Here is a 110,863-nt window from a genome sequence, read left to right on the forward strand (position 1 = left end):
GAACAACCCCCTTTGGGTCGGGGCCCGCTTCTTTTGTTTATAAGAGACTCACCTGTGGGTCCCCCCGAAAAATAATTACCGGTGGGGCCCCACCGGCCCGGGCCCCCTTTCGGGGCCCGCGGGCCGTTGGTCTGTCCAGATTCTCAGGCGGGGCCAGCGCCACCGACGTTGGCAGCGTTCGCCTTCTGAACGAGCTCGGCCTCGGCGGCGACCGGGTCGATCGCGCCGGCGCGACCGACAGGTGCCGCAGTACGTGCGACCCGCCGGGTGCGTGCTTCTGCGTAGTTGGCGATCAGTCCGAGGATCGTGTTGAGGATGATGTAGATCGCTGCGACCACGATCGCTGCCGGGATCAGGTTCTTGAAGTTGCCGTCCAGCTTGACGATCTGGTTGAGCAGCTCGCTGTAGGCGAGGATGTAGCCGAGTGCGGTGTCCTTGAGGAGCACCACCAGCTGGGCGATGATCGCCGGCAGCATCGAGCGCACCGCCTGGGGCAGCAGGATCGTACGCATCACCTGCCCTTGCGAGAGCCCGACCGCGACACCGGCCTCCGTCTGCCCCTTGGGCAGCGCGCCGACGCCGGCTCGGATGATCTCGGCGAGGACGGAGCCGTTGTAGAGCATCAGGCCGAGGACGACCGCCCAGAAGACGTCGGTGTCGAACCCGAGCGGCGCCTGCATGAAGTAGATGAACATCATCAGCAGGAGCATCGGGATGGAGCGGAAGAACTCGATGACCACTGCCGAAGGGAGGCTGACGAGCCTGCTCTGGGAGAGCCGGCCGACGGCGAACACGAACCCGAAGGCGAGCGCGAGGACCGAGCCGACCGCGAAGGCCTTCAACGTGCCGATGATGCCGGGGATGAGGAAGTTCTCCCAGGCGGGCGCCTCGAGGAACGGTGTCCACTTCTCGGCGTCCCACTGGCCGGTCTCGTCGAACTTCGTCCAGACGAACCAGGCAACGACCAGGAGCAGCACCACCGTGATGGCGGAGTAGACCCGGTTGAGCGCCTTGGCGCGCGGACCGGGTGCGTCGTAGAGAACGGAGGCGGCCATTATCGGATCACCGCGAATCGCTTGGAGGCCCAGTTGGCGACGAAGCCGATGGGCAGGGTCAGGATCATGAAGCCGATCGCGAAGATGATGAAGATCAGCAGGATCTGGTCGGACTCGTTCTCCATCATGGTCTTCATCTGGCCCGATGCCTCGTTGACGCCGGTCGCGGTGACGACACCGATGGTGACGGCGACGGTGGTGTTCTTGGTCATCGCGATCAGCACGCTGGCCAGTGGGTTGATCACCGATCGCAGCGCCTGCGGTAGAACGACGTGCATGAGGTTCTGAGTGAAGGTGAGTCCGATCGCGCGGGCCGCCTCGGCCTGTCCGAGCGGCACGGTGTTGATGCCCGCACGGAGCACCTCGCACACGAACGTCGAGGTGTAGATCCCCAGCGCCAGGACCGCGAGACGGAAGTTGTTCTCGTAGAGGTCGTCAGGTGCGGGGTTGAAGCCCAGCTGATACGCGAGCCCGAAGAGCGCGAAGAACATCACCAGCGTCAGCGGCGTGTTGCGGAACGTATAGACGACGGCCGCACCGACGAACCGCAGCACCGGCACCGGGGACACCCGGAACACGGCGAGCACGGTGCCGAGGATGAGCGCGAAGATGCCGCTGTAGACGGCAAGCCTCAGAGTCAGCCCGAACGAGGTCAGGATGGCTGACCCGTACTCGGAGAAGAGATCCATGGGTCCTTCCAGGATTGTTCAGAATGCGTCTGCTTCGGTCATGCAGAGCCGGCGCAACGCGGTTCCCGCTTCGCAGCGGGCCGATTGCGCCGGCTCGGCATGACGTTGCTCAGTAGTTGCTCAGTAGCGGTCGACGGCCGGCGGCTCCGGCAGCGTGTAGCCGGACTCACCGAGGTTGTCGTTGAACGCCTCTTCCCAGGCGCCGTCCTCGAAGGACTGCTCGATCAGGTCGTTGATCTTGTCGCGGTCATCGCTGCCCTTGGGCAGGCCCACGCCGTAGTTCTCCTCGGAGAACGGCGCGCCGACGATCTTGAACTTGCCCGGCGACTGCTGGGCGTAGCCCGCCAGGATGATGTCGTCGGTGGTCATCGCGTCGAGCTGGCCGCCCTCGATCGCGGTGACGCACTTGCTGTAGGTGTCGAACTCCTGCAGCTGGACGCCCTTGGAGTACTCGTCCTTGACCTTCTGGGCCGAGGTCGAGCCGGTCACCGAGCAGAGCTTCTTGCCGTCGAGCGACTCGGGGCCGGTGATGTCGGTGTTGTCGGCGGCGACCAGGAGGTCCTGGCCGGCGATGTAGTACGGGCCGGCGAAGTCGACCTCGGCCTTGCGCTCGTCGGTGATCGAGTACGTCGCCAGGATCATGTCGACGGTGCCGTCCTTGAGGAACGTCTCGCGGTTGGCGGAGACGGCCTCGACCCACTCGATCTGGTCGTCGTCGTAGCCGAGGCCCTCGGCGATGTACTCGGCCATGTCGACGTCGAAGCCGGAGTAGTCACCGTCGGCCTCCTTGAAACCGAGGCCCGGCTGGTCGAACTTGATGCCGATCTTGATCTTGTCGCCGCCGGCGTCGGAGCCGGTGTCGTCGTTGCCGCCACAGGCAGCGAGCGAGCCGGCGAGCGCGAGAACGCCCGCGACCGCGGCGATCTTCTGGAACTTCATCGAATCCACCTTCTGGAATGAGTGTTGAGTTGTCATGCAGGGGCTTGCGAGCCGACGGCTCACCCGAGAGGTACGTTTCAGTGTTTGAGGATCTTGCCGAGGAAGTCCTTGGCGCGCTCGGACTGCGGGTTGTCGAAGAACTCGGCCGGGGTGTTGGACTCGACGATCTGGCCGTCGGCCATGAAGACGACACGGTCGGCGGCGACGCGGGCGAAGCCCATCTCGTGGGTGACCACGATCATGGTCATGCCCTCCTTGGCGAGGCTGACCATGACGTCGAGCACCTCCTTGACCATCTCCGGGTCGAGGGCGGACGTGGGCTCGTCGAAGAGCATCACCTGCGGCTTCATCGCCAGCGCCCGGGCGATCGCGACGCGCTGCTGCTGACCGCCGGAGAGCTGGGCCGGGTACTTCGCGGCCTGGGCGCCCACACCGACGCGGTCGAGCAGCTTGTTGGCCTCGGCCTCGGCCGCTGCCTTCTTCAGCTTGCGCACCTTCATCGGGCCGAGCGTGACGTTCTGCAGGATCGTCTTGTGGGCGAAGAGGTTGAAGCTCTGGAAGACCATTCCGACCTCGGCCCGCAGCTTGGCCAGGCCCTTGCCCTCGGCGGGCAGCTCCTTGCCGTCGAGCGTGATCGTCCCCGAGTCGATCGTCTCCAGCCGGTTGATCGTGCGGCAGAGGGTCGACTTCCCCGAACCCGAGGGCCCGATCACCACGACGACCTCGCCACGCTTGATCTCCATGTTGATGTCCTGGAGCACGTGCAGGTCGCCGTAGTGCTTGTCGACGTGGTCAAGAACGACCAGGGCGTCGCCCGAGGGTGCGCTGGCGGGTTCGGTGTCAAGCACGGTCATGCCGCAGACCTAACCACATCCTGCATTGCACATCCATGACTTGGTCCCCGGTATCGGTTACAAGCAGATAACTGGTCGGGATTTCCTGCCGTTGGACCTGATCGCCGTACTCTTGAGGACGCTATGACCGTGTCCACCGCCTCGAGCTCCGCATCGGCCCGTACGTACGAAGTCCGCACCTACGGCTGTCAGATGAACGTCCACGACTCCGAGCGCCTCTCGGGTCTGCTCGAGGATGCCGGCTACCTGAAGGCGACCGAGGGTACGCAGGCCGACGTGGTCGTCTTCAACACGTGCGCGGTCCGGGAGAACGCCGACAACAAGCTCTACGGCAACCTCTCCCACCTGGCCCCGATCAAGGCGGCGAACCCGGACCTCCAGATCGCCGTCGGCGGCTGCCTCGCGCAGAAGGACCGGGCGACGATCACGAAGAAGGCGCCGTACGTCGACGTGGTGTTCGGGACGCACAACATCGGCTCGCTCCCGGTGCTGCTCGAGCGGGCCCGGGTGCAGGAGGAGGCCCAGGTCGAGATCCTGGAGTCCCTCGAGGTCTTCCCGTCCACGCTGCCGACCAAGCGCGAGTCGGCCTATGCCGCCTGGGTGTCGGTGAGCGTGGGCTGCAACAACACCTGCACCTTCTGCATCGTCCCGAGCCTGCGCGGCAAGGAGAAGGACCGGCGACCGGGCGAGATCCTCGCCGAGATCGAGGCGCTGGTCGCCGAGGGCGTCACCGAGGTCACCCTGCTGGGCCAGAACGTCAACGCCTACGGCGTGGAGTTCGGCGACCGGCAGGCCTTCTCGAAGCTGCTGCGCGCCTGCGGCGAGATCGAGGGGCTCGAGCGCGTGCGGTTCACGAGCCCGCACCCCGCGGAGTTCACCGACGACGTCATCGAGGCGATGGCCGAGACGCCCAACGTGATGCCGTCGCTGCACATGCCGCTGCAGTCCGGCTCCGACCGCGTGCTGAAGGCGATGCGGCGCTCCTACCGGTCCACCAAGTTCCTCGGCATCATCGAGCGGGTCCGCGCGGCCATCCCGCACGCGGCGATCACCACCGACATCATCGTCGGGTTCCCGGGGGAGACCGAGGAGGACTTCCAGGGCACCCTGGACGTGGTGCGTGAGTCGCGCTTCGCGAGCGCCTTCACGTTCCAGTACTCCAAGCGTCCCGGCACCCCCGCCGCCGATCTCCCCGACCAGATCTCTCCCGAGGTCGTCAAGGACCGCTACGGACGGCTCGTCGACCTCGTCAACGAGATCGCCTACGAGGAGAACAAGAAGAACGTCGGACGTACGCTCGAGCTGATGGTCGCCGAGGGGGAGGGCCGCAAGGACTCCGAGACCCACCGGCTCTCCGGTCGCGCTCCCGACAACCGGCTGGTCCACTTCAACGCGGCCGGTGCCGAGGGCGTACGTCCTGGCGACATGGTGAAGGTCGAGATCACCTACGCGGCCCCGCACCACCTGGTCGCCGACAACCCCGTGCTCGAGGTACGCCGCACCCGTTCCGGCGACGCCTGGGAGGCGCGTCAGGGCCGGACCGAGCCCGAGGCCGCCTCGGTCGGGCTGGGCATGCCATCGATCGGTGTTCCCGCTCCGCTGCCGGCCGCGCCGGCGTGCGGCTGATCTGCGGCACTCGGTTGCGCGAACAGCAAATTCTCCGTAACGCCGTTCCCCGTGAGGGTATTTCTGCTCTAGCCTGAGGCAACTTGTCTCAGGAAGGGATACCCCATGTCGATTCCCAAGCTGGCCGGCAGAGCAGTGGCGATGAGCGCACTCGGAGTGCTCGTGGCATCAGGTCTGGCAGCCGCGGCGCCCGCGTCCGCGATGCAGGCGGCCATCGGAGGCGGTGCCTGCTTCGACCCGCACGAGGCCGGAGCGGCCCGGGTCGCCGAAGGCGCCAAGCAGGTCCGTGACACGAACCATCTGACCGCGAAGCAGGTCGACGCCAAGGAGAAGGCGCTCGCCTCCGCGCTCTCCGAGAGTGGGAAGAAGAAGAGCGCCAGCGCCACCCTCGGCCCGACGACGATCCCGACCTACATCCACGTCATCCAGGAGAACGCCACCACCGGCGCCGTCCCGCAGGCGAACATCGACGCCCAGATCGACGTGCTCAACGCGGCGTACGCCGGCACGCCGTTCTCCTTCGAGGTGGCCGGCCAGGAGACCACGATCAACCCGGCCTGGTATCCGATCATCTCCGGCTCGACCGGGGAGCGGGACATGAAGGCGTCCCTGCGCCAAGGCGGCGACAACGCGCTCAACGTCTACATCGGCGAGATCGACGACGGCCTGCTCGGCTGGGCGACCTTCCCGACCAAGAACATCGGGTCGCAGGACGGTGTGGTCATCCTCGGCGAGTCGCTGCCGGGCGGCTCGGCGGCGCCGTACGACGAGGGCGACACGGCCACCCACGAGGTCGGCCACTGGCTGCACCTCTACCACACCTTCCAGGGTGGCTGTCGCGGCAAGGGTGACCAGGTCGCCGACACCCCGGCCGAGGCCGCGCCGGCCTTCGGCTGCCCGGAGGGTTCCGACACCTGCACCGCTCCGGGTCTCGACCCGATCCACAACTTCATGGACTACACCGAGGACGCGTGCATGGACGAGTTCACGCCGGGTCAGGTGCAGCGCATGATCGACGGGTGGGTGGCGTACCGCGCCTGATCGTTGATCTCCGGGCGAGATCTGTGTGAAATGCGCCGAGCGCCGGGTCCCTTGCGGGCCCGGCGCTCGATCCGTATGTGATCAGCAGAGCTGGATCAGTACTGCGACTGGCTCTGCTCGCCGCCGAAGCCGCCCTCGTTCGAGCCCTCGCTCGAGCCCTCATCGGAGCCGTAGGAGGAACCCTGGGACTGCTCCTGGCCGCCGCCGAAGCCGCCCTCGTTCTGGCCACCCTCGTTCTGGCCACCCTCGGAGCCGTAGGACGAGCCCTCGTCGGACTCCTGGCCGCCGAAGCCACCCGCGCTCGAGCCCTCGGACTGCTCGCCGCCACCGTAGGAGCTGCCCTCGTCGGACTGCTCACCGTAGGAGGAACCGCCCTCGTCCGAGCCCTCGTCGGAGCCGTAGGAGGAACCCTCGGACTGCTCGCCGCCGCCGAAGCCACCCTCGTTGGAGGACTCCGAGCCGTAGCCGCCCTCGCTCTGGCCGCCGTCCTGGCAGCCGAAGCCACCCTCGTTGGACGACTCCGAGCCGTAGGAGGAGCCCTCGTTGGACTCCTGGCCGCCGAAGCCGCCCTCCTGGCCGTCGTTCTGCTGCTCGTCGCTGTTGCCGTAGTTCTCAGACATATTGGTCCACACTTCCGAGTAGTTGTGATTGGACCGGAATCGGACGTGTGTCACACGTCCGCCCCCCGGCTGCCTCATTCGGTGAAGCACGAGAACGAGACGGTCTAGACCGTTCCACGTGACGGCACATGTCGCAACAGATTCGTAACAGTGTTTTGAAAAACGCCACGTAAAGATTCAGCGGGGTGTAGCGGACGTAAACGCGAGGCGGGGAGCAACCCGGTCTGGGTTGCTCCCCGCCTCGAAGACTGAGGATGGCTCAGTTGCCGCCGTCCAGCTTCTCCGCCTCGTTCTTGGCGGTCTCGACGCCCTGGTCGATCTGGTCGCTGAACTTGCCACCGGTCTTCTCGTCGGCGAACTCGCCGGCCTTGTCCAGGCCCTCGCCGACCTTGTCGGCGCCGACCTTGTCGACGCCCTGCCCGATGAGATCCTTTGCCTTGTCCAAGAAGCTCATGCTTCCCCCTTTGGATCGGTGGCTCCCCGTATGAGCCAACTTGCGGCCAGACTAACTGCATGGAGTACGACAGCAACAGGGGGACACGCGACCCGGATGGGCCGCATGGACTACGTGACTTGGGATCTTTTCCCCTATCTGCCACCCCGATCGTGGCCGTCGTCGGAGCCACCGCGGCAGGCAAGACGTCGCTCTCCCTCGACCTCGCCGAGACGCTCGGCGGCGAGATCATCAACACCGACGCGATGCAGGTCTACCGCGGCATGGACATCGGGACGGCGAAGCTGCCGGTCGCGGAGCGGCGCGGGATCCCACATCACCTCCTCGACCTCCTCGACATCGCCGAACCGGCCTCCGTCGCCGACTTCCAGGCGCTGGCGCGCGAGGAGATCGCGACGCTTCGCAAGGCCGGGAAGACCCCCGTGCTGGTCGGCGGCAGCGCTCTCTACACGCGAGCGATCCTGGACCGGTTCGAGTTCCCCGGGACCTCGAACGAGGTGCGGGAGCGTCTGGAGAAGGAGCTCGAAACCGCAGGCGAGAAGGCACTTCACGACCGTCTGCGAGACCTGGACCCGGTCGCCGCCGAGCGGATCGAGATCGACAACGGTCGTCGCGTCGTACGCGCTCTGGAGGTCATCGAGCTGACCGGCGAGCCGTTCAGCGCACGACTGCCGGAGCAGGTCTACCACGACCCGGCCTCCGTCCAGATCGGCGTCGACATCTCCCGGGAGGCACTGGACGTACGCATCCGGCAGCGCGTCTCGGAGATGTTCGAGTCCGGCTTCGTCGAGGAGGTGGCCCGGCTCCTGGAGGCCGGTCTGGGGCGGTCGCGGACCGCGTCGAAGGCCATCGGCTACCAGGAGGTCGCCGTCTACCTTGCGGGGGAGACGACGCTGGAGGACGCCATGGAGCGGACGGCGATCAAGACCCGTCAGTTCGCCCGGCGGCAGGATGCCTGGTTCCGCAAGGATCCGCGGGTCGTCTGGGTCTCGTACGACGATCCGTCCCGCCTCGAGAAGGCAGTCGCAGCGGTGCGGGCGGTGGCGGTGTGAGCGGGGTGAGCGGGGTGAGCGGGGTGAGCGGGGTGAGCGGGAACGAGCGTGACCGGCTGCGGGAGCTGCTGGACGCGGTGCTCGACGGTGCTGACGACGGGGAGCCGCGCACGCTGGCGCAGATGGCGGGCGACGCCTACACCTCGCCCTATCACTTCAACCGGCTGCTCTCCCGGGGTGCGGGCGAGCCGCCGGTCGCGATGCGGCGCCGGGTGATGCTGGAGCGGGCCGCCTGGCAGCTGCAGCACGGTGGCACGGTGACCGATGCGGCCTGGGCTGCCGGGTACGAGTCCGTGGAGGGGTTCTCGCGGGCCTATGCGAAGGCCTTCGGGCACCCGCCGAGCACCGCCGCGGTCAGCCACTGGCTGCCGGCCCCGAACGGGATCCACTTCCATCCGCCGGAGTCGCTGTGGGTCGACTCCCAGGAGCGGGTGCTCTCGCCGCTGACCGAGCAGCTCGTCATGCACGACCTCGACGACACCAGAGCCCTGCTCGACCTCGCCAAGTCCCTGCCCGCGGAGGTGCTCACCCAGGTGCGGCTGGCCGGCCACGAGGTGCTGGAGTGGGACGGCCCGGAGGAGTCGCTCGCACAGGTCCTGGAGGCGACGGTGTGGGCCAAGGAGTGCTGGGTGGCCTCCGTCGAGGGACTCTCCATGCCGGTCCGGAGCCGCACCGACTCGGTCGTCGCGCTGGTCGAGCGGCACGAGGCGGTGGCCGCGCGGTGGCTGGCGGTCGTGCGTGACATCGAGCGCCGCGGTGCCTGGGAGGACCGGCTCATCGACGCCCTGTGCGAGCCGCCGGAGAGCTTCCAGATCGGGTCGGTGGTCGCCCACGTCCTGACGTACGCAGCCCATCGCCGTCTGCTGGTCCGGATGATGCTCCGGATGGCCGGTGTCGAGGTCGACCGGGGCGACCCGATCGAGTGGCTGCGGGCCCGCCGGGGCGAGGTACCGACGGTCTGAGCGACCGCGAAATGATTCGGCCGCCCGCGGGCACGCCTCGTACCCTGAGCCCGTGACCCCTACCTGGACTGAGATCAGCACGCTCGAGGAGCTCGTCGACCTGGTCGGCGTCCCGAACGAGCGGGCTGCGACCAAGGGGCGCCCGGCGCTCCTCGACATCGACAGGCAGTGGCTCGCCGCGACGCCGTTCTGCGTGCTCGCGACCTCGGACACCGCCGGCAACTGCGACGCCTCGCCCAAGGGGGACCCGGCCGGGTCACTGGTGCACGTCATCGACGACAGGACGATCGCGATCGCGGAGCGGCCGGGCAACAAGCGGGTCGACGGCTATCGCAACGTGATCGCCAACCCCCACGTCGGGCTCAACTTCCTGATCCCGGGCCGCGGCGACACGCTGCGGATCAACGGCCGCGCCCGACTGGTCTCGGACGCACCGTTCTTCGACGAGATGGTCGTGAAGGGCAAGCGGCCGATCCTCGCCCTGGTCGTCGACATCGACGACATCTTCTTCCACTGCGCGAAGGCGTTCCTGCGCTCGGGTCTGTGGGACCCGGAGACGTGGGACCCCGACCACCTCCCCAAGCGCGCGGTCATCGCCAAGCAGGTCGAGAACGACCCGCGTACGCTTGCGGAGATGGAGGACTACTACCGCACCGACACCTACTCGAAGTCCCTCTACTGATGTCCTACGCGTACGTGTTGGGACACGGCACGGAGAACGACTTCGTGCTGCTGCCGGACCTCGACGGCTCGGCGCACGGCGCCCTCTCGGACGAGGAGATGGCCGACCGGGTGCGGGCGCTGTGCGACCGCCGGGCCGGCATCGGCGGCGATGGCATCCTGCGAGTGATCCGGACCGCCGCCTACACCGGTGACGACCGTCCGGTCAGCGATGCGGAGTGGTTCATGGACTACCGCAATGCCGACGGCACCGTGGCCGAGATGTGCGGCAACGGCACCCGGGTCTTCGCGGAGTATCTGCGCTCCGCCGGTCTCGCCGGCGACGAGGTCACCTTCGCGACGCGGGCCGGTGACAAGACCCTGCGCGCGGACGGGGACGTCTGGACCGCCGACCTGGGCTCGCCGAAGCTGCTCGGGTCGACCCAGGTCACCGTCGCGCACCACTTCTGGTCGGCCTGCAACGTCGACATGGGCAACCCGCACGCGGCCGCCGAGGTCGAGTCGATCGACCCGCACGGCCCCGTCGGTGACCTCTACGACTCCCCGGTCTTCGACGAGGCGGTCTATCCGCACGGGGTCAACGTGGAGTTCTTCGAGCGCGTCGCCGAGCGCCACGTCGCGATGCGGGTCTTCGAGCGAGGCGCCGGCGAGACCCGCTCCTGCGGCACCGGAGCGTGCGCGGTGATGGTCGCGGCCGCCGAGGCCGACGGTCTCGCGATCGCTCGCGAGTCCGACGTGACGTACCGCGTGGATGTTCCGGGTGGCACGCTCCACGTCACCTGGACGACCGACGACCGTGTCCTGCTCACCGGACCGGCGATCCTGGTCGCCGAGGGCGTCACGTCGCTCTGACAGCGAGACGGTTAACGGGTATTCACCCTCGTGAGGGTGGTCACGTCTAGGGTGCTGCCCATGGAGTTGACTGATAGCACAGCGATCGTTACCGGAGCGGCCAGCGGGATCGGGGCGGCGACCGCCCGGGCGCTGGCGGCCAAGGGCGCGACGGTGATCGTCGCGGACATGCAGAAGGACAAGGGCGAGGCCCTGGCGGAGGAGATCAAGGGGCTGTTCGTGCCCGTTGATGTGACCGACACCGACCAGATCACCAACGCCGTGGAGAGGGCCGTGGAGATCGCGCCGCTGAAGGCGGTGGTCAACTCGGCCGGGATCGGCTGGGCCCAGCGGACGATCGGGCGCGACGGTCAGATCGGGTCGGCGCACGACCTGGACGCGTACAAGAAGGTCATCGCGATCAACCTGATCGGCACCTTCGACATGTGCCGCCAGGCGGCGACCTACATCAGCCGCAACGAGCCGGACGCCAACGGGCAGCGTGGCGCGATCGTCAACCTGGCCAGCGTGGCGGCCTTCGACGGCCAGATCGGGCAGGTGTCCTACTCCTCGTCCAAGGGCGGCGTCGTCGGCCTCACCCTCCCGCTCGCGCGCGACCTCGCCGCGGTCGGCATCCGCGTCAACACCGTCGCCCCGGGGCTGATCGACACCCCGATCTACGGCGAGGGCCCGGAGTCGGAGGCGTTCAAGGCCAAGCTCGGCGAGAGCGTGCTGTTCCCGCACCGGCTCGGTGAGCCGGCGGAGCTGGCCAGCATGGTCGTGGAGTGTCTGACCAACGACTACATGAACGGCGAGACGATCCGCGTCGACGGCGGCATCCGGATGCCACCGAAGTAACAGGACGCAAGTAGTACCCCGACGGCTGGCGCACCGCTAATGTGTGCGCCAGCCGCGGACCGTTTCAGACCGTTCCGCGGACGTCGGAGCAAGGGGAGTTCGCATGTCCGATAAGGCGGACACCGGTACGTCGAAGGCGCTCGCGATCATCGAGCCCGACCCCACGGGGCCGGCGGGTCCGAGCAAGCCCCCGCGCGAGCCACGACTGACGCGGGAGACGATCGGGGTGATCGCCGGCGCGGCCGGCGTGCTGGCCGTATGCCTGATCGCGACCGCGCTGGTCGCCAACGGCGAGTCGGCCTCGAGCGGTGACCGGACCTGCCTCGGACCGCAGATGACGGTCGCGGTGGCTCCCGAGGTGGCGACCGTCGTGGGCAACATTCTCGAGGACGCCGGCTGTGGCCAGTTCGAGGTGGAGGCGGCCAAGACCGACAAGGTCCTCCAGCCGCTGGCGCTCGACGGCGACCTCCCCGACGTATGGATCCCTGACTCCTCGCTCTGGCTGGACCGGATCGACCCGGCCGTCGAGCCGGTGACGCTGCGGGCCTCGATGGCCTCATCGCCGGTCGTGCTCGTCTCCGGTGACGGCCTGGCCCGCACCTCCTTCGCCGAGGCCTTCGCCGAGGACGACCTGCTGATGGGTGACCCCCAGCGGATGATGAGCGCGCTCGGCACGGCCGTCGCGAGCCGGGGCAAGCCCCAGAGCGAGGCCAAGCTGGCGCCGTACGCAGAGCGGATCGCCTCCGGCGAGGAGGGCGCCGGGCCGACGGACTCGGGGCGCCTGGCGGAGCTGCAGACGGTCATGAGCGGGGTGACCGCGACCAGTGAGCAGCAGTGGTCGACCTACGCGCCGTCGCTCAAGGCCACGGCGCCGAAGGAGGGCACGGTGGTCCTCGACTACCCGGTCCTGATCACCGCGGACCCCTCGCGCCGCAACTCGATCGCCGCCTCGATCACCAGCTTCGCCCGGGTGCTCGACAGCGGCGCCGCCGACACCGCGCTGACCCAGGCCGGGTTCCGCACCAGCGGCGCCGGCAAGCCGGCCCCCAACGTGGGCGCGTACACCCTGGTCGACCCGGCCACGGTGGCGAAGACGGCCTCGGAGTGGAACGCCAGGCTTCGGCCGACCCGGGCGATCGCGGTCATGGACGTCTCGGGCTCGATGGCCTGGCCGTCCGCTCCCGACAGCGCCACCACCCGCCTCCGGCTCACCCAGGAGGCGGCGTCGGAGGCCGTGAGTCTCCTTCCCGGTGGTGCCGCGATCGGGCTCTGGGCCTTCTCCGAGAAGACCGAGGGCACGCTGGGCGCCGACCACAAGGTGCTCGTTCCCACCCGTCAGCTGGCGACGAAGGACCAGCGTGCGCAGCTGACCGCGGAGATCGCCGGTCTCACCGCGCGCACCGGTGGCGGCACCTCCCTGCACGACACGGCGCTGGCGGCCTACCAGGCCGCGGTCGCCGCCTACGACCCGCTGGCCTCCAACGACGTGCTCCTCTTCACCGACGGCACCAACGACGATCCCGACTCCATCGACGTGGCAGAGCTCGTACGCCAGCTGGAGGCTGCCTCCGACCCGCGGCGGCCGGTCCGTGTCCTCGGGATCGGGATCACCGCCGACGCCGACCTCGGCACGCTGCAGGCGATCGCCGATGCGACCGGCGGGGCTGCGTACGTCGCCGAGCGGCCCGAGGATGTCGGACAGGTCCTTCGAGAGGCGCTCGAGCAGCGCTGAGACCGGCCCCGGACCGAGCCCGCGGATAAGCATTGTCCCCCGGGTGGAGCGGCGCCGTATCCTTGTTGGTATATGACGAACAACGCACACGAATTCTCACTCGCTGACGAGCTCGAGGCCACCGAGGACTGGGACGCGCTCGACGACAGCTTCGAGTCCGGCTACGCCGACGAGGATCCCGAGGACACCGACCCCACCGTCGGTGCGATGGAGCTCGCCGAGCGCCACGCGCTCAAGCGCGTCGCCAGCCTGCGCACCGAGCTCGAGGACATCACCGAGGTCGAATACCGCCAGCTTCGCCTGGAGCGAGTGGTGCTCGTGGGCGTGTGGGCCGGCGGCACCCAGACCGACGCCGAGAACTCCCTGGCCGAGCTCGCGCTCCTCGCCGAGACGGCCGGCTCAGAGGTGCTCGAGGCGATCTACCAGCGTCGCCAGGCGCCGGACCCCGCGACGTACATCGGACGTGGCAAGGTCGAGGCGCTCAAGGAGATCGTCGCCGCGACCGGCGCCGACACCGTGATCGCCGACGGCGAGCTGGCGCCGAGCCAGCTCAGGAACCTCGAGGACCGCACCGGGGTCAAGGTCGTCGACCGGACCGCGCTGATCCTCGACATCTTCGCCCAGCACGCCAAGTCCCGCGAGGGCCAGGCGCAGGTGGAGCTCGCCCAGCTCAGCTACATGAAGCAGCGGCTTCGTGGTTGGGGTGGCAACCTGTCCCGCCAGGCCGGTGGCCGGGTCGCCGGTGGTGCCGGTATCGGTGGCCGTGGTCCCGGTGAGACCAAGATCGAGACCGACCGTCGCCGGATCAACACCAAGATCGCCAAGCTCAACCGTGAGCTGAAGGCGATGAAGGGCACCCGCGACACCAAGCGCGCCGACCGCAAGCGTCACCAGATCCCGGCGGTCGCGATCGCCGGTTACACCAACGCCGGCAAGTCGTCGCTGCTCAACCGGCTCACCGGTGCCGGGGTGCTCGTCGAGGACGCCCTCTTCGCGACCCTGGATCCGACCACCCGGAAGACGACGACGGAGGACGGCCGCGTCTACACGATGTCCGACACCGTCGGTTTCGTGCGTCACCTGCCCCACCAGCTCGTCGAGGCGTTCCGCTCGACGCTGGAGGAGGTCGCCGACGCCGACCTGGTCGTGCACGTGGTCGACGGTTCCCACCCCGACCCCGAGGGTCAGCTGGCGGCGGTGCGCGAGGTCTTCGCCGAGATCGGTGCCAGCGAGGTGCCGGAGCTGGTCGTGATCAACAAGGCCGACATCTCCGACCCGCTGGTGATCGCCAGGCTGCTGCGCGCCGAGCCCCACTCGGTCGCGGTCTCCGCCAAGACCGGCGAGGGCGTCGACGCGGCCATCAAGGCCGTCGAGACCGACCTGCCGCGGCCGGGCGTGGAGTTCTCCGCACTGCTTCCCTACGAGCGGGGTGACCTGGTCAACCGGATCCATCAGCACGGCGAGATCGACCACCTCGAGCACACTGCCGAAGGCACCGTCGTCAAGGGCCGCGCCAACGCGGACCTGGCCGGTGAGCTGGCTGCTTACTCTGCTTGATCTTGGACGCTGATCCGGCGTTGCGACATTGGCGATGCCGAGCTCGTCCCTCACACTTGGGACGATCAGTCGTCGGAGAGGGCAGGGATGCGCACAGAGGTACGCCACGCGGCGCGCGCCACGATCGTGGGCGCGCTGGCCGGTGCTGTCCTGGTGGCCATGCTCGCAGGCTGTGCCAGCAAGGACGAGGGCGTGCTCCCGGGACAGAAGGCCAGCCACGAGTCCGAGCTGACCCAGGACCTGTGCACTCGCCTGGCCGCCGAGTCGGTGACCCGCGCCTCCGTGGTGACCGGTGCCGGCGAGCGCGTCGTGGTGATCGGTGACTCCTGGGCCTCCGGCTTCGGGCTGGACGACCCCGGACTGTCCTGGCCGCGCTATCTCGACGGCGAGGTGCGCGTCTCCGGTTTCGGCGGCACCGGATACTCGCACGCGCTGATGGAGCGGTGCGGCCCGATCTCGTTCCCCGAGCGTGTCCCCGACGCGGTGGCGCAAGGGGCCGACCTGGTCGTGCTCGAGGGTGGGATCAACGACTCCAAGAGCGATCTCGACGACGTCGAGAAGGGCTTCCGGGCCACGCTGGACGAGCTGGAGGACCACGAGGTCATCGTGCTCAGCGCGCCCAAGGTGAACTCCCGTGCCAAGGCCATCAGGGCCGTCAACAAGATGATGCGGCGGGTCTCGGCGGAGTACGGGGTGACCTACATCAACGTCTTCGATCTCGAGCTGCCCATGCTCGAGGACAACACCCACCTGACGGTCGCGGGTCACATGCAGTTCGGGGAGATCGTCGCCCGCCGGATCGCGGAGAGCCGATCGGAGACTGTCCCCGCGCACGGCTAAGGTTGCCCGAGTGACCGCAACCGACATCGCCTCCCAGACGCCAGTACGTGAAGCCCTGGCGGATGCGGTCGCGACCCTCGGCGGAGCCACCCGCGAGGGTCAGGTGATGATGGCCGACGCGGTCGCGCAGGCCTTGGTCGACGAAGAGCACCTGCTGGTCGAGGCCGGCACCGGCACCGGGAAGTCGCTGGCCTATCTGGTCCCCTCCTTGCTCCACGACAGCCGGGTCGTGATCGCCACCGCGACCCTGGCGCTGCAGCACCAGCTCGTCGAGCGCGACCTGCCACGCCTGGTCAAGGCGATCGGCACGCGCCCCGGCGTCGACGCGTCCTACGCCGTCCTCAAGGGCCGCTCCAACTACGCCTGCCTCCACCGGGTGCGCGAGGGAGCTCCCGACGACCAGGGCACCCTGGTCGACGTCCCGCTGGGTCCGATGGCCGAGAAGGTCCTCGAGCTGCGCAGCTGGGCCGAGAAGGAGGCGGAGAAGGGCGGCAGCGGCGAGCGTGACTCCGCGCCCCGCCACACCGACCGTGAGTGGCGCCAGGTCTCCGTCAACCACCGCGACTGCCTCGGCGCCGCCAAGTGCCCCTTCGGCGAGGAATGCTTCGTCGAGGTCGCTCGCGACAAGGCCCAGAAGAGCCACCTGATCGTCACCAACCACTCCCTGCTCGCGATCGACGCGATCGAGGGCGTGCCGATGATCCCGGAGTACGACGCCGTGGTGATCGACGAGGCCCACGAGCTCGTCGCCCGGGTGACCCAGGCGGCGACCGACGAGCTGACCGCGGCCGAGGTGGAGCGGGCCGCCCGGCGGGCCCAGAAGCACATCGAGGGCTCCGAGGCCGACGACCTGGCCGACGCCTCCGACGCGTTGCGGGCCGCGATCAACGAGAGCTCACCAGGGCGGTTCGTGACCCTCCCGGAGGTCATCTCCGACGCGCTCGTGCTGGTGCGCGACGCCGCCCGGTCCGCGATCTCGGCGCTCCCGAAGCCGAAGGACTCCGACAGTGCCGACCCCGGCTTCCAGCAGGCCAAGGGCGGCCTGCAGGAGGTCTTCACCACCGCCGAGCGGATGGCCGCCGCCTCCGAGCACGACGTGATCTGGCTCAACGAGGGCGGCGACAGGATCCCGCCCCGGCTCTGCGTGGCTCCGCTCCAGGTCTGGGCGCAGATGCGCGAGAAGCTGCTCACCGAGAAGACCGTCGTCTTCGCCTCGGCGACCCTCAAGCTCGGCGGCGACTTCGGCCCCGTGGCCGGATCTCTCGGGCTCAAGGCGGAGGAGCGCACGGAGGTGGGCGCCGGGGCGCAGCGTACCGATGACGTGCTGCCGTGGATCGGGCTCGATGTCGGCAGCCCGTTCGACTACGGCAAGCAGGGGATCCTCTACGTCGCCCGACACCTGCCTCCTCCCGGGCGCGACGGGATGGGTGCCAAGACCCTCGACGAGATCGTCGACCTGGTCGACGCCGCCGACGGGCGTACGCTCGGGCTCTTCTCGTCCCGGCGTGCCGCCGAGGCCGCCGCCGAGGTCGTGCGCCAGAAGCTGCCTCACCTGACCACGCTGGCCCAGGGTGACGCACAGCTGCCCGAGCTCGCCGCGCAGTTCGTCGCCGACCCGCACACGGTGCTCTTCGGCACGCTGTCGCTGTGGCAGGGCCTCGACGTCCCCGGCGACACCTGCCAGCTCGTGATCATCGACCGGATCCCGTTCCCGCGGCCCGACGACCCGCTGATGTCGGCCCGGCAGCAGGCGGCCGACAAGGCCGGCGGCAACGGGTTCATGCAGGTCGCCGCCACCCATGCGGCCCTGTTGCTCGCGCAGGGTGCCGGCCGGCTGATCCGCACCACCACCGACCGCGGTGTCGTGGCCGTGCTCGATGCCCGCCTGGCCACCGCCCGTTACGGCGGATTCCTCAAGGCCAGCCTGCCGCCGATGTGGGCCACGACCGACCCCGACGTCGTACGCAAGGCCCTCAAGCGTCTCTCGGAGCTGGCCTCGGCCTGATCTCTGCTGAGTCGGCTCGTTCTGACCGAAAACCACGCCGAGTCGGCTCGTGAGAACGAGCCGACTCGGCGGGGGTTGGTTCGGGTCAGCGGTAGGTCTTGGCCCACCAGCGGTGGGTGGCCTTGTCGGGGGTCGCGACGCCGTGACAGGAGAACGCGGTGCCCTGGCCACACTTGAAGTTGCTGCTCGCGTTGGCGAAGGTGACCTCGACCTTGCGGATCCGCTTCGAGGAGAAGCCCTCGATGGTCTTGGTGGCGATGCCCTTGCTGTTGGGCTTGAGGTAGTAGACGGCGCGGGTGCCGTCGGTGCGGAACACGCTGATCACAGCGGCGTTGGCGTTGGGCCGGGCCACGTCGACCTTCACGCGCAGCTTCCAGCCCTTGCCCACCTTCTTGGGGACGAGGCGCTGGGAGGCGTAGGTCAGGTGCTTGAGGGTGAACTTGCCGTCGACCGTCTGCCGCTTGGCGGGCAGCGCCGTGCGGCCGTCGTAGACCGGCGGGTAGTAGGCCCCGCCCTCGCTGTAGGCCTTCGAGGGGGCCAGGTTGGCGGCGGCGAAGCGGATGTACTCCTGCTTCAGCGTGGTGCCACGCTGAGCAAGGGCCTGCCGGATGGCGGTGGTGGAGTAGGTCGACGGTGCTCGGTTCCAGATCGAGAGGACCACCTCCGGCAGCGTCCCGCGCTCCTTGGCGAAGCGCTCGGACAGGTAGCGGAAGAAGATCCAGTTGCCGTAGATCCCGAGGTTGGAGGCGTAGGAGTTGTCCAGCGGCTTGCGCTGGTCCTCGAGCTGGCCGTAGCCGAGGTACTGCCGGTTGTCGTTGATGCTGTCGTAGACCTCGTCCTCGACCCAGGTCGCGGTCGACTCCATCATCCAGCGGTCCTCGCCGGCGTCGTAGGCGAACTGGACCGCGTGGAAATATTCGTGAGCGGCGGTCACCCGGAGGTTCTCGGTGGGCGTGTTGTAGGACCCGTACTCGCTGGTGGCGTAGTCGTTGTCCAGGACGCAGTAGGCCGTCGCGGCGGTCTTGGAGACCTTCGTCTCGGGCGCGCAGTAGCCGTAGTAGCCCTCGTCGTAGAGGTTCTCCAGGTAGATGTCGACCTTGCCCGGGGTGACCGACTTGTCGGCCGCGGGCTTGCGGTAGCCCGCCTGGACGTAGAGGTTGTGCACCTTCGTGACCACGTCACGGACCTGGGTCGCGTACGCCGTCGAGGCACGGTCGCCGCCCTTGCCCGGCGTGTAGTGGACGCAGACCACGTCGCTGCAGGTCTGGGTCGCGGTGCGGGGGCGGGCGAGCAGCTCACGCGCGGCCGCCTTGTTGGAGCCGTCCAGGGCATCCTTGGCGTTCCACAGGTCGGCCAGCGCGATGGTCGCGTCTGGCCGGCCGGCGATGTGCCGCCCGGGCACGACCTGGCGGGCACCGCGCACCGACTGGTTGCGTTTGACCTTCTTGGCCGCGGCGAGCGCCTCCCGGGCCACCTTCTCCGTCACCGGCTGCTCGGCGCTGGTGTCGCCGCCGGTCCTCACCGAGGTCGCCGGCGTCGACCCGGTTGCCGGCATGGTGGCGACGAACGTCGCAACGACCATGCCCGCGATCAGGACGAGGGAGCGTTGTTTCCGGTTGATCCGGCGGGCAATGTTTCGCATGAGGTACCAGACGTTCGGGATGGCAGACCTGGGCAGTCTAAGCGCAGAGCGACGCTGTGTCCGGCGGACACGGCCTAGACCGGCACAGTGACGCGATGGAGCCTGTTGCTTCCGGTTGCGGTGGCGTACGACCTGGTCCAGGTGGCCGTGGTGTTGGAGTCCTTGCGCTCGCCGATGACGTACCAGTCCATCTGGGCGCGGGTGCGGGTCACGTCGAGGACGCAGTAGCCGTGGTCGTCGAAGTTGAGGTAGCGGACGTGGCGGTTGGCGGTCTGGATGATGCCTTCGACCGTCAGACTGGCCGTGCGGCGAGGGGCGCCGAGGATGTCCTTGAGGTTGTTCGAGGTCACCGACGTGGCCACGAACTCGACGCCGGCGGTCTTGCCGAGCGGGTAGACGGCGGAGTCGTACGGCAGGTCGCAGGCCCAACCCGAGTGGATGTCGCCGGTGACGAAGACGGTGTCGGTGATCGCGTTGTCGCGGATGTGCTCGAAGAGCTCGGTGCGGTCGGCGGTGTAGCCGTCCCACTGGTCCACGTTGTAGGCGATGCCGTTGTCGGGCAGCAGGCCGGTGACGTCGTTGACCGGCGCGATCAGGCTCTTCGGGAGCGCGCCGAAGGTGACCGGGGCGATCATCACCGGATTGCCGACGATCTTCCACCGGGCGTCGGTGAGCAGACCGTCCTTGAGCCACGCCAGCTGCTCGTCGCCGGTGATCGTGCGGTCGGGGTCGTCGACTCCGGCGAGGTCGGTGCGGGCGACCTGCTGGGAGCGGTAGGAGCGCAGGTCGAGCATGCTCAGCTCGAGCAGGTTGCCGAAGCGCAGCCGTCGGTAGATCCGGTCGTGGAGGTGGCCGTCGGTCTCCACGGTTGCCGTGCCGTCCACACGCAGCGGCATCCACTCGTCGTAGGCCTGGTTGGCGTTGGTCTTGCGGTCGATCCAGTCGTACTCGCCGGGCTCGTTGTTCTCGGCACCCAGCAGCCAGGCGTCGTTGGCCGACTCGTGGTCGTCCCAGGTGACGATCCAGGGCAGCCGGGCGTGAGCGGCGGAGAGGTCGACATCGCGCTTGTACTGCGCGTGCCGGATCCGGTAGTCGGCCAGCGTGTGCATCTCGTGGGCGGGCTCGTGCGGACGGACGTCCTCGTTGGCCATGCCGTAGCCGTACTCGCCGGGACCGTACTCGTAGAGGTAGTCGCCCAGGTGGAGGATCGCGTGCAGGTCGTCACGGGCGGCCAGGTGCCGGTAGGACGCGAACCAGCCGGCCTGCAGGTTGGAGCAGGAGACCACCCCGAAACGTACGTTCTCCGGGGTCGCGTCGGCGGCCGGAGCCGTCCGGGTACGCCCGACACGGCTGGTCTGGCCGTTGTAGGTGAAGCGGTAGAAGTACCAGCTCTCCGGGGCCAGGCCGGTGACGTCGAGCTTCACGGTGTGGTCGCGGTCGGGGCCGGTCTGCCGGGATCCCTTGGCGGTGACGCGGCCGAAGTCCGCGGTGGGCGAGACCTCCCAGCGGACCAAGACCTCCTCGCTGCTGCCGGAGCCGGGGGTCGCGTCGGCGGACGGCGTGACCCGGGTCCAGATGACCACCCGGTCCGGGAGCGGGTCGCCGGAGGCGACGCCGTGCTGGAAGTGGTTGAGCGAGCCGCCGGCGGCCTCGGCGGACTCAGCGGGCTCGGGGAGAGCGATGGCTCCGGCCGCTGCGGCGCTCGCGAGCCCGGCGGCGATGAGGGTGCGGCGGTCGATCTGCGTCTGGGTCGTGCTGCTCTGGGTCACGCTGTATGGAACGACGCAGCCGCCGGCCCTGTCATGGGCCGGCGGCTGAGTTCACGCAGTGTTTCCGGGCTGGTCCCCGGGGCGGGCTCAGAGGCTGCGTAGGACCGCCGTCACCTTGCCGAGGATCGTCGCGTGGGTGCCGTCGATCGGCTCGTACGCAGCGTTGTGCGGCAGCAGCCAGACCTTGCCGTCCTTGCGGGAGAGCGTCTTGACCGTGGCCTCGCCGTCGATCAGCGCGGCCACGATCTCGCCGTTCTCGGCGGTCGGCTGCTGGCGCACGACCACGAAGTCGCCGTCGCAGATGGCCGCGTCGACCATCGAGTCACCGGAGACCGAGAGCAGGAAGAGGTCGCCGTTGCCGACGAGCTGCTTGGGCAGCGGGAAGACGTCCTCGACGCTCTGCTGGCTCGAGGTCTCCTCGGCCAGGATCGGGCCACCGGCCGCGATCCGCCCGACCAGGGGGACCATGGCGGCGTCGGGGTTGGGGTTGACACCGGCCTCGGCCGTGAACGTCGTCTCGGGCTCCTCGCCGGACATGGCCTTGCGGTGGGCCATCACCTCGGGCAGGAAGACCTCGAGGGCGCGCGGTCGCTTCGGGTCCTTGCGGATCAGACCACGCTGCTCCAGCGCCCGGAGCTGGTGGGCGACGCTGCTGGTGCTGGTCAACCCGACCGCAGCACCGATCTCGCGCATGCTGGGCGGGTAGCCGCGCTGCTCGATGCTGTCGCGCAGGTGAGCGAGGATGCGCTGCTGACGCGGCGTGAGCCCGGTCGCGTCCGGCGGCCCGTCGGGCAGCTCGCGGACGCGGCTCTTCTTCGAACCGCCTGATCCGGTGCCTGTCTTCTGCGTGGTCATGTCACCACATTAGTCCCTCTGGCACCACGACATCAAACATTTGTTCGATCTCATGGGTGGCGCGTGTCGGCGTTCGAAAATTCTGGGCGTCGCTACTTGCGTTGTTCGAACACGTGATCTACCTTCGAACATGTGCTCGATCGAACACGTGATCGAGAGACTTGTGATCAGGAGGCCGTGAGATGAGTGCAACAGTCTATGTGCTGCCCGTAGCCGAGCCGCCCCGTCCGGTGCGGGAGGTGCGTCGCTCGACCGTGCGGCTCACTCGCCGCGGCCGCGTCGTCGTGTTCGCATTCGCGCTCGTCGTGCTCTTCGGGATCGCACTGATCGGGGCCCGGGTGGCCTTCGCGGTGGAGAACGGTGCGGACGCTGATGCCGGATTTCGTGGCCCCGCCCCCGCCGCCCACACGATGGTCGTCGGCGATGGCGACACGCTCTGGGACATCTCCTCGAAGGCCGTCGCCGGGACCGACGCCTCGATTCGGGAGATGGAGCAGACGATCAAGGAGCTCAACAGTCTCGAGTCCTCGATGCTCATGTCCGGTCAGACCCTGATCATCCCGACCGCGCCGTAGGGCGCCCCACAGATGTCCGGCTGCTCCTTCGACCCCGGCGGCCGGCAACCGGGAAAAGTGAGAGTGCTGCAGACGATGGGAAGCGTCTGCAGCACTCTCGCTGTCTCGTCAGTGGCGCCCGCGGTAGGGGCGGTCCGGCTCGGCCGGCGGCCACTGCTTGTTGCGGGTGCCGTGCCGCGGCGGCCACTCGTCGTCCGGCTCGACCGGGGAATCCTGGGGCTGCCGCTGGGTGGGCATCGCCTGGGTCGCGGCGGGGTCCTGGGTCAGTCGGGCCCTCGAGCCCGTCTGACCGTAGCCGGTCGGGGTCTGGTAGGCACCGGACTGATACTGCGGCGAGCCACCCTGCTGGGTGGGGTAGCTGTCCGTGCCGTATCCCTGCGAGCCGTACCCCGAAGTGCTCTGTGGCGTCGACGTCGGTGTCGGCGGGCTCGAGTAGTAGGGCTGCGGGGAAGGCGGAGGGCTGGTCGGCGGCAGGTAGGACGACGTGCTGTAGGCGGCCCGGCTGCCGGTGTTGCCGTAGCCCTGGTCGCTGCCGGGATAGCCGTAGGGCGACTGCGATCCGGTGTCGGTGTAGGACGGGTTCCCGGTGTCGCCGTAGGGCGGCTGACTCCCGGTGTCGGAGCTGTGCCGGCCGTAGGAGCCGGTGTCGTCGTAGCCGTAGGAACCGGCGCCGTAGTAGTCCTGCTCCGGGTAGGCCTGCTCCGTGTAGAGCTGCTGGTCGGAGTAGGTCGTGTCCGAGTAGTCCTGCTCCTCGACGTAGGCGTTGGAGTGGCTTCCGGTGTAGTCGTCGGTGGGTGGCGTGGTCGGGGAGCCGGAGAAGGCCCGCCAGGCCTTCCCGGCGAAGGTGAAGGTCAAGAAGAGGCAGGCGACTGCAACGACCGCCGCGACGGCGAGCTTCGCCCAGGCGCCGGAATCGCCTCCCCGTGCGTCGGCCCCGAAACCGACGGCGACCCACACGAGCACTCCCCAGATGACGAGGAATGCCAGTGTCGCGATCGCAGGCAAGATGAAAGGTGGCCGGGGACCGCTTCTGGGGCGCGTGCCTCTCCGCGACCCGACGCGATTTCCTCCGGAGATGTTTGTCACGGGGGCCATTCTTACTCATCCAGGCCAGTCCGGCGCCGCTGAACCGGAATCTTTCGGTGTTTGACCGGCGACACGCCGGGCGCGCGGGTAAACGCGCCGCTCGCTTGCATCGTCGTGGGGGCGGGCGTACGGTTACCACTACATCTAGTAGTTACACCGCTGTAGTTATCCACATCTAGTTCACATGAACAGGCGGATGGCCCACAGCGACGGGGGTGTTGTTCCACAGGGACTCACGCTCATATCCACAGGTTCCACAGGCTCGGGCCGCCGTTGAGACGGCCTGGATCCACAGGTCTCACGAGAGGGGCTCGACCGTGCACTGTCCGTTCTGCCGACACAGCGACACCAAGGTGCTCGACTCCCGCGTGGCCGAGGACGGTGGCCAGATCCGGCGCCGCCGGGTCTGCCAGGAGTGTGGGAAGCGGTTCACAACCGTCGAGCAGATGCAGCTGATGGTGGCCAAGCGCTCCGGCGCAGCGGAGCCGTTCAGTCGCGACAAGGCGGTGCACGGCGTACGCAAGGCGTGCAAGGGTCGGCCGGTCACCGAGGACCAGCTCGCCTGCCTCGGCCAGGAGGTCGAGCAGGCGCTGCGCAGCCAGGGGCTGGCGGAGGTTCCCAGCAACGAGGTGGGGCTGGCGATCCTCGCGCCGCTGCGTGAGCTCGACGAGGTGGCCTACCTGCGCTTCGCGAGCGTCTACCGGGCCTTCGGCTCGGCGGACGACTTCGAGCGCGAGATCCAGATGCTGCGTACGGAACGGGAAGTCAAAGACTTCGAGGCAGAACACCCGGTCGAGGCCCCGGTGGGCAGCGACTAGATCCCACGGATCACACAGACCGGCCCGGGCAGGCCGTGGGGAAGCGACCTGTCCGGGCCATCCAGCGGAAACAGATAGAACAGAGCAAGGACTCCACCATCAGCACCGACCAGCAGTACGGCACAGCGATCGATGACAACAGGGGGAACGAAATGACAGACACGGCAGCAGAGGCACAGGCATCGGCGAAGGCAGGCGCCGGGCTGAAGATCGAGCGGATCTTCAGCACCGAGGGCGTCCACCCCTACGACGAGATCACCTGGGAGCGGCGCGACGTCGTCCAGAAGAACTGGAAGACCGGCGAGACCGTCTTCGAGCAGACCGGAGTCGAGTTCCCCGACTTCTGGTCGATCAACGCCTCGACGATCGTGACGACGAAGTACTTCCGCGGCGCCATCGGCACCGACAAGCGTGAGCAGAGCCTGAAGCAGCTGATCGACCGGGTCGTGAACACCTACGTCGCCTCCGGCAAGGAGAACGACTACTTCGCCTCCGAGGCCGACGCGGACCTCTTCGGTCGCGAGCTCACCTGGCTGCTGGTCAACCAGCACTTCGCCTTCAACTCGCCGGTCTGGTTCAACGTCGGCACCGAGTCCCCCCAGCAGGTCTCGGCCTGCTTCATCCTCTCGGTCGACGACTCCATGGACTCGATCCTGAACTGGTACAAGGAGGAGGGCCTGATCTTCAAGGGCGGCTCCGGTGCCGGTCTCAACCTCTCCCGCATCCGCTCCTCCAAGGAGCTGCTGAAGTCCTCCGGCGGCACCGCCTCCGGTCCGGTCTCCTTCATGCGCGGCGCCGACGCGTCCGCGGGCACCATCAAGTCCGGTGGCGCCACCCGCCGCGCGGCGAAGATGGTCGTGCTCGACGTCGACCACCCCGACATCGAGGAGTTCGTCGAGACCAAGGCGCGCGAGGAGGACAAGATCCGCGCGCTGCGCGACGCCGGCTTCGACATGGACCTGGGCGGCAAGGACATCTCGTCCGTGCAGTACCAGAACGCCAACAACTCCGTGCGCGTCTCCGACGAGTTCATGCGCGCTGTCGAGGAGGGCAAGAAGTTCGGCCTCCGGGCGCGTACCACCGGTGAGATCATCGAGGAGATCGACGCCCGCGAGCTGTTCCGCAAGATCTCGATCGCCGCGTGGGAGTGTGCCGACCCGGGTCTGCAGTACGACGACACGATCAACGACTGGCACACCAACCCGGAGACGGGCCGGATCACCGGCTCCAACCCGTGCTCGGAGTACATGTCGCTGGACAACTCCTCCTGCAACCTGGCGTCGCTGAACCTGCTGAAGTTCCTCAAGGACGACGACACCTTCGACGCCGTGCGCTTCCAGCAGGCCTGCGAGGTCGTCTTCACCGCGATGGACATCTCCATCTGCTTCGCCGACTTCCCGACCGAGGCGATCGGCGAGACCACCCGCGACTACCGCCAGCTCGGCATCGGCTACGCCAACCTCGGCGCGCTGCTGATGGCGATGGGTCTGGGCTACGACTCCGAGGGTGGCCGCACGATGGCCGCCGCCATCACCTCGCTGATGACCGGTGCCGGCTACAAGCGCTCGGCCGAGCTGGCCGCCGTCGTCGGGCCGTACGCCGGTTACGCCCGCAACGCCGAGGCCCACCAGCGGGTCATGCGCAAGCACCAGGCCGCCAACGACGCGGTCCGCTCGATCAACCCGGTCGACCGCAACATCATCGACGCCGCGACCCGCGTGTGGTCCGACGTCGTCGAGCTCGGCAAGGTCAACGGCTTCCGCAACGCGCAGGCCTCGCTGCTCGCGCCGACCGGCACCATCGGCTTCATGATGGACTGCGACACCACCGGCATCGAGCCCGACTTCTCGCTGGTCAAGTTCAAGAAGCTCGTCGGCGGCGGCTCGATGCAGATCGTCAACCAGGTGATCCCGCGTGCGCTGAAGAAGATGGGCTACCAGCCCGAGCAGATCGAGGCGATCGTCGCCTACATCGGCGAGCACGGCCACGTCATCGACGCCCCCGGTCTGCGCCAGGAGCACTACGAGGTCTTCGACACCGCGATGGGCAAGCGCGCGCTGCAGCCGATGGGCCACGTACGCATGATGGCGGCCACCCAGCCGTTCCTCTCCGGTGCGATCTCCAAGACCGTCAACCTGCCCGAGACCGCGACGGTCGAGGAGATCGAGCAGGTCTACATGGAGTCGTGGAAGCTTGGCCTGAAGGCCACCGCGATCTACCGCGACAACTGCAAGGTCGGTCAGCCTCTGGCCGACGGCAAGTCGGAGAACGCCAAGAAGGACCAGGGTCTCTCCACGGTTGCCGCCGAGGTCGCTGCCGAGGCCGAGGTCGCGCCCGAGGTCGTCGAGAAGATCATCGAGAAGATCGTCTACGCGCCGACCCGCAAGCGCCTGCCGAAGTCCCGCGTCTCGCGCACCACCTCCTTCACCGTCGGTGGCGCCGAGGGCTACATGACCTCCGGTGCCCACGCCGACGGCGAGCTCGGAGAGGTCTTCCTCAAGCTCGGCAAGCAGGGCTCGACCCTGGCCGGTGTCATGGACGCCTTCTCCATCGCGGTCTCCGTCGGCCTTCAGTACGGCGTGCCCCTGGAGACCTACGTCTCCAAGTTCACCAACCTGAAGTTCGAGCCCGCCGGCCTGACCGACGACCCGGACGTACGCATGGCGCAGTCGCTCATGGACTACGTCTTCCGCCGGCTGGCGCTGGACTACATGTCCTTCGAGGACCGCTCGGCTCTCGGCATCTACTCCGCCGACGAGCGCCAGCGCTACCTCGAGACCGGCTCCTACGAGCAGCTCGGCAACGGCACCACCGCCGCCGAGCTCGTCCAGAAGCCGGCTCCGGCCCCGAAGGCCGCTCCTGTCGTCGAGCCGGTCGAGGCCGAGATCGAGGAGGAGGCCGAGGTCGTCGAGGAGGCGCCCAAGGCGACCGCTCACACCACCACCGAGCTGCTCGAGTCGATCAGCGGCATGGCCATCGACAGTCCGCTCTGCTTCACCTGCGGCACCAAGATGCGCCCCGCCGGCTCCTGCTACGTCTGCGAGGGCTGCGGCTCGACCTCCGGTTGCAGCTGAGTCGTGAGTGAGTAGTTCCGGTCCCGCACCCGCGCAAGGGTGCGGGACCGGACTCGTTTCAGGGTCGACGTGGGAGTCTCGGTGTTACTGGGTGACCTCAGGACTCCCATGTCTCTTGGATAGCCTGCGGGTCGTGAGCGAAGCGGATCTGGCTGAGGTGATGGCGCTCGAGTGTGAGCTGCAGACGGCCGCGATTCGTGCCGATCCAGCGCGGCTCAGGGACCTTCTCGCGCCAGACTTCGAGGAGGTCGGTTCCTCGGGACGCCTGTGGGACTTGGCGTCGATTCTGGACATGCTTGCATCCGAGGATGAGGAGACTCCTGACATCGAGGTGCACGGACTCACCGGGCGTGTGCTCGCGGACGACGTGATGATCCTGCGGTGGCGATCGGTCCGTGGCGAGCGCACGGTTCACCGAACCTCCCTCTGGCAACGCCGCCCGGGAGGTTGGCGCCTGGTGCATCACCAAGGAACTCCAGCCGCGTAGCGCTGCCGAGACCATACGGTTGCCAGGTGAGTTCAGAGGAGACCGAGGACCTGTATACCGGGACCGACTTCTACTGTGACGTCGCGATTCCGCACACCGACCGTCTCGAGGTGGTGCATGAGGACGAGTGGGTGCTGGCGTTCCATCACACCCGGCCGTATTGGGTGATCCATGTTGTAGTCGTGCCCAAGCGTCACATCGCATCGTTGACGTCTGTCAGTGCTGCCGACGAGGCGGATGTGCGGGCACTGCTCTCGATCGTTCGGGAGATTGCCCGGGACGTGGAGGCGAGTCATGGTGCTGCTGCCGTCCTCACGAACCTGGGCGCATACCAGGATTCCAAGCACCTCCACGTCCACATCCACAGCGGCAGGCGCCTGGATCAGGGGTGACGTGGGAGTCTCGGTGTCACTGGGTGACCTCAGGACTCCCACGTTGGGAGGTCACACCCCTCGCCGCAGGGGATCGGATCACCTTTCCACCCATTCGCCTTCAGGATCTGGGCGATCCTGGCTGCGGTTCGACACGACGTACCGAATATCTGATGCCAGCGGAGGCGGGCGGTGGCCCGACCGCCGAGGGCCAGGTCGTCGAGATCCCGGTCGGCGTCGCGACCCTGGGCGCTCCACGACTCGTGGTTGAGTCGGCCGTCAAGCTCGACGACGAGGTCGTACGCGTCGTACTCGACGTCGCGGAACTCCTTGCCGGTCGGCGTCTGTCTTTGGCTCTGGCGGGTGCCTGTCGGGAGGCCGTGGGCGCGCTCGACTCGGGTGAGGTAGGCGTGCTCGAGGACCGAGCACGTGCCGGCATCCACGTCGGTGAGCAGGTCGCTGATGAAGGCGCGGCGGGGGAGTCGTGGGTGGCGCTTCAATGCGGTGCGTACGGCATCGGTGGTCACGCCGCAGCGGCCGATGGTGTCGGTGAGCAGGCCGATCACTTCGATCTTGGAGGTGGCGTTCCTCGCTTGGAGGAGGGCGTTGTCCTCGAGCTTGAGGCGGGGCGGTCGGTCGGCGGCGAAGGTCTGCCGGGAGAGACCGACCACGCGGTGGATGACGACGCCGGACGGTGGGTCGAGGCGGCGGGCGTGGTCGATCGCCACATGGATGGGTGCGTGGACTTCATCGGTGCGCTTCGGCTCCAGAACGGATGGGCCGCACAGCGCTGCGGGTTCGGCGTAGAGCACCGCCGCCCAGGCGCGCTGAGACCAGGTGAGCGGGCCGGTGTGGGTGACGTAGACACCGCGATGGACCGCCTGCATCTCGCGCCGCCTGATCGCGCGACGGATGTCGTTCGGGGTGTAGCCGCCGAAGGTGAGCTGTGCTCGGCTGGCCACGCCGTCCTGCAGCTCCAGCTCGCGCGCGACCCAGGCTCGCCGCGCTTGCAGGTCGCGCCGTGGCGAGCTCCGGATCGGCGAGCGCGGTCACGAGCCCTCCTGGGTTCCTGTCGACGGCAACGGCGTCGGACGAATTGGTGGTCGCTGGGCACGATAGGCGTGACCTCCGACAGTCAGTGACCGAGGAAGCGAGCCAGCCAGGTGCCGTTGGGGTCCTTGGGGTCGGCGGAGTGGCCGGGGCACCACTGGCCGGTGGGTACGGAGGCCTTGACGGTGGCGACGTGGCGGCCGCAGCCGGCCCACGTGGTCTTCTTGCACTTCTTGCAGCGGACGGGGCGACACATTGTTCGGTTCCTGCTTCTGTGGATCTGGTCGATGATCAGGCGGGAGGTTCGCCGGCGTCGAGGGCGTCGACGAACTCGCAGAACGCGTCGAAGGCTCGCGCGCCATGGATGGTGGCGGGGCCGCCGTGCATGAGGAAGGTGACGCCGATGGCCTCGGCTGCCTCCTGGGGGCTCGCCCCGGCGCGAGCAGCGGCCTGTCCGTGGGAGGCGATGCAGCCGTCGCAGCCCTCGACTACTCCGATCGCGAAGGCGATCAGCTCCTTGGTCTTGCGGTCGAGAGCGCCGTCGGCGAAGGCCGCCTTGGAGAGCCCGCCCCAGCCCGCGTAGACGTCGGGGATGGCGCGGCGCAGCTCCTGGTGGAGTGGCCCGAGCTCGCGCAGGACGCTCTTGCCGTGGGGTGAGGCCTGGTCGGTCGTGGTGGTCATGGGTGGCTCCCTTCGGTCGCCGGTCGACGTAACCCCCCGGGGGGTTACGTCGGCGACGGTAGCATAACCCCCCGGGGGGTTATAGAATCGCCGGGATGCCAGTGGCTTTCCGGCGCGCTGGCGGCACCCGAGGAAAGAAGAAGGACTCTGATGCAGCTCGAGCCTGACGAGATCAAGGCCGTCATCACCCGACTCAAGCGGGCCAACGGACACCTCGCGTCCGTGATCCGGATGCTCGAGGAGGGCTCGGAGTGCGAGGACGCGCTGACCCAGCTCGCGGCGGTCAACAAGGCGGTCAGCCGAGGTGGCTATGCGCTGGTCGCCACCGGGCTGGAGAAGTGCCTCGCCGAGGGTGGTCGCGACAGTGTCGACACCAAGAAGATGGAGAAGCTCTTTCTCGCTCTTGCCTGAACGCCGGGCCGATCACTGTCCACAGGCGAGCTTCGGGACGGGGTTATCCACATGCCGGTGATAGGCGCTGGCGGGGCCTATGGATCCGGGGTCTGCTGGGGCCATGCCCAAACGAAAGAAGCGTGAGAAGTCACCTCGTCCACCGAACAGGTCCGGGGATCCGCGGCGGCGGTCGTTCGTCGAGAAGGTCGTCGACAGTCCCTATTGGCCGGCGATGTTCGCGGTGAACGATGCCGAGGCTCGCGGGGACGTGAAGTCGGCCCTGGAGATCATTCACACGACCAGCGCCCAGCTCGCCAAGGAGCAGTTCTGGCATCCGTCGCGTGTCGAGCGGCTGGAACAGCTGCGGCTGCTCGAGGCGCTGATGCCGAGGTGGGCGCACTCGCGATGGATCCTCGCGCAGGCGATGCAGGGGACCCATGCGCGCAACCAGTGGCGGATGTCGAAGGCGATCCGTGTCGCCCTGGACGTCCGTGGCGGCCCCGATCCCGGACGTGACCGGGAGGACGAACGGATCCAGATCCTGGATCGTGACTGGGTCTATCGCCAGACCTTCCTCTACGAGCTCGGCGGGCTCGAGGCGTTCCTGCGCCACAACGCTTCAGGCGACCTCATCGCCGGCGCCGACCGGATCTGGGAGTGGGTGCGGGCACCGATGCGTGGCGTGCGGCTGCGGGGGCGGACGCCACGCCACCTGCTCTGGGAGGATCCGAGGACCGGGGAGCAGGTGACAACGATCAACATCGGTGCCGGTCTGCTCGTCGACGACGGGGCGTGCGTGATCGGCCGGATCGTGCCGATCGACGAGGGTCTGATGTTCGAGACGGCCCCGCTGCGGGTGCCTGAGGAAGTGGCGTACGCCGTCGCGGATGAGCCGGAGCGGTGGGTCGACGCGCTGCGTGACAGGACCGGGACGCCGGATCGCGAGCCGGGAGAGATCTGGACCCACCGCGGGCTGCGCGACTACGGCTTGCTCACCGACGTTCCGTACGGACTGGTCAATCTCGCCATGGACGCGGGTCTGCACGCGTTCAGGAATCCCGATGACGAGGAGCTGGACGAGCTGGACGAGCTGTTCAACCATCCGGCCGACTATCCCGCGTGTCTGGCCGCCTGGCTGGTGCGACCGGAGACGATCACGGCGCTCGGCGCGGGCGTGCCGCTCGAGGGTCTCGCCGCGCTCGGCGGGTTTGCTGAATTCGTCCATGAGCCGGCCGCGAGCCTCATCCGCGACCTGGCCGATCACCACGAGGAGGTCGCCTGACACTCCGCGAGGTCTCTCGCTCCGGCCTGGAGTTTGGCTTAGTTTGATTCCAGTCGAGACCGTGGGGGTCGCAATGGCAACACCGCAGGCGACGTCGGAGGCCGAGCCTCAGTTGAGCCGGCGCCGGATCAATCTCATCTTCGGCACCGTGCTCCTCGGCATGCTGCTCGCGGCGCTCGACCAGACGATCGTGTCGACCGCGCTGCCGACGATCGTGGCCGACGTCGGAGGTGCCGGCCACCTGTCGTGGGTGGTGTCGTCCTACCTTCTGGCCGAGACGGTCGCGACCGTGCTCGCCGGCAAGTTCGGTGACCTCTTCGGACGCAAGCTGATGCTGCAGGTCTCCGCCGGGCTCTTCATCCTCGCCTCGGCCGCGTGCGGGTTCGCGACAGACATGGCCTGGTTGATCGGCGCGCGAGCCGTGCAGGGCATCGGTGCCGGTGGCCTGATGGTGACCGCTACGGCGCTGATCGGCGACATCATCCCGCTGCGCGATCGCGGGAAGTACCAGGGCGCCCTCGGGGCGGTCTTCGGTGCCACCACCGTCCTCGGGCCGCTCCTCGGTGGTCTCTTCACCGACCACCTCTCCTGGCGTTGGGCGTTCTACATCAACCTGCCGCTCGGCATCGCCGTGATCGCGATCGCCAGCCTGACGCTGCCGCAGATCGCCCGCGGCAAGCGACCCTCGATCGACTACCTCGGCATCCTCTTCGTCGGCCTCGGCGCCTCGATGCTGACGCTGGCCGTCAGCTGGGGCGGGACCGAGTACGCCTGGGGATCGGCGACCATCATCGGCCTGTTCATCGGCTCGGCGATCGCCTTCGCGATATTCGTCTGGGTGGAGTCGCGGGCGGTCTCTCCGATCCTGCCCCTGCGGCTGTTCCGGGACCGGGTGTTCACCGTCAGCGTCGTGCTCTCGTTCATCGTCGGCTTCGCGATGCTCGGCGCGATGACCTACCTGCCGACCTACATGCAGTACGTCCACGGCGTCTCCGCGACGTCGTCCGGGATCCGCACCCTGCCGATGGTCGTCGGTCTGCTGGTCACGTCGACGGTGGCGGGTTCGATCGTGGGCCGGACGGGCCGCTACAAGATCTTCCCGGTCGCCGGTGCACTGATCATGGCGCTGGGGCTCTATCTGCTCTCGACCATGGATGCCGACACCAGCACCCTGATGATGTCGCTGTTCCTGCTGATCATGGGCATGGGTGTCGGCCTGAGCATGCAGATCCTGACGATCATCGTGCAGAACACCGCGGCCTACGAGGATCTCGGCGTCGCGACTTCGGGCGTGACCTTCTTCCGGACGATGGGCAGCTCGTTCGGCGCCTCGATCATGGGCACCGTCTACGCCAACGGGCTCGCCGACCGGCTCCCCGCCGCGCTCGCCACAGCCGGAGTCTCCCCGGACGAGGTCGCGACACCAACCCTCCTGCACGCGCTGCCCGAGGCCCAGAGCGCGCCGATCATCACCGCCTACGCGGAGACGCTGCACGTCGTCTTCCTCGCCGCGGTCCCCGTCGCCGGGCTCGCGTTCCTGGTCGCGCTCCTCCTCAAGGAAGTGCCCCTGCGCGACACCTCGAGGGCGGCCGCGACCGACCCGGGCGACGGCTTCGCCATGCCCAACTCCGCCGACAGCGCCATGCGCCTCGACGCCGCCGTCGCCCAGCTCGTCCGCCGCCAGCCGCCGGAGACCTTCACCATGATCCGGGAGTCGGCGGTCGACCTCGACGCCGCCACCGCGTGGTGCGTACGCCAGATCGGCATCCGCGAGTGGGTCGGCGGTGAGACCTCGCTGGTCGCGATCGGCCACCGCCTCGGGATGCCGGGCGCGGTGCTGGCGCCGGCGTTCGCCACCGCGGCGGCGGAGGGCTACCTCTACGGCGACGAGACGGCGTACGCACTGACGGAGGCGGGGAGGGAGGAGCTCGGCAAGCTGGTCGCGGCGTTCAAGCAGTGGCTGGTCACCGAGCTCTCCGACTGGGGCGCCGACGACGCCAAGCTCGATGAGGCGCTCGCTGTGCTCTCCCGCAAGATCGTCGAGGGCGAGCAGGACGTGCGGAGCCCGGTCGCGGCGGCCGTATAGGGCTTTTTACGTGCGGCATGTTTGAAATGGGCGAAAGCGGGTAGGACGAAGGCATGAGTGACGACGACATGCACGTCAATCCCGACGATCTCAGGTCCATCAAGAGCACGCTCGACACCGCCGGCGGAGACCTCTTCAAGCAGGCCAAGCCGCTGCAGAAGACCCCTGACGTCGGGGAGTCGTCCTCCGAGGTCGCGACCGCGCTCGCGTCGCTGGCGGCGGCCGTCGGAGGGATGGCGGAAGGCCTCGGGAAACTCAGCGACGGCGTACAGAACGCTCTCGACCATGCGACCACGACCGATGACGCGACCGGCGACGCGGGCCGGCGCCACGAGCAGAGGGTGAAGGGCAACTGATGCCGGAGGCGATGGACACGAAGGTCTACGGCGACGCGTCGGAGGCGCAGACTGCGGCGGACGCGTGTACGACCGCCAAGGACGAGGTCGGTGAGGCCCTCGCCGACCTCGGCAAAGCGATCAAGACCGCCGGCTCGTGGAAGGGCCAGGCCGGCGCCGCCTTCGAGTCGAAGGCGGAGAGGCGCAAGAGCGACCTGCGTCAGCTCGAGTCGCGCATCGAGGCCATGGGCAAGGGCCTCTCGACCTTCTCGGGTGACCTGAAGGCGGTCGAGACCAAGATGTCGACGATCCGCACCGAGGCGAGTGGGGCGGGACTAGCGGTCAGCGGCACCATGATCTCGCCGCCGACAGAGCCGGGCGATGACGCCTCCGAAGGCGACGTCAACGCCCACAACACCAAGGTCGAGAAGTGGAACGATCTGGTCAGCCGGGTCGAGACGGCTCGCAAGGACGAGGACAACGCCCACGAGGACCTCGGCAAGGCGATCTCGAAGTCGACCGGCGACGGCTGGATCGAGGACCGCCTGGAAGACCTGGGCCTGCTGCCGAAGGACTTCTCCGACGGCATGCAGATCGGTGCGTACGCCCTGGGGCTGGCCGGTCTGGGAGCCGGCGCCGGCGTCGACTGGATGGTGAAGAGTCGTTACGGCACGTTCCAGCCGCGGGTGAACGGCCGGTTCGCCAGCCCGTCGAGCCTGACGAAGCTGGAGCGCGCCGCGAAGGTGCTCAACGACAAGAACTGGCACGCGAAGGCCAACCAGGCAGCCGTACGCGGCAAGTGGCTGACCGCGGGCAAGTGGGCGACCCGGGCCGGCTGGGTGGTCACGGCCGGCACCTCGGCGTGGGAGCAGTGGCAGAAGGACGCCGATGACCCGTCGCTGTCGACGACGGAGCGGGTGAGCCGGACGGTGAGCACCTCCGCGATCACGACCGCGGGCGCCGCGGGCGGGGCCTGGGCCGGCGCTCAGGCCGGTGCCGCGATCGGCAGCATCTTCCCCGGCCCTGGCACGGTCATCGGCGGTGTCGTGGGTGGTGTGATCGGTGGTGCGATCGGCTCAGGGCTGGCCGGCAAGGCGGCCGACTTCGTGGTCGACGAAGCGGGCGAGCTCGGTGAGGCAGTGGTCGACGGGGTCAGCGACTTCGCGGAGGGCGCCGGCGAGGTAGCCTCCGATGTCGGCGACGCCATCACCTTCTGGGACTAGGACCGCAATGATCTGGGCCGCACTCATCCTCGCCGCCGGCGTCATCGGCGCCGGGGTCAGCATCTGGCAACATCTCGGGCTCTCCGCTCGTGCCCGTTCCTGGGCGACCGCGTGGAACCGGGGCGGTGTCGGCGAGGACGTCGTGCTCATCCATCTGCCCTGCATCTCCGCGCTGGCCATCACCGGCTCGACCGCGTTCGGCCTGGTGCCGGAGCAGACCGCGGCATGGACGATCATCGGTGGGCTCTTCCTGCTCACCTGCCTCGTCTACCCGCTGCTGGTCATCGTGCCCACCCCGCCGTTCATCAAGCCGAAGTGGTATCGCGAGTCGCGCCCGAAGAAGAAGCGCACCGCGGGAAAGAAGTGACCTTGTCTGATCACCGGACGACCCTGACCCTCCCGGCAGGCTGGGAGAGTGTCGAGCCGCCCGCGGGCGTACGCTTCCTGGCGCTCGCGCCGGAGAGCGGGACCTTCCGCTCCAACCTCACGGTGACCGCCCAGACCAACGGCGACCTGGGGTTCCGCGACTGGCAGGTCGGCTCCGAGATGGCGTTCACCGAGATGATGCCGGGCTACACGCCGATCGACCTCGAGCGCCTCACGATCGCCGGGCAGGAGGCGGGGCGGCGGCTGGCGATGTATGACGGGCCGGGCGGCTCCGCGCTGACCATGGAGCAGTGGTTCGTGGCGATCGACGGAGTCGGCCACACCCTGACCGCTACCGTGCTGACCAGCGACTATGCGACCTGGGCTGCCCAGATCGACGCCGCTGCCTCGACCTGGAGCCCGGCATGAGCGCCGCGGCGACGGAGGTCGTCTGGATCCTCGCCGGCCCCGGGGGACGCCTCGAGCACCGCGCCGCGGTCGGCCCCTCGGGCATCCACCTCGAGCTCGGCGTCGACGGCACCCGTACGCAGCCCCTCGAAGCCCCGCGCGGTCACCTCGTCCCGAGCCTGGTGCGCACCCTGAAGATCCGCCCGGTCAAGGGCGCGGCCGGGTCGGTGCGCCCGTTCCCGACGGCCCGGATGGCCGAGCTCCTGGGCGAGGACCAGGAAGCTCGCGACGTGGTTCTCGCAGAACTCGGCGCGCGCACCGCCTGGGCGATCACGGTCGGCCCGTGGCAACTCGCCGGGATCAACGGTCCCGACGGTGTCCATCTCGCCCTGGAGGACCGGCTCACCCCGCTGACCAACACCGCGTTCTACCGGCTGCTGTGCCAGCAGCTCGGCGCCTACTGATGCCGAACAGGCCGCACTACTGAGCCGATGAGGAAGCTCCAGATGTGCTCGATGATCGCCGCCCTCGTGGCCGCGCTGAGCGGTTGCGGGTCGGCCGTGCCCGACTTCGAAGACGGAGGCGAGCCGCCGGACCCGAGCCCGTCGGCGGCCGCTCCGGCGGTCGACTTCTCGGCGGACATCGCGGTCGACCCGGACTCGGTCACGGTGACCTACACGGTCACCAACAACGAGTCGACGGACGTCTTCGTCGCCGACCGTACGCTGGTGCCGTCGGGGGCGGGGACGAAGCTGTCGACCGCCCCCTATGTCACCACCGAGAACGGCGAGGACGGACCGGTCCTGGTGCTGTCCCACCGGGCGTTCCCGTGGCCGCCGGGCATCAACCTGGCCGTCGCGCCCACCGGTGGCGGTCAGCTGCTCGCCCCGGGCGAGACGGTGACGGTCGAGACCGGCATCGACCTCCCGGCGACCCGCAACCAGCCGTTCGGCGACGATCTGGGCCACGGGACGATCACGCTGCCCGAGGACCCGGTGGCCGTACGTTTCTGCCTCGGCGTCACCGCCTCGCCGATCCCGCCCGCGCTGCAGACGCAGGACGCGGGAGAGGGGGCGCTCACCTTCGCGCACGGCAACGCCGCCCACGAGGCGCAGCACCTGTTCTGCAGCCGGACCGAGCCGCTGGCTACCGATCCCGCTCGAGGGTGAGGGCGGCGAAGTCGGCGCCGAGGATCTGGAAGGCGTCGACGAGGAGCCCGGCGACGCGGGCCGCCTCGGACCGGGGGACGGTGCGCCAGTAGTGCGCCACGGCCGGAGCAGGGGCGATCGGGTCGGTCTCGTCAGGGGTCAGCCAGCCGGCCGAGCGAAGCGCCTCGTGCTGCTCGGTGGAGGCCTCCCAGGAGCCGCCGACGTGCTGCGTACCCGCGAACTCGGCGTAGAGCACCTCGTCCACGCACAGCACCTGACCCCAGCGAGACGGCGCGGCCGACCGTGACGACTTCGCCCTGAGCCGGGCCAGGAAGCCGGTCGGCGCCGGCGCTGGCGGCGAGGGCTCGCCGATGATCACGAACTCCTGCTGGCCGAGGCCGGCGAGCTCGGAGGTGATCCGTTCCTGCCACTGCGTTGCGTCCACCGGTCCATCCAACCAGGGCCGGCGAGCAGCGTTACCGGTGCGTTCACACCCAAGGGGTTGTCGCGCGATCGTGGCGCTGGTTGCATCTAGGCACCCCCTTCCCCCCACAAACAAGGGACCCCACATGACTCTCGGGAAACGACTCACGCGCAAGCTCGCCCTCGCGCTTCCGCTCGCCGCACTGCTCTCCCTCGTTCCGGCGGCCGCCTGGGCAGCCCCGCCCCCGGCGCTGCCGGCCTCGGCCCCGGAGGGCGACCGCACCTGGCAGCCGGCGCTCGACTTCGACACCGACGGCTGTTACAGCACACCGGCGATCGGTCCGGACGGCACGCTCAACGGCGGCCTGGCGATGGGCGGCACGGTCAACGGCCAGTGCCGCGACCTCTCCGACCTGCAGAGCACCAACGTCTACTCCCGCTCGAAGTGCAACAACGGCTGGTGTGCGTACCTCTACGGCTATTACTTCGAGAAGGACCAGGTCTCGTGGGGCCCGGGCTCGGCCGGCCACCGGCACGACTGGGAGCACATCATCGTGTGGGTGCAGGACGGTCACGCGCGCTACATGTCCGTCTCCCAGCACTCCGGCTACCAGATCAAGCCCGAGGCGGAGCTGCAGTTCGAAGGCGGTACGCACCCCAAGGCCGTCTATCACAAGGACGGCGGCAGCACCCACTGCTTCCGCTTCCCCAAGACCGGTGGTGGGGACGAGCCGCCCGAGAACCACGAGGGTGTCTGGCAGGTCAAGGGCCTGGTCGGCTGGGACAACTACCCGGCGGGCATCCGCGACCGTCTCGTCGCGGCCGACTTCGGCGCCGCCACCTTCAAGCTCACCGATGCGCGCTTCGGCGACGCACTGGCGAACGGGAAGCCGGCCGGGGTCTCCCTCGACCCCTACGCCTGAGCCGGCCAGCCTCCCGTTCGCGCAGGTCAGGTGGCCTGTGCGAAGTCGAACAGCGCGATCGGGGCCGAGGTCGGCTCGTCCGAGCCGCCCTCCGGCTCGACGGTGATCCCGGCCGCGCTCGCGTCCCCGGCGTCACCCTCGAGGACGACGGTCTGGTCGCTGCCGGCGGGCATCAGGCCGGCGGGGACCATGACGTCGTCGTGCTGGAGCCAGAGCTCGTAGACCTTGCCGTCGGGCGCGGCCGGCATGTCGGAGGTGACCAGCACCGCCCTGTTCTCCGAGACCGAGCGGACCACCCGGGCCCGGGCGTCGCCGGGAAGGTCGACGGCCACGGTCGTGGCGTCCTTCGCGCTCAGCACCCGCTCCGCGGTCGTCATGGTCTGGCTGGAGTCGTCGTCGCGGATCAGCTCGACGGCGGCGACCGTGCCGGTGCCGACGACGGCCAGCACCGCGGCCGCGGCGGCGAACGTACGCCACCCGAACCGGCGACGGCCGGACGATGCGTCCGAGGTCTCGGGAACCTCGTTCGCCCTGTGCTTCGGCGCGGTCTCGGGCGGGAGCGGCCGGATCTCCTTGATGCCGGCGAGCAGACGGTCGCGCAGCTCCGGGGGAGGAGCGGTGTCGGTCAGGCCGCCGAGCATCCAGGTGCTGTCGCGCAGGCTGGCCACCTCGTCGCGGCAGTCCGCGCAGACGGCGAGATGCTCCTCGAACCGGGCGCGCTCGATGTCGTCGAGAGCGTCGACGGCGTAGGCGCCGGAGAGGGCGTGAATGTCGTGCGCGGTCATCGGCTCACTCCCATCGCGTCGCGCAACCGGATCAATCCGTCCCGGATACGGGTCTTTGCAGTGCCTATCGGCAGGTCCAGCATGGCGGCGACCTCAGTGTGGGTGTAACCACCGAAGTACGCCAGCTGCAGGGCTTCACGCTGAACTGCTGTCAGCGTCTCGAGGGCGGCATGGACGCGGTGAGCCTCCAAGGAGGTCTCCACGGCCTCGGCCGTCGTGTCATGGGGCGGGGTCTGGGTGGTGCCGTGGTAGGCCGTGTCGTTGCGGCCGGCGGACTCCGCGGATCGGACCCGGTCGACGGCACGACGATGGGCCAGCGTCAGCAGCCACGAATGGGCGCTGCCGAGGTTCTCGTCGTACCGGCTGGCCGTACGCCACACCTGGAGGTACGTCTCCTGGGTGACCTCCTCCGCCTGAGCCGGGTCACGCACGACCCGCAGGACGAGTCCGTGCACACGGGCGGCGGTCGCGTCATAGAGGCTGGCGAAGGCGGCCTCGTCGCCTCGGGCGACGCGACGGAGGAGCTCGGCGAGCCCCGGGGACCCGGCCCCCTCCGGCGACGAGTCGCCGGAGGGGACTGAGCTGAGCGGTCTCATGTGTCGATCCTCGCGGATATCCGGTCCGATGTCCCGATCAGGGCATCAGGACGGTGTCGACGACGTACACCGTGGCGTTGGCGGTCGGGATGTTGCCGCACAGAACCTTGGCGTTCTCCTTGCCCACGGTGAACTCCTCGCCCTCGCCCTCGACGGTGATCATGTCGCCGGCCAGGGTCTCGTGCTCACCGGCGATCTCGTCCGGGCCGAGCTGACCGGCCACCACGTGGTGGGTGAGGACCTTGGTCAGCGTCTCCTTGTCGGCCAGCACGGCGTCGAGGTCGGCCTTCGGGATCTTCGCGAAGGCGTCGTCGGTCGGGGCGAAGACGGTCAGCGCGTCGGCGCTGTTGAGGGTGTCGACGAGCTCGGCCTGGCCGACGGCCGAGACCAGCGTCTTGAGCAGCGGGTTGGCGCTCGCCGCGGAGGCGACCGGAGCGGTCGACATGCCGTTGAACGAGCCGGCGCCGTCGGCGGGGATCAGCTTGCAGCCCTCGCCGAAGGTCTGGGCACCTGCCTCCATGTCCTCCTCAGGCGCGGCCTCGGACGACTCGGAGGTGCTGGACCCGCCTTCGCTACCGGACGCGGTGTCCTCCGAACCACATGCCGAGAGACCGAGACCCAGCAGGAGCGCCATGGACGCGGCGACGCTGCCGGTGCGGGTGATCGTGTTGAGCTTCATTGGGAGAGCCTTTCGAGGGTTGGTCTCTTGCTGTCATGAGGGCTTCGGCACGGTGGCCGGTTCGGATTTCGTCTTTTTTCATTCGGTGACGGTGACGACGATTTCCTGGATGCCGCTCGATCCGTCCGGGAACGGGGTGGCCCGGTCGGTGCTCTGCACGTTGCCGTCGCGATCGGTGACCCGCACCGCCAGCTGATGGCTGCCGGGCTGGGCGTCCCAGGGCAGGAACCACTGGCGCCAGTAGTCGATCCCGGCGTCCGGGCCGAGCTCGGCCGGCTGCCAGCGGCCGCCGTCGATGCGTACGTCGATCCGGTCGACGCCATGGTGCTGGGCCCAGGCGACGCCGCCGATCACGGTGCGGCCGGCGGGGATGTTGCTCAGCGGGCGGGGTGTGTCGATCCGGCTGGACAGCTTGATCGGGGCATCGATGGCCCAGTCGCGGTCGGTCCAGTAGGCCGTCGCTTCGTCATAGCGGGTCAGGGTGAGCTTCGTGACCCACTTGGTCGCACCGACGTACCCGTAGAGGCCGGGCACCACCAGCCTGGCCGGGAATCCGTGGGTGCGGGGGAGGACCTCGCCGTTCATCCCGAGGGCGACCATCGCGTTGCGGCCGTCGATCGCGGCCGCGAGCGGGGTGCTGATCGTGAAGCCCTCGACGTCGGTCGAGAGGATCTGGTCGGCGTTCTTGCCGACGCCGGCCTCCTCGAGCAGCTCCTGGAGAGGTACGCCGGTCCAGCGCGCCGCGCCGACGAGCTTGCCGCCGACCTCGTTGGAGACGCAGGTCAGGGTGATGTCGTGCTCGACGTTCTCGCGTTCGCGCAGGTCGTCGTAGCTGAAGGTGAGCTCGCGCTCGACGTCGCCGTCGATGGTCAGCGACCAGCTGTTCTGGTCGACGATCGGGACGGCCAGCTTGGTGTCGACCCGGTAGAAGTCACGGTTGCGGGTGACGAACCGGGAGATCCCCTGATGGGTCTCCTCCAGCCCTGCCGGGAGCGCCGGCAACGGGTCACGGACCCGCGGCAGCATGATGTCGGCGAGCGCCGTACGGCCGCGCACGATCAGCTGCCCGCCGGTCGCGGCCGCGGCGGAGAGCAGTGCCAGAGCCCCGGCGCCGATCAGGACGCCGCGTCGGGTGGACAGTCCCTCGCTGTCGGCGTCCGTGGGATGCACGGTGGGGTGCTCGGGGGTGTGCTCGGGGGTCTGGTCGGCGTTCAGTGCGCGGGTCAGGACCACCAGCACGATGGGCCCGAGGGCGAGCGCCACCAACGTGGGTACGAGATCGGTGATCTTGAACAGCGGCTGGCGGACCACGGCGGCTCCGGCGAGCAGGACCAGGCCCGCCATCAGCCCGACGCCGAGTCTCAGGCGTCTGCGGGCCACCATGCCGATCACGGCGGCGAACCCGATCGTGACCAGCAGCACGCTGCCGATCAGGATCGGCTTGTCCGCGGTGCCGAGCTCGCGCACCGCCCACTCCTTGACCGGCGTGGGTGTCGCGTCGATGACCGCCGTGCTGACCGCGAGCGCGGGGGACGAGGCCGGGGTGAGCAGCGCAGCGGTGAGGTGCGCGGCCGACATCCCGGCCACTCCGGCGAGCACACCGGCGGCGGCATGGGCGAGGGTCTGTCGATCCAGGTGTCTCATAGCGGGGATTCGCGCCCGCACCCCGATCGGATTTCGGGGTAACACGCTGTTCGTAGGACTACTCGCCCTATCAGAACGACCAGATAGTCCTACGAACAGCGTGTTACACGAGGTCAGGCCCGCGACCGGACATCAGCGAGTCGCCCGAACGACCTGCTCAGTCGGAGTCGCGCATCTTGGCGAGCCTGGCCCGCAGGCCGGGCTCCCGGTGCGCGTTGGCACGCAGCCCGACGTAGGTGTCGCCGTAGACCCAGAGCAGGGCGTCGTCGAGCCGCCGCACCGCGCCCGGCGGATAGCGGTAGTCCATCCGCGCCATGAGGGTCTCCTCGTCGACCGAGCGCAACGCCTCGCCGAGCTCGGTCAGCGAGGTGATGCCGAGCTCGAGGATGACGCCGGAGATCCATCCGTAGTGGTCGGTTCGCGACCAGCCGGCGTCGGCATACTGCCCGGCCAGGAACGCCGCCAGCTCACGGGGACTGATCCGCGGGTCGTCGTCGAGAGCCTCGGTGCTGGCCGCGGGTACGCCCTCCCGGAGCCGATCCCTGATCGTGGAGAACTCGCGGTCGGCGAGCTCGAGCAGCCCGGCGGCGAGCGTGAACCGTCGGTCGAAGTCGGGTACGTGCTCGCTGGGGATGGTGCCCTTGTAGCGGATGTCGTGCTCGAACTCGGCCCAGGCGTGCTGCAGCACGGTGCGGATCTGGATCTGCGCCTGGCGGCCCCGCAACAGCTCGTACGCCGCCTGGCCCTCGCGCGCGGCGTCGAGGCTGACCAGCAGGTGGCGGCTGGCGTACCCGAACCGGCCCTCGCTCGCGGTCTCCTCACCCATGTCACGGTCGTCGAGGACCACCACCTGGTCGTCAAGGAGGTCGGCGACGGCCTGGACGTCGCTGCGGACGTAGGTGATCACCCGGAGCCCGATCTGGTCGGTGATCTGGCGGAGCGGGTCGGTGAAGACCTGCCGTCCGTCGACGGTCCGAGCCGCCTTGGCCGCGAACGACGCGACCGACTTCGCGCGGGAGGTCACGGTCAGGTAGTTGATGCCCGCGTCGTCGAGGATCGAGGTCACCAGCTCGACGTACTGGTCGGCCGCTTCCTGCAGCGTCGGCTGGATCGCGGCGTACTCACGGACCGCGGACGCGGTGTCGTGGATCTTCGCCCCGGCTCGCCCGCGGGGTGTCGGGCGGAGGTCGTCGGGCAGCGTCGGCGTGACGATGTAGCCGGTGGCGAAGTCCCCGTAGGTGGTGGTGCGCTCCGGTGCGCGGGTCGCGAACAGACCGATGTAGGCGCACAGCACGGCGTCGACCTGGTCTTCGACCGCGCGCAGCTCGCTCTTGCGTACGGCACTCTCGGCGGCGGTCCGGAGCGCGAGCCAGGACGGGTCATCGAGCAGCAGCGGCGGGTCGGCGCTGGTGAGACCCTCGAGCAAGCCGAGCAGCACGACCAGCTCGGCGCGGAGCTGGTCGATGTCACGCCCCGACTTGTGCTTGTACTTCAGCGTCCGGCCCAGGCGGAAGAGAGCCACCGTCGCGGGGTGGGGGTAGACCTCGATCGCCCGCCGCCGGCGGCCCGACCGCGGGTTCATGTCGAGCCCGAGCCGCGCCGCGATCCGGGCGCCTCGAGGCTGCTCGCTGAACTCGGGCTTGCTGGTGTTGGTGGGGTGCGCGCCCGCGTCGAAGCGGGCGAAGTCCTTGTTGAGCGCGGCCTCGGCCGGCCGGTTCCCGGTGGGGTTGGTGACGATCAGGGGAGCATCGATCGCGACCAGGCAGTCGTCGGCGACGTACGGCTCCAGGGCGGCGATGATCTCGTCGTCGGTCGTGGCGGCCGAGACGTGGACGAGGCGGCCCTCCTCGTCCAGGACGGCCAGGCCGGTCGGCCTGCGCACGCCCCAGGCGAGGTCGACTCCGATGAAGTACATGGGGTCAGACTGCCCGGTCCGTGAGGCGCAGGCCCAACCCCCGCGCTCGTCAGCGAGTCGCCTGCACGATCGTGATCGGCCCGAACCTGTGCTCGATGTGGTCGATCTCGCGGGCGTCGGTGAACCCGGCGTCGGTCAGGAGGCTGACGATCGCGTTGTCGAGGTTGCGCTCGGTGAAGGCGTTCATCTTGTGGTGCCGGTGACCCTCGTGGTTCCCGTGGTCGTGTCCGCCGGGGCCGTGGTCGGGTGCCCCGAAGTCGACGATGGTCACCTTCCCGCCGGGCCGCAGGATCCGATGGGCCTCCCGCCCGAACCCCTTGCGCCCGGCGTCATCGACGTGGTGCAGCGCGAGCGAGGAGACGACGTGGTCGACGCTGCCGTCCTTCGGCAGCAGCCGGTCGGCGTACCCCTGCACCAGCGAGAGACGTACGCCCCGCCGACCCGCCTTCCGGGCGGCGATCCGCAGCGCGCCGTCGTCGGGGTCGTGCCCGGTGACGACGGCCCCGGGTACGGCGCGGAGCACCGCGAAGGAGAGGTTGGCGGTGCCGCAGCCGACGTCGAGCACGCTCTGGCCGGACTCGATGCCGGCGAGCTCGACGGTCCGTTCGTGGAGGGCGTGCACGCGGGCGAACCGGGTGAAGAGGTCGTAGAGGGGGAGGAGCCAGGCGCGGCCCATGCCGGGGAGGAAGTCGCGGCCCCGATCGCTCTCGGCGCGGCCGTCGATGATCTGTATGGTGGTCATATCTCTACGATGGGACATTCTGCGGATCAGCGGTGGGAGGGAAGTCGGTCACCATGGGACGTTCTTCGGATTCGGTGCAAGCACGCGCGCGTGCCGTACGCACCGTGCGTGCCGACGGCACTCCGGTCTATGCCTGGGACCAAGGCGTCGGCGTACCTCCAGTCAGAGTCGTCCCGCTCGATCCCGACTGCGACGGCGAGCACCTGCCTCCCGACAACCGCCACGCCCACGACTTCTGGGTGCTGGCCTATGTCGAGCGCGGCGGAGGCGCCGTCGGGCTCGACGGAAAGCAGGTGGCGTTGCGCGACGGCGAGGTCCACGCGGTCGCTCCCGGCGAGGTCGTGGCCGCCGAGTCGCTCGCCGAGCTCAACCACGCCCGTGCCTGGTCGGTGGCGTTCACCCCCGACGCCATCCCCTCCCTCGCCTCCATCTCCCCGCTCACCTGGGCCCACCACCCGCTGCTCGCCCTCTTCGCCGCCGACGGCCGCCGCGCGCTCGTACCGGAGGCCGAGCGCCCGCGCTGGCAGGCGCTGTTGGCTGATCTCGCTGATGAGCTACGCCACCCCGACCGCCTCGGCGCCCACGACGCCGTCACCGCGCTCCTCACGAACCTCCTGGTGGCGTCGGCCCGCCTGGCCCCGAGCGCCCCCATCGCCCCCGACCCGCTGGTCAGTCGCGTCTTCGACGAGATCGAGAGGACGTACGCCACCAAGGTCTCCGCCGGCGACCTGGCCCGCTCCCTGGGCTACACCCCCGGCCACCTCACCACCGTCGTCCGTCAACGCACCGGCCGCACCCTCCTCGACTGGCTCACCGAGCGCCGCCTCACCGAAGCCCGCCGCCTCCTCCGCGAAACCGACCTCCCCCTCTCGGTCATCTCCACCCGCACCGGCCTCACCGACCCCGGATACCTCGTACGCCGCTTCAAGTCCCGCTACGGCACCACCCCCGACCGCTGGCGCCGGGAGGCGTGAACCAGCCAGGATGCGTGGGTCGGGGCACCAGTGGCGCGCTACTTCGCCTGACGACGCGCTTCGTCCAACCGCTGCTGCATCCACAACGGGATGTTCTGTGACTCGCGAGGAAAGTCCTCAAGGTCGAGCCCATATATGCCGGGATTGAGCGGCTCTTGCCAGGAGGGTTCGTCGTCGTAGTTGAAGCTGGTGCGCCCGGACCAATCGCCCAAGTTGTTCTCGATCGTCCATTCCAGTGACAACCAGGTGCCGCCACCCGGCGTGTACATCACTTTCCGGAGTTCCTTGAGCAATTTGGAGACAGCCCTGGGGGCGAGGGCCTTCTCAGTTGCGCCGTTCGGACGATGAACGATGAGTTCCTGTTCTGCGTACATCGAAACCGCGCGCCGTCGGAGAACAACGGAAGTCCACTCGCCCTCAACCCGCTCCGGAATCATCGGGCCGATCTGGGCCATGAGTTCTCCCTGGCGCTCCAGACCTGACCGTTCAGAGTCGGGGTGGTCTGACATTCTCGAACTCCTTCTCGTCTGCGACGCCGTCGATGCTGTACTCAACGGTGATCGTGGTTGGTACGGGCCCATCGTCGTCGTAGTCAACGTACAGACTGAACGACACGTCGTGGCCGCCGTCGATGGCATCTCTGAGGTCCGACTCCAGTTTGTAGAAGTTGTTCGGGATGCTGCCGTACTCCGGCGAGCCAGACCGGTTGAGCTCCTGGAGCATCGCAACGATGTTGATGCGCTCGCGGCCACCGCCAGCGTAGTTGGCGATGAGGTGGCCGCCGTCGTAGCCGGAACCACCTTGCTTTCCTACGTCGGCCTGGATATGCCCAGAGCGTGGTGCATCCCGCCGGGCCATGTGTGGGTCATGGGCCTCGATGGTCCGCGACCCGGTATCCGTGATGAACACATGTCGGTCGCTGACCGCATAGGTGACGTTCGGCGCCGGGGAGTTCAGATCTGGGTTGGGACGGGAGGCATCGCCGTACACAGTCTCCGCGTAGAGAAGTTGGCCCTCTTCGTCGGTGTAATAGGTTCCACGGCCCGGAACCTCATAGGCGGTGTTCGGCTCCAAGGCGAAGCCATTGCCGGGGAACGATGTACGCGGCCCGAGTTCCGGTCCCTGGGTACGCCTGCTGGCACCTGGTCGCGGCCACCGCTCTTGGATCGGGCTGACCTCGGACACCGCTAACCCAGCAGCACCGCTTGGCAAGGTGGAAGCAGGCGTGGACGGCTGCGTGGGGGTGGGTGACGAAGGTGGTGGCGCCGAGAGATCCGCCGGAAGTCCCGAGGCCGCAGGAGGTGAAGGCGAGATGGCAGCAGGAGGTGCGTGCAACTCCGGATCGCGGTAGGTAGCGGCCTGGCGACGCCATCCGGTGGCCATCCCCCAGGCGAACCCGGCAGCACCCCAGATGTGACCGACCCCGTAGGCAGCGGGACGCGTGAAGCGCCAGGCGATATAGGTGAGGACGGCACAGACGGCGAGTTTGAGCGCGTAATGAACCTGGGCGCTGGTCAGGACTTCGCTGAAGAACCGGAGCAGGCATAGAGCCACGACGAAGTAGATCGGCCCCATGACCAGAGGGCCGATCACGCGGTGCAGCCAACCCACGGCGAGGTCGCGTGTGCGGTCGAACATGAACAGGATCCCGGCGGCTGGTGCGAACGGGACGATGAGGCGGATGAGCACGAACGCGAGCAGGATCGCCAACCCAGCGATCAGCAGATAGCCGCAGGTCACGAGAACCGCGACCAGGTTGACCAGACCGGCGGTGGCGCGCTGACCCCAGTGCTCACCTTTGAAGTACTCGTACGCGACCGAGTCCTCGCGGTCGATCTGATCGGCGATCGTCTTGAACGAGTCCTGCTTCTCCTCGACGATCTCCTTGCCCTCACCTTCGGGATCGGACCGGTAGGTCTCGTACTCGTCGAAGGTGAAGTGGGTCGCCCGGAACAGTTCTGGCCCGTATTCGCGGGCCGTGGCGGAGTCGGCATCGCCCACGGCGCCGGTGAGCCAGGTGCGGTATTGGGTGGAGCGTACGACCTCGTCCATCTGGCCGTTGATCGCAGCCACCGCGGGATCCTCGCCGGGCGCTGGGTGGTCCTCGAACCCGGTTGCAATCAGCGTGACCGCGTTGCGTACGCCGTCATCGACCAAGCGGACCGACTCGGCGGGGTAGGAGATCAGCAGGGACGTCCCAAGAAGTACGACACCAGCCCACGCCACGGCGGTGGCAGATCCGGCGATGTGTCCGGTGCGTGCGCGCCAGATCGCGGTCGCGGCGACGAGGAGCACGGCGATGGTGATCCATGGGCGCCAGACACCTTCGGTGACTGCCCGGGTGGCGTCCACGACCGGGTTGTCGAGGGCCTGAATCGGAGAGTCTGGATCGACGACGGCAGCCAGCAGGGCGTGGGTCCAGTTCGGGATCGTGCCGGAGATCTGGAGCAGGATGTTCCCGATCGCCGTCCCTGCTCCGGAGACGAACTGGCCGGTGCACCCGTTGTCGTAGGTCCATAGCTGCGGGGTAGTGCCGTAGGTCGACTCCAAGGTCACGCCGTCGTCCTCGAATGGATCGGCATCCTGTGGGCTCTCGCCGAGCTGGACGATCCACGACCCCGCCCCGTGCGGGGACGCGGGGATGGGAGCCTCGTCGTTGTTGCACGCGAGATCGACCGCGCCTGCCGGCGAACTGGCCACGACCGACCCGATGACGACGAAGGTCAGGGCAAGCAGCGCCACGAGCAGACGCGACCACCCGCCCTGTCGGCGTACTCGAAGTGGTGCCCGACCACCCAACTCCATGTCCCCCGATGCTCCCGAAACCGAACAGCAGTTTCACCCACGAAGCCTAGGGTTGCCACCGTTTACCGAGTTGGCAGGCTAGGCCTCGGTCGATGGGGCGAAGTAGTCGCCGAGCATCTCGGTGACCCAGGCCGGCTGGTGAGTCTCTCCGCTTGTGCCGAACTCGGCGAACCAGGGCTTCACGTCGAGAACCGGAGTGCCGTCGACGGCGTCGAGGTCTTCGACGTGGAGGTCGAGTCCATCGACCTTGATGAGCTTGCAGCGGGAGATGCCGAGCCAGTTGCGGCGGCGCATGTTGCGGTGGCCGAGGTTGCCGACCTCGGGCCAGGCCGGGTTCTCGCGGGCGCGACGTAGGCCGAGGTTGAGGTCGGTCTGGTCGGTGAGGTGGAAGAAGAAGACGACCTCGAGGTGGGAGAACTCCTCCAGACCCTGGGTTGCCTCGACCGGGTATAGGTCGGGGTCGACGCGGATGATCGCCTGGGTGCCGCCCCAGTAGTCGTCGGTCGGCTCGGTGCGGCCGCCGACGACCTGGGCGATCGGGGTCATGGGGATGGGTTCCACGAGTAAACCTTGTCTGTTGGTGTTCAGCCTGTTGCGATGTGCGCGGCGGCGCGCTGGTCGTTCGGGTACGCGTTAGCCGCTCGCTGATTTCCCGAGAAGTTGCTGAACCTGTTCGGCGCATCCCCAGGAAAGGGTTACGCCGGCACCTCCGTGGCCGTAGTTGTGGATGACCACGGCGCCGTTCAACTGCTCAGCTTCGACCCGTACCTGGGGGCGCGTCGGGCGCAATCCGATCCGATGCTCGATAACGGCGGCTGATGCTAGGCGTGGTTCTACGGCGATGCAGCGTTCGAGGATTCGATCGGCGGCCACGGGGTCTGGAGCTGTGTCAGAGGAGCCGTCGATCGCGGTTCCGCCCAGGACTACGACGTCACCCTGGGGGTAGATGCACAGAAGGTCGCTCGACGTGCCTGTGTCTTCTGAAAAGAACTCGGTCAGGCCGGGGTTCGCCACGACCACGTGCTGTCCGCGAATCGGGTAAAGGGCGGTGTCGCCAGCCAGCGTAGATGCTCCCAGGCCGGAGCAATTGACAATCACCTCGGCGTCGGTGATCGAGGTCAGCGTTGGTACGCGCCGCTTGTCGATGGCGACCCCGGCAGCTCGGGCACGTTCCAAGAGGTAATGAAGGTACGTTGGCATATCGATTAGTGGGACGCTGAACCGATAGCCAGAGCGGAATCCGTTGGGAAGCAGATCAGCGCCGACGGCCTCGAAACCTGGCAGAGAACGTGCCCAGTCAGGTGCTTCCTCATGATGTCGGCTCGCCTCGATGCCGCTGCTCACCCCGACGCCGGTAGCTGCGTCCGATGCCAGTTCGCGGAAGAGCTCAAGCGAACGCTGGCTCCATGTGTCCACCAACGCTTTGGGCTCAACGAGGTACGGCCCCCACATCGCGCCTGCGGCCAGAGATGTCCGACCTGGGATCTCGTCAGCGACAACCCGGACCGGCTGGCCGGCCTCGGCCAGGATCACCGCCGTGGTCAGCCCCGCTACGCCTGCGCCGATGACGGTCACACGCTCGTCAGGGTGCATGGACCCAACGTATCGAGTCGGGTGGTGGGCTCACGTGAGAACGGACAGCGCGGAGTCCAGCTTCGGTAGGAACGTGGCGACGTGAGGGTTGCGCTGACGCCGGCGGAGGTCGCGAGAAAGGTTCTTGAGAACGCCGACGCTCCGAGGGGACCGCACCGATGTCAGGCGTGAGACAGCCTGGTCTCCGACCAGGCACGCCTGTTCCAGTTCACCGCGCGTGCTGTGGCCTAGGGCCAGCCAGGCGCCTTCGAACAAGGCGCGTCTGTCGCTGGAGCCGCCGAATTGAGCGTTGTGTGCGCCAGTCTCAAGCAAGCTGATCCCGTCGCGAAGCAACCGCGTGGACGATGTTGTACGGGACGTCGACCGCCCAAGCTGCAGCATGGCGTATCCGGCCTGGCACTCAAGATGGTTCTCGGTCAAGAAGTACATCCACCGCGGTGCATCGTGGTTCGCGGCGACGGTGATCGTCTCGCGGGCTTTGTATGCTGACCGGCGGAAGGCATCTTCCTCGCTACCGGCGGCGTAGGCGTAGGCGAGACGCGACAGCACCGATGCTTTCACCGATGGGGAGGCGTGGCGTGCCGCTCGCTCGGCTGCTTCGCCCAGGGAGATCGCGTCGGTGGGGCGCTCGCGGGAGGCCGCCTGGAAGGCGAGGTCGGCCAGAATGTGGGCACACAGGGCTTGGTCATCGACTTGGTGAGCGGCGCGCAGCGCGGTGGCGAAGTAGCGCTGAGCCAGACCGTGCTCGGCGGCGTCGAACGCCATCCACCCGGCGAGTTGACCGATCTCGGCGAGGGCTTGGAGGAGACGCTTCCGTGACGGCTTCGGGTATCCGCCTTCGTGCAGGAGGAGACCGATCGAGCGGAACTGTGCGCTCACGTAGGACAGATGGTGGCCACCACCATGCTTGTCGTCGAGTGCCTGTAGCAGAGGCAGGTTCTGCTCGACCTGGTCGACTAGCGGGTCGCCCAGACCGGTCGACGAGGTCGTGACCATCACTCCCGGCGCAGCCGTGCCATCCAGGTACTGCGACACGATCGCCGTGAGGCCCGCACCTGATATCGCGAGAAAGCGCCTCCGGTCGAGGAGCCCGCCGCGGACCCAGTCGTCCACTATGTCCTCCAGGCCTGTCATGGTCCACGGTCGATCGAGGCCGCGGCCAGCCGCGAGCGCGGGGGCAACATCGCTTGCCTTGCCCTGCCAGAGCTCCGCGACCGACACCAATCGGCCAAGTTCTTGTGACAGCAGGTGAGCCGTCAGTGCTGGAAGCGGTGCACGAGGGGTCGTGCCCTTGTCGCGCCAATGGTAGGGAGCGGACTCGGCGGTCGTGCCGGGTCCGAACTCGTGGTTGAGGCGGCGAGCCAGCGTCTTCGGGCTCCACCCGAGCTCTTCGAGGGCAGCAGTTAGAACGGCATTCGGCTGTTCAGACCGGACACCCATCCGTCGTCCCCCAACTGTGTTCCAGCATCGTTGATGCCCATTATGGGCTCATCGAGTCCCGCGCGCAGGAGCAGCGACGCGAAGTTGACCGAGTTGACCCGTTGATCGCCTGTCGAATGGCAACGGTTCTCGGGTGTGCTTGTCGGGTGTCTTCAGGACTCCAACAAACGCCGAAATCGATGGGGATGACTCGGATGTCGCCGATCGCTATATCGAACCCGTTGTCCACGAATGGAGCCATGTGTCGTCAATGGATCCCGTATCGCGTCCCGCGGCTGCCGCACGCTCATACCTGCGACCGTCCGCACGATCATAGTGAAGCTGAGCGGCACCACTGCCCGTTGTGCGAGTGCTTGTGGCCGAAGCCAGTCGGTGAGGATTCGTGAGCGCGTCAGCGGCGGTCGAGGGCGGGCGCGCGCGTCCAGGCCGACCGCGGCACATTCCTGTGTTGAAGTCGTCTTCTGTCGCGCCGCGTGACCAGATCCTCCAGGCCTCGGCCAGCTTGTTCACGTCGAAGGGCTTCGCTGCCACCTCTACTCGCGAGATCGCCGAAGCAGTAGGCATTCGGCAGGCTTCGCTTTACTACCATTTCGCGGGCAAGGACGAGATCCTCGCAGCCTTGCTCGGTGCCACGGTCCGTCCTAGCCAGGACAAGGTCGCGCAGATCGAGGCCGACGTTTCGCCGGAATGTCCCGAAGCTGCCTTGTTCCTGCTCGCGCTCATCGATGTGCACACTCTGGCGAACGCGCCCCACAACGTCGGCATGCTCGCGCTGTTGCCTGATGTCGTCTCCGCTAACGACGGCGAGGTCTACGCCGAATTTCAAGAAGAACGCAGGAAGCTGGCCTCCTCCTACGCGACCTTTGGGACTCGACTCGCAGAGCAACACAACGCACCGACATCCGGTGAAGCGCTGGGTGCGATGCTGATCCAGCAGGTCGAAGGGATCATCACGCTCCGTGCCGACGGAATCGCCGTCGACGAACTGCGGGCCAAGCAGATCGCTGCTGGCTGTCTGTGTCTCTGCGGCTGCGGCCGCGACCGGATCATCATGGCCCAGCAGGTTGCCGAGGACTTTCTCTCGCAACACCTCCACATGGACGCGCCAGGTATCTTGTGAAGTGCGGGCGTCCACCGAACAGGCCCGATGGTGGCGTCATGTTTGCACTCCGATGTGCGCGTCGTGCATGACTGTGAGGCGATCTCTGCGGTGTCACGGTCGGGAGTCATGTTCTGCCTGACCTTGTCCCAGTCTCAGGCGGAGGTAGAGGCAGTCGTGTGCACAAGGTCAACCTCCTCGCTATCGCCTCTGTCAATATTTGGGCGCGCTCTCGGTGTGTCGAGGAGGAGTTCGAGAAAGTCAGGCATTCGGCATCAGAGGGATGCCATGATGTCATCATGGCGACCGACGACACAGAAAGCCGGGCGTCGTGGATGGACAACGACGGGGCACGAGAGCGCGTCAGGAAGTTGATAGTGGACTCGGGTGTCCCACTTGAGGCACGAATCTCGAGGTTGTGTCGCAGGTTTGTCGACCTTCATGACGGGGCTGACGGGTGCATCTTGACCACTCAACCGCTGATCTACGGCGCAGATATCGAGCAGCCCCTTCGCGAACTGGACCAACTTGTCTCCTTCTATCAAGAGATCGAAGTGAGTGACCGTCTTGGCGTTCAACTAATCTTGCACGTTCCGGTCGAAGCCAAGGCTCGGCGAGAAATCGAGCTCTTCGGATTGGAGGTCAGTGGAGAAGATGTGCATCCTGGAGCACTCCCGATCGTAGGCGGGCTCGGCGGCAGCAACTTCGTGCGAGAGCACGTCGCATCCATGCTTCCGGCCCATATGCGCGGCGCTCATATTCAGCGCATTGCAGCCGTCAAGTTCAAGGGTGGCGCACCACAGTCAGTATTCGAGGAAAATCTCGTCTATAAGTCGGCGGCCGCACTGTACGATTTCATCCTGGAGTCGGCGGACAGCGAAGAAGACGATTGGGCCGCTCAGGCAATCGGGCAAACGGAGTTGCTCGAAGATTTCGAGAGATATATTGAGATCAAGAACTTCGCTGCTGAATACGTCGCACTGAATTGGGCAATGAACCTGCCTTGCGAAAGCGTCATGGACTACGCCGAAGCGGTCACAGACGGAAAGCCTGTATACCGGATGATCGAAATCTATTGCCCCGTCGTTTGCATTGATAGCCCGATGCATGAAGTAGACATCGACGATACTGGTGCGATCGCGAACTTTGAATCGTGCGATACGCTCATTACGTCAGCTCGAATATCGGGTTGGCGGACGGGCTCCGGAAGAATTATTTCGGTGCGCGGGCCGGAGGCAATCACAACGGTTGCGTCATTGCCTGGGCTTGAAGCGATGCTCCCTAGTCTCCTTGACCTGTTCTCGGCTGTCAGGCAGAAGTTTCTTTCCCTCGGTCCCGAGCAAGCTGATCGAGCGATCCTCGAGCATGATTTCCTGCGAGCGGTTCATCAGCGCTATGTCAAGGTTGATAAATATCGTTCTGACTTAGACTTGGGCTACTTCTGAGGGGCGCACATAGATCCGGTCAACTACACGTTGCCCGTCGGGCAGAGGCTCACCTGAACATCGTCATCACCGCCCTCGCGATCCCCTCACTGTCTTAAGGTCCGGGATCAGCATCAGGAGGTGCATCCAACTTCTACGCCGCGCTGAACGAGGGGCCACCATCAGCGTCGCTGGTCTACCCTTACAGCCCAGCCGCAGATCGCGATCGGTGTCCGATAACTCCTCCATCGTGTGATCCACTAAACCTATACAACTCAAGCCTGAGATAGGCGCCGACCCTGTCTATTGTCGCGGGACCGATCGCCCCAATATGAGACCTACGTATCTCCAGCGCCGGCGCATGCGAGAAGGCCGTCAGCAACTATTCCGCTGTGAGGGTTGGGTGGAAGTAGTCGTAGAGAGCTGAGTCGATGGGTTCGGCGAAGCGCAAGCGAATGCGTACGACATCGAGGGGCTTACCGCTGCTGTCGGGCATGGTGGTCTGTTCGGCGGCCGAGGAGGTTGCCTGGCCGAGGTAGTAGAAGTCCGAGCCTTCGGCGTCGTCCTTCTTCACGAAGACGTGGATGTCGACCTCGTTGTCGACGATGGCGCGGACCTCGTCGCTCTTCAGAGTTCGTCGGCTCCGGGTGAACCACTGGACCGTCGACGGATCGAGAAGTGCGTCCTCGTAGGCGGTGCTGGCGTCGACGTCGTCCGACTTGTGCAGCGTGATGAAGATCGGGCAGGCCCTGGTGGCTCGGTCGACCTTGTAGCCGTAGAGAGTTGAGGTCCAGCTGCGTGGCCAGGTGAGAAGGCGGGTCGCGTCCTTGCGCCCATACTGACGAGCACTGGTGAACGGCCGGTCGGCAACATAACGCGACGAGACCACGTCGGCTCCGGTGCTGAGGAGGTCGTCGACTGCTTCGGCGAAGGGCGAGGACTCCAAGTACGCCTCCAGGACCTTGTCGACGAGAGAGACGTCGTCGCCGGAGACGACTACGATCCCGGCGCCGAGCCGGTTGCGGTCGGCCTCCGAATGGCGCTCCAGCGTGAGGGTGTCGATCGCGCTGTCGACGTGCCGCGAGCCCGACGGCAGACCTGCTTCGCGGAATGCGTCTGCGATTGCGGCCTTGGTGACGGATCCGTCGGCAAACAGTATCTTGACCAGCACAAATTCGTGCAGTCGCTTCGCTGTCATCACCTCGCTGGACAGCAAGGTGAGGGCCAGGTCTTCGATGTCCGAGAGCCCAGTTGGCTCCTTGTAGAAGTGACTCAGCAGCGCCGGATAGTTTCGCTTCGTCGTCGCCAGGAGAACCGGATCGGTCGACTCGAACTTCACGAAGTCGTGAAGCAGCGGCATGCGGCCGAGACGGTTTCGCTGGACGTCGATCGCCTTCTTCAGATTCTGCAGACTGTCGAGCTTGGTCGCGGCGATCGAGCGCAGCACGCGCTCCTGAGAGATCTTGTCGAAGCGCACGCTCGACAAGCCGGGGAGGACGCCTTCCTCCTCGGCTGCGATCAGCTTCTGCCGCAGAGACTCCTTGTTGAGGCTCTCGTCGCCGAAGAGGGCGATCGGGATCAGATAGTTGTTGGCGTAGTTGCCGATGAAGTCGATGACCACCAGGTAGTCCTTGCCCGGCGCCTTGCGGAGTCCACGGCCGAGTTGCTGCACGAACACGATCGCCGACTCGGTCTGGCGCAGCATGATGACCTGGTTGATGCAGGGGATGTCGACGCCTTCGTTGAAGACATCGACGGTCAGGATGTAGTCGAGGCGTCCAGCTTCGAGCTCGTCGACCATCTCCTCGCGGTGGGTGATCGAGTCATCGCCGGTGAGCGCGATCGTCCGCAGGTGCTGACCGCGAAGCTCGGTCTCGTTGAGCGCTGTAGAGAGCGCTCTGGCCTCAGCCTTGCTGCTGCAGAAGATCAGGCCGTGCGGAGCGACTCCGGCTTGGCCGTACGTGTCGATCGCCTTCACCAGGTGGTCGACTCGCTCGGGCGAGATCAGTCGGTTGAGGTCGGCGTCGCCGGTAACGGTCTTGCCATCGTCGTACGTGACGTCTGCGATGCCGTAGTAGTGGAACGGGCTGAGCATGCCCTCTTCGAGAGCGTGGTTGAGGCGGATCTCGTAGGGCACGTTGTAGTCGAAGAGCTCGAAGACGTTGACTCCGTCCGTACGCTCCGGGGTTGCTGTCAGGCCGAGCAGGAACTCCGGCTTGAAGTGATCCATGACCTGCCGATATGACGACGAGGCCGCGCGGTGGGCCTCGTCGACAATCACATAGTCGAAAGCATTCGGGGCGAAGCCGGCGAGGACCCCAGATCGGGACAGGGTCTGCACGGTGGCGAACACGTAGCGCCGATCGCCTTGGCGGAAGTTGCCGGTGAGCTTGCCGTAGTTACCGTCCGGCCCGCCGAGAACGCGACGGTACTCCTCGATCGTCCGATCGAGGATCTGCTCGCGGTGCACAACGAACAGCAGCCGAACTGGGTTGACGGCGCGCACGTCGAGAGCCGACAGGATCGTCTTTCCCGTCCCGGTAGCGGAGATCACGATCGCCTTGTCGTTGCCTGCAGCGCGGACGCCAGCGATCGACTCCAGCGCTATCTGCTGCATCTGGTTCGGGGTGATGGCTACCGGGATGTCCGGCTCACTCGGCTGTCCCGGTTCTGGGGCATGCGCTGTCCGCCGCGGTGGCGGGACGTACCTCTTCGCGTATTCCTCCACCCAGGCGGGATCCAGCGGTGTGGACTCTTCGATCTGCTGTGTGGCGAGGTCATGGAACTGGGTCGAAAGGTCGCTGTTCTTGCTCGCGGAGACCTTGAGGTTCCACTCATGGTTCTTGAAGAGCGCGCCGTCGGTGAGATTCGCGCTGCCAACCATTGCGGTGACTCCGCTGTCACGCGTAAAGATGTAGCCCTTCGGGTGGAACGCCGAGGCCGGGTGGAAACGGACGTCCACGTTGTGCTGACGCAGGTTGAGCAGCTCGGCGAAGGCGGTCGGCGGGTTGAAGCCGAGGTAGTCCGCGGTGACGATCGTGCCCTTGCCCTCGAAGTCGACAATGTCCTGCTTGAGGCGGGCGATCGCGCCCGGCGTCACAAATGCGACTGAGAAGAAGAATTCGTCACAGTGGCGCAGTTCGTCGCGGATGGTGCGGAAGACCGAGGTGCGGTCGGTGTTGAGCACGACGCTCGGGTTCAGGTTTTTCGGCGCCTTCGTGTCTTTGTCGACGTACCCGAACTGTACGTCCGCTTCGAACTCGCCATCGGACGAGACCCAGTCAACCCTCACGCAGCAAGGTCCTTCTGAATGAGCTCGACGGCCGGCACGTCCGCAGGCGCCCACTCCAGAGAGTCCAGCTCGCCCGGCTTCAGCCACCGCACCTCAGAGTGGTCGGTCAGCTTCGGCGTACCTGAAATGAGGCGGCAGTAGAACGTCGTCAACGTGACGATCCCGAAGTCGTAGTCGTACGTCGTCGTCGTCACCTCGTCGCCGACCTCGATCTCGCAGGCCAGTTCCTCATCGATTTCACGGGCGAGAGCTTGGCGGGGCGTCTCACCAGGCTCGATCTTCCCGCCCGGAAACTCCCACATTCCGGGTAAAGAACCTGGCCCTCGGCGGGCACACAGGATCGTGCCCTCCGGGTCGACGATCACCGCCCCGACAACGTTGATCTGCTTCTTCACTTCGGTCCCTTCGTTGATCGCTCAGCAGCTTAGGGTCCTTGCAGGCCGAGCCACAGCACCTTTGCGGGATGTCCGAACCTGGCGGCCGACGGGTGGGGCACCGTTCATCTACGCTGACCACATGACCAGGGGGCCGCGGCGGGCGACGGTGAAGGATGTCGCGGCGCTGGCGGGGGTGTCGCCGAAGACGGTGTCGAACGTGATGAACGAGACGGTGTTCGTGCGTCCCGACACCCGCGAGAAGGTGCTGGCGGCGATGGCGGAGCTGGACTTCGTACCGAACCTGAGTGCCCGGAGCCTGCGGAGTGGGCGGTCGGGGGTGATCGCGCTAGCGCTGCCGGATCTGGCGACGGCGTTCTCGGCGGACATGGTGCACCGGGTGGTGCAGGCGGCGCACGAGCGGGGGATGGCGGTCCAGATCGAGGAGACGGCCGCGGAGCCGAAGCGGGAGCACGATCTTGTCTCGCGTGCGCGGGAGCACCAGGTCGACGGGCTGATCCTCAACCCGATCCGGCTCCAGGACAGCATCATCGCCCACGACGACCATCTGCCGCCGGTGGTGCTGATCGGGGAGGTCGAGCAGCACAAGGTCGACCGGGTGCTGATCGACAGCCGGCAGGCGGGGTACGAGGTGGCGGCACATCTCCTGGACCGAGGAGCGCGACGAATTGCCGTCCTGGGTGGCGAGACCGGCGCACGAGATGCCACGGCTACCAGCGTGCAGCGGCTCGAGGGCTACCACCGGGCGCTCCGCGAGTACGCCGTCGAACCTGACGCGAGCCTCGAGATCGACGTCGAGGAGTGGTCCATGAGGGGTGGCGCCGAGGCGGCCGAAGAGCTGCTGGGCCGCGGCGTCGAGTTCGACGCGATCATGGCGTTCACCGACTCGATCGCGTTCGGTGCGACGCACGTGCTCCAGGAGCACGGGCTCGAGGTGCCCCGGGACGTACTGGTCACCGGGTTCGACGACGTCGAGCACGCGCGGTTCATGAACCCGTCGCTGACCACCGTCGCGCTGGACCGGCGCGCGTTCGCAGAGGCGGCGGTCGATCTGCTGCTGACCAGGATCGATGACCGTACGTCCCCGCCGCGCGCGGTGGCGATCCCGCACGAGCTGGTCGTCCGGGCGAGCACTACGCGGTAGCTAGTGGGCGGTCCGGCGGCCGCGTGCGATCCACGCGCCGACGAGGATGCCCAGCAGGTAGCCGATACCCGCGCCGATGAGGAGCGTCGTGCTCATCGGGAGAGTGGCTTTCGGGACGTCATGGTTTCCATTGGCCCTCGTGATCGCGGCGTGATCGATGGGCGTCGAGAGGGATCCACCGAATAGGGGAGAAGGAGACCCTTGCCAACGTTATTACAACGATGTAATCGTGTGCGCAACGCTAGGAGACCTATGACCCGCGCACGGATCACCATCGACCGCGACTTCACCATCGCCGACGTACCTCGTCGTCTCTTCGGCTCGTTCGTCGAGCACATGGGGAGGTGCGTCTACACCGGCATCTACGAACCGGGCCACTCGGCGGCCGACGACCGTGGCTACCGCAAGGACGTGCTCGAGCTCGTCCGGGAGCTGGGGCCGACGGTGGTGCGCTACCCCGGGGGAAACTTCGTCTCCGGCTATCGCTGGGAGGACGGGATCGGGCCTCGTGCGGATCGGCCGCGGCGCATCGACGGCGCCTGGCACACGATCGAGACCAACGAGTTCGGGCTGCACGAGTTCATGGGCTGGGCCCGCGAGGCCGACGTCGAGGTGATGGAGGCGATCAACCTCGGTACGCGTGGGGTCGAGGAGGCGCGGGCGCTGGTCGAGTACGCGAACCATCCCGGCGGGACGTACTGGTCGGATCTTCGGCGGAAGAACGGAGCCGAGGAGCCCTTCGACATCAAGCTGTGGTGCCTGGGCAACGAGCTCGACGGGCCGTGGCAGATCGGCCACAAGACGGCTCATGAATATGGTCGGCTGGCCCAGGAGACGGCCAAGGCGATGAAGCTCGTCGACGACTCGATCGAGCTGGTCGCGGTCGGCTCCTCGAACCGCTACATGGAGACCTTCGGGACCTGGGAGCACACGGTCCTGACCCACGCGTACGACGAGATCGACTACATCTCGATGCACGAGTACTACCAGGAGCGCTCCGGCGACGCCGCCTCGTTCCTCGCCGAGGCCGTCGGGATGGACGCCTTCATCGACGGCGTCGTCGCGACCATCGACGCGGTCAAGGCCGCCGGCAAGCACACCAAGCAGGTCGACATCTCCTTCGACGAGTGGAACGTCTGGTACGCCGAGGGCCTCGACTCCGCCGACCAGCTCCACCAGGTGAAGAAGGAGTGGCGCGAGCACCCGCGGCTGATCGAGGACACCTACTCGGTCACGGACGCCGTGGTGGTCGGGTCGTTGCTCAATTCGCTTCTTCGTCATGGTGACCGCGTACGCATCGCCAACCAGGCGCAGCTGGTCAACGTCATCGCCCCGATCCGCTCGGAGGAGGGCGGGCCCGCCTGGCGGCAGACGATCTTCTGGCCGTTCGCCCGGATGGCTTCGCTGGCCCGCGGGCAGATCCTCCGGCTCGCCGTCTCCGCCGACCAGATCGCCACCGAGAAGTTCGGCGACGTCGACGTCATCGACGCTGCTGCGACCTGGTCGGAGGCCGACGGCCGCGTCGCGCTCTTCGTTGCCAACCGAGGGCTCTCGGAGGCCTCGGAAGTCACCGTCGATCTGCGTGGGCTCGGGGTGTCGGGCGTGGTCAATGCCGAGGTGCTCACCATCCCCGAGGGTGGTGACCGGCACACGTCCAACGTCGAGTCCGCTCCCGACGCCGTCGGGCTGGTGCCGCTTCGCGGGGTCGGGGTTCAGGACGGTGCCGTGCACCTGAGCCTGCCGCCGCTGTCCTGGGCGGTCGTGGAGCTCGAGGTCACCATGGCGTGAACGAACGGTGTTGCAGATCGGCAACACCGGGCGTAGTTTCGTACGCATGGAAGGGACCCTCGCCCAGCGGCTGCGCACCGCGCGGATGATGAACGCGTTGTCCGCGCGCCAGGTCGCAGCGCTGGCGGGGGTCTCCCCGTCGACCGTCACCCGGGTCGAGTCGGGAAAGATGAACCCGACGTACGACGTGGTGCTCAAGCTGCTCGACGCGGTCGGGCTCGACGAGCGGATCGACCCGGTCGCCGATCCTCTCGCCGTGGCCACGGCGCGCTGGATCCTCGGGGTCGGGGAGGAGCCGCCTGACGTCGACTACTGGATCAACCGGTGGATCCTGACCGGGACGTTGAAGATGGACGGCGTCGGTGACGTCACCGTCCCTGACCTGCAGACCTTCGCCTACCGGGCCGGTCGTGCGGCGGCGCTGACCTGGCGACCGAAAGTGGTCAGGGTGCGTCAGGACCGCAGCTGGGACGAGGTTGCGGCGGGCCTCGCGAGGGCCGATCTGGTCTGGGCAGCAACAGGCGACCGCGCTGCCAATCGGCTGGCGCCGATCGCGACGGAGGCATACCCATGCTTTTACGTCGACGACGTGAAGTGCGCGATCGATGCGCTGGGGTTCACCTACAAGGCGCCTGAGGAGTGGGGGGAGCCGATCACTCTCCTCCCCTTCGACGGGTTCAGCGAGGACGGACGTTGGCGGGACGACGACGGGATCTGGTACGCAGCGCCGTGGCAGGTCGTCCTCGACTGTTACGGCGGCTCAGATCGGATGCCTGAGCAGGCGGACGAGCTTCTCGAGCTCATGCTGGCTCCTTCGGAGGATGAGGTGGCCGCCAGTGCGTGAGACGGAGCGGTTCACCATCCGACCACCCGCGGTGGCGCCGACGCCGCCCTCTGTGCGGACCGGTGGCTCGGTCTATTCCGGGCCAGAGGCGTTGCTGATCGAGAGCAGGTCCGCGTTGTGCGCTGCCATGGACGCCCTGGCGGTTCATCGAGACGCGTTGACACTGGCTGGCGCGCGCGGTTCACGAACGGGCCAGGGCGATCGGTCTCCGTGCGCGCGAGACGAAGGACGGAGACCTTGCCCTCACCCCAGACCTGGTCGCGGACTCGCCACTGATCGAGAGCGCCATGCGCGCTGCGGGGTTCAGAACCCTTGCCGAGCTCGAAGCTGAGATCCGTCAGCGAGACGCGAACCCACGCCGTAGGTTCGCGGCTCAGCCGGGCCTGTGGGGAATGGGGATGACCGCGGACGGCACTGCGATCGGCGAGGTCGATCTGCTCGTTCCGACCTCGATCGCCGGCGGTGGCCGACGGTCGGCACGCGCGCTCAAGCAGCACGGCAGACAGGCGACCAGGCACACGTCAGGACTCGAGCTCGTCGTCCTGGACCGATCCATGATGCCCATCGAGAACTTTGCCGACGGCTCGGTGCGGGAAGCCTGGGTCGCGGGCCATGCTGGACTGCTCTGCGCCAAGGCATACAAGTTGGGCGAACGGATCCGCGAGCGGGATCAGAATGGTCGAGACCGAGTACGCGCCAAGGACGCGGTCGACGTCTGGCGTCTGCTTGCGACGTGCGACGGGACCGAGGTGCGGGAAGTCTTCGAACGGCACGCCGATGACTCACAGAGCGGGCAAGCGATCCGGGTCGGATTGGAACATCTGCGAACGATCATCGGGGACGGTCACATCGGGCTGCTTGCCGTCGCAGATCTTGCAGGGACGGTTCCGGAGAGCGACGTCTCGACTGTCGTTGCCGAGTGGTTCGAGGCATTCGAGGGATGAATCTGTCGGGCGAGGCCCTCGCTGCGTTGGCGGAGAGGGTGCGCAGAAAGGCAGGCGATCGCCTCGTGCTCGGGATCGTCGGGCCGCCGGGAGCGGGGAAGTCGACGCTGGCCGAGCGGCTTCGAGACCAACTCAACGAGTCCGGGGACGTCGCGGTCGTCGCGCCGATGGACGGTTTCCACCGGAGCAACGGCGACCTGGACGCGATAGGTGCGCGGGCACGGAAGGGAGAGCCGGAAACCTTCGACGCCGAGAGGTATGTGGAGGCGTTGCGACAGGTGCGGGGCCGGGAGCGAGTCGAGTGGCCTACGTTCAGCCGGGTCATCGACGAGCCGGTGCCTGGAGGGGTCGTGATCGATGGCGAGTCGATCGTGATCACCGAGGGCAACTACCTGCTGCTGGACGAGGGGCCGTGGAAGGACGTACGCGGCCTGCTGGATGAGGCCTGGTTCGTCGATGTCCCGGACGAGATCCTGGTGCCCAGGTTGCTCGAGCGGTTCCTCGCCGGCGGGAGGTCGCGGGAGAAGGCGGAGGCGAAGATCACGCGGAGCGATCTGCGGAATGCCGCTCTGGTGCGGGCGACGCGGGATCGAGCGGATCTCGTCCTCGGTGGCTTCGTGTCGGGCTAAGGTCTGACGGCCTTGGCCAATATCCCCGGGAGTACGTGAACGATGAGTGATGCCCGGCATCGGCGCCGACAGAAGCGGCAGAGGAACCTGAAGCGTGGGTCTTCCCGGAGAGTTGTACGCGAGGTTCGTCGAGCCAGGGGACTCCAGTCGATGTCGGGGACGTGGGAGGGCTGGCCCGATTGGCTCCGCTATTCGTTAGGGGGCGCGGCCATCGTCGGAGGGTTGCTCGTGCTCCTCCCCGCCGGCGAGTGGCTCGACGTCCAGGGTGACACGAAAGAACGGGCCGAGGTTGTCGCGGTGCGTGCACACCCCGGAACCGACTACTGCCATACGCGGACCGATGGAACCAGACCAAACCGTTCAATCACCTGGCACTCCCTGAATCCTCCGGACGGCATGGATGAGACCTTCGTCCAGATCGAAGGATGCTTCGTCCCGGACGTCGGTGAGACCTTCACCGTCTATCGGGTCGGAGGTGAGCCCGGGAGCGTTCGGGTGCGTGTGAACCCGGCGGACTCGATCGGGGAGGTCCTTCAATGGGCGGGATTCGGCGCAGGTGCCGGCGTGTTTGTCGGGATCCTCTATCTCGGCATCGACCGGGCTCAAGACCGATTCGCCAATTGGCGCGGGAACCATCCGGGCCGACGGTGGATCAAGCGCTGAGCGGCACGTCTGATCAGGCCTCGGACGCGGCGCAGTCGATCAGGAACGACATCAGCTCGGTGGCGTCGTCGGTGGTGACGAGGGTGTCGAGGGCGTGGTCGAGCTCGAGGCGCCGGGAGTGCGGGACGACGACGGCGTCGAAGCCGTTCGAGATCAGGATGCCGGTCATCATCAGCAGGGCGGTGCGCTTGTTGCCGCCGGCGTAGAACCGGGTCCGGGCGGCGGAGCAGAAGTAGATCAGCGCCTGGAGCCGTGGGTCGTCGGTCTCGGCAAGGCGCTCCTGCAGGGTGGTGAAGCGGGTTCGGAGCAGCTCCCTGCCGTCGCGGCGCAGGGTGCCCTCGCCGCGGAACCGTCCGGCGTCGGGCGTCTCGTGGCGGGCGACGATGCGGTTGAGGCGGTCGGACGTCGATTTGTCGATATGGAACCTGCCGTAGCCGACCAAGTCGCGGAGCGCGCCGTACGCCTCGCTGAGCGCCAGCACCTGCCGCTCCTCCCCGGCCGGGCGGTCGCCGACGGTGACGCCGGCGAGGAGGGTGCGGACCTCGGGAAGGGTGAAGCTGTTGCCCTCGAGGCTCGCGGCGTGCCAGACCAGCTCGGGCAGGTTCGCGCGGAACCGGCGCCAGGCGCTCTCGGTGTCGCTCGGGAGCATGCGGGCGGTGTCGACCTCGGTCCACCAGACGCCGGTGTCGCGTACCTGGTCGTCGCGGTCCGCGACCTCGCGGTAGGAGTCGTCTGTGGTCGACTTGCGGGCGGCGTACGTCTCGGGGTCGGGCGCCCAGCGGGGCTGTTTCGTCACCACGTCCGGATCTCCTCGCGGGCGCGGTCCGCGGCGTCGCCGCCGACCGAGATGGCGTCGATGGCGATCTGGATCGGGGCGGCGTAGACCACCTGGTCACGTTCGAACGCGCCGAGGAACAGGTCGGGTTCGGCGGCGGCGACGACCACGGTGGAGCGGTGCGCGGCGGACGCGGGGCGGAGTGTGCCACCGGCGAGAGAGGCCTGGACCGCGCTCGGGTCCTCGCACCACAGGACCGAGATCCGGGGTACGGCCTCGTCGAAGGACGGCAGGTCCAGGCCGGCCGCTCCGGAGAGCGCCCAGCGCCCGCCCGAGGCGTCGCCGACAGAGGCGAGCCGCCCGATGGTGGCCTCACCCGCCAGGAGAACGGCATCCGGACGGTCGAGAAGACCGGAGGCGCGTGCCGCCTCCTCGATGATCTGGACCGGGTCGCCGTCGGCCCAGGCGTCGAGCCGGCCGGCCCAGCGCTCGACGTCGGGGTCCACCTCGGCGGGATACAGCGGATCGAGAATTGCTCGCGCCCCCGCTGCTGCTGCCGGCGCCGCCAGCGGAGACGCACTCATCGCCAGGCCGACGCCACACGCCGTGGTGATGTTGTCGAGCGTGTCGACGGACGGGCTGACCACGCCGTTGACGATCCGATGGACCGTCGAGGCGGAGACGCCGGCGCGCGCGGCCACCTGGCGAGCGCTGAGGCCCGAGCGCTCGATGCACTCCGCGACGAGCCGCCCGACCGCCTGTTCCATATATGCAACGCTAGGCCGCGATGTTGCATATATGGAACAGGCACGCCGACGTACGGTCTTCTAAGGTGTGCGCCATGACGCGACCGATCACGCTGCTTGTCGAGGGAGAGTCCGACAAGGCTCTGGTGGAGGCGCTGGCGCCGCGCTACGGGGTGGACCTGGCCGACCTCGGGATCGAGGTCGTCTCGATGAACGGGGCCGGGAACGCGGGGCGCTACATCCGGGAGACGACCGCGGCCGGACATCGCGTCGGCGGCCTCTACGACGAGGCCGAGGAGCACTTCGTCACCAACGCGCTGGGCCGCCAGGTCGGGGAGGACCTCTCCGGCCAGGGCTTCTTCGCCTGCCGCCGCGACCTCGAGGACGAGATGATCCGGGCGATCGGCGCCGCGCGGATCGTCGAGATCCTCGAGGCCAACGGCGAGGGCGGCAAGTTCCGTACGCTGCAGAACCAGCCCGAGCACCGCGGCGAGGAGGTCGCCGACCAGCTGCACCGCTTCTTCGGCACCGCCTCCGGACGCAAGATCCGCTACGGCACGATCCTCGGCGAGGCCGTCGAGCTCGAGTCGATCCCGGACCCGCTCATCGGGCTGCTGACCTGGTGCTGGGGCTGACCGGCTCGTCCGGGACGTGGATCAGCAGATCGCCAGGCTGGCAGTCGAGCTCGCGACAGATGGCGTCGAGGGTGGAGAGGCGGACCGCCCGCGCCTTGCCCGTCTTGAGGATGGAGAGGTTGGCGAGAGTGATCCCGACCCGGTCGCTCAGCTCGGTGAGGGTCATCCTCCGGTCGAGCAAGACGTGATCGAGTCGGACGTCGATCGCCATTACACCGTCAGCCTCTGTTCGTGTTCCAGACGTACACCGCGTTTGAAGACCTCGGCCAAGAGGAGCAGCAGGATCCCGAAGGCGATCGGGGTGAGGTCCATGCCGGGCTCCATCGAGCCTAGTTCAAGGCTGTGGACGTCGCTCATCGTCGTCAAGCCGTAGTCCCACGCCTTCGGGCTGAGGAACAGCCACAGGAACGGCTCCACGAACTCCCAGGCGATCAAGGTTGCGCCGATGATCCGAAGCCGGCGCACGACCGCGTCGGTGAACGGATCGCCTTGCGAGGCGGCGCGCAGCAGCAACCACAGCTGGGCGAGGAGGAAGGCGACGATGAGGAGGCTGAGCACCGCCATCGCGTACAGCGACGCGATCAACGCGTTCCAGCCGGCGTCGGCCTCGAAGTAGATCTGGCCGTCGAGCAAGACCCCGACGGCCCGGACGTTGCCCGGAGGCTCGTCATATCCGCCCATGCTCTCCGGGCCGTGGAACTGGACGTATTCACAGTCCAGGTCGGCGGGATCGACGTCGGGATCGATATGCGGGCAGATGTCGAAGTAAGCCCCGACATCCCATGACGGCTGATAGGTCAGCTCCACGAGGTCGGTGCCGGGGATCAGGCTGACCTTGTGGGGTAGCTCGGTGCGTCCGGAGAGTCCGGAGACTGCCACTGCCGTCAGCACCAACGCGGCGACGGTGGCGCAAGCTGCGGCGGCGAGGGCGAACCAGGAGGCGATGGCGAACGCGCGATTGTGGGGCACGGCTCACTCCGTTTTTCGATAGATGTTTATCGAGAAACAATGTAGAGCGGTCGATAACAGGCGTCCCGAGAACTCGACATTCTTCTAGGGCTCCATGTCGTCGTGGACGACGACGCGGGAGAGCTCGATGGTGCCGTCGGGGCACTTCCAGAAGTGCAGCCGGCGGGCGCTGGGCGTGTGGATCTGCATCGAGACCCGATAGCAGACCGCGCCGTCGGGGCGGGACTGTGGCGCGGAGTTGCCCCCGGCAGAGGTACGCAGCTGGTGCAGCTCGCGGCCGGTCGACTGCTCCGCGAGGCCGGTGAGCACTTCCATGACCACGTCGGCGATCTTGTCGACGGTGATCCCCTCGAGCGCGTCGACGCTGCCGAGGAACCGCTCCCCGATCGCGAAATCGGGCAGCGGGCGGGTCGGCTGCTCGCCGACCGGGATCCGGCGCGCCCAGGCGGCCTCGACCAGGTGGCGGAAGCCGCGCTCGCGGTCGGCGAAGACCGGCAGGGCGACCTCGGGCGGCGCGGTCCGCTGCTTGGCGCGGCGGAGCTGGGAGCGCATCCGGGCCAGCTCGACGTCGCGGGTCTCGACCTGCCGGGCGGCTCGAGCGAGGTCCTTGGCGAACTGCACGCGCTCGTTGCGCAGCCCCGAGACCTGGTCGCGGAGCTCGGTCAGCTCGGCCTCGAGATGCGCCTTCTCGGCCTTGATCGCGGTGACCTGCAGCGACATCGACTGCACCGCGGCCTTCTTCGCCGGCGCGGGCTCCGTCTCCGCCGCCGGCGCGGGCACGGGCTCGGGCGGAGGCGCCGGCCGGACCGCGCGGACCGGCTCGCCCTTGCGCCGCGGCATCATCGCCGGGCTCGGGATCGCCGCCCTGGCAGGAGCCTCGGCAACGGGCTCGGAAGCCATCTCGACCGTCACAACCGGCTCAGGTACCGCAGCGACCTCGGGAGGCGCGGGTTCGGTCTCGACATGCTCGACGACCGCAGGCGGAGGAGCATTCGGGTCGAGCCAGGGAGGACCACCTGCATAGAGCGCCAGGGCTTCGCGGACGGTGTCGTGCTCGCGGACCTCGCGCAGCGACAGCCGCCACTTGGGTCCGGTGGCGACGACCCGGGCGAGCACGACCTCGCCGGGGGTGAGGAGCGCCTGGAGGTCGTCGTCGGGGTCGCCGGTCACATCCGAGCGGAAGAGCTCGACGGTGACGTCGGGGTGCAGGCGCAGGTCCGCGGAGCCGGCCAGGACGGAGCGGACCTCGGCGGGGACGACGTCCCCGGCGGCGTACGTCTTCAGTGCCTCGTCGGCGGTGGGGCGGCTCTCTCGGATGTCGAGCCAGCGTGACTTCTTCTCCAGTACGCCGTCGACGTGCATCCCGGGTGCCAGGACGCGCTCGATCGGGACGCCTGCCTGGGCGAGCTGGGGCGGGACCGAGGCCATGTCGCCACCACCGAGGTCGACCAGCGCGCGCTCGCTCATGATCGAGCGCACCGTGCCGGCACGCCGCTCGCGGGTGGAGGCGGTGCGGGCGCTGTCGAAGAGGCCGGCAGCCGCGGCCATGTCGAGGGCGTCGTCGATGAGCTGTCCGGTGAGCTTGCGGCCCTCGGACTTGCTCCACGCGAACCGCAGCGGGGCCTGCTTCAGATCGATGTTCCACCCCAGTCCGACCGGGTAGACCCGACCGGCGCCGCCGTAGACCTGCGTGCCCGGCGTCATCTTGTTGGAGAAGGCCCAGGTGTGGCCGCCCGTCGTGACCAGGTAGAGGTCGGCGAGGTCGCCGATCTCGGCCGCGATCTGCTCGACGTCGGCGTAGGGATCGGTGTGCCCCGACGCGACCGTCACCACCACGGTCGGCTTCGTGCGGGAGTTGCCGTTGAGCAGCGCCGCCAGGGCCTCGGCCTCGGACGTGTTCGTCACGCGTTTGATCGCAGACATGCCCCTCCTTTCACAAAAACTTACAGCGAACGGAAAGCGGACCTAGGTCAACGACCCGGCCTTTGACGGAGCATTCGGCAGATGCCGATACCGGGGGCGGCTGTCAATGACGCGCCGGTGTCATATTTGACTCGCCAGTCTATCTAGAGGCGTGACGCATTTACGACATTGGCAGGTATCTGCCGCACTTCAGCGACCCGAATGACTGCGGATGTAACAAATCGGGACAACGCTTTCCCCTGGCAATAATCGATCCGTCCGCATTACCCGGGAAACGCGCACGATCTGTCACGGGCTTTGCCGACGGTTTCCGCAAGGAGACCCACCTTGAGATATTCACGCCTCGGCCGATCGGCCGTAGCAGCCACAGGCATACTCGCCGCCACGGCTGCGATGCTTGCCGCTACACCCGCATTCGCCGGCACCCCTACAGCCGACGACAAGGCCCCCGCGGCCAAGCTCTCATCCACCCTCGAGTCGAAGTTCGAGAAGTCGGACTCGACCGACTTCTGGCTCCGGTTCTCCGACAAGGCCAACCTCGGGCCCGCTTCGTCCATCAAGGACTGGACCGAGCGCGGTCAGTACGTCGTCGACACGCTGGAGAAGACGGCGAAGGCATCTCAGGCCGGCGCCGTCGCCGAGCTCGACGCCGCCAAGGTCTCCTACAAGACGTACGCGATCTCGAACGCGATCCTGGTGAAGGACGGCTCCGAGAAGCTGGCTCTTCAGCTGGCCGCGGACCCGGAGATCAAGACCGTCCACGAGCGCGCCAAGCTCTCGCTCGTGGAGCCGGTCAAGGAGGAGGCGGCTACCAAGGCGCCGCAGGGCACCGAGTGGGGCATCGACTTCATCAACGCCCCCGAGGCCTGGGAGCAGGGCGCCACCGGCGCCGGGATCACCGTCTCCAGCGTCGACTCCGGCACCGACTACACCCACCCGGCCCTGGTGAACCAGTACCGCGGCAACAACGGTGACGGCACCTTCACCCACGACTACAACTGGTTCGACGCCTACGGTGACTGCACCAGCGGTCCCTGTGACCTCGACGGCCACGGCACCCACACGATGGGCACCATGGTCGGCGACGACGGCGCCGGCAACCAGATCGGTGTCGCGCCCGACGCCGAGTGGATCGAGACCAACGGCTGCTGTGGCACCGACGCCGGTCTCCTCGAGTCGGGCTGGTGGCTCCTCGAGCCGACCGACGCCAACGGGGAGAACCCGGACGTCTCCAAGCGCCCGCAGGTCATCAACAACTCCTGGGGCTGGAACGGCGTCGGCTACATCGACTCGTTCTTCGACGATGTGAACGCCGCTTGGAACGCAGCCGGCCAGTTCTCCTCGTGGGCCTCGGGCAACCCGGGTTCCATGTGCCAGGGGACGTCCTCGCCGGGCGCGAACACGCTCACCTACTCGGTGGGTGCGGTCGACTCCTCCGGCGCCGTCGCCTCGTTCTCGGGCCGCGGCCCGGGTCAGGACGGTCTGGTCAAGCCCAACATCGCGGCACCGGGCGTGAACGTACGCTCGTCCGTCCCGGGTGGTGGGTACGCCAACTACAACGGCACCTCGATGGCGGCTCCGCACCTCGCGGGCGCGGTCGCGGCGCTGTGGAGCTACAACCCGACCCTGATCGGTAACGTCGAGGAGACCCGCCGCCTGCTCAACGAGGCGGCGACCGACGTCGACGACACCACCTGTGGTGGCACCGCCGAGAACAACAACGTGTACGGCGAGGGCTACCTCGACCTGGCACGCCTGATCGCCCTGGCTCCGGCCGAGGGCGGCACGGTGGCGGGCACCGTCACCAGCGGCGGCGACCCGATCGAGGGGGCGACCGTCGAGCTCGACGGCTCGGCTCTCGACCGCACCCTCACCACCGACGCCGAGGGTCACTTCTCGGCCGACGTGTTCGTGGGTGACTACGACGTGACCACCTCGGCCTTCGGCTTCATCACCGAGACCGGGACCGCATCGGTCACCGAGGACGCCACCACGACCGTCGACTTCGACCTCGCCGAGGCCCCGAAGCACACGGTCAGCGGTGCGGTCACCAACGCCAGCACCAACGCCCCGATCGCGGGGGCCGAGGTGCTGCTGTCACCGGGCAACCTGTCCGCGACCTCGGGTGCCGACGGAACCTACTCGATCGCGGGCGTCCCGGAGGGGACGTACACGATCTTCACCGAGGGGTCCGGCTGTGCCGAGGCGACGAGCTCCGAGATCGAGGTCACGGGCAACAAGACCCACAACGTGAAGGTCGTCTTCTCCTACGACGACTTCGGGTACTTCTGCTCGGAGGGCTCGAGCGGCGTACGTTCCGGGACCACCGCGCTGGGGCTCGAAGGTGACGACGCGGCCGCCTCGGTGGACCTGCCGTTCAGCTTCCCGCTCTACGGAGGCAACTACGCCAAGGCGTACGTCGCTTCCAACGGTCACGTGAACTTCCTCGCCTCCAGCACGGCCTTCAGCAACGTCGCGATCCCGTCCACGGGCGTGCCGAACGCTGCGATCTACCCGTTCTGGGACGACCTCGACGCTCGCGGCGCCGCGGACGTCTACACCGGGGCGACCACGGTCGACGGCGTGGACGCGTTCGTCATCGAATGGCGTGACGTCTTCCCGCTGAACAGCTCCACGGACCTGCTCGACTTCTCGGTCACCCTCTTCGAGGACGGCCGCGTCGAGCTCGGCTACGGGGACCTGCCCAGCACCGACCGCGCCCGGGGCAGCTCGGCCACGATCGGCATCGAGAACGCCACCGGCACCATCGCCACCCAGTTCTCCCTCAACACCGCGTCGCTGAGCGACAACAAGTCGATCACCTTCGACCTGGCCCCGATGGGCACGGTCTCCGGTGTCGTCAAGGACTACAACACCAAGGAGGGCATCGACGGCGCCGAGGTCACCCTGACCCCGACCGCCGGTGGGTCCGTCAAGACGATCGAGACCGGCGCCGACGGCTCCTACAGCGCCGACCTGGTGACCGGGAAGTACGGCGTGAGCTTCACCGCGCCCGACTACGAGGCGATCAGCCGCAACCTCACCGTCGCCGAGGACACCACGCTCACCTCCAACGCCCAGCTCAAGGCCGGCAAGCTCGCTGTCACCCAGACGGCGCTGAACGCCAACCTCGCGATGGGTGGCTCGGTCTCCCGCAACCTGAAGATCACCAACACCGGGTCCGCACCCGCCGAGGTCGATCTGGGCGCCAGCGGCGAGGAGGTCGTCATCCAGGGTGACAAGACCGCCTCGGCCGGCGTCACCAAGAGCCCCACCAAGAAGGCCACGGCGGTCGAGACGAAGCCGGGATCCGCGTCGAAGTCGAAGGGCCTGACCTCGTCGAAGTCGGGGAGCAAGCTCGGCTCGTCGGGCCAGCCCTCGGTCACGGCGCTCGCGCCCACGCCCGCGGGTGAGACGACCCTGTCCCACTCGAGCTCGCACGAGGTCGTGCAGGCCAGCTCGGTCGCGTGCCCCTCGGGGACCACGACGATCCTGCGGACCTACTCGCCGGGTGACTTCGGGATCTCGGGAGGCTTCACGCCCACCAGCGTGAGCTTCGCGGTCCAGGAGACGGCCAGCGGGAACACGCCGGTGACGGCGACGCTCTACACGCTCCCGGCCGGTGCTGCGTTCACCTTCGCCAACCTGACCTCGATCGGGTCGGGCACCACGACGGTGACCAGCGACTTCGGGGCGACCTACACGGTGCCGATCGCCGCATCGACGGAGATCGCTCCGGACGACATCCTGGTCGTCGCGGTCGCGGGTGGCGCGGTCTACTTCGGCGGCAACCCGGCCGCCGAGACCTCGCCGACCTACCTGGCCTCCGACGCCTGCGGTACGCCGGAGCCGACGGATGCCGCGGAGCTCGGGTTCCCCGACTCCAACATCATCCTCGATGTGACCGGTGAGGCCGGTGGCAGCGGTGGTGGCGTCGCGTGGCTGGACGTCCAGCCGCCGTCGTTCACCCTGGCGCCGGGCAAGTCGGTCACCGCGATCGCCACGTTCGCAGCCACGGTCGACCAGCCGGGCACCTACACGGCGAACGTGACCATCGGGAACAACACCCCCTACACCGTGGCGCCGGTCCCGGCGACCATGATCGTGAAGGCGCCCGCGGGCTGGGGCAAGATCACGGGCACGGTGACGGGCTCGGGTGAGCCGGTCGAGGGTGCTGTGGTGGCCCTCGACGGCGTGTCGTACGACGTGACGCTGCGGACCGATGCCGACGGTACCTACGGGTACTGGATGCAGAAGTCCAACGCGCCGCTCCAGGTGGTCGTCGCGGCCGACGGGTTCGTCCCGGCGACCAAGAAGGCGCAGATCGTGGCTGGTCAGACGACTGTCTACGACTTCGACCTGAAGCCGCTCGACTAGCTCTCCAGCGATGGCCCCGGACACACCCAGTGTCCGGGGTCATCGCTCGTTCGTTCGGAACCGCTCGGGCGGAGCTCGAATGTCGGTGCTGCGGTGTACGATCGCGGCGCCGCGAGAACAACCCCCTAACCAGCCCCTATGCCTCATTCCTCCATGCCGGCCGTCGCCGAGATCCTGCGCCTGCGGGCTCCGTTGAGCCTGCAGGTCCTGCGCGCCGCTTTGAAGGGCAAACGGGTGCTGCTGACCGAGGAGGAGCTGCTCGCCGTGCTGAAGTCGGGCGGCTTCGCCGAGGGGCCGCCGGGGCAGTGGAGCCTGGCTCCTGCCTCGACCCCGGCGCCCGCGCCGGCTCGGTTCAACCAGGCCTTGCTGGCTTCGCGCGCGGGGGTCGAGGGTGACGTACTCCTGAAGGTGCTGGACGCGCTGGTCACCGACCACCCCGAGGTCAACTGGGGTGCGCTGCGGGACCGGCTCGAGTCGGGCGCCGACGTGCCCGTCTCCGACCGCACCCTCGGGCTGCTCGAAGCGGGCGTACGCCGCTTCGAGGTCGCCCGGCTGAAGGCCGAGAAGCAGCAGGCCGAGGAGCGTGCCCGGGAGGCGGAGCGGCGCCGGGAGCTGCAGCAGCTGGCCGAGAGCGAGGTCGCGATGTTGCGCGCCGAGCTCGACGACGAGCGGCGGCGCGCCCACGACGCGGCCCTCGAGCGGGACCGGCTGCGGCAGGAGGCCGAGAAGCTGGTGGCGCTGAAGGAGCAGGAGACCGCCGCCTGGGTCGCCACCGCCGCGGGCGGCTGGATGCTCGATCTCGGTGCGCCGGAGACCTTCGGCGAGGAGAAGCTCCGCCAGGCGCTCGGCCAGCTCGAGTCAGCCCTGGTCGTGCTCAACGTGAGCATCGGCTCGCGAGAGCTCGAGGCGGTCGTGGTGCATCCGGGTGGGGTCGCGGTCATCGAGCAGCACGACATCCCCTCGACCGCCGGCATGGTCGAGGTGCCGGCCTCGGGCGCGGCCTCCGTCGACGGCCGCCCGCTGGAGGTCGCCGATCCGCGCACCGATGTGCTCGCCGCCGTACGCCTCCTGCAGAAGACCGCCTCCCTCGACCTCGCCTATCTGCCCGTGCTCGCCTTCCAAGGGCCCGCGGAGGCCGAGGGTGAGGACGTGCTCGTCTGCCTCACCGCCGAGGTCGACCTCGCGGTCGACGACATGCTCCACTCCCAGGCCTCGCGGGTCTCGGCCGACGACGCGGTGGCGCTGCTGGCGAAGCTCGGTGTACCCGCCCTGCCGGAAGCGCCGTCCGGTTTCTGACCCTCCCGCCGAGGCGTCAGGTAGGTCGGGCGAGGCGTCAGGTAGGTCGGACGAAGCGTCAGGTACGTCGGGCGAGATGTCATCTCGTGCCCACTCGGCCGACCAGAGTGACGTGTCGGCCGACGCATGCGACGTGTCGGCCGACGGGGGTGACGCCTCGGCAGGTCAGATCAGGCCGGCGGCGCGGGCGGCGTCGGCGTAGGCGGCGGCCAGGGTCGGGACGGTCTCGTGCGCGTTGAGGCCCGACGGGTTCGGTACGACCCAGAGCTCGGCGCCGGCCAGCGGCTCGGGCTGGCGTCCCTGCTTGGCCTTGGGGCGGTTGAAGGCGGTCCGGTAGGCGGTGATCCCGGCGATCGCGACGACGGTCGGTTTCCGGCGTGCGACCAGGGAGAACAGCTCGGCGCCGCCCTCCTTGAGCTCGGCGTTGGAGAGCTCGGAGGCCTTGGCCGTGGCGCGCCGGACGATGTTGGTGAAGCCGATGCCCCGAGCCCGGAAGTAGTCGCGGTCCTCCGGCGTCATCCCCGCCGAGGCGTCGATCGGCCGGGTGGTGATCCCGGCCCGGAAGATCGCCGGATAGAAGCGGTTGAGCGGGTGCGCGAAGTGGGTCTGGGTCGCCGCGGTCCACAGGCCGGGGTTGATACCGACGAAGAGGAGCCGCAGCGGTTGGTCGTCTGCGGGAAGGAGGTCGGGGACCGAGGCGCCGTAGTAGGTCTGGAGCTCGGCCTGGGTGAAGCGGGCCACGGCGCGATCCTTCCATCTGGATAACGAGCGGGCCGCCGGGGGTGCAACAGCGGGGTGCCGTGGGGAGTATGTGGAATATGCACCCCACGCGTCTTCTCCCACTCGCACTCGCTGCGACGGCGCTCCTGCTCACGGCCTGCGGCACCTCCGAGGACGCGAGCGACCCCGGCGCGAGCCCGTCGCCCTCGGCCTCTTCCTCGCCGGCTTCGCCGTCGCCGTCCCCGTCGTCGCCCTCGCCGTCCGGAACTCCGAAGCCGAAGCCCCAGCCCGAGCCCTCGCGCCCGCCGAGCTCGGAGAAGCCCGTCCGCGGCCTGGTCTCGGCCGGCGGCGCGGCCGAGGGCGACCTGGAGAAGACCGCGACGCCGCTGCCGGACGAGGCTGCGATCAAGGCGTACGCAGCCACCCTCGGCACCTCGCTCCAGGCCTCCTTCACGACGAAGGCGACCACCCTGCTCGCCCACGTCCCGGCGGGCCAGCGGCTCTATGCCCAGACGGTCTACGACGGTTGCGAGGCGCCGGACCCGGCGACGATCACGGCCTCGACGAGCGGCGGCGACGTCGTCCTGCACGTCACCCCGCCGAAGAGCACCAAGATCCAGTGCCTGGTGGCCGAGCGATCGGTCGCGTTGCTGAGTGTCGATCAGCCAGTCGGCTAACGTTCCCCGCGTGCGGGAGCCGTGGAACACCTTCGTCGAGGGCGACAACCTCGATGTGCTCCGGGCGCTCGCGAAGGCGGGGGAGAAGTTCGACCTGATCTACATCGACCCGCCCTACAACACCGGCAGCCTCTTCGCCTACCACGACGACCGTCGCGGGGAGGACGGGAAGCGAGCCGGCCGCCACGACGCCTGGGTGGCCATGATGAGGCCCCGGCTGCAGGCGGCGCGCACCGTGATGTCGGAGCGGGCGGCGATCTACGTCTCGATCGACGACAACGAGGCCGCCCACCTGAAGGTCCTGATGGACGAGGTCTTCGAGGAGCGCAACCAGCTCGCGCAGATCGTGGTCAACCTCAACCCCAAGGGCCGCCAGCTCGGCAACGGGTTCGCCACCTCCCACGAGTATCTGCTGGTCTACGCCAAGGACGCCCGGGCCTGCGCGCTGGAGTCGAGCATCCCCGAGGCCGTCAACGAGCAGGACTTCCCGCTGGTCACCGACGACGGGCGTCATTACCGGCGGCTGCCGCTGCGCAACACCAACAAGAAGTTCAACCCGGCGACCGCCCGGACGCTCCACTTCCCGGTGTGGGGAGATCCGGACTCCGGACGTGTTGCGGTCGAGCCGTTCGCCGGCGGACAGGAGATCTGGCCGGTCTTCGGTGACGGTCGCCCGGCGGTCTGGCGATGGAGCGCCCCGCTGATCGCGGCCCGTCCCGACGACCTGATGTGCCGTCGCGTACGCGGGAAGCTGGGGGAGCGCGTCGACGTCTACCAGCGCGACTGGCTCGCCCGCGACGCCTCCGGTGAGGCGAGGCGCAAGAAGCTCACCACGATCTGGATGGCCGAGGAGATCGGCTCGACCGACTCCGCCGTCGCGGAGCTGAAGTCCCTGGTGGGGCCGCTGTTCGAGTCGCCGAAGCCGACCGGTCTGATCCGGCGGATCCTGGCCACGATGCCGACCGACGCCAGGGTCCTCGACTTCTTCGCCGGCTCCGGCACTACCGGCCACGCGGTCGCGCTCGCCAACGTGGAGGACGGGGCGCGGCGTACGTGCTGGTCCGTCCAGATCGCCGAGACGACCCGACCGGGGTCGAACGCGGCCAAGGCAGAGATGGCGTACGTCTCCGACGTCACCCGCGCACGGTTGCGGGCCGTGGTCGCGGCCCACGGGAACGGCGGCGCGGAGGGGTTGGTCGAGCGCGACCTGGGTGAACTTCGTGCGCGATCTGGTGACCCTGTGACCCGGGGAGCGTAGAACGCCCATGGCCATCGGTGTTCCCCGCCTCCGGATCGGTTCGACCGAGGTCATCGCCCTCGCCGACGGCGACGGCCCGTTCTTCTCCCCGCGCGCCGACGCCTTCCCCGAGGCGACGGCCGCTCAGTGGGCCGAGGTCGACCGCTTCGATCCTGGCGCGGTCGACTCCGAGGGCCGATGGCGGCTCCAGTTCCGCGCCTACGCGATCCGCAGCGACACGGGCCTCACCGTCGTGGACGCCGGGATCGGTCCCGCGGACGGTCCGGCCGCCTCGTGGGCTCCCGTGCCCGGTGTGCTTCCGCAGTCGCTCGACGCCGCGGGCATCGACCCGGCCGAGGTCGACACCGTGGTGCTCACGCACCTGCACACCGACCACGTCGGATGGGCGGTCGTGACCGAGGCGAACGGCCGCCGTCCCTACTTCCCGAACGCTGAATACCTGCTCCAACGGGCGGAGTACGACGCCCTCGACGCGCTCAACCCGCAGCTTCGCGAGACCCTCACCGACCCGCTCGCGGCGGCCGGCCGGCTCCGGCTCCTCGACGGGGACACGCCGCTGCGCGCCGGGCGTACGGTCGCCACGCCCGGTCATACGCCCGGGCACCAGAGCGTGCTGGTCGCCGACGGGCGCGAGCTCGCGCTCGTCACCGGCGACCTCCTCGTACACGCGCTCCAGCTGCTCCATCCCGAGCTCGCCTACTCGCACGAGATCGACCCGGAGGCGGCCAGACGCTCGAGGGAGCGCATGCTCAGCCGCGACACCGCGACCACGCTGCACCTGGCGACGCCGCACCTGACGGAGCCGTTCATCTCGGCGTGATCCTGGGTGAACTTCTTGCAACATCTGGTAACCGGGTTACATAGGGCGCGTAAAACGCGGCATCGTCTGGGGGCGACCGAACACCTCACCTCGGGAGACCCCCATGAACCTCCGTGGACTGTTCATCCTTGCCTGCGGCGCCCTCGTGCCGCTCACGATTCCGGCGGCAGCACACGCCGAGTCCTACTCCCAGTCGCTCTCGACCGCCATCGGCGACCTCCCGGTCGCGGCCGAGAACCGCACCGGCTACAGCCGTGACCTCTTCCAGCACTGGATCGACGCCGACGGCGACGGCTGCAACACCCGCAACGAGGTGCTGATCGCGGAGGCCGAGGAGGCCCCCACGGTCGGCTCGAGCTGCTCGCTGTCGGGCGGCCGCTGGTACTCCTACTACGACGGCGTCTCCTGGACCGCCACCAGCGACATCGACATCGACCACATGGTCCCGCTCGCCGAGGCCTGGGACTCCGGAGCCCGCACCTGGACCTCGACCGAGCGCAAGAACTACGCCAACGACCTCGGCTACTACGGCTCGCTCGTCGGCGTCACCGACAACGAGAACCAGGAGAAGTCCGACGCCGACCCCGCCGAGTGGATGCCCGACCTGCAGAAGTGTCGCTACCTGAAGGAGTACGTCTCGGTGAAGATCCGCTGGGGCCTCTCCGTCGACAGCACCGAGAAGTCGGCGCTCACCAACCTCACCTCCGCCAACGGCTGCGGCAGCCAGACCGTCTCGGTGACCCTCGCCCGCTGACCTTCCCCGGCCGACTCCGCAGAAGTGGTGGCCGAATCGGTGGAAATGGCGTACGAGATCCCGATCTCATTCGCCAGAACGACCGATTCGGCCGCCACAACTGAGGACTCGGCTGGCCTAGGATCTGCGACATGGCGTTCACTGCTCCGCGAGTCACACGTGAGCAGGTGGAGTCCGACGTACGTCGTCGACTGGCGCGGCTGAAGTCGAAGCGCTGGCACGTGCTGCAGGCCGCCGCGGCAGCCGGGGTGGCGTGGTTCATCGCGGCCTCCCTGCTCGGCCACGTGCAACCCGTCTTCGCGCCGATCGCCGCGGTGGTCAGCCTCGGCACCTCCTACGGCCAGCGGCTGCGGCGAGTGACCGAGGTGACCATCGGGGTGGCGCTCGGGGTCTTCCTGGGCGACATCGTGGTGCAGGTCATCGGCGAGGGCGCCTGGCAGATGACTCTGGTGGTGGCGATGGCGATGGCCGTCGGGATCTTCATCTCCTCGGGGCAGGTCTTCCGCAACCAGGCCGCGGTGCAGTCGATCTTCGTGATGGGGCTGCTGCCGACGCCCGGCGCGGCGTTCACGCGCTGGACCGACGCGCTGATCGGTGGTGCGGTCGCGCTGGTGGCCGCCTCGATCGTGCCTGCCGCGCCGCTGCGGCGGCCCGGCGAGCAGGCGGCCGTGGTCGCCAAGAAGATCGCCTCGCTGCTGCGCGCCGCCGGCCAGGTGATGCTCGATGCGGACGCTGTCCACGGGCTCAAGGTGCTCGCCGACGCGCGCGCCACCGACCCGCTGATTCGCGAGCTGCAGGACGCGTCCGACGAGGGCATGTCGGTGCTGGCCGTCTCGCCGTTCCGGTTCCGACATCGCAGCCACGTGCACCGGATGGCCGAGCTCGTCGAACCGCTCGACCGCGCGCTGCGCAGCACCCGCGTACTGGTGCGGCGGGCGGCGGTGTCCGCCTACCGCGGCGACGTCGTGCCGGAGAGCTACTACCAGCTCGCCTTCGGGCTCGCCGATGCTGTCGATGTCGTCGAGGCCGAGCTCGCCGCCGGCCTCGGCCCGGACGGACTGAGCCAGGAGGCCAGGTCGGTGCTGTTGCTGGTCGGCGAGCACTCGGCCGAGGTGGAGCGTACGGAATCGCTCAACGCCGAGGTCATCCTCGTCCAGATCAGGTCGATCATCGTCGACCTGCTCGGGGTCACCGGGATGGGGCAGTTCGAGGCGACCGACGCCCTGCCGCCGCTGCCGGCGCGCTGAATGCTCACCGAGGTAACTCGGTGAACGCGTACTCCCCTCGGGGAACTCCACGAGGAGAGTGACGCTCGACCGAGGTACCTCGGTCGGCATCCCGCTAGAGCGACCCGCGCAGGTCGCGTACGACCGAGTCGACGACCGCGACCAGATCGCCCTCGGTCGAGGCCGCGATGGCGCGTTGTCGCTGGTAGGAGGCACCCTTGTGAATGATGTCGTGCACGCCGGCGAGCTCCTTCTCGCAGCCCAGCCGGGCGGCTACCGGCTCCAGGCGCACCAGCAGATCAGCGAGGTCCTCGGTGACCAGCCGCTCCTCGGAGGCGTCGTTGAGGATCACGATCGCGTCGAGGCCGTAGCGGGCGGCGCGCCACTTGTTCTCCTGGACGTGCCACGGCGGCATCGTCACGACCGGCTCGCCGGCCGCCACCCGGGAGTCCAGGTCGACACAGAGACAGTGAGCCAGGGCGGCGATCGCGGCCAGCTCCTGGACCGTGGAGACCCCGTCGCAGATCCGGTTCTCGATGGTGCCGATCCGGGGCGAGGGCCGGATGTCCCAGCGGATCTCGCTGATGTCCTCGATCACGCCGGTGACCGTCTGGTCCGAGACGTACGCCTCGAACTCCTGCCACGTCGCGAACTGGAACGGCAGCCCGGCGGTCGGCAGCTGCTGGAACATCAGCGCCCGGTTGGAGGCGTAGCCGGTGTCCATGCCCGCCCAGATCGGTGAGGAGGCCGACAGTGCCTGGAAGTGGGGGTAGTAGGTCAGCAGCCCGTTGAGGACCGGGAGCAGCCGGTCCCGCTCCGGCATCCCGACGTGTACGTGCACGCCCCAGATCAGCATCTGTCGCCCCCACCACTGGGTGCGGTTGATCAGCTCCTCGTAGCGATGCCCCGCGGACAGCTCCTGAGTGGTCCAGGACGCGAACGGGTGGGTCCCCGCGCCGAAGAGATCCACGCCGAGATCGTCACCGGCGCTGACCACGCCGACGGTCGTCTCGCGGATCTGGTCCATGGCCTCCTCGACCGTCCCGCAGATCCCGGTGACGACCTCGACGGTGTTGCGCAGCAGCTCCCTGTGGATCCGCCCGGGATGGGGAACCCGGGGCTTGGCCCGAGCGAAGAGATGGTCCGCGACGTTGACCAGATCCCGGGTCTCGCGGTCAACGAGCGCGAGCTCCCACTCGACGCCGAGCGTCGGTCGGGGGGAGGGGTGGAAGTCGATCCGCATGTATTGAGCGTTCCTTGCACGGGCCCGTTTGTCGAGCATCGTGAATGCCTGTCGTTCACCAGCCCGATGGCACCATTTGCCCGGTGGACGCGCGTGAGGTGAACCTGACTCTGGACTTCTGCCTCCGCGTCGGTGAGCTGCTGATCTCGACCGGCGCCGGGGCCGCTGACGTGACCGCGACGATGAGGTCGCTCGCCCAACATCTGGGCCTTCGCGAGGCCGAGGTCGACGTCACCTACACCAGCCTCTCGATGAGCTATCAGGCCGACCCCGAGGCGATCCCGGTGCACACCACCCGCCAGGTCAAGAACCGCACCATCGACTACGACCACCTCACCGCCGTCGACCATCTGGTCCGCCAGGTCGTACGCGACGAGGTGGATCTCCAGGGCGCCCGGATCGCGCTGGGCCGCATCATCTCCGGCGGCCACCGCCGGCCGCGCTGGGCGGTGACGCTCGGCATGGCGGTGATGGCCGCCGCGTTCACCGTCTACGTCGGCGGTGAGCTCCGCGTGATCATCCTTGCCTTCATCTCCGGAGCCGCGATCGACCAGCTGCAGCACTTCCTCCACCGCCGCTGGCGACTGCCGCTCTTCTACATGCAGGTCGCCGGTGCGGGCCTGGCCACGCTGCTCGCGGTCATCGCCGCGGCGCTGCCGCTGGACCTCGACGTCTCCACCTCGATCGCCGCCAACATCACCGTGATGCTGGCCGGGATCAGCTTCATGGGTGCCCTCCAGGACGCCCTGACCGGGTTCCACGTCACCGCCAGCGCCCGGATCATGGAGGCACTGGTCTCCACGGCCGGGATCATCGCCGGGGTCACCGGCGGCCTGGTCTTCGCAGGTGCGGTCGGGGTGCCGATCCACGGCGCGGTGACGAGCAGCGTCACCTCGCTGCAGTCGATCACCCTGGCCAGCGTCGGTGGTGCGGTCGGCGCCGCCGCCTTCGCCTACGCGGCGTACGCACCCAAACGGACGCTGGCCCCGATCGCGGTCATCGCCGCCATCGCCGTGATCCTCTCGATCGTCGTACCCGGCGACGTCGGGCGTACGTGGCGGGTGGCCGTGGCGGCCCTCTTCATCGGTCTGGTCGCCTACTCGGTCGCCACCCGGCTGAAGGTGCCGCCGCTGGTCGTCGTGGTCTCGTCGGTCGTGCCGTTCCTGCCGGGCTACTCGATCTACCGCGGTCTCACGATGCTCGCCCAGGAGACGCCCGAGACCACCTCGGTAGGCCTGGTCGCCCTCTTCACCGCGGCGTCGGTCGCGCTCGCCCTCGCCTCCGGCGTCTACCTGGGCGAGTTCATCGCCCAGCCGCTCAGTCGCCGGTCGTGGCGGATCGAGACGCGCCTGTCCGGGCCGCGCCTCGTCGGTCCGCTGCGGAAGGACAGGGCCGACAGGGCCACCCCCGTGCCTGCTGTCGAGACCGACTCATAGGCCGCCCAGCACCTCGAACCAGCGCTCGGGGGTCGTGTCGTACGGCGCCTGGCTCTCCTTGACCGCGAGGAAGACGCGCTCGGCGGAGCCCTCGGTCATGGAGATGATCTCGGGTGGGTAGCCGTACTCGAGCTGATGGTGCTCGAACTCGTCCTCGTCGTCGATGTAGACCGAGCCGTCGAACTTCTTCACCACGTCGAGGTCCAGGTCGATGCAGGTGACCGTCGAGTCCTGCCACACCGGCGGGGTGCACATGTCGACATATATCTGCGAGCTCACCCGATCGTTGGGCCGGTTGAACGCCGGGAAGTGAGCCGCGTCGTGGTGGGGGACCAGGCTGACCGACTCCCAGTCGGCGACCCAGCCATGACCGGGGCGGGCGAACTCGGTGCCGATCGGGTGGCCGATCCACTCGCCGTGCTCGTCCTCGCCGAGGTAGAGGCCCGCGAAGGACCAATGAGGCCGGCCACCCCATTTCGTGAACTCGACACGAACAGGGTGACCGGCCTCGAAGCGCATGGCGTCAGTCTGCCTCAGCCCTGCTTCTTCGGCATCACGTACTTGGCCCCCAGCGCGATGAGGTCCTGGTAGCGCGAGCCGGTGAACTTGCCGAAGTTGTGGATCACGTGGGCGTCGAGGCCGACCAGCACGCGGGCCTGCTTCTTCTCGATGCCCTTGACGATGATCTCGGCGGCGCGAGACGGCTCCATCTTGGCGAGCTTTTCGTCGAAGAACTTCGCGGTCGCGGCCTGGTCGTCCTTGGCCGAGACGCGGGCGCTGCGGGCGACCGCGGTCTTGATGCCGCCGGGGTGGACCGAGGTGACGCCGACGTTGTGGCCGTCGATCAGCATCTCCTCGCGCAGCGCCTCGGTGAAGCCGCGAACGGCGTACTTCGCAGCGTTGTAGAAGGCCTGGTCGGGCATCGAGACCAGCCCGAAGAGCGAGGAGATGTTCACGATGTGCCCGTCGCCGGACTCGATCAGGGCCGGGAGGAAAAACTTCGTGCCGTGCACGACGCCCCACCAGTCGATGCCCATGATCCAGTCGATGTCCTCCCAGTCGAGGTCGTTGACCCGACCCGACAGCGCGACGCCGGCGTTGTTGATCACCAGGTTGACCTGACCGAAGTGGGCGATGACGCCCTCGGCGTACGTCTTGAAGGCCTCGCGGTCGGCGACGTCGAGAAGGTCCGACTTGATCTCACGGGCTCCGGCCTGCTTGGCGAGCTCGACGGTCTCGGCCAGCCCGGCCTCGTTGACGTCGGAGAGCGCGAGCCGGGCGTTGCGGCCGGCGAGGTTGACCGCGAGGGCGCGGCCGATCCCGGAGCCGGCTCCGGTGAGTACGACTACCTTGTCGTCGAAGGACTTCATGCGGGGACACTCTCCTGGGTCGTGATCGGGGCCGTGGCGGCGGTGACGGCGTACTTGTCGACGTCGAACTTGCTGGTCAGGTGGCGGAACAGGAAGGTGAAGCTCGGCCACAGGGTGGTGTTGCGGCCGTGCTCGTCGAGATACCACGACGCGCATCCGCCCTCGGACCAGACGGTGTTGTCCATCTTGCGCTGCAGGTCGTCGTTCCAGGCGGAGGTGGCGTCCTCGGTGGGTTCGACGGTGGCGTAGGAGTTGGTGCGCATGGTGCGGATCGCATCGCGGATGTAGGCCACCTGCGACTCGATCATGTAGACCATCGAGGAGTGGCCCAGGCCGGTGTTCGGGCCGACCACGAAGAAGAGGTTGGGGAACTCCGGGACCGTGGTGCCCTTGTAGGCGCTCATCCCGACCTCCGCGAACCGCTCGGCCATGGTGCGGCCCTTGCTGCCCGTGATGGCATGGGCGATCGGCAGGTCGGTGGTGTAGAAACCGGTCGCCACGACGAGGACGTCGATCTCGCGGCTGGTGCCGTCCTTGGCGACGATCGCGTTCTCGCTCACCCGGGCGATGCCGTCGGTGATCAGGTCGACGTTGTCGGCGGCCAGCGCCGGGTAGTAGGCGTTGGAGATCAGCGTGCGCTTGCAGCCGAGCGTGTAGTTGGGGGTGACCTTGCGGCGCAGCTCGGGGTCCTTGATGCCGCGACGGATGTTGTTCTGCGCCATCAGCTGGTGGGCCAGGGTGAGCTTGGGCTGCACGGCGAGGCCGAGCACGCGGACCTCGAGGCCCCAGTAGACCGCCGCGCGGGCGAGCCGCTGGACGCCGGGGACGTGGCGGAAGGCGGCCTTCTCGAGCTTGGTGTAGCGGTGCTCGTTGCGGGGGAGGACCCAGGGCGCGGTGCGCTGGTAGACGTCGAGGCGAGCGGCCTTCTTCTGGATCTCCGGGACGATCTGGATCGAGCTGGCGCCGGTGCCGATCACCGCGACGCGCTTGCCGGTGAGGTCGACGTCGTGGTTCCACTGCGCGGAGTGGAAGATCTCGCCCTGGAAGCCCTCGATGCCCGCGATGTCCGGGAGCTTGGGCTCGGAGAGCGCGCCGGGGCCGGCGATGACGGTGGTCGCAGCGTACGTCTTCCTGCCGTTGATCCCCTCGGTCTCGACGAGCCAGCGCTGCTGGGTCTCGTCCCAGGTCGCGGCGGTCATCGCGGTGTCGAAGACGAAGCGGTCCAAGGTGCCGGACTTCTCGGCGACCTTCTTGATGTACGCCTCGATCTCCGGCTGGGGCGAGAAGCTCATCGACCAGTCGGGGTTGAGCGCGAAGGAGTAGCTGTAGAGCTGGCTGGGGACGTCGCAGGCGGCGCCGGGGTAGGTGTTGTCGCGCCAGGTGCCGCCGACGCCGGAGCCCTTCTCGATGACGACGAAGTCGCGCTCGCCGTCCTCCTCGAGCTTGATCGCCGCGCACAGGCCTCCGAAGCCGGCACCGACGATCAGGTGGTCGACATGGGTGAGGTCAGCAGTGGTCATACTTCGAGTATGGCTTGCCTATTGAACAGGTGTCAATAGAATGGATGGCATGAGCCGACGGACGAGACTGACGCCCGAGCAGCGCCGCGAGCAGCTGCTCGACCTGGGTATTCGCCTCTTCGCGCACCACTCCCTCGACGAGATCTCCATCGACGTGGTGGCGCGTGAGGCCGGCATCTCGCGCGGGCTGCTCTACCACTACTTCGGCGACAAGATGGCCTTCCGTGAGGCGGTCGTACGCCGCGCCGCCGACGCCCTCGTCGCCCAGACCGCCCCGCCCTCGACGGGGGAGCCGGTCGAGCGCCTGCTGGCGTCGATGACCGCCTATGTGGACTTCGTCGACGCCAACTACGAGGGGTACGTCTCGATGGTCCGCGGCGCCGCGAGCGACCCGGTCCTGCGCGAGATCTACGACGAGGCCTTCGGGGCCCTCGGGCTCCGGATCTTCGACGCGGGCGCCGACTTCGTCGAGGACACGCCCGCCGCACGGCTGATCGTCAGGGGCTGGCTGGCCATGTCCGAGGAGCTGGTGCTCTCGTGGAAGGCCGACCCCGCGGGGTTGAGCCGCGAGAACCTGCTGGGGCTGTTGGCCGGATCGCTCCCGCAGTTGCTGGGGCTGCTGGGCCCGGGGGAGCTGTAACACGTCGTTCGTAGGACTATCCGGTCGTTCTGATAGGGCGAGTAGTGCTACGAACGACGTGTTACACGAGCCTGGTCCGCACCCGGGTGGGTGTTCGCTATGCTCCGGCGGCACGTTTGGAGTGGGAACTCCTCCCCGCCTACCGGACATAGAGGGTGCGTGAAGGGTAGTGAGGTCCAGAGCTCCGGGCTCGTGATGACCGAGGACGACACCGTTCTGGCGGAGCGTCTTCGTCGGGGCGACCACGAGGCGATGGCAGAGCTGTTCGGCCGCTATGCGGACCCGGTCTACAACTTCTGCTTCCGTCGTGTGGCTTCGTGGAATCTCGCCGAGGATGTGATGTCCCAGGTGTTCCTGGAGGTCTGGCGGGTGCGCGAGCGGGCGGTGGCGTACGGCGGCTCGCTGATGCCGTGGCTCTACACGGTCGCCGAGAACGTCTGTCGCAACGCCGCCCGTGGCGCCCGTCGGCAGCGAGCGCTGGCCGGCAGGCTGCAGCTCGTGAGGCTCGTCGACGCCGAGGACCACGCGGACGGAGTCGCACGACGCCTCGACGAGGAGAGCCGGATGTCCGAGCTCCTCGTGGCTGTCGACCGGCTCAGCCGTCGGGATCGGCAGATCTTGATGCTCGTCGCCTGGGACGGGCTCACGTATCTGCAGGTCGCCCAGGCTCTCGACATCCCCGTCGGGACCGTACGTAGCCGGCTCTCCCGTGCACGCAAGCGGGTCGCCGCGCTGATGGATGAGGGGGAGAAGTGATGACCGGAATTCCTGAACGCAGTCTGCGCCCCCATGTGAAGGCGCGGCGAGAGGCGGAGCTGATGCAGGCAATCTCCCGGGAGAGTCGTACGAAGAAGTGGCTGGTGCCCGTCGCCGCTGTTGCCGCGGTGGGGGTCATGGCGGTCGGTGGCGTCGTGGTCGCCCAGGGAGCGCCGTTGCTGAGGGGCGACAAGCAGATCGCAGGTCCAGGGGAGACCTCGGGGAAGCCGTCGCCGGTGCCCGACCGGGTGGTAGCGCCGGTGAAAGCCCCCGGGGACGACGCCACGGGGCTGTGGCCGGCGGCCTTCAACGGCCATGGAGTCACGTGGGCTCGCGACATCCCAGTGCTTCAGAAGTACCGAGACGTCCTCGCCGAGCACCTGGATCCCAGCGGCGAGCATCTCGAGAAGACTGTCTCCAACATGCAGGGCGGTCACGCCGGCAGTGGGCGCTCCATCGGTACGAAGCTGGGGTGGACCGTCGAGGGCGAGGACGGTCTCGGGATGGTTCAGCTGTCCGTCGGGTCCGGTTGGGATGGAGTCGGCCTCCCGTGCGGCGACCCTGGTTGGGACTGTGAGGACGTCAACCACCCAGGAGCGAAGGTGGCGAGAGTCGCGACGCACGACGGCGCGCGCTCCTATGCCGTCGAGCGGTCCGATGGGACGGTCGTCGCGATCACGCTCGACTCACTGTTCGGCAACAACTCGACGATCCCCGTCTCCGGTGTCGACCTCGGGGAGAAGGAGGTCATGGCGGCCGCAGCCGACCCCCGGCTGGTCGTCCCGGAGCTGGATCTGCCCCCTGCGGTTGACGCGAAGGAGCTGGGCAGGACAGCGCTGAAATCGCTGGTCCCGCCCGGAACCCCGGCGAAGTCGTACGACAGCACCCCGATGCGCTTCGACCACGAGACGTACGTCGTGCTGACCGACATCAAGAAGGACTCGTTGGAAGGTATCTCCATGGGGGAGCAGGGCGTGGCCGAGGTGCGGTTGGAGGAGACGATCAACCCGATCCAGCTGGACAAGGCGTGCCTTCGCCACAGTTTCAAGCGCTGCATCATCCGCACAGTCGACGGCAACGAGGTCTTCATCGGGCTCGGCAAGAAGCGCCGCTGGATGGGCAAGCCCGCTGATCCGGTGAACCTCGTCGTCTTCCAGGGTCCTGTCTACACCGTCAGCGTGTACGGCGACGGCGCGATCTCGGTCGACCGCGCCATCGACTTCGTACTCGACCAAAGGTGGCAGCCGCAGGGATGAGTGTCAGGCGTCTCTGACGGCGACCCGCGAACAGCCACGCGACCCCAACCGATCGGCGACCGACTACGTCAGTAGGGCGTCGGGGGTTGGAACCGGAGGAGGAGAGACGTTGAGCAGGGACGAGGAGTTCACCGCCTACGTCAGGGAGAGACGCGCGCATCTGTACCGCGCGGCCTACCTGCTGTGCGGCGACGAGCATCGCGCCGAGGACATCGTGCAGCTGACGCTGTCGAAGGTGTACGCGGCGTGGCGGCGGGTGCGGAAGGCCGACAGTGTCGATGCCTACGTACGCCGCGTGCTGGTCAACAGCCATCTGGACGAGGGTCGCCGCCCGTGGCGGCGCGAGCGCGCCGGCGAGGTCTCGGACCGACCGGCGCCCGTCGGTCTCGGCGCCGAGGACCTCGACGAGCTCTGGACCGCGCTGCGATCCCTTCCGGCAGGTCAGCGAAGGGTTGTGGTGCTTCGACACTACTGGGGTCTGTCGGTCGAGGAGACCGCCGCCGACCTCGGTATCGCCGTGGGGACGGTCAAGAGCCAGACGGCAGTCGCTCTGGCCAATCTTCGCCTGGCCCTCCGTCCCGGCCAGGCCACCGACGCTGCCCGAGGAGGCCGGCGATGAACACCTTCGATGACGACACCTTGCTGGCCGATCGCCTCCACCGCATCGGCGCCGCCGCTCCGGTCCCGCGCCCGGACCTCCCCGGGGACGTACGCCGCGGCCGCCGCCGCGCGCTCAGAGCTCGCCTCGTCGCCACCGCCGGGACAGTTCTGGCGGTCGGGATCATCGGCATCGGCGGGGTGGCGCTGCGGCCTCTCGTCGTGGACCGGGCCACCGATCCGGCGGAGTCCCCGACCGCGACGTCGACCTCGTCCGTAGGTCGGGCGGAGTCGGTCGCGCAGGTGCTACCGAGCACGTTCGACCTGGCGATCAACCTGATCTTCGAGCGCGACGCCGTCCTCGCGGGCGTCCCTGAAGTGGTGATGAAGCCGGTACAGGATGCGACCGACGAGGCCATCGTGACCTGGACCGCGAAGGCCGAGCAGATCGACGGCGGGGACCAGGAGCTCGCTGAGCTCGCCTCCGAGATCCAGCAGTCGTTGGCCGCCCTACCGGAGACGCGATCCATCGCCCGTGCGAAGGAGACTCGGCTGCAGGGAGTGCTGGCCTTGTCGGTAATCTCCAACGACCTCCTCGCGATCCCGACGCTCGTGCCGTATGTCGGTGACGCCGAGATCGACGACGAGATCGAGGCGCTCGGTCACCTGGGCCCCGCCTTCCGGACGCTCGGCACGCAGCGGAACATCATGGTGACGGCACTCGCCAAGCGTGAGGCCATGCAGCATGCGGGCGCTGCGGGCGCTGCGGGCGCTGATGCTCTCAGCAAGGAGGAGTTCGCCGAGCTTGCTCGGGCCGAGGCTGAGTGGCGCCTGTCGCTCTCGGCGCTCTACACGTCGAGCTCGGAACCTCAGCGCGACTCCCTCGACCAGATCACCATCAACACAGCCACCGACGGAGCCGTCGGGATTCCCGCGCAACGGGCGGTCAACCAGGTCCTGATCACGGGCAACCTGAGCCGGGTCACGATGACGCCGGACCAACATACGGCGTCCTGCACCGAGCTGATCCGCGGGCTGCAGGAGCTGTCCGCTGCCGCGTCGAACGAGCTCATCGCCGACCTCGCCGCGCTCGACGGCTAGCGAACGAGTAACACGTCGTTCGACGTACTTTCCGGTCGTTCAAGAAGGGCGACCAGTACGTCGAACGACGTGCTACATGGAGTCCGGGGCCTACTCGGAGACAGCGGCCTCGAGCTGGTCGAGCGCCCAGTGGAGGTCGTCCTCGGCGATCACCAGCGGCGGCGCGAGGCGGATGGTGGAGCCGTGGGTGTCCTTGGCGAGTACGCCGCGGGCCAGGAGGCGCTCGCAGATCTCGCGACCGGTGCCGATGGCGGGGTCGATGTCGACGCCGGCCCACAGACCGCGGGAGCGGAAGCCGACGATGCCGTTGCCGACCATCGCCAGGAGCCGGTCGCGTAGGACCTGGCCGAGGGCCTCGGCGCGGGCCTGGAACTCGCCGGTCTCGAGCAGCTCGATGACGGCGGTGCCGACGGCGCAGGCGAGCGGGTTGCCACCGAAGGTGGAGCCGTGCTGACCGGGGCCGATCACGCCGAGCACATCGCGGTCGGCGACCACGGCGGAGACCGGGACGATGCCGCCGCCGAGCGCCTTGCCGAGGATGTACATGTCCGGCTTCACGCCGGCGTGGTCGCAGGCGAAGGTGTAGCCGGTGCGGCCCAGGCCGGCCTGGATCTCATCGGCGGCGAAGAGCACGTTCTCGCGGGTGCAGACCTCGCGCAGCCCGATCAGGAAGTCGTCGCCGGGTATGACGACGCCGGACTCGCCCTGGATCGGCTCGACCAGGACGGCCACCGTGTTGGGGGTGATGGCCGCCTCGATCGCGGCGAGGTCGGCGTAGGGGACCATCACGAAGCCGGGGGCGAACGGGCCGAAGCCGTCGCGCGCGTCGGCGTCGTCGGAGAAGCCGACGATCGTGGTGGTGCGGCCGTGGAAGTTGCCGGCCATCACGATGATCTCGGCCCGGTCGGCGGGGACACCCTTGACGTCGTATCCCCACTTGCGGGCGACCTTGATCGCGGTCTCGACGGCCTCGGCGCCGGTGTTCATCGGCAGCACCATGTCCTTGCCGCACATCGCGGCGAGGCGGGCGGTGAACTCGGCGAACTGGTCGTGCACGAACGCACGCGAAGTCAGGGTGACCTTGTCGAGCTGCTCACGGGCCGCGGACAGCAGGGCCGGGTGGCCGTGACCGAAGTTCAGCGCGCTGTAGCCGGCCAGCATGTCGAGGCAGCGGCGACCGTCGACGTCGGTCACCCAGGCGCCCTCGGCGTGGCTGATCACCACCTCAAGGGGGTGGTAGTTGTGCGCGGAGTGTGCCTCGGCGGCCGCGAAGGCGGTGGGGGTCAGGCTGGTCGCAGCGGTGGCCTGAGCCTCGTTGAGCAGGGTCATCGCACTCCTCCATCTCGTGGGGCGTTCTCGGTGATCTGAGCAGGATCATCTGATTGTCAGACAATCCTACGATCAGGCTAGCCCAGATGTCTCATCGCTGTCGCCGGGTCGGTAACACGGCGGTAAATAACTGTGCCGAGGGTGGCCCCCGGGGTATAGGTTCCGTCAGCCATCTCGGCCCGCCTCGCGTTCTCTGGCAGCGAAGCGACCCCAAGACCATCTCGGGTAAGTGACTCGGAGGAACCACAGATGCGCGTCCGCGCACTGGTGGCGGCTGCTGCCGTCGCCCTGATCGTGCCGGCGGTGCCGGCGTTCGCCACGACCGAACCGCAGCCCGACCCCACATCGACTGCGACCGTCGATCCGGCGGCGGACCCGCAACCCACGGACCCGGCGGACCCCACGGACCCGGCGGACCCCACGGACCCGGCGGACCCGACCAGCGACCCGACGGAGACCGACACGCCGGCTGTGGACCCGGAACCAGCACCCACACTGTCGGTGCGAAGCACCCTGAACGGCGCCGGCGTGATGCGCGCCGGGAATGCCTTCTCGGTCGAGGTGGAGGTGGACCAGAGCCCGTCGGCATCCGTGGAGCTGTCGTGGCAGTGGTGGGACTACTACGACCGGGTCACGCTCGGTGAACCGTCGGATCCGATCGCGACGACGCTCGACGGGACGGGCAGGGCCACCCTCGCTCTCGAGGCTCCCTCGTCGCTCCCGGACGGTGTCTACAGCGTGAAGGTCACAGTGAAGCGCCTTTCGGATGGCGCGCTCGGCACTGGAGGCGGCCATTCCTTCTTCACCCTCGACAACACTGTGCCCACGTTCTTGTGGAAGCGCAGTGCCAGCGGCTTCTATCCGGCGACGGATGGGTATCGCGACCGCTTCAGCGTGTGGATCTACGGTGTCGATGAGCGCGTGATCTATGCGCCGCACACGCCCCGATACAACGTGAAGGTCCTTCGGCATGACGGCGCAGTGCTGAGGACGATGGGCTCCGGCCAGCTCGAGTGGAGCGGGCGCGAGGGTGTCGAGTACGAGAAGACGGTGTACTGGAACGGTGTGGACGCCTCGGGCCGGCGAGTCCCGGCTGGGACCTACACGATCCAGGCGACCGTGACGGACGGTGTCGGTAACTCGAGCACGAAGACGACCACGGTCGTCGTCTCCTGGAAGAAGCTGGTCTGGAAGACCTACTACAAGAAGGTCACCGCCAAGGATGCGCTGGATCAGAAGTACGTCGGCTCCTGCTCGACCCTCAAGGCACCGGCGCGAAGCGACTGGGCGGGCTCGCGCGGCTACCGCTCCAACGTCAAGTGTCGAGGCGGCGACACCGCCAAGTCGCGGGTGGTCACCGACAGCGTCACGTGCCTGCCCAGGTCGTTCGACGGGAACTACCGCAACCTCTCGCTGAAGCACTACGGCGGACGGCCGAAGGGCTACACCAAGAACGTCTACCTCGTGACCCACGTCTACAGGCCGCAGACGTCCGGCGACTGGACGCTGGCGCAGCGCCACCAGTTCGGCAACTCCGTGCAGTGGAAGACGATGGCATCGGTCTCCACGCCGAACGGGCTGATCGCCGATCGTCGGTCGACGCAGTACTGCCCGTCGCTGTGGTGGGTCTCGGGCCTCCAGTCGAGCTCGCGCTACGACGTGTGGAAGTACTCGGTCGGCATCCAGTACCGGGTGCTCGCGTGACCACGACCGAGAAGCCGGCCGAAACGCCGGTGGATGCGCGGGCGTACAGCCAGCGGGTTCTGATCATCGTCGCCGCCGGTGCTCTGCTGCTGGGCCTCCTTCTGGGTGGCGCCATCGGTGCGATCGCCTTCGGCGGTGACGAGGCCCCGGAGCAGAAGCCGTCGACCGGCCTGCCCCCGGAGCCGGGCGAGGGCCCGGGCTCGACCCGGCTCGACGAGGACGCGTTCGCCCCCGAGGGTGAGGTCGGCGTCGACCAGTAGCCGATCAACCAACAGAAGAAGGACGTACGCCGCCCGGCACGGCTCGGGCGGCGTACGTCGTCGTTTTCACCGAAGTCAAAGGCCCGGCACAGCCTCCCCACAGGAACCGGGCGGACTCTGGAAACATGAGCGACAAGAGTACGGACGGCGAGGCTCCGGAGCCGGCGGAGCCGACGGTCGAGCAGCCCGCCGTCGAGCAGCCCGCCGCTGAGCAGCCCGCCGCTGAGCAGCCCGCGCCGGAGGCCGCGGCGTACGCCCCGCCCGCCTATGGGCCGCCCGCCTTCGGCCCGCCGGTCGCGGCTGCCGCCGTCCCGGTTGCGGTACCGAAGAAGAAGCTCTCCGAGCGGGTCTTCGGATGGAAGAGCGTCGTCGCCGCCGCGGCCGTCGGTCTCGTCATCGGTGGCGGCGTCGCCGCGGGGGTCGCTGCCGCCGTCGTCGACGGTGGCAACGACCAGGGCCAGCGCGAGCTGGGCCAGCGCGGAGGCGGTCAGATGCCGTACGGCCAGATGCCCGACCGTGGCCAGATGCCGGACGACGGCCAGATGCCCGACTTCGGTCAGGGCGGTGGCGGCCCCGGCGGCTTCGACCAGCAACAGGACCAGTCCGACGGACAGTCCTCCCCGGGTCAGTCGAGCTGACCCGCCCAAGATCGCGTACGCCGTCCGGCTCCCCGACCGGCGGCGTACGTCTTGATTTGTCTCTGCCGTACGGGGGCTCGTAACCTTGTGAGGTCGTGACTCCTGCCGCGTCCTGATCATTTCGCACGGTCAGGGACGCAGATCCGGATGACTGTCGCTGGGACCACCCAGAGGACAGGGCAGGCCGGGCCGTGTTCGTCAGAAGCCACGCAGCACCATCCCGGTGCGCATCCGTGCGCCGGGTCCAACGAACTAAGAAGGCACACGTGCGTACTTACGCTCCCAAGCCGGGCGACATCGAGCGCGCCTGGCTCGTGATCGACGCGACCGACGTCCGTCTCGGCCGCCTCGCGGTCCAGGCCGCTGAGCTCCTCCGCGGCAAGCACAAGGCGATCTTCGCGCCCAACGCGGACACCGGCGACTTCGTCATCGTCATCAACGCCGAGAAGGTCTCCCTCTCCGGCAACAAGGCCAAGACCAAGCTGGCTTACCGCCACTCCGGCTACCCGGGTGGTCTGACCGCGACCCCGATCGGCGAGATCCTCGAGAAGGACGCTCGCAAGGCGATCGAGTCCGCTGTGTGGGGCATGCTGCCGAAGAACAAGCTCGGCCGTCAGATGCTCAAGAAGCTCAAGGTCTACTCCGGTCCGACGCACCCGCACGCCGCGCAGCAGGCCGTTCCGTTCGAGATCAAGCAGATCGCCCAGTGAGCCAGGACCAGGACATGACTGAGAACACCGCCGTAGAGGTCGAGGAGACCTTCGAGACCGACGAGCAGGGCCTCGCGTACACCTCCGAGAGCGCCCCGTCCGCCGACACCCCCGAGCGTCCGGCGACCATCGCCCCGGCCGCCGCCACCGGTCGCCGCAAGGAGTCCGTCGCCCGCGTCCGGATCGTCCCGGGCACCGGCAACTGGACCATCAACGGTCGCACCATCGAGGACTACTTCCCCAACAAGCTGCACCAGCAGATCGCGAACGAGCCGTTCGCTGCGCTGCAGCTCGAGGGTCGCTTCGACGTGATCGCCCGCATCGACGGTGGCGGCATCGCCGGCCAGGCCGGTGCGCTGCGTCTCGGCGTGGCCCGCTCGCTCAACATCGTTGACGAAGAGGCCAACCGCCCGACCCTGAAGAAGGCCGGTCTGCTGACCCGCGACGCCCGCGTCGTGGAGCGGAAGAAGGCCGGTCTCAAGAAGGCCCGCAAGGCCTCGCAGTTCAGCAAGCGCTGATCGCCCTCGCGATCGCCTAGCATTGTTGGGGTGCCGCGGCTCGCCGAGGCACCCCGACACATTTTCGGGCGGGGGCCAACGTACGAAAGAAGGTCACACGGACGTGGCACGCCTTTTCGGCACTGACGGAGTTCGCGGTCTCGCGAACGGCGAGATCCTCACCGCCTCGCTCGCCCAGAATCTGGCGACATCAGCGGCACTGGTCCTGACCGAGGAGCTGCGCGTCTCCGGCAGCGGCCGCAAGCCGCTGGCGGTGGTCGGCAACGACTCGCGCGTCTCCGGGCAGTTCCTGCAGGCGACGGTGGCCGGAGGTCTGGCCTCGGCCGGCTGCGACGTGATCGACGTCGGCGTGCTGCCGACGCCGGGGGTCGCCTACCTCACCGCGGCCCTCCAGGCCGACCTCGGCGTGGTCATCTCGGCCTCGCACAACCCGATGCCCGACAACGGCATCAAGTTCCTCCAGCGCGGCGGGCACAAGCTCGACGACGTGCTCGAGGACCGGATCGAGGCACACCTCGACGAGCCCTGGGACCGCCCCACCGGGGCGTCGGTGGGCCGGATCTCGACCCACGAGAACCCCGTGGAGACGTACGCTGCCCACCTGATCTCCACGCTGGAGCGCCGCCTCGACGGGCTGACCGTCGTCGTCGACTGCGCCAACGGCGCGGCCGCTGCCGCAGGCCCGCTGGCCCTGGACCAGGCGGGGGCGAAGGTGATCGCGATCAACGACGTCAACGACGGTCTCTCGATCAACGACGGGGTCGGTTCGACCCACCCGGAGATGCTCCAGAAGGCGGTCCTCGAGCACGGCGCAGACGTCGGGTTCGCCTGGGACGGCGACGCCGACCGCTGTCTGGCCGTCGACGGTGAGGGCAACCTGGTCGACGGCGACCAGCTCATCGCGATCCTCGCCCTCGGCCTCCACGACGCCGGCCGGCTCCCGGACGACACCGTGGTCGTCACCGTGATGAGCAACCTCGGCTTCGTCAAGGCGATGGACGCCGCCGGCGTCCATGTGAAGCAGACCGCCGTGGGTGACCGCTACGTGCTCGAGGAGATGCGCCGGGGCGGCTACGCCATCGGTGGCGAGCAGTCCGGCCACATCATCATGAGCGAGCACGCCACCACCGGCGACGGCATCCTCACCGCGCTGCACGTCCTGCAGCGGATGACCCTCACCGGGCGCACCCTCGCCGACCTCGCCTCCGCCGTCACCCGCCTCCCGCAGGTCCTGCTCAACGTCAAGGGCGTCGACAAGGCCCGCTGCAAGACCGACGACGGCCTCCTCGAGGCCGTGGCTGCCGAGGAGACGGCCCTGGCCGGCTCCGGGCGGATCCTGCTGCGTCCCTCCGGCACCGAGAACCTCGTACGCGTCATGGTCGAGGCACCCACGCATCACGAGGCCGAGGCGTGCGCCGAGCGGCTCGCGGACGTGGTCCGGGTGCGGCTCGCTCTCTAGACAGCGCCGCTGGTCGAGCCGCCGGAGCCGCTAGGCGGAGGCGTGTCGAGACCAACACAGTCCCGTCGAGCGCCGAGGGGACCGTGTTGGTCTCGACACGGGTTCGTTCGTTCCTCACAAACCCGGCTCGACCGACGGGGCGATTCAGATTTTTCGGAGGCGCACGTAGCGGACGGAGTGGTCGCTGTCCTTGCGGAGGACCAGCGTTGCGCGGGAGCGGGTGGGGAGGACGTTCTCGCGGAGGTTGGGGCCGTTGATCTCGTTCCAGATCTCGGTCGCTCGGGTGATGGCCTCGTCGTGGCTCAGGGCCGCGTATTTCGTGAAGTAGGACGACGGGTCGCGGAAGGCGGTCTCGCGCAGTCGCAGGAAGCGGTCGACGTACCACTGCTTGATGTCGCGCGACCCGGCGTCGACGTAGACGGAGAAGTCGAAGAAGTCCGAGAGAGCCAGCGAGATGGTGCCGTCGGCGCGGACCCGGGAGGGCTGCAGCACGTTGAGGCCCTCGAGGATGACGATGTCGGGCTTCTTGACGAGCACGGTCTGGTCGGTGACGTCGTAGGTCAGGTGTGAGTAGATCGGCGCGCGCACCTCGTCCTCACCCGATTTGAGGTCGACGAGGAAGCGGAGCAGGGCCTTGCGGTCGTAGGACTCTGGGAAGCCCTTGCGCTCCATCAGGCCGCGCCGCTCGAGCTCGGCGTTGGGGTAGAGGAACCCGTCGGTGGTGACCAGGGCGACGTTGGGGTGCTCGGGCCAGTGGGCGAGCATCTGCTGGAGCACACGCGCCGTGGTCGACTTGCCGACCGCGACGGATCCGGCGACACCGATGACGAACGGCGTACGCTCCGGCATCGTCTTGCCGAGGAACAGCTCCTGCTGGTCGTGGAGCCTGTCCGAGGCGCTCACATAGAGGCTCAGGAGCCGGCTCAGCGGCAGGTAGACCTCCTCGACCTCCCGGAGATCGATCTGGTCGCCGAGGCCACGCAGAGACTCGATCTCTGCCTCGGTCAGTGGGCTCTCGGTCTCGGTCGCGAGCTCTGCCCACGCGCTTCGGTCGAGCTCGACGTAGGGCGAGGAGCCGCGGTCGTCGCCGTGTGGCCCGGGGTGTGACATGGCAACGATTGTTACGCACATGCGCCGCCGCTTCCTGCTGGGGTCCACGAGAGCCGTAGGATCATCCGCCATGTGCGGCATCGTTGGGTACGTCGGAGACCGGTCGGCGCAGGACGTCGTGATCGATGGCCTGCGGCGGTTGGAGTACCGCGGCTACGACTCGGCCGGGATCGCGCTGATCTCGGCCGACGGGGCCCTGGCCGTGGACAAGAGGGCCGGCAAGCTCGCCAACCTGGAGAAGGCGATCGCGGGCACGCCGCTGCCGGCGTCGACGACCGGGATCGGGCACACCCGCTGGGCGACCCACGGCGGCCCGACCGACGGCAACGCCCACCCGCACGTCGGCCGCACCGGGCGTGTCGCGGTCGTGCACAACGGGATCATCGAGAACTTCGCCGAGCTGCGGGCCTCGCTGGAGACCGACGGGCACGAGTTCACCTCGCAGACCGACACCGAGGTGGCCGCGCACCTGCTCGAGCGCGAGGTCGTCGGCGGGGCCGACCTGACCGTCGCGATGCAGCGGGTCTGCTCGATCCTCGAAGGTGCGTTCACCTTCGTCGCGATCGACGCCGAGGACCCGTCCCGGGTCGTCGCCGCGCGCCGCAACAGCCCGCTCGTGGTCGGTCTGGGCGAGGGGGAGTCGTTCCTCGGCTCCGACGTCGCCGCCTTCATCGAGCACACCCGCGAGGCGATGGAGCTCGACCAGGACCAGGTCGTCACGATCTCCCGAGACGGCGCGGAGGTGAGCAACTTCGACGGCACCCCCGCCGAGGGCCGCCGCTTCCACGTCGACTGGGACCTGGCCGCCGCCGAGAAGGACGGCCACGACTGGTTCATGCGCAAGGAGATCCTCGAGCAGCCTCGTGCTGTCGCCGACTCGCTGCTGGGGCGGCGTACGCCTTCGGGGGCTCTTCATCTCGACGAGATGCGGCTCGACGACGACGAGCTGCGCGAGGTCACCAAGATCATCATCATCGCCGCGGGGACGTCGTTCTACGCCGGCATGGTCGCGAAGTACGCCATCGAGCACTGGTGCCGGATCTCGGTCGAGGTCGAGCTGGCCTCCGAGTTCCGCTACCGCGACCCGATCCTCGACAACTCCACCCTGGTGGTCGCGATCTCCCAGTCCGGCGAGACCGCCGACACGCTGCAGGCGATCCGGCACGCGCGCTCGCAGCGCTCGAAGGTGCTGGCGATCTGCAACACCAACGGCTCCACGATCCCGCGCGAGTCCGACGCGGTCATCTACACCCACGCCGGCCCGGAGATCGGGGTCGCCTCGACCAAGGGCTACGTCACCCAGCTGGTCGCCTGCTACCTGCTCGCGCTCTACCTGGCGCAGGTCAAGGGCACGATGTACGGCGACGAGATCGACGGCGTGATGACGCAGCTCGAGGCGATGCCCGCGGCCGTGGCTCAGGTCTTGGAGACGGCGCCGCAGGTCTACGACCTCGCCCGCGAGTACGCCGACCGCCGCGCCTTCCTGTTCCTCGGCCGCCACGCCGGCTATCCGGTGGCGCTGGAGGGCGCGCTCAAGCTCAAGGAGCTCGCCTACCTGCACGCCGAGGGGTTCGCCGCCGGCGAGCTCAAGCACGGTCCGATCGCACTGGTCGAGGAGGGCCTGCCGATCTGGTGCATCGTCCCCCCGCGCGGTCGCGACTTCCTGCACGACAAGATGCGCTCGGGGATCATGGAGGTGCGCGCCCGCGGCGCCCGCACCATCGCGCTGGTCGAGGAGGGCGACGACTCGGTCGACTCGGTCTCCGACACGATCATCCGGCTGCCCAAGGTGCCGGTGCTCCTGCAGCCGCTCGTCGCGGTCGTGCCGATGCAGCTCTTCGCCTGCCAGCTCGCCACCGAGCTCGGCTACGACGTGGACCAGCCGCGCAACCTCGCCAAGTCCGTCACGGTCGAGTGATGGCGGTCCACTGATGGCTGTCCTCGGCGTCGGGATCGACGTCTGCGACCTGGAGCGCTTCGAAGAGTCGCTGGAGCGTACGCCACGGCTGCGCGAGCGGTTGTTCACGCCGGCCGAGGCGACGAAGCCGATGGCCTCGCTGGCCGCCAGGTTCGCCGCGAAGGAGGCGCTCGCCAAGGCGCTCGGCGCGCCTCAGGGGATGGAGTGGCACGACGCCGAGGTGATCTCGGAGTCCTCGGGCCAGCCGCGCTTCGAGCTCCGCGGGACCGTGCTGGCGCAGGCTACGAAGCTCGGCGTCGCCACCGTCCACCTCTCGCTCTCCCACGACGCCGGCATCGCCTCGGCGATGGTTGTCCTGGAGGACTGACCAACGGCCCGTCCCCGCCGAAACGATGACGCGTAGGCTTGGGCCATGCGGCGTGCGCACTCGGTTGAGCAGGTCAGAGCGGCAGAGAAGGCCTTGATGGCGAGCCTGCCAGAAGGTGCCCTGATGCAGCGTGCGGCGGCCGGGCTGGCCTACGCGGTCATCGACCTCCTGGGCGGGGCCTACGGCCGACGGGTCGTGCTTCTGGTCGGGAGCGGCGACAACGGTGGCGACACGTTGTACGCCGGGGCGCTGCTCGCGCGTCGTGGCGCGCAGGTCGAGGCGTGGTTGCTGTCGGACCGTGCGCACAGCGGTGGGCTGGCGGCGCTGCGGGCCGCCGGAGGCAGAGTTGTGAAGCCCAGCGTGGCCTATAGGCCACTCTCAGGTTCACAACCCGCGGTGGTCGTCGACGGGATCGTCGGGATCGGGGGAAAGCCTGGGCTGCGGCCGGAGGCCGAGGAGGCGCTGGCGATGCTGGCCGGGGTTCCGGTGGTCTCCGTGGACACTCCGAGCGGGGTCTGTGTCGACACCGGCGAGATCGACGGCGCCCACGTGAGCGCCGACCTGACGGTCACCTTCGGCACCTACAAGCCGTGCCATCTGCTCGATCCGGCGGCCTCGGCCTGCGGCAAGGTCCAGCTGGTCGACATCGGCCTCGACCTGCCGGCCCCGGCCGTCGAGAGCCTCGAGGCCGCCGACGTGGCCGCGCTGGTGCCGCGACCGGCTCCGGACGGGCACAAGTACACCCGCGGGGTCGTCGGGCTCAGAGTCGGCAGCGCCACCTATCCCGGTGCCGCGCTGCTGGCCGTCTCCGGCGCCAACACCGGACTGGCCGGGATGGTCCGCTACGTCGGCACCGCCTCGGAATGGGTCAAGCGGCACAATCCGGAGGTCGTCGGCGACGGCCAGGCACAGGCCTGGGTGGTCGGCTCCGGCAGCGCTGACGGCGCCAACAGCGCGCTCGCGTTCGCCCGGGCGAGCGGCGTACCTCTGGTCATCGACGCCGACAGCCTGCGCGCGTTGAACGGGCCGCTCGGGCTGCCCGCGATCCTGACTCCGCACGCCGGCGAGCTCGCGGCACTGATCCGAGAGGATCGCGGCGATATCGAGGCTCGTCCGCTGCACTATGCACGGCTCGCCGCCAAGCGGTTCGATGCGGTGGTGCTGCTCAAGGGGCGGCGCACCACGATCGCCTCACCTGACCCCGACACGCCGGTACGGGTCAACACCACGGGCACCTCCTGGCTGGCCACCGCCGGCTCGGGAGACGTGCTCGGTGGACTGATCGGGTCGCTGCTCGCGGCGGGGCTCGCGCCCATCGACGCCGCCTCTGCCGGGGCTTGGCTGCACGGGACCGCAGCCACTCTCGCGAGCGCGGGAGGGCCGGTGACCGCGAGTGGCGTGGCCGCGGCGATACCCGCCGTTATCCGATCCCTTCCTGCTGTCTCCCCCCTGCGCAATTGAGCACTGCGCGGCAACTATCCTTGACACCATGTCACCGAGCCCAGCGCCTCGGGCTCCGTTTCGGAGAGCCGAGATCGTCATCGACCTCGCCGCGATCCGACACAACGTCTCGCGGCTGCGGGAGCACCTGCGCACGCCGATCATGACGGTGGTCAAGGCCGACGGCTACGGGCACGGCCTGGTCGAGGCCGGGCGGGCCGCCCGCGAAGGCGGCGCGGACTGGCTCGGCGTCGCCTCGGCCGACGAAGCGCTCGCGCTGCGCGCGGCCGGCGACGAGGGCCGGCTGCTGGCCTGGCTGATCATGCCCAGCGAGCCCGCCGAGGAGCTCGTCGCCGCGGACATCGACGTCACCGCCTACACGATCGCCGACCTGGAGAAGTTCGCCGCCGCCGGCGACACCCTGGGCCGAACGCCGCGGGTGCAGCTCAAGGTCGACACCGGACTCTCCCGGGGCGGCGCGGCGTTCGCCGACTGGTCGAAGCTGGTCGGGCTGGCGCGCATCCTGGAGGCCGAAGGAGCGATCCGGGTCACCGGCATCTGGTCGCACTTCAGCGCCAGCGAGAACACCGCCGATCCGGCCAGCGCCCTCCAGGAGAAGGTCTTCGGCGAGGCGCTCGCCGTGGCCGAGGAGGCCGGTCTCCGGCCCGAGGTGCGTCACCTCGCCAACTCGGCGGGAGCGCTGCTTCGCCCCAGCGCGCGGCTCGACCTGGTGCGGGTCGGGATCGCGACGTACGGCATCGACCCGGCGCCCGGCGTCGAGGGATCGCCGTGGGCCGAGCTCGGACTCGTCCCGGCGATGACCGTGCGGGCCGAGCTGGCGCTGGTGAAGCCGATCGAGGCCGGTGCGGGTGTCTCCTACAACCACACCTGGGTGGCCGAGGAGCCGACGACGGTGGGGCTGATCCCGGTCGGTTACGCCGAGGGCATCCAGCGTCGTGCCGGGAATCGCGCCGAGGTGTGGATCGAGGGAGCCCGCTACCCGGTGCGCGGCACCATCTGCATGGACCAGATCGTCGTCGATCTCGGGGAGGCTTCGGTCGAACGTGGTGCCGAGGTGGTCCTGTGGGGCACCGGTGCCGATGGCGAGCCGACCGCCCAGGACTGGGCAGAGGCGAGCGAGACCATCGCCTACGAGGTCGTCACCAGAATCGGAGGACGGATGAAGCGCCGTTATGTTGACACAGACGTCGACACCGAGCAGGGAGACGACAGATGAGCAGCATCGCAGCACGGATCGGCCAGATCGCGGCAGGGACTCTGGGAGCGGCGGCGGTCGCTGCCGCGGCCCGCGGCGCGGTGGTGGTCAGGAAGCGCCGCCGCGCGATCGAGGAACGCCCCGAGGACCGGACCCCGCTCGGTACGCTGCGGTCCTGCCCGGTCACCGTGGTGACCTCCGACGGCGTACCTCTTCATGTCGAGGTCGACGAGGTCGACCCGGCTCACACCCATCCCGGCGGGGCGAACGGGGTGACGCTCGTCTTCGTGCACGGCTACTGCCTCAACCTCGACTGCTGGCACTTCCAGCGCGCCGCCTACCGTGGCCTGGTGCGGTCGGTCTTCTACGACCAGCGCAGCCACGGCCGCAGCGGCCGCTCCTCGCTGGGCAACGCCACCATCGACCAGCTCGGTGACGACCTGCTCCGGGTGCTGGACGCGGTCGTGCCGGAGGGTCCGGTGATCCTGGTCGGCCACTCGATGGGCGGGATGACGGTCGCCGCGCTCGCCGAGGACCACCCCGAGCTGTTCGCGCCGTACGACGAGGGGGGCCGCATCATCGGCACCGCCCTGATCTCGACGACCGCTGGTGGTCTCGACCCGAGCCGGCTGCTGATCCCGGTGCTCCCGGCCAAGCTGTCCGGCGGGATCGCCAACAGCACCATGTGGACGCTGGCCAGGGGACACGGGATCGTCGACCGGTTCCGCGCCATGGGGGCCTCGGTGGCGACCGTCTTCACCGACGTGTTCGCCTTCGGGGACGAGGTGCCGGAGACGTACGTCGACTTCGTGGACGGACTGCTCTCGCAGACGCCGTTCGAGGTCGTCGCGGAGTTCTTCCCGAGCTTCCGTGCGCTGGACAAGTTCGAGTCGATCGCCACGCTCGGCCGGGTGCCGACCACGATCATCTGCGGCACCGCCGACCGGCTGACCTCGATCGGCCACAGCCGCAAGCTGCACTCCTACATTCCGGGCTCGCGACTGGTCGAGTGTGAGAAGGCCGGCCACATGGTCATCCTCGAGCGGCACGGTCAGGTCAACGCCGAGCTCGACCAGCTGCTCGCCTCGGCCACCCGGGATGCGGCCTCGGCATGACGCTCGTCTTCGAGCGGGTCGGGCCGGAGGCCGCGACCGAGGTGCTCGGTATCGTCCGGGCCGCCTTCTCCGCCCGGCCGCCGCTGGATCCGCCCGCGGATGCGCTCGGGGAGACCGAGGGGTCGATGAAGGAGCGCCTCTCCGGCTTCGGTGGAGTGGTGGCGCGGTTGGACGGGGTCGCCGTCGGGACCGTCCTCATGGATCCTGCGGAATCGACCCTGTGGCTGCGTCGTTTCGCTGTTCTGCCTGATCAGCAGGGTCATGGGGTCGCGCACAAGATGGTGACGTACGCCGCCGGGGTCGCGCGTGCGGAGGGTTTCGACGATCTCGCGGTGATCGCTCGCGAGGAGCTCCCGGAGACGTTGCGGTTCTGGGTTCGGCAAGGATTTCGCGAGATCTCGCGCGAGTCGCCGGCGGTGCGGCTGCGTCGACCGCTGAACGAGTACGTCGTCGAGGCGCTCGACGCCGACGCGATGACGGAGCTCGGCCGGCGGGTGGCCGCGCTGGTCGCCGCCGGTGACGTACTCGTCCTCTCCGGCGGCCTCGGCGCCGGCAAGACGACGTTCACCAAGGGTCTCGGGGCGGGGCTCGGGGTGCGCGGCGAGATCACCTCGCCGACCTTCGTGATCGCCCGGGTGCATCCCTCCACGGTCGGCGGCCCGGAGCTCGTCCACGTCGACGCCTATCGGCTCGGCGGGATCGAGGAGCTCGACGACCTCGACCTGGACACCGATCTCGACGACGCGGTGACCGTGGTCGAGTGGGGTGAGGGTCTGGCCGAGGGGCTCTCCGAGGCGCGGCTGGAGATCCGGATCGTACGCGCCGAGGCCGACGAGGCTCCGTTGGATCTGGTCGAGGCGCCCGACGGTGCGGATCCTCGGCGGGTGGAGATCCTCCCGGTCGGGGCCCGCTGGCGCGGCGTGGACCTCAGCGCGCTCTAGGGTGTGAGTTGTGCTTCTCGCCTTTGACACCGCCACGCCCCAGGTGACTGTGGCGCTCCACGATGGCGACGACGTCGTCGCCGAGGTCGTCTCCGACCGCACCATGAAGCATGGTGAGCAGCTCGCGCCGCTGATCTCCGACGTCCTCGGGGAGGCCGGGATCGTACGCCAAGATCTCACCGCCATCGCCGTCGGCGCCGGCCCCGGGCCGTTCACCGGCCTGCGGGTCGGGCTGGTCACCGCCCGGACGCTCGGGTTCGCGCTGGAGATCCCGGTCTATGCCGCCTGCACGCTCGACGTGCTGGCGGTGGAGGCCGTTGCCTCGGGGGTCGGTGGCCCGTTCGTCGTGGCGACGGACGCGCGGCGCAAGGAGGTCTACCTGGCCTCCTACGACCCCGACGGCGTACGCCTCGAGGGCCCAGTCGTCGCCCGTCCCGCCGAGGTCGCCACCTCGGGGCCGGTGGTCGGTGAGGGAGCGCTGCTCTATCCCGACGCGTTCCCGACGCCGCTCGGTCCGGTGCGGCCGTCCGCCGGTTGGCTGGCCCGGGCGGTCGCCGGGGAGCAGGTCGAGCTGATGGATCCCGAGCCGCTCTACCTGCGTCGGCCGGATGCGGTGGAGCAGGCTGCCCAGAAGAAGGTCCAGAAGAAGGTGTCCCAGTGACCGTACGCCCGGCCGGCCCGGACGACGTCGACGCGATCGCCGGCCTCGAGCTCGAGGCGTTCCCCGACGACGCCTGGACACCGGAGTACCTGCAGGTGGCGATCGACGGGAAGATGCCGACCGTCCGGATCCTCGTTGCCGTCGATGATGCGGGGACGGTCCTCGGCCATGCGCTGGTGAGTGTCGTCTACGAGATCGCCGAGCTCCAGCGGATCGCGACCGCCGAGGAGCAGCGCCGCCGCGGGATCGGTGGATCGCTCCTCGCCGCGTCGATCGACCTCGCTCGGAGCGAGGGCGCCGAGCGACTTCTCCTCGAGGTGCGTGAGGGCAACGTCGGAGCCATCGATTTCTACCACCAAGCCGGATTCGTCGAGATCGACCGCCGCGAGCGCTACTACCGCGATGGGGCGACGGGGATCGTGCTGGCGATGGAGCTCACCGGCTCGACGGCGGCATCTGGCTGAGGCCGCATCCGGCTGAAATGTCGGTGGTCTGTGGTGCGATCAGTGCCATGGCCTTCAACCGCAGCAGTTTCGAATCGACGACAGCCGGCGTCGCCCTGGCGAGGACGATCGGGCGCGACGGCTTGCGTGCGCCCACCCTCAAGGTGGTCGCCGAGGAGGCGAACATCGGGATGTCGACGCTGCACAAGTGGTTCGCCGGTCGGGAGAACATGCTGCCCCATGCCGCGGCGGGATTCGCCGGCATCTATTGGGAGCAGGTCGCTCAGCGCGTGAACCTGCGGGGATGGGTCGGCTACCTGCCCTCGACCCGGGACGAGATGTTCTTCCTGCGGGCCTGGCTGGGAATCGAGGAACTCGCTCGGACGAACGACGACATCGGCGAGGCTGTCCGACATCTGTGGCACAACGCCAGGTTCTGGCTCCGCAGCTCGATCGGCCGGGAACTCACGGACTTCGAATCGGGCGGGCTGGTGATATTGCTCCGTGGGCTGTGGGACAGCCTCTGCTCCGCCGATCCGATCGAGCCTGATCTCGCGCAAGTGCTCTGGGCCGCCGCTTACTCAGCCCTCCAGGACGATCTGGACATCTCCCAAGCTGCCTGAGAGGCGGCACCTCCGACGGCATGCTTCTCGGATGGGCCATGTAAGTCCCAGGTGAATGAAGATTCGTTCGCGGATCCGGGGTGAATGAAGGTTCGTTCGCAGGTCTGGGGTGAGTGAAGATTCGTTCGCGGGTCTGGGGTGAGTGAAGGTTCGTTCGCGGGTCCAGGTGAATGAAGGTTCGTTCGCGGATCCGGGGTGAATGAAGGTTCGTTCGCGGGTCCAGGTGAATGAAGGTTCGTTCGCGGGTCCGAGGTGAATGAAAGTTCGTTCGTCCGCCGCAGCTAGGGGCGGCCTCCCCGCCCGGGCCGGCGTATGAGGGCCAAGCGTGTCGTCGAGCGATGTCAATGAGCGGTGTCATTGAGCGGTGTTGCCGAGCCCGGTAACCAGGCTGCTCCCGAGCCGCAGATCGCCGTGCAGGCAGAATGGGTTCATGACTTCCGGTGCCCTCGTTGATGAGCCCCTGGTCCTCGGGATCGAAACGTCGTGCGATGAGACGGGGATCGGCGTCGTCCGCGGACATACGCTCCTGGCCGACGCGGTGGCGAGCAGCGTCGAGGAGCATGCCAGGTTCGGTGGGGTCGTGCCGGAGGTCGCGAGCCGGGCGCACCTGGAGGCGATGGTGCCGACGATCGAGCGGGCCTGTGAGGAGTCGGGCATCAAGCTCCACGACGTCGACGCGATCGCCGTCACCTCAGGTCCGGGCCTCGCGGGTGCCCTGCTGGTCGGGGTCGCGGCGGCCAAGGCGTTGGCGCTCGGGCTCGACAAGCCGATCTACGGGGTCAACCATTTGGCGTCGCACGTCGCGGTCGACCAGCTGCAGCACGGTCCGCTTCCCGAGCCGTGCGTCGCCATGCTGGTCTCCGGCGGCCACTCCAGCCTGCTCAGGGTTACCGACATCACCGAGGGCGTTGACCCGATGGGCGCGACCATCGACGACGCCGCGGGCGAGGCCTTCGACAAGGTCGCCCGCCTGCTCGGCCTCGGCTTCCCGGGCGGCCCGGTGATCGACCGGACCGCTACGTCGGGCAGCTCGATCGCGATCGACTTTCCCCGCGGGCTCACCGGCCGTCGCGACCTGGAACGACACCGCTTCGACTTCTCCTTCTCCGGGCTCAAGACCGCGGTCGCCCGCTGGATCGAGGCCAGGGAGCGCAGCGGCGAGCCCGTCCCGGTTGCCGATGTGGCGGCCAGCTTCCAGGAGGCCGTGGTCGACGTCCTGGTGCGAAAGGCCCTCGACGCGGCCTCTTCCGAAGGCATCGAGGACATCATCATCGGCGGCGGGGTCGCGGCCAACAGCCGGCTTCGGGTGCTCGCCGAGGAGCGGGCCACCAAGCTCGGCATCCGGGTCCGAGTCCCGCGCCCGGGCCTGTGCACCGACAACGGCGCGATGGTGGCGGCTCTGGGGGCTGAGATGGTGGCCAGGGGGCGTACGCCCTCGGCGCTGGACCTTCCGGCGGACTCGTCCCAGCCGATCACGACCGTCCTGGTCTGAGCCTCACCGGCCCTCACCGGCTACATCAGAAGGGCCGTACCAACAGACAGGTCCCCTCGCCGGCGACCCTGGTGAGCACGATCGTGCCTTCCTCGGAGCCGGACAGCGCGAGCCGCTTGCGGAGCTGCTCGGGCACGACCTGTACGCCGCGCTTCTTGATGGTCAGCTTCCCGATCCCACGCTCACGCAGCGCTGCCTTGAGCTGCTTGTCCCGGTAGGGGAGCTCCTCGAGCACCTGATACCCGCGGGCGAACGGTGTCTCGAAGGAGGCGGATGAGGCGACGTACGCGATGTGCTCGTCGATCAGATGGCCCTGCACCCCGGCGGCGACGGCGGTGACCAGACCGGCGCGGATGACCGCCCCATCGGGCTCGTAGAGGAACTCGGCGACCGCGCCGACCCCGGCGCCGGGGTCGTCCTCGGAGGTGAGCGTCGCCAGGCCGCGCTCGCCGATCACGGTGGCCCGTCGATCGGTGCTGGCCAGCGAGCCCGACCACAGCGCGGCCTCCTTGACCTCGCCGCGGTCGCTGACCCATTCGGCCTCGACCTTGTCGGGTACGAGGTCGTGCGGGATCCCGGGGGCGACCTTCACGCACGCGTCGCGCGCGAAAAGCGTCTCGACCCACGACCACGGCGGCGACCACCCCTCTGCGGAGAAGACCCGGCCCTTGGCGCCACGACGAGCAGGGTCGGCGTACGCGACATCGAAGGGGGAATGGTCGACACCTGTCGCGTCGGCGACGGTGACAGCACCTGGCAGCCCGAGCGCGTCGAGGTTCGCCTGGGCGACGGCGACCCGCTCCGGATCGCGGTCCACCCCGGCGGCGGTGAGCCCGGCACGCGAGGACGCGATCAGGTCACCGCCGATCCCGCAGCCCAGGTCGATGACGTTTCCCGCGTCGAAGGCCCGCAGCCGCGCCGCCCGGTGGTGGGCGACGGCGAGGCGGGTGGCCTGCTCGAGGCCGTCGGGAGTGAAGTACATCCTCGGTGCCAGGTCTCCGAACTTGGCGACCGCCTTCCGGCGCAGGTCGACCTGGGTCATCGCCGCCGCGACACGCTCGGCCGACTCGTCCTTGCGCAGCGCCGTCTGCACCGCGAGACCAGAGTCCTCACCCGACGCAGTCATCTCCGTGGCCCGCGCCAGCAGCCGTTGCCCGTCATCGGTCAGCAACCAGGCGAAGGCGTCGAGGTCCATGCTCCGATCCTCTCAAGCGGTGTTCGGGACTCGAAGTTCCCATTACCCTCCGGGGTGTCACTGATCTAGGATGCCGTCACGTGTGCCGTCCCTCACGTCGAATCCTGGAGAGCCTCGGGGCACTCGCAGCAGTGATGACACTGCTTTCAATGACACTGCTATCGCTGCTGTTCGCCGCGCCCGCTTCCGCGGATACGGTGACGCCGGTCCGCGACTGTTCGCGGGGCAACGGCTACCACCATCTGGACGGTGAGTACTCGGCCTCGGCGGCGGCGCCCGCCGGCTATCTGATCGCCTCCTACTGCGTGGACAGCGGTGGCCGCCGTGGCGGCTCGGAGGTGCACACCCTGGAGCCGCCGCAGCGCACCACGACCGTCTGGCACAGCGAGGGGCGTCCGCTGAGGGGCTACTCGGTGACGTACGTCAGGGCCTCGGAGTCCGGTCAGCCGGAGCCGGAGCCCGAACCGGAGCCGGGTGAGAGCTCCGGGTCCGAGAATGACCAGGACGACGGGTCGGACGCGCCCTCGGCCACACAGGACGCCGACGAGGAGCAGGGCGCCGATGGCGACGACAGGACGGCCGCGCCGGGCCCTGCCGAGCAGCGCGAGCCGAACGAGCCGAATGAGCGGACGTCGTCGGCAGCTCCCGAACCGAAGCCGAGCCGCAAGCCCTCTGCCGTTGGGCCCGCGACGTCGGAGAGCCCGTCTCAGATGACCGCCCTGAGCGATGGCGAAGAGCTCACGGTCACCTCGCTCGCCGAGAAGAGCGCCGCCGACGACGACGAGACCCTGCGGGATCTCGTGGTCGCCGGCAGCATCATCGTGATCGGCCTTCTCGCAGGTGCCGTCGCGCTCCTGGTGAGGCTCCCCGGCCAGCGATAGAGCCAGCCTTGCTGGCACTCATTGCTACCGAGTGCTAACGTCTGCACTGGCACTCTCCCCCTGAGTGTGCCAGCGCTTGCGAGCCGGGTGCGACCCCCGCGACGGCGTACGTGGCAGATCGCAAGCACAGACGTAGCAACACCCACCGAAGTCTGACTCCGTAGAAAAGAAATGGGGAGGTCGACACAGTGTCGGTCAACATCAAGCCTCTTGAGGACCGGATCGTCGTCAAGGCCGTCGAGGCCGAGCAGACCACCGCCTCCGGTCTGGTCATCCCGGACACCGCCAAGGAGAAGCCCCAGGAGGGCGAGGTCCTGGCGCTCGGCCCGGGTCGTATCGACGACAAGGGCAACCGCGTCCCGCTCGACGTCGCCGTGGGCGACAAGGTCATCTACAGCAAGTACGGCGGCACCGAGGTGAAGTACGCCGGCGAGGAGTACCTCATCCTCTCCGCCCGCGACATCCTCGCGGTCATCGCCTGACGTCATCCGTCTCGCACATCTGACGCGGCCGGGCCAGCCGGCCCGGCCCCCGACCGGGCTGAAAAGGGGTATGTGAAATG

General features: G+C 68.4%; 107 protein-coding genes. 67 read left to right on the forward strand and 40 right to left on the reverse strand.

Annotation, left to right across the window (positions count from 1 at the left end):
• Positions 1 to 143: 143 nt before the first annotated feature.
• The 4 genes from ACFV9G_RS06810 to ACFV9G_RS06825 form a co-directional block, all read right to left on the reverse strand.
• A complete protein-coding gene (locus ACFV9G_RS06810) occupies positions 144 to 1,055 on the reverse strand; it encodes an amino acid ABC transporter permease (protein WP_378726097.1) in 912 nt (303 codons plus the stop codon).
• A complete protein-coding gene (locus ACFV9G_RS06815) occupies positions 1,055 to 1,744 on the reverse strand; it encodes an amino acid ABC transporter permease (protein WP_378726099.1) in 690 nt (229 codons plus the stop codon). Before ACFV9G_RS06815 ends, ACFV9G_RS06810 begins: the two co-directional genes overlap by 1 nt.
• A gap of 120 nt (positions 1,745 to 1,864) precedes the next feature.
• Positions 1,865 to 2,683 carry a glutamate ABC transporter substrate-binding protein gene (locus tag ACFV9G_RS06820; RefSeq protein WP_378726101.1) on the reverse strand — a complete coding sequence of 273 codons (819 nt, stop codon included), beginning with the start codon at positions 2,681 to 2,683 and terminating at the stop codon, positions 1,865 to 1,867.
• Positions 2,684 to 2,760: 77 nt separating this feature from the next.
• Entirely contained in the window at positions 2,761 to 3,537 is a 777-nt protein-coding gene (locus ACFV9G_RS06825; RefSeq protein ID WP_378726103.1) for an amino acid ABC transporter ATP-binding protein, read from the reverse strand.
• A gap of 123 nt (positions 3,538 to 3,660) precedes the next feature.
• On the opposite strand from ACFV9G_RS06825, the gene miaB reads away from it, so the two are divergent.
• Both miaB and ACFV9G_RS06835 read left to right on the forward strand, forming a co-directional pair.
• Positions 3,661 to 5,163 (forward strand): tRNA (N6-isopentenyl adenosine(37)-C2)-methylthiotransferase MiaB, encoded by a 1,503-nt coding sequence (gene miaB, locus ACFV9G_RS06830; RefSeq protein ID WP_378726105.1) that lies wholly within the window; start codon positions 3,661 to 3,663, stop codon positions 5,161 to 5,163.
• Between the two features lie 105 nt (positions 5,164 to 5,268).
• Entirely contained in the window at positions 5,269 to 6,204 is a 936-nt protein-coding gene (locus ACFV9G_RS06835; RefSeq protein WP_378726107.1) for a zinc metalloprotease, read from the forward strand.
• Positions 6,205 to 6,299: 95 nt separating this feature from the next.
• Here the strand turns inward: ACFV9G_RS06835 and ACFV9G_RS06840 are convergent, their stop codons facing one another.
• Positions 6,300 to 6,824 (reverse strand): hypothetical protein, encoded by a 525-nt coding sequence (locus tag ACFV9G_RS06840; protein WP_378726109.1) that lies wholly within the window; start codon positions 6,822 to 6,824, stop codon positions 6,300 to 6,302.
• Between the two features lie 259 nt (positions 6,825 to 7,083).
• Positions 7,084 to 7,278: an antitoxin gene (locus ACFV9G_RS06845; protein WP_091051581.1), complete on the reverse strand. Its 195-nt coding sequence runs from the start codon at positions 7,276 to 7,278 to the stop codon at positions 7,084 to 7,086.
• Between the two features lie 119 nt (positions 7,279 to 7,397).
• Between ACFV9G_RS06845 and miaA the strand changes: the two genes are divergently transcribed.
• The 9 genes from miaA (at position 7,398) to ACFV9G_RS06890 (ending at position 17,796) form a co-directional block, all read left to right on the forward strand.
• Positions 7,398 to 8,330, forward strand: a complete 933-nt coding sequence (miaA, locus tag ACFV9G_RS06850; RefSeq protein WP_378726111.1) for a tRNA (adenosine(37)-N6)-dimethylallyltransferase MiaA — start codon at positions 7,398 to 7,400, stop codon at positions 8,328 to 8,330.
• Between the two features lie 32 nt (positions 8,331 to 8,362).
• Positions 8,363 to 9,292 (forward strand): helix-turn-helix domain-containing protein, encoded by a 930-nt coding sequence (locus ACFV9G_RS06855; protein WP_378726112.1) that lies wholly within the window; start codon positions 8,363 to 8,365, stop codon positions 9,290 to 9,292.
• A 52-nt stretch (positions 9,293 to 9,344) separates the two neighbouring features.
• Positions 9,345 to 9,974 (forward strand): pyridoxamine 5'-phosphate oxidase family protein, encoded by a 630-nt coding sequence (locus ACFV9G_RS06860; RefSeq protein WP_378726114.1) that lies wholly within the window; start codon positions 9,345 to 9,347, stop codon positions 9,972 to 9,974.
• Positions 9,974 to 10,825, forward strand: a complete 852-nt coding sequence (gene dapF / locus ACFV9G_RS06865) for a diaminopimelate epimerase (protein WP_378726116.1) — start codon at positions 9,974 to 9,976, stop codon at positions 10,823 to 10,825. The genes ACFV9G_RS06860 and dapF overlap by 1 nt, the downstream gene beginning before the upstream one ends.
• A gap of 60 nt (positions 10,826 to 10,885) precedes the next feature.
• The gene (locus ACFV9G_RS06870) at positions 10,886 to 11,662 is read left to right on the forward strand and encodes an SDR family NAD(P)-dependent oxidoreductase (RefSeq protein WP_091051594.1); all 777 of its coding nucleotides are present in this window, start codon (positions 10,886 to 10,888) and stop codon (positions 11,660 to 11,662) included.
• 103 nt (positions 11,663 to 11,765) lie between these two features.
• Complete coding sequence (locus ACFV9G_RS06875; protein WP_378726118.1) at positions 11,766 to 13,394, forward strand: VWA domain-containing protein; 1,629 nt, start codon at positions 11,766 to 11,768, stop codon at positions 13,392 to 13,394.
• A 72-nt stretch (positions 13,395 to 13,466) separates the two neighbouring features.
• A complete protein-coding gene (hflX, locus tag ACFV9G_RS06880) occupies positions 13,467 to 14,951 on the forward strand; it encodes a GTPase HflX (protein WP_378726120.1) in 1,485 nt (494 codons plus the stop codon).
• Positions 14,952 to 15,038: 87 nt separating this feature from the next.
• Positions 15,039 to 15,791: an SGNH/GDSL hydrolase family protein gene (locus tag ACFV9G_RS06885; RefSeq protein WP_378726122.1), complete on the forward strand. Its 753-nt coding sequence runs from the start codon at positions 15,039 to 15,041 to the stop codon at positions 15,789 to 15,791.
• Positions 15,792 to 15,801: 10 nt separating this feature from the next.
• On the forward strand, positions 15,802 to 17,796 hold the full coding sequence (locus ACFV9G_RS06890; RefSeq protein ID WP_378726124.1) for an ATP-dependent DNA helicase: 1,995 nt from the start codon (positions 15,802 to 15,804) through the stop codon (positions 17,794 to 17,796).
• An 85-nt stretch (positions 17,797 to 17,881) separates the two neighbouring features.
• On the opposite strand, the gene ACFV9G_RS06895 is transcribed toward ACFV9G_RS06890, so the two are convergent.
• The 3 genes from ACFV9G_RS06895 to lexA all read right to left on the reverse strand — a co-directional run bounded on the left by ACFV9G_RS06895 (position 17,882) and on the right by lexA (position 22,062).
• The gene (locus tag ACFV9G_RS06895) at positions 17,882 to 19,438 is read right to left on the reverse strand and encodes an MXAN_6640 family putative metalloprotease (RefSeq protein WP_378726126.1); all 1,557 of its coding nucleotides are present in this window, start codon (positions 19,436 to 19,438) and stop codon (positions 17,882 to 17,884) included.
• Positions 19,439 to 19,512: 74 nt separating this feature from the next.
• Positions 19,513 to 21,207, reverse strand: coding sequence for an alkaline phosphatase D family protein (locus ACFV9G_RS06900; protein ID WP_378726128.1), 1,695 nt, complete (start codon positions 21,205 to 21,207; stop codon positions 19,513 to 19,515).
• Between the two features lie 87 nt (positions 21,208 to 21,294).
• On the reverse strand, positions 21,295 to 22,062 hold the full coding sequence (gene lexA / locus ACFV9G_RS06905) for a transcriptional repressor LexA (protein WP_378726130.1): 768 nt from the start codon (positions 22,060 to 22,062) through the stop codon (positions 21,295 to 21,297).
• A gap of 182 nt (positions 22,063 to 22,244) precedes the next feature.
• Here lexA and ACFV9G_RS06910 point away from each other — a divergent pair, with 182 nt between their 5' ends.
• The gene (locus ACFV9G_RS06910; protein ID WP_378726132.1) at positions 22,245 to 22,637 is read left to right on the forward strand and encodes a LysM peptidoglycan-binding domain-containing protein; all 393 of its coding nucleotides are present in this window, start codon (positions 22,245 to 22,247) and stop codon (positions 22,635 to 22,637) included.
• Positions 22,638 to 22,745: 108 nt separating this feature from the next.
• On the opposite strand, the gene ACFV9G_RS06915 is transcribed toward ACFV9G_RS06910, so the two are convergent.
• A complete protein-coding gene (locus ACFV9G_RS06915; RefSeq protein ID WP_378726134.1) occupies positions 22,746 to 23,642 on the reverse strand; it encodes a hypothetical protein in 897 nt (298 codons plus the stop codon).
• A gap of 398 nt (positions 23,643 to 24,040) precedes the next feature.
• Between ACFV9G_RS06915 and nrdR the strand changes: the two genes are divergently transcribed.
• The 4 genes from nrdR (at position 24,041) to ACFV9G_RS06935 (ending at position 28,494) form a co-directional block, all read left to right on the forward strand.
• The gene (nrdR, locus tag ACFV9G_RS06920; RefSeq protein WP_378726135.1) at positions 24,041 to 24,541 is read left to right on the forward strand and encodes a transcriptional regulator NrdR; all 501 of its coding nucleotides are present in this window, start codon (positions 24,041 to 24,043) and stop codon (positions 24,539 to 24,541) included.
• Positions 24,542 to 24,693: 152 nt separating this feature from the next.
• Positions 24,694 to 27,615, forward strand: a complete 2,922-nt coding sequence (locus ACFV9G_RS06925; RefSeq protein ID WP_378726137.1) for a vitamin B12-dependent ribonucleotide reductase — start codon at positions 24,694 to 24,696, stop codon at positions 27,613 to 27,615.
• 133 nt (positions 27,616 to 27,748) lie between these two features.
• Complete coding sequence (locus tag ACFV9G_RS06930; RefSeq protein WP_378726139.1) at positions 27,749 to 28,102, forward strand: DUF4440 domain-containing protein; 354 nt, start codon at positions 27,749 to 27,751, stop codon at positions 28,100 to 28,102.
• Positions 28,103 to 28,128: 26 nt separating this feature from the next.
• Positions 28,129 to 28,494, forward strand: a complete 366-nt coding sequence (locus ACFV9G_RS06935; protein ID WP_378726141.1) for an HIT domain-containing protein — start codon at positions 28,129 to 28,131, stop codon at positions 28,492 to 28,494.
• A gap of 29 nt (positions 28,495 to 28,523) precedes the next feature.
• On the opposite strand, the gene ACFV9G_RS06940 is transcribed toward ACFV9G_RS06935, so the two are convergent.
• From ACFV9G_RS06940 to ACFV9G_RS06950, 3 genes are all read right to left on the reverse strand, one after another.
• Positions 28,524 to 29,435 (reverse strand): hypothetical protein, encoded by a 912-nt coding sequence (locus ACFV9G_RS06940; protein ID WP_378726142.1) that lies wholly within the window; start codon positions 29,433 to 29,435, stop codon positions 28,524 to 28,526.
• 173 nt (positions 29,436 to 29,608) lie between these two features.
• Entirely contained in the window at positions 29,609 to 29,779 is a 171-nt protein-coding gene (locus tag ACFV9G_RS06945) for a hypothetical protein (RefSeq protein WP_378726144.1), read from the reverse strand.
• A 35-nt stretch (positions 29,780 to 29,814) separates the two neighbouring features.
• Positions 29,815 to 30,204: a carboxymuconolactone decarboxylase family protein gene (locus ACFV9G_RS06950; RefSeq protein ID WP_378726146.1), complete on the reverse strand. Its 390-nt coding sequence runs from the start codon at positions 30,202 to 30,204 to the stop codon at positions 29,815 to 29,817.
• Between the two features lie 150 nt (positions 30,205 to 30,354).
• On the opposite strand from ACFV9G_RS06950, the gene ACFV9G_RS06955 reads away from it, so the two are divergent.
• The 9 genes from ACFV9G_RS06955 (at position 30,355) to ACFV9G_RS06995 (ending at position 37,466) form a co-directional block, all read left to right on the forward strand.
• Entirely contained in the window at positions 30,355 to 30,615 is a 261-nt protein-coding gene (locus ACFV9G_RS06955) for a metal-sensitive transcriptional regulator (RefSeq protein WP_141802705.1), read from the forward strand.
• A 214-nt stretch (positions 30,616 to 30,829) separates the two neighbouring features.
• Positions 30,830 to 31,879: a hypothetical protein gene (locus ACFV9G_RS06960; RefSeq protein ID WP_378726148.1), complete on the forward strand. Its 1,050-nt coding sequence runs from the start codon at positions 30,830 to 30,832 to the stop codon at positions 31,877 to 31,879.
• Between the two features lie 73 nt (positions 31,880 to 31,952).
• The gene (locus ACFV9G_RS06965; protein WP_378726150.1) at positions 31,953 to 33,965 is read left to right on the forward strand and encodes an MDR family MFS transporter; all 2,013 of its coding nucleotides are present in this window, start codon (positions 31,953 to 31,955) and stop codon (positions 33,963 to 33,965) included.
• Positions 33,966 to 34,018: 53 nt separating this feature from the next.
• Positions 34,019 to 34,321, forward strand: coding sequence for a hypothetical protein (locus tag ACFV9G_RS06970; RefSeq protein WP_378726152.1), 303 nt, complete (start codon positions 34,019 to 34,021; stop codon positions 34,319 to 34,321).
• A complete protein-coding gene (locus ACFV9G_RS06975) occupies positions 34,321 to 35,523 on the forward strand; it encodes a WXG100 family type VII secretion target (protein ID WP_378726155.1) in 1,203 nt (400 codons plus the stop codon). The genes ACFV9G_RS06970 and ACFV9G_RS06975 overlap by 1 nt, the downstream gene beginning before the upstream one ends.
• 7 nt (positions 35,524 to 35,530) lie before the next feature.
• Positions 35,531 to 35,890 (forward strand): hypothetical protein, encoded by a 360-nt coding sequence (locus tag ACFV9G_RS06980; protein ID WP_378726157.1) that lies wholly within the window; start codon positions 35,531 to 35,533, stop codon positions 35,888 to 35,890.
• Positions 35,891 to 35,892: 2 nt separating this feature from the next.
• A complete protein-coding gene (locus ACFV9G_RS06985) occupies positions 35,893 to 36,318 on the forward strand; it encodes a hypothetical protein (RefSeq protein ID WP_378726159.1) in 426 nt (141 codons plus the stop codon).
• Entirely contained in the window at positions 36,315 to 36,761 is a 447-nt protein-coding gene (locus ACFV9G_RS06990; RefSeq protein WP_378726160.1) for a hypothetical protein, read from the forward strand. The genes ACFV9G_RS06985 and ACFV9G_RS06990 overlap by 4 nt, the downstream gene beginning before the upstream one ends.
• A 27-nt stretch (positions 36,762 to 36,788) precedes the next feature.
• The gene (locus ACFV9G_RS06995; RefSeq protein ID WP_378726162.1) at positions 36,789 to 37,466 is read left to right on the forward strand and encodes a hypothetical protein; all 678 of its coding nucleotides are present in this window, start codon (positions 36,789 to 36,791) and stop codon (positions 37,464 to 37,466) included.
• Here ACFV9G_RS06995 and ACFV9G_RS07000 read toward each other — a convergent pair.
• Entirely contained in the window at positions 37,444 to 37,890 is a 447-nt protein-coding gene (locus ACFV9G_RS07000; protein ID WP_378726165.1) for a hypothetical protein, read from the reverse strand. The two genes, ACFV9G_RS06995 and ACFV9G_RS07000, sit on opposite strands and share 23 nt — an antisense overlap.
• Before the next feature lie 124 nt (positions 37,891 to 38,014).
• On the opposite strand from ACFV9G_RS07000, the gene ACFV9G_RS07005 reads away from it, so the two are divergent.
• Entirely contained in the window at positions 38,015 to 38,791 is a 777-nt protein-coding gene (locus ACFV9G_RS07005; protein WP_378726167.1) for an NPP1 family protein, read from the forward strand.
• Positions 38,792 to 38,817: 26 nt separating this feature from the next.
• On the opposite strand, the gene ACFV9G_RS07010 is transcribed toward ACFV9G_RS07005, so the two are convergent.
• The 6 genes from ACFV9G_RS07010 to ACFV9G_RS07035 all read right to left on the reverse strand — a co-directional run bounded on the left by ACFV9G_RS07010 (position 38,818) and on the right by ACFV9G_RS07035 (position 45,152).
• Positions 38,818 to 39,576, reverse strand: a complete 759-nt coding sequence (locus ACFV9G_RS07010; RefSeq protein ID WP_378726169.1) for an anti-sigma factor domain-containing protein — start codon at positions 39,574 to 39,576, stop codon at positions 38,818 to 38,820.
• Positions 39,573 to 40,172, reverse strand: coding sequence for an ECF RNA polymerase sigma factor SigK (gene sigK / locus ACFV9G_RS07015; RefSeq protein ID WP_378726171.1), 600 nt, complete (start codon positions 40,170 to 40,172; stop codon positions 39,573 to 39,575). The genes ACFV9G_RS07010 and sigK overlap by 4 nt, the downstream gene beginning before the upstream one ends.
• A gap of 37 nt (positions 40,173 to 40,209) precedes the next feature.
• Positions 40,210 to 40,851, reverse strand: coding sequence for a fasciclin domain-containing protein (locus ACFV9G_RS07020; RefSeq protein ID WP_378726173.1), 642 nt, complete (start codon positions 40,849 to 40,851; stop codon positions 40,210 to 40,212).
• 78 nt (positions 40,852 to 40,929) lie between these two features.
• The gene (locus tag ACFV9G_RS07025; RefSeq protein ID WP_378726175.1) at positions 40,930 to 42,495 is read right to left on the reverse strand and encodes a molybdopterin-dependent oxidoreductase; all 1,566 of its coding nucleotides are present in this window, start codon (positions 42,493 to 42,495) and stop codon (positions 40,930 to 40,932) included.
• Between the two features lie 157 nt (positions 42,496 to 42,652).
• Positions 42,653 to 44,410 carry a DUF429 domain-containing protein gene (locus tag ACFV9G_RS07030; RefSeq protein ID WP_378726177.1) on the reverse strand — a complete coding sequence of 586 codons (1,758 nt, stop codon included), beginning with the start codon at positions 44,408 to 44,410 and terminating at the stop codon, positions 42,653 to 42,655.
• A gap of 49 nt (positions 44,411 to 44,459) precedes the next feature.
• The gene (locus tag ACFV9G_RS07035; RefSeq protein ID WP_378726179.1) at positions 44,460 to 45,152 is read right to left on the reverse strand and encodes a class I SAM-dependent methyltransferase; all 693 of its coding nucleotides are present in this window, start codon (positions 45,150 to 45,152) and stop codon (positions 44,460 to 44,462) included.
• Between the two features lie 74 nt (positions 45,153 to 45,226).
• Here ACFV9G_RS07035 and ACFV9G_RS07040 point away from each other — a divergent pair, with 74 nt between their 5' ends.
• Entirely contained in the window at positions 45,227 to 46,126 is a 900-nt protein-coding gene (locus ACFV9G_RS07040; protein ID WP_378726181.1) for an AraC family transcriptional regulator, read from the forward strand.
• A 38-nt stretch (positions 46,127 to 46,164) separates the two neighbouring features.
• Here ACFV9G_RS07040 and ACFV9G_RS07045 read toward each other — a convergent pair whose 3' ends face one another.
• The 5 genes from ACFV9G_RS07045 to ACFV9G_RS07065 form a co-directional block, all read right to left on the reverse strand.
• The gene (locus ACFV9G_RS07045; protein ID WP_378726183.1) at positions 46,165 to 46,581 is read right to left on the reverse strand and encodes an agglutinin cell wall attachment protein; all 417 of its coding nucleotides are present in this window, start codon (positions 46,579 to 46,581) and stop codon (positions 46,165 to 46,167) included.
• A 31-nt stretch (positions 46,582 to 46,612) separates the two neighbouring features.
• Positions 46,613 to 48,868, reverse strand: a complete 2,256-nt coding sequence (locus ACFV9G_RS07050) for a DNA/RNA non-specific endonuclease (RefSeq protein WP_378726185.1) — start codon at positions 48,866 to 48,868, stop codon at positions 46,613 to 46,615.
• A 141-nt stretch (positions 48,869 to 49,009) separates the two neighbouring features.
• Positions 49,010 to 49,492, reverse strand: coding sequence for a TrmO family methyltransferase (locus tag ACFV9G_RS07055; RefSeq protein ID WP_378726187.1), 483 nt, complete (start codon positions 49,490 to 49,492; stop codon positions 49,010 to 49,012).
• 72 nt (positions 49,493 to 49,564) lie between these two features.
• Positions 49,565 to 50,524 (reverse strand): FAD-dependent oxidoreductase, encoded by a 960-nt coding sequence (locus ACFV9G_RS07060; RefSeq protein WP_378726189.1) that lies wholly within the window; start codon positions 50,522 to 50,524, stop codon positions 49,565 to 49,567.
• Between the two features lie 30 nt (positions 50,525 to 50,554).
• Positions 50,555 to 51,964, reverse strand: coding sequence for a carph-isopro domain-containing protein (locus ACFV9G_RS07065; RefSeq protein WP_378726191.1), 1,410 nt, complete (start codon positions 51,962 to 51,964; stop codon positions 50,555 to 50,557).
• Between the two features lie 382 nt (positions 51,965 to 52,346).
• Between ACFV9G_RS07065 and ACFV9G_RS07070 the strand changes: the two genes are divergently transcribed.
• Entirely contained in the window at positions 52,347 to 53,084 is a 738-nt protein-coding gene (locus ACFV9G_RS07070; protein ID WP_378726193.1) for a TetR/AcrR family transcriptional regulator, read from the forward strand.
• A gap of 443 nt (positions 53,085 to 53,527) precedes the next feature.
• Entirely contained in the window at positions 53,528 to 54,508 is a 981-nt protein-coding gene (locus tag ACFV9G_RS07075; RefSeq protein WP_378726195.1) for a hypothetical protein, read from the forward strand.
• A 361-nt stretch (positions 54,509 to 54,869) separates the two neighbouring features.
• Here ACFV9G_RS07075 and ACFV9G_RS07080 read toward each other — a convergent pair whose 3' ends face one another.
• Together ACFV9G_RS07080 and ACFV9G_RS07085 are read right to left on the reverse strand one after the other, a co-directional pair.
• Positions 54,870 to 57,833: a DUF3427 domain-containing protein gene (locus tag ACFV9G_RS07080; protein WP_378726196.1), complete on the reverse strand. Its 2,964-nt coding sequence runs from the start codon at positions 57,831 to 57,833 to the stop codon at positions 54,870 to 54,872.
• Positions 57,776 to 58,174, reverse strand: coding sequence for a (deoxy)nucleoside triphosphate pyrophosphohydrolase (locus tag ACFV9G_RS07085; protein ID WP_378726198.1), 399 nt, complete (start codon positions 58,172 to 58,174; stop codon positions 57,776 to 57,778). Before ACFV9G_RS07085 ends, ACFV9G_RS07080 begins: the two co-directional genes overlap by 58 nt.
• Positions 58,175 to 58,295: 121 nt before the next feature.
• Between ACFV9G_RS07085 and ACFV9G_RS07090 the strand changes: the two genes are divergently transcribed.
• The 6 genes from ACFV9G_RS07090 (at position 58,296) to ACFV9G_RS07115 (ending at position 64,186) form a co-directional block, all read left to right on the forward strand.
• Complete coding sequence (locus tag ACFV9G_RS07090) at positions 58,296 to 59,318, forward strand: LacI family DNA-binding transcriptional regulator (RefSeq protein ID WP_378726200.1); 1,023 nt, start codon at positions 58,296 to 58,298, stop codon at positions 59,316 to 59,318.
• A 252-nt stretch (positions 59,319 to 59,570) separates the two neighbouring features.
• Entirely contained in the window at positions 59,571 to 61,106 is a 1,536-nt protein-coding gene (locus ACFV9G_RS07095) for an alpha-N-arabinofuranosidase (RefSeq protein WP_378726202.1), read from the forward strand.
• A 46-nt stretch (positions 61,107 to 61,152) separates the two neighbouring features.
• Complete coding sequence (locus tag ACFV9G_RS07100) at positions 61,153 to 61,950, forward strand: helix-turn-helix domain-containing protein (RefSeq protein ID WP_378726204.1); 798 nt, start codon at positions 61,153 to 61,155, stop codon at positions 61,948 to 61,950.
• Positions 61,951 to 62,348: 398 nt separating this feature from the next.
• Positions 62,349 to 62,894: a hypothetical protein gene (locus tag ACFV9G_RS07105; RefSeq protein ID WP_378726206.1), complete on the forward strand. Its 546-nt coding sequence runs from the start codon at positions 62,349 to 62,351 to the stop codon at positions 62,892 to 62,894.
• A complete protein-coding gene (locus ACFV9G_RS07110) occupies positions 62,891 to 63,523 on the forward strand; it encodes a nucleoside/nucleotide kinase family protein (protein ID WP_378726209.1) in 633 nt (210 codons plus the stop codon). Before ACFV9G_RS07105 ends, ACFV9G_RS07110 begins: the two co-directional genes overlap by 4 nt.
• 228 nt (positions 63,524 to 63,751) lie before the next feature.
• Entirely contained in the window at positions 63,752 to 64,186 is a 435-nt protein-coding gene (locus ACFV9G_RS07115; protein ID WP_378726211.1) for a hypothetical protein, read from the forward strand.
• 13 nt (positions 64,187 to 64,199) lie between these two features.
• Here the strand turns inward: ACFV9G_RS07115 and ACFV9G_RS07120 are convergent, their stop codons facing one another.
• Positions 64,200 to 64,982 carry a hypothetical protein gene (locus ACFV9G_RS07120; RefSeq protein WP_378726213.1) on the reverse strand — a complete coding sequence of 261 codons (783 nt, stop codon included), beginning with the start codon at positions 64,980 to 64,982 and terminating at the stop codon, positions 64,200 to 64,202.
• Positions 64,979 to 65,728, reverse strand: coding sequence for a helix-turn-helix domain-containing protein (locus ACFV9G_RS07125; RefSeq protein WP_378726215.1), 750 nt, complete (start codon positions 65,726 to 65,728; stop codon positions 64,979 to 64,981). The genes ACFV9G_RS07120 and ACFV9G_RS07125 overlap by 4 nt, the downstream gene beginning before the upstream one ends.
• A gap of 74 nt (positions 65,729 to 65,802) precedes the next feature.
• On the opposite strand from ACFV9G_RS07125, the gene ACFV9G_RS07130 reads away from it, so the two are divergent.
• On the forward strand, positions 65,803 to 66,342 hold the full coding sequence (locus tag ACFV9G_RS07130; RefSeq protein WP_378726217.1) for a TOPRIM nucleotidyl transferase/hydrolase domain-containing protein: 540 nt from the start codon (positions 65,803 to 65,805) through the stop codon (positions 66,340 to 66,342).
• Here the strand turns inward: ACFV9G_RS07130 and ACFV9G_RS07135 are convergent.
• From ACFV9G_RS07135 to ACFV9G_RS07145, 3 genes are all read right to left on the reverse strand, one after another.
• Positions 66,311 to 66,553: a helix-turn-helix domain-containing protein gene (locus tag ACFV9G_RS07135; protein ID WP_378726219.1), complete on the reverse strand. Its 243-nt coding sequence runs from the start codon at positions 66,551 to 66,553 to the stop codon at positions 66,311 to 66,313. The genes ACFV9G_RS07130 and ACFV9G_RS07135 overlap by 32 nt on opposite strands.
• Positions 66,553 to 67,311 carry a DUF2975 domain-containing protein gene (locus ACFV9G_RS07140; protein WP_378726221.1) on the reverse strand — a complete coding sequence of 253 codons (759 nt, stop codon included), beginning with the start codon at positions 67,309 to 67,311 and terminating at the stop codon, positions 66,553 to 66,555. The genes ACFV9G_RS07135 and ACFV9G_RS07140 overlap by 1 nt, the downstream gene beginning before the upstream one ends.
• A gap of 84 nt (positions 67,312 to 67,395) precedes the next feature.
• Positions 67,396 to 69,234 carry a hypothetical protein gene (locus ACFV9G_RS07145; protein ID WP_378726223.1) on the reverse strand — a complete coding sequence of 613 codons (1,839 nt, stop codon included), beginning with the start codon at positions 69,232 to 69,234 and terminating at the stop codon, positions 67,396 to 67,398.
• A 393-nt stretch (positions 69,235 to 69,627) separates the two neighbouring features.
• Here ACFV9G_RS07145 and ACFV9G_RS07150 point away from each other — a divergent pair, with 393 nt between their 5' ends.
• Positions 69,628 to 73,611, forward strand: coding sequence for a carboxypeptidase regulatory-like domain-containing protein (locus ACFV9G_RS07150; protein WP_378726225.1), 3,984 nt, complete (start codon positions 69,628 to 69,630; stop codon positions 73,609 to 73,611).
• A gap of 138 nt (positions 73,612 to 73,749) precedes the next feature.
• Entirely contained in the window at positions 73,750 to 74,907 is a 1,158-nt protein-coding gene (locus tag ACFV9G_RS07155; protein ID WP_378726227.1) for a hypothetical protein, read from the forward strand.
• Positions 74,908 to 75,072: 165 nt separating this feature from the next.
• On the opposite strand, the gene ACFV9G_RS07160 is transcribed toward ACFV9G_RS07155, so the two are convergent.
• On the reverse strand, positions 75,073 to 75,648 hold the full coding sequence (locus ACFV9G_RS07160; RefSeq protein WP_378726229.1) for a mismatch-specific DNA-glycosylase: 576 nt from the start codon (positions 75,646 to 75,648) through the stop codon (positions 75,073 to 75,075).
• Between the two features lie 77 nt (positions 75,649 to 75,725).
• Here ACFV9G_RS07160 and ACFV9G_RS07165 point away from each other — a divergent pair, with 77 nt between their 5' ends.
• The 5 genes from ACFV9G_RS07165 (at position 75,726) to ACFV9G_RS07185 (ending at position 80,383) form a co-directional block, all read left to right on the forward strand.
• The gene (locus ACFV9G_RS07165) at positions 75,726 to 76,304 is read left to right on the forward strand and encodes a hypothetical protein (protein ID WP_378726231.1); all 579 of its coding nucleotides are present in this window, start codon (positions 75,726 to 75,728) and stop codon (positions 76,302 to 76,304) included.
• 10 nt (positions 76,305 to 76,314) lie between these two features.
• A complete protein-coding gene (locus ACFV9G_RS07170) occupies positions 76,315 to 77,562 on the forward strand; it encodes a site-specific DNA-methyltransferase (RefSeq protein ID WP_378726233.1) in 1,248 nt (415 codons plus the stop codon).
• Between the two features lie 7 nt (positions 77,563 to 77,569).
• Positions 77,570 to 78,382 (forward strand): MBL fold metallo-hydrolase, encoded by an 813-nt coding sequence (locus ACFV9G_RS07175; RefSeq protein ID WP_378726235.1) that lies wholly within the window; start codon positions 77,570 to 77,572, stop codon positions 78,380 to 78,382.
• 103 nt (positions 78,383 to 78,485) lie between these two features.
• Positions 78,486 to 79,136 carry an HNH endonuclease family protein gene (locus tag ACFV9G_RS07180; RefSeq protein ID WP_378726237.1) on the forward strand — a complete coding sequence of 217 codons (651 nt, stop codon included), beginning with the start codon at positions 78,486 to 78,488 and terminating at the stop codon, positions 79,134 to 79,136.
• A gap of 131 nt (positions 79,137 to 79,267) precedes the next feature.
• On the forward strand, positions 79,268 to 80,383 hold the full coding sequence (locus ACFV9G_RS07185; protein WP_378726239.1) for an aromatic acid exporter family protein: 1,116 nt from the start codon (positions 79,268 to 79,270) through the stop codon (positions 80,381 to 80,383).
• Between the two features lie 94 nt (positions 80,384 to 80,477).
• Here the strand turns inward: ACFV9G_RS07185 and ACFV9G_RS07190 are convergent, their stop codons facing one another.
• A complete protein-coding gene (locus tag ACFV9G_RS07190) occupies positions 80,478 to 81,605 on the reverse strand; it encodes a glutamate--cysteine ligase (RefSeq protein ID WP_378726241.1) in 1,128 nt (375 codons plus the stop codon).
• Positions 81,606 to 81,688: 83 nt separating this feature from the next.
• On the opposite strand from ACFV9G_RS07190, the gene ACFV9G_RS07195 reads away from it, so the two are divergent.
• A complete protein-coding gene (locus ACFV9G_RS07195) occupies positions 81,689 to 83,041 on the forward strand; it encodes a threonine/serine exporter family protein (protein ID WP_378726243.1) in 1,353 nt (450 codons plus the stop codon).
• On the opposite strand, the gene ACFV9G_RS07200 is transcribed toward ACFV9G_RS07195, so the two are convergent.
• Genes ACFV9G_RS07200 through ACFV9G_RS07210 form a run of 3 tightly spaced genes read right to left on the reverse strand, consistent with a single transcriptional unit; the run spans position 83,036 to position 85,931 of the window.
• Positions 83,036 to 83,560: a DUF402 domain-containing protein gene (locus ACFV9G_RS07200; RefSeq protein ID WP_378726245.1), complete on the reverse strand. Its 525-nt coding sequence runs from the start codon at positions 83,558 to 83,560 to the stop codon at positions 83,036 to 83,038. The two genes, ACFV9G_RS07195 and ACFV9G_RS07200, sit on opposite strands and share 6 nt — an antisense overlap.
• 14 nt (positions 83,561 to 83,574) lie before the next feature.
• The gene (locus tag ACFV9G_RS07205; protein ID WP_378726247.1) at positions 83,575 to 84,411 is read right to left on the reverse strand and encodes an SDR family NAD(P)-dependent oxidoreductase; all 837 of its coding nucleotides are present in this window, start codon (positions 84,409 to 84,411) and stop codon (positions 83,575 to 83,577) included.
• On the reverse strand, positions 84,408 to 85,931 hold the full coding sequence (locus ACFV9G_RS07210) for a flavin-containing monooxygenase (protein ID WP_378726249.1): 1,524 nt from the start codon (positions 85,929 to 85,931) through the stop codon (positions 84,408 to 84,410). The genes ACFV9G_RS07205 and ACFV9G_RS07210 overlap by 4 nt, the downstream gene beginning before the upstream one ends.
• A 49-nt stretch (positions 85,932 to 85,980) precedes the next feature.
• Between ACFV9G_RS07210 and ACFV9G_RS07215 the strand changes: the two genes are divergently transcribed.
• The 5 genes from ACFV9G_RS07215 to ACFV9G_RS07235 all read left to right on the forward strand — a co-directional run bounded on the left by ACFV9G_RS07215 (position 85,981) and on the right by ACFV9G_RS07235 (position 90,281).
• Positions 85,981 to 86,571, forward strand: coding sequence for a TetR/AcrR family transcriptional regulator (locus tag ACFV9G_RS07215; RefSeq protein WP_378726251.1), 591 nt, complete (start codon positions 85,981 to 85,983; stop codon positions 86,569 to 86,571).
• Between the two features lie 159 nt (positions 86,572 to 86,730).
• Positions 86,731 to 87,327, forward strand: a complete 597-nt coding sequence (locus ACFV9G_RS07220; protein WP_378726253.1) for an RNA polymerase sigma factor — start codon at positions 86,731 to 86,733, stop codon at positions 87,325 to 87,327.
• 62 nt (positions 87,328 to 87,389) lie between these two features.
• On the forward strand, positions 87,390 to 88,583 hold the full coding sequence (locus ACFV9G_RS07225; protein WP_378726255.1) for a hypothetical protein: 1,194 nt from the start codon (positions 87,390 to 87,392) through the stop codon (positions 88,581 to 88,583).
• 109 nt (positions 88,584 to 88,692) lie between these two features.
• Positions 88,693 to 89,202, forward strand: a complete 510-nt coding sequence (locus ACFV9G_RS07230; protein ID WP_378726257.1) for a SigE family RNA polymerase sigma factor — start codon at positions 88,693 to 88,695, stop codon at positions 89,200 to 89,202.
• Positions 89,199 to 90,281 (forward strand): nitrate- and nitrite sensing domain-containing protein, encoded by a 1,083-nt coding sequence (locus ACFV9G_RS07235; protein WP_378726259.1) that lies wholly within the window; start codon positions 89,199 to 89,201, stop codon positions 90,279 to 90,281. Before ACFV9G_RS07230 ends, ACFV9G_RS07235 begins: the two co-directional genes overlap by 4 nt.
• 90 nt (positions 90,282 to 90,371) lie before the next feature.
• Here ACFV9G_RS07235 and rocD read toward each other — a convergent pair whose 3' ends face one another.
• On the reverse strand, positions 90,372 to 91,610 hold the full coding sequence (rocD, locus tag ACFV9G_RS07240; protein ID WP_378726261.1) for an ornithine--oxo-acid transaminase: 1,239 nt from the start codon (positions 91,608 to 91,610) through the stop codon (positions 90,372 to 90,374).
• Positions 91,611 to 91,859: 249 nt separating this feature from the next.
• Here rocD and ACFV9G_RS07245 point away from each other — a divergent pair, with 249 nt between their 5' ends.
• From ACFV9G_RS07245 to glmM, 6 genes are all read left to right on the forward strand, one after another.
• On the forward strand, positions 91,860 to 93,314 hold the full coding sequence (locus tag ACFV9G_RS07245; protein WP_378726263.1) for a hypothetical protein: 1,455 nt from the start codon (positions 91,860 to 91,862) through the stop codon (positions 93,312 to 93,314).
• A complete protein-coding gene (locus ACFV9G_RS07250; protein ID WP_378726265.1) occupies positions 93,311 to 93,574 on the forward strand; it encodes a hypothetical protein in 264 nt (87 codons plus the stop codon). The genes ACFV9G_RS07245 and ACFV9G_RS07250 overlap by 4 nt, the downstream gene beginning before the upstream one ends.
• Positions 93,575 to 93,699: 125 nt before the next feature.
• Positions 93,700 to 94,212: a hypothetical protein gene (locus ACFV9G_RS07255; protein ID WP_378726267.1), complete on the forward strand. Its 513-nt coding sequence runs from the start codon at positions 93,700 to 93,702 to the stop codon at positions 94,210 to 94,212.
• Positions 94,213 to 94,478: 266 nt separating this feature from the next.
• Positions 94,479 to 94,922 (forward strand): 50S ribosomal protein L13, encoded by a 444-nt coding sequence (rplM, locus tag ACFV9G_RS07260; protein ID WP_091051763.1) that lies wholly within the window; start codon positions 94,479 to 94,481, stop codon positions 94,920 to 94,922.
• Positions 94,923 to 94,936: 14 nt separating this feature from the next.
• Complete coding sequence (rpsI, locus tag ACFV9G_RS07265; protein ID WP_378726270.1) at positions 94,937 to 95,440, forward strand: 30S ribosomal protein S9; 504 nt, start codon at positions 94,937 to 94,939, stop codon at positions 95,438 to 95,440.
• A gap of 103 nt (positions 95,441 to 95,543) precedes the next feature.
• On the forward strand, positions 95,544 to 96,899 hold the full coding sequence (gene glmM / locus ACFV9G_RS07270) for a phosphoglucosamine mutase (RefSeq protein ID WP_378726272.1): 1,356 nt from the start codon (positions 95,544 to 95,546) through the stop codon (positions 96,897 to 96,899).
• Positions 96,900 to 97,043: 144 nt separating this feature from the next.
• On the opposite strand, the gene coaA is transcribed toward glmM, so the two are convergent.
• Positions 97,044 to 98,009 (reverse strand): type I pantothenate kinase, encoded by a 966-nt coding sequence (coaA, locus tag ACFV9G_RS07275; protein WP_378726274.1) that lies wholly within the window; start codon positions 98,007 to 98,009, stop codon positions 97,044 to 97,046.
• A gap of 70 nt (positions 98,010 to 98,079) precedes the next feature.
• On the opposite strand from coaA, the gene glmS reads away from it, so the two are divergent.
• The 10 genes from glmS (at position 98,080) to tsaD (ending at position 108,225) form a co-directional block, all read left to right on the forward strand.
• Positions 98,080 to 99,927 (forward strand): glutamine--fructose-6-phosphate transaminase (isomerizing), encoded by a 1,848-nt coding sequence (gene glmS, locus ACFV9G_RS07280; protein WP_378726276.1) that lies wholly within the window; start codon positions 98,080 to 98,082, stop codon positions 99,925 to 99,927.
• A gap of 13 nt (positions 99,928 to 99,940) precedes the next feature.
• Positions 99,941 to 100,294 (forward strand): holo-ACP synthase, encoded by a 354-nt coding sequence (locus ACFV9G_RS07285; protein ID WP_091051775.1) that lies wholly within the window; start codon positions 99,941 to 99,943, stop codon positions 100,292 to 100,294.
• A 96-nt stretch (positions 100,295 to 100,390) separates the two neighbouring features.
• The gene (locus ACFV9G_RS07290; RefSeq protein WP_378726278.1) at positions 100,391 to 101,755 is read left to right on the forward strand and encodes an NAD(P)H-hydrate epimerase; all 1,365 of its coding nucleotides are present in this window, start codon (positions 100,391 to 100,393) and stop codon (positions 101,753 to 101,755) included.
• Between the two features lie 28 nt (positions 101,756 to 101,783).
• On the forward strand, positions 101,784 to 102,971 hold the full coding sequence (gene alr, locus ACFV9G_RS07295) for an alanine racemase (protein WP_378726280.1): 1,188 nt from the start codon (positions 101,784 to 101,786) through the stop codon (positions 102,969 to 102,971).
• Positions 102,968 to 104,065 carry an alpha/beta fold hydrolase gene (locus ACFV9G_RS07300; protein ID WP_378726282.1) on the forward strand — a complete coding sequence of 366 codons (1,098 nt, stop codon included), beginning with the start codon at positions 102,968 to 102,970 and terminating at the stop codon, positions 104,063 to 104,065. The genes alr and ACFV9G_RS07300 overlap by 4 nt, the downstream gene beginning before the upstream one ends.
• Complete coding sequence (tsaE, locus tag ACFV9G_RS07305; RefSeq protein WP_378726284.1) at positions 104,062 to 105,006, forward strand: tRNA (adenosine(37)-N6)-threonylcarbamoyltransferase complex ATPase subunit type 1 TsaE; 945 nt, start codon at positions 104,062 to 104,064, stop codon at positions 105,004 to 105,006. The genes ACFV9G_RS07300 and tsaE overlap by 4 nt, the downstream gene beginning before the upstream one ends.
• Before the next feature lie 10 nt (positions 105,007 to 105,016).
• Positions 105,017 to 105,667: a tRNA (adenosine(37)-N6)-threonylcarbamoyltransferase complex dimerization subunit type 1 TsaB gene (tsaB, locus tag ACFV9G_RS07310; protein WP_378726286.1), complete on the forward strand. Its 651-nt coding sequence runs from the start codon at positions 105,017 to 105,019 to the stop codon at positions 105,665 to 105,667.
• Positions 105,664 to 106,131: a GNAT family N-acetyltransferase gene (locus tag ACFV9G_RS07315; protein WP_378726288.1), complete on the forward strand. Its 468-nt coding sequence runs from the start codon at positions 105,664 to 105,666 to the stop codon at positions 106,129 to 106,131. The genes tsaB and ACFV9G_RS07315 overlap by 4 nt, the downstream gene beginning before the upstream one ends.
• A 47-nt stretch (positions 106,132 to 106,178) precedes the next feature.
• Positions 106,179 to 106,733 carry a hypothetical protein gene (locus tag ACFV9G_RS07320; protein WP_378726290.1) on the forward strand — a complete coding sequence of 185 codons (555 nt, stop codon included), beginning with the start codon at positions 106,179 to 106,181 and terminating at the stop codon, positions 106,731 to 106,733.
• A 430-nt stretch (positions 106,734 to 107,163) separates the two neighbouring features.
• Positions 107,164 to 108,225 carry a tRNA (adenosine(37)-N6)-threonylcarbamoyltransferase complex transferase subunit TsaD gene (gene tsaD / locus ACFV9G_RS07325; RefSeq protein ID WP_378726292.1) on the forward strand — a complete coding sequence of 354 codons (1,062 nt, stop codon included), beginning with the start codon at positions 107,164 to 107,166 and terminating at the stop codon, positions 108,223 to 108,225.
• Positions 108,226 to 108,250: 25 nt separating this feature from the next.
• On the opposite strand, the gene ACFV9G_RS07330 is transcribed toward tsaD, so the two are convergent.
• A complete protein-coding gene (locus ACFV9G_RS07330; RefSeq protein ID WP_378726294.1) occupies positions 108,251 to 109,420 on the reverse strand; it encodes an SAM-dependent methyltransferase in 1,170 nt (389 codons plus the stop codon).
• A gap of 149 nt (positions 109,421 to 109,569) precedes the next feature.
• Between ACFV9G_RS07330 and ACFV9G_RS07335 the strand changes: the two genes are divergently transcribed.
• Together ACFV9G_RS07335 and groES are read left to right on the forward strand one after the other, a co-directional pair.
• Positions 109,570 to 110,301: a hypothetical protein gene (locus ACFV9G_RS07335; protein ID WP_378726296.1), complete on the forward strand. Its 732-nt coding sequence runs from the start codon at positions 109,570 to 109,572 to the stop codon at positions 110,299 to 110,301.
• 188 nt (positions 110,302 to 110,489) lie between these two features.
• Positions 110,490 to 110,783 (forward strand): co-chaperone GroES, encoded by a 294-nt coding sequence (gene groES / locus ACFV9G_RS07340; RefSeq protein ID WP_008362423.1) that lies wholly within the window; start codon positions 110,490 to 110,492, stop codon positions 110,781 to 110,783.
• The last annotated feature ends 80 nt before the right edge of the window (positions 110,784 to 110,863 follow it).

Origin of the sequence: Nocardioides sp. NPDC059952 (genome assembly GCF_042730435.1) — a bacterium.
Taxonomy (GTDB): Bacteria; Actinomycetota; Actinomycetes; order Propionibacteriales; family Nocardioidaceae; genus Nocardioides.

Coding starts and splice junctions, on each gene's coding strand:
- ACFV9G_RS06810 (WP_378726097.1), bottom strand. CDS start 1,055: ATGGCCGCCTCCGTTCTCTACGACGCACCCGGTCCGCGCGCCAAGGCG.
- ACFV9G_RS06815 (WP_378726099.1), bottom strand. CDS start 1,744: ATGGATCTCTTCTCCGAGTACGGGTCAGCCATCCTGACCTCGTTCGGG.
- ACFV9G_RS06820 (WP_378726101.1), bottom strand. CDS start 2,683: ATGAAGTTCCAGAAGATCGCCGCGGTCGCGGGCGTTCTCGCGCTCGCC.
- ACFV9G_RS06825 (WP_378726103.1), bottom strand. CDS start 3,537: ATGACCGTGCTTGACACCGAACCCGCCAGCGCACCCTCGGGCGACGCC.
- miaB (WP_378726105.1), top strand. CDS start 3,661: ATGACCGTGTCCACCGCCTCGAGCTCCGCATCGGCCCGTACGTACGAA.
- ACFV9G_RS06835 (WP_378726107.1), top strand. CDS start 5,269: ATGTCGATTCCCAAGCTGGCCGGCAGAGCAGTGGCGATGAGCGCACTC.
- ACFV9G_RS06840 (WP_378726109.1), bottom strand. CDS start 6,824: ATGTCTGAGAACTACGGCAACAGCGACGAGCAGCAGAACGACGGCCAG.
- ACFV9G_RS06845 (WP_091051581.1), bottom strand. CDS start 7,278: ATGAGCTTCTTGGACAAGGCAAAGGATCTCATCGGGCAGGGCGTCGAC.
- dapF (WP_378726116.1), top strand. CDS start 9,974: ATGTCCTACGCGTACGTGTTGGGACACGGCACGGAGAACGACTTCGTG.
- ACFV9G_RS06870 (WP_091051594.1), top strand. CDS start 10,886: ATGGAGTTGACTGATAGCACAGCGATCGTTACCGGAGCGGCCAGCGGG.
- ACFV9G_RS06875 (WP_378726118.1), top strand. CDS start 11,766: ATGTCCGATAAGGCGGACACCGGTACGTCGAAGGCGCTCGCGATCATC.
- hflX (WP_378726120.1), top strand. CDS start 13,467: ATGACGAACAACGCACACGAATTCTCACTCGCTGACGAGCTCGAGGCC.
- ACFV9G_RS06885 (WP_378726122.1), top strand. CDS start 15,039: ATGCGCACAGAGGTACGCCACGCGGCGCGCGCCACGATCGTGGGCGCG.
- ACFV9G_RS06895 (WP_378726126.1), bottom strand. CDS start 19,438: ATGCGAAACATTGCCCGCCGGATCAACCGGAAACAACGCTCCCTCGTC.
- lexA (WP_378726130.1), bottom strand. CDS start 22,062: ATGACCACGCAGAAGACAGGCACCGGATCAGGCGGTTCGAAGAAGAGC.
- ACFV9G_RS06910 (WP_378726132.1), top strand. CDS start 22,245: ATGAGTGCAACAGTCTATGTGCTGCCCGTAGCCGAGCCGCCCCGTCCG.
- ACFV9G_RS06925 (WP_378726137.1), top strand. CDS start 24,694: ATGACAGACACGGCAGCAGAGGCACAGGCATCGGCGAAGGCAGGCGCC.
- ACFV9G_RS06945 (WP_378726144.1), bottom strand. CDS start 29,779: ATGTGTCGCCCCGTCCGCTGCAAGAAGTGCAAGAAGACCACGTGGGCC.
- ACFV9G_RS06950 (WP_378726146.1), bottom strand. CDS start 30,204: ATGACCACCACGACCGACCAGGCCTCACCCCACGGCAAGAGCGTCCTG.
- ACFV9G_RS06955 (WP_141802705.1), top strand. CDS start 30,355: ATGCAGCTCGAGCCTGACGAGATCAAGGCCGTCATCACCCGACTCAAG.
- ACFV9G_RS06960 (WP_378726148.1), top strand. CDS start 30,830: ATGTTCGCGGTGAACGATGCCGAGGCTCGCGGGGACGTGAAGTCGGCC.
- ACFV9G_RS06965 (WP_378726150.1), top strand. CDS start 31,953: ATGGCAACACCGCAGGCGACGTCGGAGGCCGAGCCTCAGTTGAGCCGG.
- ACFV9G_RS06970 (WP_378726152.1), top strand. CDS start 34,019: ATGAGTGACGACGACATGCACGTCAATCCCGACGATCTCAGGTCCATC.
- ACFV9G_RS06975 (WP_378726155.1), top strand. CDS start 34,321: ATGCCGGAGGCGATGGACACGAAGGTCTACGGCGACGCGTCGGAGGCG.
- ACFV9G_RS06980 (WP_378726157.1), top strand. CDS start 35,531: ATGATCTGGGCCGCACTCATCCTCGCCGCCGGCGTCATCGGCGCCGGG.
- ACFV9G_RS06990 (WP_378726160.1), top strand. CDS start 36,315: ATGAGCGCCGCGGCGACGGAGGTCGTCTGGATCCTCGCCGGCCCCGGG.
- ACFV9G_RS06995 (WP_378726162.1), top strand. CDS start 36,789: ATGAGGAAGCTCCAGATGTGCTCGATGATCGCCGCCCTCGTGGCCGCG.
- ACFV9G_RS07005 (WP_378726167.1), top strand. CDS start 38,015: ATGACTCTCGGGAAACGACTCACGCGCAAGCTCGCCCTCGCGCTTCCG.
- ACFV9G_RS07010 (WP_378726169.1), bottom strand. CDS start 39,576: ATGACCGCGCACGACATTCACGCCCTCTCCGGCGCCTACGCCGTCGAC.
- sigK (WP_378726171.1), bottom strand. CDS start 40,172: ATGAGACCGCTCAGCTCAGTCCCCTCCGGCGACTCGTCGCCGGAGGGG.
- ACFV9G_RS07020 (WP_378726173.1), bottom strand. CDS start 40,851: ATGAAGCTCAACACGATCACCCGCACCGGCAGCGTCGCCGCGTCCATG.
- ACFV9G_RS07025 (WP_378726175.1), bottom strand. CDS start 42,495: ATGAGACACCTGGATCGACAGACCCTCGCCCATGCCGCCGCCGGTGTG.
- ACFV9G_RS07030 (WP_378726177.1), bottom strand. CDS start 44,410: ATGTACTTCATCGGAGTCGACCTCGCCTGGGGCGTGCGCAGGCCGACC.
- ACFV9G_RS07035 (WP_378726179.1), bottom strand. CDS start 45,152: ATGACCACCATACAGATCATCGACGGCCGCGCCGAGAGCGATCGGGGC.
- ACFV9G_RS07045 (WP_378726183.1), bottom strand. CDS start 46,581: ATGGCCCAGATCGGCCCGATGATTCCGGAGCGGGTTGAGGGCGAGTGG.
- ACFV9G_RS07060 (WP_378726189.1), bottom strand. CDS start 50,524: ATGCACCCTGACGAGCGTGTGACCGTCATCGGCGCAGGCGTAGCGGGG.
- ACFV9G_RS07065 (WP_378726191.1), bottom strand. CDS start 51,964: ATGGGTGTCCGGTCTGAACAGCCGAATGCCGTTCTAACTGCTGCCCTC.
- ACFV9G_RS07090 (WP_378726200.1), top strand. CDS start 58,296: ATGACCAGGGGGCCGCGGCGGGCGACGGTGAAGGATGTCGCGGCGCTG.
- ACFV9G_RS07095 (WP_378726202.1), top strand. CDS start 59,571: ATGACCCGCGCACGGATCACCATCGACCGCGACTTCACCATCGCCGAC.
- ACFV9G_RS07100 (WP_378726204.1), top strand. CDS start 61,153: ATGGAAGGGACCCTCGCCCAGCGGCTGCGCACCGCGCGGATGATGAAC.
- ACFV9G_RS07105 (WP_378726206.1), top strand. CDS start 62,349: ATGACCGCGGACGGCACTGCGATCGGCGAGGTCGATCTGCTCGTTCCG.
- ACFV9G_RS07110 (WP_378726209.1), top strand. CDS start 62,891: ATGAATCTGTCGGGCGAGGCCCTCGCTGCGTTGGCGGAGAGGGTGCGC.
- ACFV9G_RS07125 (WP_378726215.1), bottom strand. CDS start 65,728: ATGGAACAGGCGGTCGGGCGGCTCGTCGCGGAGTGCATCGAGCGCTCG.
- ACFV9G_RS07130 (WP_378726217.1), top strand. CDS start 65,803: ATGACGCGACCGATCACGCTGCTTGTCGAGGGAGAGTCCGACAAGGCT.
- ACFV9G_RS07135 (WP_378726219.1), bottom strand. CDS start 66,553: ATGGCGATCGACGTCCGACTCGATCACGTCTTGCTCGACCGGAGGATG.
- ACFV9G_RS07145 (WP_378726223.1), bottom strand. CDS start 69,234: ATGTCTGCGATCAAACGCGTGACGAACACGTCCGAGGCCGAGGCCCTG.
- ACFV9G_RS07150 (WP_378726225.1), top strand. CDS start 69,628: ATGCTTGCCGCTACACCCGCATTCGCCGGCACCCCTACAGCCGACGAC.
- ACFV9G_RS07155 (WP_378726227.1), top strand. CDS start 73,750: ATGCCTCATTCCTCCATGCCGGCCGTCGCCGAGATCCTGCGCCTGCGG.
- ACFV9G_RS07165 (WP_378726231.1), top strand. CDS start 75,726: ATGCACCCCACGCGTCTTCTCCCACTCGCACTCGCTGCGACGGCGCTC.
- ACFV9G_RS07175 (WP_378726235.1), top strand. CDS start 77,570: ATGGCCATCGGTGTTCCCCGCCTCCGGATCGGTTCGACCGAGGTCATC.
- ACFV9G_RS07180 (WP_378726237.1), top strand. CDS start 78,486: ATGAACCTCCGTGGACTGTTCATCCTTGCCTGCGGCGCCCTCGTGCCG.
- ACFV9G_RS07185 (WP_378726239.1), top strand. CDS start 79,268: ATGGCGTTCACTGCTCCGCGAGTCACACGTGAGCAGGTGGAGTCCGAC.
- ACFV9G_RS07190 (WP_378726241.1), bottom strand. CDS start 81,605: ATGCGGATCGACTTCCACCCCTCCCCCCGACCGACGCTCGGCGTCGAG.
- ACFV9G_RS07200 (WP_378726245.1), bottom strand. CDS start 83,560: ATGCGCTTCGAGGCCGGTCACCCTGTTCGTGTCGAGTTCACGAAATGG.
- ACFV9G_RS07205 (WP_378726247.1), bottom strand. CDS start 84,411: ATGAAGTCCTTCGACGACAAGGTAGTCGTACTCACCGGAGCCGGCTCC.
- ACFV9G_RS07210 (WP_378726249.1), bottom strand. CDS start 85,931: ATGACCACTGCTGACCTCACCCATGTCGACCACCTGATCGTCGGTGCC.
- ACFV9G_RS07215 (WP_378726251.1), top strand. CDS start 85,981: ATGAGCCGACGGACGAGACTGACGCCCGAGCAGCGCCGCGAGCAGCTG.
- ACFV9G_RS07225 (WP_378726255.1), top strand. CDS start 87,390: ATGCAGGCAATCTCCCGGGAGAGTCGTACGAAGAAGTGGCTGGTGCCC.
- ACFV9G_RS07235 (WP_378726259.1), top strand. CDS start 89,199: ATGAACACCTTCGATGACGACACCTTGCTGGCCGATCGCCTCCACCGC.
- rocD (WP_378726261.1), bottom strand. CDS start 91,610: ATGACCCTGCTCAACGAGGCTCAGGCCACCGCTGCGACCAGCCTGACC.
- ACFV9G_RS07245 (WP_378726263.1), top strand. CDS start 91,860: ATGCGCGTCCGCGCACTGGTGGCGGCTGCTGCCGTCGCCCTGATCGTG.
- ACFV9G_RS07255 (WP_378726267.1), top strand. CDS start 93,700: ATGAGCGACAAGAGTACGGACGGCGAGGCTCCGGAGCCGGCGGAGCCG.
- rpsI (WP_378726270.1), top strand. CDS start 94,937: ATGACTGAGAACACCGCCGTAGAGGTCGAGGAGACCTTCGAGACCGAC.
- coaA (WP_378726274.1), bottom strand. CDS start 98,009: ATGTCACACCCCGGGCCACACGGCGACGACCGCGGCTCCTCGCCCTAC.
- glmS (WP_378726276.1), top strand. CDS start 98,080: ATGTGCGGCATCGTTGGGTACGTCGGAGACCGGTCGGCGCAGGACGTC.
- ACFV9G_RS07285 (WP_091051775.1), top strand. CDS start 99,941: ATGGCTGTCCTCGGCGTCGGGATCGACGTCTGCGACCTGGAGCGCTTC.
- ACFV9G_RS07290 (WP_378726278.1), top strand. CDS start 100,391: ATGGCGAGCCTGCCAGAAGGTGCCCTGATGCAGCGTGCGGCGGCCGGG.
- alr (WP_378726280.1), top strand. CDS start 101,784: ATGTCACCGAGCCCAGCGCCTCGGGCTCCGTTTCGGAGAGCCGAGATC.
- ACFV9G_RS07300 (WP_378726282.1), top strand. CDS start 102,968: ATGAGCAGCATCGCAGCACGGATCGGCCAGATCGCGGCAGGGACTCTG.
- tsaE (WP_378726284.1), top strand. CDS start 104,062: ATGACGCTCGTCTTCGAGCGGGTCGGGCCGGAGGCCGCGACCGAGGTG.
- ACFV9G_RS07320 (WP_378726290.1), top strand. CDS start 106,179: ATGGCCTTCAACCGCAGCAGTTTCGAATCGACGACAGCCGGCGTCGCC.
- tsaD (WP_378726292.1), top strand. CDS start 107,164: ATGACTTCCGGTGCCCTCGTTGATGAGCCCCTGGTCCTCGGGATCGAA.
- ACFV9G_RS07330 (WP_378726294.1), bottom strand. CDS start 109,420: ATGGACCTCGACGCCTTCGCCTGGTTGCTGACCGATGACGGGCAACGG.
- ACFV9G_RS07335 (WP_378726296.1), top strand. CDS start 109,570: ATGACACTGCTATCGCTGCTGTTCGCCGCGCCCGCTTCCGCGGATACG.